The sequence below is a fragment of the Verticiella alkaliphila genome (assembly GCF_018904615.1).
GTDB classification, from domain to species: domain Bacteria; phylum Pseudomonadota; class Gammaproteobacteria; order Burkholderiales; family Burkholderiaceae_B; genus Verticiella; species Verticiella alkaliphila.
The window spans coordinates 1-102,141 of sequence record NZ_JADCNH010000014.1; the positions used below are offsets into that span (position 1 = coordinate 1).

General features: G+C 68.0%; 90 protein-coding genes, 1 tRNA gene, 1 other RNA gene and 6 pseudogenes. 43 read left to right on the forward strand and 55 right to left on the reverse strand.

The genetic code is table 11. The features are described 5' to 3' along the window. The 9 genes from IMZ29_RS10990 to IMZ29_RS11030 form a co-directional block, all read right to left on the reverse strand. The coding region (locus IMZ29_RS10990) for an acyl-CoA dehydrogenase family protein (protein ID WP_216183674.1) at positions 1-987 on the reverse strand (987 nt) is incomplete at its 3' end. 101 nt (positions 988-1,088) lie between these two features. Continuing rightward, on the reverse strand, positions 1,089-2,030 hold the full coding sequence (gene lhpI / locus IMZ29_RS10995) for a bifunctional Delta(1)-pyrroline-2-carboxylate/Delta(1)-piperideine-2-carboxylate reductase (protein WP_216183676.1): 942 nt from the start codon (positions 2,028-2,030) through the stop codon (positions 1,089-1,091). Between the two features lie 7 nt (positions 2,031-2,037). Beyond that, the gene (locus IMZ29_RS11000) at positions 2,038-3,177 is read right to left on the reverse strand and encodes a mandelate racemase/muconate lactonizing enzyme family protein (RefSeq protein WP_216183678.1); all 1,140 of its coding nucleotides are present in this window, start codon (positions 3,175-3,177) and stop codon (positions 2,038-2,040) included. A 37-nt stretch (positions 3,178-3,214) separates the two neighbouring features. Further along, positions 3,215-4,060: a transporter substrate-binding domain-containing protein gene (locus IMZ29_RS11005; RefSeq protein ID WP_216183680.1), complete on the reverse strand. Its 846-nt coding sequence runs from the start codon at positions 4,058-4,060 to the stop codon at positions 3,215-3,217. Between the two features lie 21 nt (positions 4,061-4,081). Then, positions 4,082-4,753 (reverse strand): amino acid ABC transporter permease, encoded by a 672-nt coding sequence (locus tag IMZ29_RS11010; RefSeq protein WP_253207041.1) that lies wholly within the window; start codon positions 4,751-4,753, stop codon positions 4,082-4,084. A gap of 2 nt (positions 4,754-4,755) precedes the next feature. After that, positions 4,756-5,430, reverse strand: a complete 675-nt coding sequence (locus IMZ29_RS11015; RefSeq protein ID WP_216183682.1) for an amino acid ABC transporter permease — start codon at positions 5,428-5,430, stop codon at positions 4,756-4,758. 40 nt (positions 5,431-5,470) lie between these two features. Further along, positions 5,471-6,406, reverse strand: a complete 936-nt coding sequence (locus IMZ29_RS11020) for an aminotransferase class IV (RefSeq protein ID WP_216183684.1) — start codon at positions 6,404-6,406, stop codon at positions 5,471-5,473. A gap of 26 nt (positions 6,407-6,432) precedes the next feature. Beyond that, positions 6,433-7,248: an amino acid ABC transporter ATP-binding protein gene (locus IMZ29_RS11025; protein ID WP_216183686.1), complete on the reverse strand. Its 816-nt coding sequence runs from the start codon at positions 7,246-7,248 to the stop codon at positions 6,433-6,435. Then, on the reverse strand, positions 7,245-7,928 hold the full coding sequence (locus tag IMZ29_RS11030) for a helix-turn-helix domain-containing protein (protein WP_216183688.1): 684 nt from the start codon (positions 7,926-7,928) through the stop codon (positions 7,245-7,247). Before IMZ29_RS11030 ends, IMZ29_RS11025 begins: the two co-directional genes overlap by 4 nt. Before the next feature lie 154 nt (positions 7,929-8,082). On the opposite strand from IMZ29_RS11030, the gene yihA reads away from it, so the two are divergent. The 3 genes from yihA to IMZ29_RS11045 all read left to right on the forward strand — a co-directional run bounded on the left by yihA (position 8,083) and on the right by IMZ29_RS11045 (position 10,675). Then, positions 8,083-8,706: a ribosome biogenesis GTP-binding protein YihA/YsxC gene (yihA, locus tag IMZ29_RS11035; RefSeq protein WP_216183830.1), complete on the forward strand. Its 624-nt coding sequence runs from the start codon at positions 8,083-8,085 to the stop codon at positions 8,704-8,706. A gap of 68 nt (positions 8,707-8,774) precedes the next feature. Further along, complete coding sequence (gene hemB, locus IMZ29_RS11040) at positions 8,775-9,779, forward strand: porphobilinogen synthase (RefSeq protein WP_253207043.1); 1,005 nt, start codon at positions 8,775-8,777, stop codon at positions 9,777-9,779. Positions 9,780-9,802: 23 nt separating this feature from the next. Beyond that, a complete protein-coding gene (locus IMZ29_RS11045) occupies positions 9,803-10,675 on the forward strand; it encodes a hydroxypyruvate isomerase family protein (protein WP_253207044.1) in 873 nt (290 codons plus the stop codon). A gap of 88 nt (positions 10,676-10,763) precedes the next feature. On the opposite strand, the gene IMZ29_RS11050 is transcribed toward IMZ29_RS11045, so the two are convergent. The 8 genes and pseudogenes from IMZ29_RS11050 to IMZ29_RS11080 form a co-directional block, all read right to left on the reverse strand. Further along, a complete protein-coding gene (locus tag IMZ29_RS11050) occupies positions 10,764-11,426 on the reverse strand; it encodes an ATP-grasp domain-containing protein (protein ID WP_503660847.1) in 663 nt (220 codons plus the stop codon). Further along, positions 11,424-11,552, reverse strand: a pseudogene (locus IMZ29_RS23495) (DcsG N-terminal domain-containing protein); the annotation flags it as partial. The gene IMZ29_RS11050 and the pseudogene IMZ29_RS23495, both read right to left, overlap by 3 nt. A gap of 241 nt (positions 11,553-11,793) precedes the next feature. Continuing rightward, positions 11,794-13,649: pseudogene (gene ilvD / locus IMZ29_RS11055) on the reverse strand (dihydroxy-acid dehydratase). A gap of 180 nt (positions 13,650-13,829) precedes the next feature. Then, on the reverse strand, positions 13,830-15,344 hold the full coding sequence (locus IMZ29_RS11060; RefSeq protein WP_216183693.1) for a tripartite tricarboxylate transporter permease: 1,515 nt from the start codon (positions 15,342-15,344) through the stop codon (positions 13,830-13,832). Beyond that, positions 15,341-15,784, reverse strand: a complete 444-nt coding sequence (locus IMZ29_RS11065) for a tripartite tricarboxylate transporter TctB family protein (RefSeq protein WP_216183695.1) — start codon at positions 15,782-15,784, stop codon at positions 15,341-15,343. Before IMZ29_RS11065 ends, IMZ29_RS11060 begins: the two co-directional genes overlap by 4 nt. An 86-nt stretch (positions 15,785-15,870) precedes the next feature. Beyond that, positions 15,871-16,866: a Bug family tripartite tricarboxylate transporter substrate binding protein gene (locus tag IMZ29_RS11070; protein ID WP_216183697.1), complete on the reverse strand. Its 996-nt coding sequence runs from the start codon at positions 16,864-16,866 to the stop codon at positions 15,871-15,873. 114 nt (positions 16,867-16,980) lie between these two features. Further along, positions 16,981-18,435, reverse strand: a complete 1,455-nt coding sequence (locus tag IMZ29_RS11075; RefSeq protein WP_216183699.1) for a sensor histidine kinase — start codon at positions 18,433-18,435, stop codon at positions 16,981-16,983. Beyond that, the gene (locus tag IMZ29_RS11080) at positions 18,428-19,105 is read right to left on the reverse strand and encodes a response regulator (RefSeq protein WP_216183701.1); all 678 of its coding nucleotides are present in this window, start codon (positions 19,103-19,105) and stop codon (positions 18,428-18,430) included. The genes IMZ29_RS11075 and IMZ29_RS11080 overlap by 8 nt, the downstream gene beginning before the upstream one ends. A gap of 252 nt (positions 19,106-19,357) precedes the next feature. On the opposite strand from IMZ29_RS11080, the gene fumC reads away from it, so the two are divergent. The 3 genes from fumC (at position 19,358) to IMZ29_RS11095 (ending at position 22,647) form a co-directional block, all read left to right on the forward strand. Beyond that, positions 19,358-20,755: a class II fumarate hydratase gene (gene fumC, locus IMZ29_RS11085; protein ID WP_216183702.1), complete on the forward strand. Its 1,398-nt coding sequence runs from the start codon at positions 19,358-19,360 to the stop codon at positions 20,753-20,755. A gap of 75 nt (positions 20,756-20,830) precedes the next feature. Next, positions 20,831-21,094 (forward strand): hypothetical protein, encoded by a 264-nt coding sequence (locus IMZ29_RS11090; RefSeq protein ID WP_216183704.1) that lies wholly within the window; start codon positions 20,831-20,833, stop codon positions 21,092-21,094. Continuing rightward, the gene (locus IMZ29_RS11095; protein ID WP_216183706.1) at positions 21,073-22,647 is read left to right on the forward strand and encodes an ABC transporter ATP-binding protein; all 1,575 of its coding nucleotides are present in this window, start codon (positions 21,073-21,075) and stop codon (positions 22,645-22,647) included. Before IMZ29_RS11090 ends, IMZ29_RS11095 begins: the two co-directional genes overlap by 22 nt. 22 nt (positions 22,648-22,669) lie before the next feature. Here IMZ29_RS11095 and IMZ29_RS11100 read toward each other — a convergent pair whose 3' ends face one another. Next, the gene (locus tag IMZ29_RS11100; RefSeq protein ID WP_216183708.1) at positions 22,670-24,064 is read right to left on the reverse strand and encodes a DHA2 family efflux MFS transporter permease subunit; all 1,395 of its coding nucleotides are present in this window, start codon (positions 24,062-24,064) and stop codon (positions 22,670-22,672) included. A gap of 93 nt (positions 24,065-24,157) precedes the next feature. Between IMZ29_RS11100 and IMZ29_RS23290 the strand changes: the two genes are divergently transcribed. Continuing rightward, positions 24,158-24,463: a response regulator transcription factor gene (locus tag IMZ29_RS23290; protein WP_371820232.1), complete on the forward strand. Its 306-nt coding sequence runs from the start codon at positions 24,158-24,160 to the stop codon at positions 24,461-24,463. A 25-nt stretch (positions 24,464-24,488) separates the two neighbouring features. On the opposite strand, the gene msrA is transcribed toward IMZ29_RS23290, so the two are convergent. Both msrA and IMZ29_RS22755 read right to left on the reverse strand, forming a co-directional pair. Next, on the reverse strand, positions 24,489-25,052 hold the full coding sequence (gene msrA / locus IMZ29_RS11110) for a peptide-methionine (S)-S-oxide reductase MsrA (RefSeq protein WP_216183712.1): 564 nt from the start codon (positions 25,050-25,052) through the stop codon (positions 24,489-24,491). Between the two features lie 80 nt (positions 25,053-25,132). After that, complete coding sequence (locus IMZ29_RS22755) at positions 25,133-25,516, reverse strand: c-type cytochrome (RefSeq protein ID WP_253207045.1); 384 nt, start codon at positions 25,514-25,516, stop codon at positions 25,133-25,135. Positions 25,517-25,598: 82 nt separating this feature from the next. Between IMZ29_RS22755 and lgt the strand changes: the two genes are divergently transcribed. Continuing rightward, complete coding sequence (lgt, locus tag IMZ29_RS11120) at positions 25,599-26,396, forward strand: prolipoprotein diacylglyceryl transferase (protein ID WP_216183714.1); 798 nt, start codon at positions 25,599-25,601, stop codon at positions 26,394-26,396. Between the two features lie 112 nt (positions 26,397-26,508). Here lgt and IMZ29_RS11125 read toward each other — a convergent pair whose 3' ends face one another. Beyond that, positions 26,509-27,738: an aminotransferase-like domain-containing protein gene (locus IMZ29_RS11125; protein ID WP_216183716.1), complete on the reverse strand. Its 1,230-nt coding sequence runs from the start codon at positions 27,736-27,738 to the stop codon at positions 26,509-26,511. Between the two features lie 2 nt (positions 27,739-27,740). Continuing rightward, positions 27,741-29,111 (reverse strand): 2-oxoadipate dioxygenase/decarboxylase HglS, encoded by a 1,371-nt coding sequence (gene hglS, locus IMZ29_RS11130; RefSeq protein ID WP_371820242.1) that lies wholly within the window; start codon positions 29,109-29,111, stop codon positions 27,741-27,743. A gap of 94 nt (positions 29,112-29,205) precedes the next feature. Here hglS and gcvA point away from each other — a divergent pair, with 94 nt between their 5' ends. Next, positions 29,206-30,183, forward strand: a complete 978-nt coding sequence (gene gcvA / locus IMZ29_RS11135) for a transcriptional regulator GcvA (protein WP_216183833.1) — start codon at positions 29,206-29,208, stop codon at positions 30,181-30,183. Here the strand turns inward: gcvA and IMZ29_RS11140 are convergent. The 5 genes from IMZ29_RS11140 to IMZ29_RS11160 form a co-directional block, all read right to left on the reverse strand. Then, on the reverse strand, positions 30,167-30,925 hold the full coding sequence (locus IMZ29_RS11140) for an SIMPL domain-containing protein (protein WP_216183720.1): 759 nt from the start codon (positions 30,923-30,925) through the stop codon (positions 30,167-30,169). The genes gcvA and IMZ29_RS11140 overlap by 17 nt on opposite strands. A gap of 70 nt (positions 30,926-30,995) precedes the next feature. After that, the gene (locus tag IMZ29_RS11145; protein ID WP_216183834.1) at positions 30,996-31,814 is read right to left on the reverse strand and encodes a sulfite exporter TauE/SafE family protein; all 819 of its coding nucleotides are present in this window, start codon (positions 31,812-31,814) and stop codon (positions 30,996-30,998) included. Between the two features lie 84 nt (positions 31,815-31,898). Further along, positions 31,899-32,077: non-coding RNA, 6S RNA (gene ssrS, locus IMZ29_RS11150), on the reverse strand. Between the two features lie 26 nt (positions 32,078-32,103). Next, positions 32,104-32,403: a cell division protein ZapA gene (locus tag IMZ29_RS11155; RefSeq protein WP_216183722.1), complete on the reverse strand. Its 300-nt coding sequence runs from the start codon at positions 32,401-32,403 to the stop codon at positions 32,104-32,106. Further along, complete coding sequence (locus IMZ29_RS11160; protein WP_216183724.1) at positions 32,390-32,698, reverse strand: MreC domain-containing protein; 309 nt, start codon at positions 32,696-32,698, stop codon at positions 32,390-32,392. The genes IMZ29_RS11155 and IMZ29_RS11160 overlap by 14 nt, the downstream gene beginning before the upstream one ends. Before the next feature lie 275 nt (positions 32,699-32,973). Here IMZ29_RS11160 and IMZ29_RS11165 point away from each other — a divergent pair, with 275 nt between their 5' ends. The 9 genes and pseudogenes from IMZ29_RS11165 (at position 32,974) to IMZ29_RS11205 (ending at position 42,968) form a co-directional block, all read left to right on the forward strand. Beyond that, positions 32,974-33,432: a tripartite tricarboxylate transporter TctB family protein gene (locus IMZ29_RS11165; RefSeq protein ID WP_216183726.1), complete on the forward strand. Its 459-nt coding sequence runs from the start codon at positions 32,974-32,976 to the stop codon at positions 33,430-33,432. A 12-nt stretch (positions 33,433-33,444) separates the two neighbouring features. Then, positions 33,445-34,950 carry a tripartite tricarboxylate transporter permease gene (locus tag IMZ29_RS11170; protein ID WP_216183728.1) on the forward strand — a complete coding sequence of 502 codons (1,506 nt, stop codon included), beginning with the start codon at positions 33,445-33,447 and terminating at the stop codon, positions 34,948-34,950. Positions 34,951-35,232: 282 nt separating this feature from the next. Then, the gene (locus tag IMZ29_RS11175) at positions 35,233-36,840 is read left to right on the forward strand and encodes a gamma-glutamyltransferase family protein (protein WP_216183730.1); all 1,608 of its coding nucleotides are present in this window, start codon (positions 35,233-35,235) and stop codon (positions 36,838-36,840) included. Positions 36,841-37,100: 260 nt separating this feature from the next. Further along, a pseudogene (locus tag IMZ29_RS11180) lies at positions 37,101-37,927 on the forward strand (NAD(P)-dependent oxidoreductase). Between the two features lie 52 nt (positions 37,928-37,979). Then, positions 37,980-38,306 (forward strand): Mpo1-like protein, encoded by a 327-nt coding sequence (locus IMZ29_RS11185; protein ID WP_216183732.1) that lies wholly within the window; start codon positions 37,980-37,982, stop codon positions 38,304-38,306. Positions 38,307-38,408: 102 nt separating this feature from the next. Then, the gene (locus IMZ29_RS11190) at positions 38,409-38,987 is read left to right on the forward strand and encodes a type 1 glutamine amidotransferase domain-containing protein (protein ID WP_216183734.1); all 579 of its coding nucleotides are present in this window, start codon (positions 38,409-38,411) and stop codon (positions 38,985-38,987) included. A gap of 300 nt (positions 38,988-39,287) precedes the next feature. Beyond that, positions 39,288-41,201, forward strand: a complete 1,914-nt coding sequence (gene thiC, locus IMZ29_RS11195; RefSeq protein WP_253207046.1) for a phosphomethylpyrimidine synthase ThiC — start codon at positions 39,288-39,290, stop codon at positions 41,199-41,201. Between the two features lie 106 nt (positions 41,202-41,307). Then, a complete protein-coding gene (locus tag IMZ29_RS11200; RefSeq protein ID WP_216183738.1) occupies positions 41,308-42,120 on the forward strand; it encodes a thiazole synthase in 813 nt (270 codons plus the stop codon). Beyond that, on the forward strand, positions 42,120-42,968 hold the full coding sequence (locus IMZ29_RS11205; RefSeq protein WP_216183740.1) for a symmetrical bis(5'-nucleosyl)-tetraphosphatase: 849 nt from the start codon (positions 42,120-42,122) through the stop codon (positions 42,966-42,968). The genes IMZ29_RS11200 and IMZ29_RS11205 overlap by 1 nt, the downstream gene beginning before the upstream one ends. Before the next feature lie 57 nt (positions 42,969-43,025). Here the strand turns inward: IMZ29_RS11205 and phoR are convergent, their stop codons facing one another. Then, entirely contained in the window at positions 43,026-44,372 is a 1,347-nt protein-coding gene (gene phoR, locus IMZ29_RS11210) for a phosphate regulon sensor histidine kinase PhoR (protein ID WP_216183742.1), read from the reverse strand. A gap of 99 nt (positions 44,373-44,471) precedes the next feature. Then, complete coding sequence (phoB, locus tag IMZ29_RS11215; RefSeq protein WP_216183744.1) at positions 44,472-45,173, reverse strand: phosphate regulon transcriptional regulator PhoB; 702 nt, start codon at positions 45,171-45,173, stop codon at positions 44,472-44,474. Between the two features lie 121 nt (positions 45,174-45,294). Here phoB and IMZ29_RS11220 point away from each other — a divergent pair, with 121 nt between their 5' ends. The 4 genes from IMZ29_RS11220 (at position 45,295) to IMZ29_RS11230 (ending at position 47,752) form a co-directional block, all read left to right on the forward strand. Further along, positions 45,295-45,708: a gamma-butyrobetaine hydroxylase family protein gene (locus IMZ29_RS11220; protein WP_216183746.1), complete on the forward strand. Its 414-nt coding sequence runs from the start codon at positions 45,295-45,297 to the stop codon at positions 45,706-45,708. Between the two features lie 25 nt (positions 45,709-45,733). Next, positions 45,734-46,501 carry a bifunctional demethylmenaquinone methyltransferase/2-methoxy-6-polyprenyl-1,4-benzoquinol methylase UbiE gene (ubiE, locus tag IMZ29_RS11225; RefSeq protein ID WP_216183748.1) on the forward strand — a complete coding sequence of 256 codons (768 nt, stop codon included), beginning with the start codon at positions 45,734-45,736 and terminating at the stop codon, positions 46,499-46,501. A gap of 223 nt (positions 46,502-46,724) precedes the next feature. Further along, entirely contained in the window at positions 46,725-47,156 is a 432-nt protein-coding gene (locus IMZ29_RS23295) for a hypothetical protein (protein WP_371820233.1), read from the forward strand. Further along, entirely contained in the window at positions 47,063-47,752 is a 690-nt protein-coding gene (locus IMZ29_RS11230; RefSeq protein ID WP_371820234.1) for a Tim44 domain-containing protein, read from the forward strand. Before IMZ29_RS23295 ends, IMZ29_RS11230 begins: the two co-directional genes overlap by 94 nt. A gap of 81 nt (positions 47,753-47,833) precedes the next feature. Here IMZ29_RS11230 and IMZ29_RS11235 read toward each other — a convergent pair whose 3' ends face one another. Then, positions 47,834-48,787: a diguanylate cyclase domain-containing protein gene (locus IMZ29_RS11235; RefSeq protein ID WP_216183750.1), complete on the reverse strand. Its 954-nt coding sequence runs from the start codon at positions 48,785-48,787 to the stop codon at positions 47,834-47,836. A gap of 111 nt (positions 48,788-48,898) precedes the next feature. Here IMZ29_RS11235 and IMZ29_RS11240 point away from each other — a divergent pair, with 111 nt between their 5' ends. From IMZ29_RS11240 to serA, 4 genes are all read left to right on the forward strand, one after another. After that, positions 48,899-49,297 carry a DUF1304 domain-containing protein gene (locus IMZ29_RS11240; protein WP_253207047.1) on the forward strand — a complete coding sequence of 133 codons (399 nt, stop codon included), beginning with the start codon at positions 48,899-48,901 and terminating at the stop codon, positions 49,295-49,297. Positions 49,298-49,414: 117 nt separating this feature from the next. Beyond that, positions 49,415-50,008 (forward strand): ubiquinone biosynthesis accessory factor UbiJ, encoded by a 594-nt coding sequence (locus tag IMZ29_RS11245; RefSeq protein WP_216183752.1) that lies wholly within the window; start codon positions 49,415-49,417, stop codon positions 50,006-50,008. Continuing rightward, positions 50,005-51,573: a ubiquinone biosynthesis regulatory protein kinase UbiB gene (gene ubiB / locus IMZ29_RS11250; protein ID WP_216183754.1), complete on the forward strand. Its 1,569-nt coding sequence runs from the start codon at positions 50,005-50,007 to the stop codon at positions 51,571-51,573. Before IMZ29_RS11245 ends, ubiB begins: the two co-directional genes overlap by 4 nt. A 190-nt stretch (positions 51,574-51,763) precedes the next feature. After that, the gene (serA, locus tag IMZ29_RS11255) at positions 51,764-53,005 is read left to right on the forward strand and encodes a phosphoglycerate dehydrogenase (RefSeq protein WP_216183756.1); all 1,242 of its coding nucleotides are present in this window, start codon (positions 51,764-51,766) and stop codon (positions 53,003-53,005) included. A 71-nt stretch (positions 53,006-53,076) separates the two neighbouring features. Here serA and IMZ29_RS11260 read toward each other — a convergent pair whose 3' ends face one another. Further along, positions 53,077-54,750 carry a 2-isopropylmalate synthase gene (locus tag IMZ29_RS11260; protein ID WP_216183758.1) on the reverse strand — a complete coding sequence of 558 codons (1,674 nt, stop codon included), beginning with the start codon at positions 54,748-54,750 and terminating at the stop codon, positions 53,077-53,079. Between the two features lie 272 nt (positions 54,751-55,022). Here IMZ29_RS11260 and IMZ29_RS11265 point away from each other — a divergent pair, with 272 nt between their 5' ends. After that, on the forward strand, positions 55,023-55,838 hold the full coding sequence (locus IMZ29_RS11265) for an AraC family transcriptional regulator (RefSeq protein ID WP_216183760.1): 816 nt from the start codon (positions 55,023-55,025) through the stop codon (positions 55,836-55,838). Positions 55,839-55,942: 104 nt separating this feature from the next. Here the strand turns inward: IMZ29_RS11265 and IMZ29_RS11270 are convergent, their stop codons facing one another. The 3 genes from IMZ29_RS11270 to IMZ29_RS11280 form a co-directional block, all read right to left on the reverse strand. Next, positions 55,943-56,317, reverse strand: coding sequence for an arsenate reductase (locus IMZ29_RS11270; protein WP_216183762.1), 375 nt, complete (start codon positions 56,315-56,317; stop codon positions 55,943-55,945). A gap of 156 nt (positions 56,318-56,473) precedes the next feature. Beyond that, a complete protein-coding gene (locus IMZ29_RS11275) occupies positions 56,474-56,899 on the reverse strand; it encodes an HIT family protein (protein WP_216183764.1) in 426 nt (141 codons plus the stop codon). Between the two features lie 13 nt (positions 56,900-56,912). Further along, entirely contained in the window at positions 56,913-57,440 is a 528-nt protein-coding gene (locus IMZ29_RS11280; protein WP_216183766.1) for a YqaA family protein, read from the reverse strand. Between the two features lie 80 nt (positions 57,441-57,520). On the opposite strand from IMZ29_RS11280, the gene ilvA reads away from it, so the two are divergent. Continuing rightward, complete coding sequence (gene ilvA / locus IMZ29_RS11285) at positions 57,521-59,032, forward strand: threonine ammonia-lyase, biosynthetic (protein WP_216183768.1); 1,512 nt, start codon at positions 57,521-57,523, stop codon at positions 59,030-59,032. Positions 59,033-59,073: 41 nt separating this feature from the next. On the opposite strand, the gene lnt is transcribed toward ilvA, so the two are convergent. Continuing rightward, positions 59,074-60,630: an apolipoprotein N-acyltransferase gene (gene lnt / locus IMZ29_RS11290; RefSeq protein ID WP_371820235.1), complete on the reverse strand. Its 1,557-nt coding sequence runs from the start codon at positions 60,628-60,630 to the stop codon at positions 59,074-59,076. 8 nt (positions 60,631-60,638) lie between these two features. Further along, positions 60,639-61,493 (reverse strand): CorC family transporter, encoded by an 855-nt coding sequence (locus IMZ29_RS11295; RefSeq protein WP_216183770.1) that lies wholly within the window; start codon positions 61,491-61,493, stop codon positions 60,639-60,641. Between the two features lie 123 nt (positions 61,494-61,616). Between IMZ29_RS11295 and IMZ29_RS11300 the strand changes: the two genes are divergently transcribed. Then, positions 61,617-62,477 (forward strand): tRNA threonylcarbamoyladenosine dehydratase, encoded by an 861-nt coding sequence (locus IMZ29_RS11300; RefSeq protein ID WP_216183772.1) that lies wholly within the window; start codon positions 61,617-61,619, stop codon positions 62,475-62,477. Between the two features lie 11 nt (positions 62,478-62,488). Here the strand turns inward: IMZ29_RS11300 and IMZ29_RS11305 are convergent, their stop codons facing one another. From IMZ29_RS11305 to IMZ29_RS11325, 5 genes are read right to left on the reverse strand one after another with little or no spacing between them, the layout of a single operon-like run. After that, complete coding sequence (locus tag IMZ29_RS11305) at positions 62,489-65,749, reverse strand: efflux RND transporter permease subunit (RefSeq protein WP_216183774.1); 3,261 nt, start codon at positions 65,747-65,749, stop codon at positions 62,489-62,491. After that, positions 65,746-66,390 (reverse strand): efflux RND transporter periplasmic adaptor subunit, encoded by a 645-nt coding sequence (locus IMZ29_RS23300; RefSeq protein ID WP_371820236.1) that lies wholly within the window; start codon positions 66,388-66,390, stop codon positions 65,746-65,748. Before IMZ29_RS23300 ends, IMZ29_RS11305 begins: the two co-directional genes overlap by 4 nt. Further along, positions 66,357-66,920, reverse strand: coding sequence for an efflux RND transporter periplasmic adaptor subunit (locus tag IMZ29_RS23305; protein WP_216183778.1), 564 nt, complete (start codon positions 66,918-66,920; stop codon positions 66,357-66,359). Before IMZ29_RS23305 ends, IMZ29_RS23300 begins: the two co-directional genes overlap by 34 nt. Further along, positions 66,917-68,368, reverse strand: a complete 1,452-nt coding sequence (locus IMZ29_RS11320; protein ID WP_216183780.1) for an efflux transporter outer membrane subunit — start codon at positions 68,366-68,368, stop codon at positions 66,917-66,919. Before IMZ29_RS11320 ends, IMZ29_RS23305 begins: the two co-directional genes overlap by 4 nt. Further along, positions 68,356-69,021 carry a TetR/AcrR family transcriptional regulator gene (locus tag IMZ29_RS11325; protein WP_216183783.1) on the reverse strand — a complete coding sequence of 222 codons (666 nt, stop codon included), beginning with the start codon at positions 69,019-69,021 and terminating at the stop codon, positions 68,356-68,358. The genes IMZ29_RS11320 and IMZ29_RS11325 overlap by 13 nt, the downstream gene beginning before the upstream one ends. Positions 69,022-69,184: 163 nt before the next feature. Here IMZ29_RS11325 and IMZ29_RS11330 point away from each other — a divergent pair, with 163 nt between their 5' ends. Further along, positions 69,185-70,561, forward strand: coding sequence for a CoA transferase (locus IMZ29_RS11330; protein ID WP_216183785.1), 1,377 nt, complete (start codon positions 69,185-69,187; stop codon positions 70,559-70,561). 157 nt (positions 70,562-70,718) lie between these two features. Then, positions 70,719-71,490 (forward strand): annotated as a pseudogene (locus IMZ29_RS23310) (peptidoglycan DD-metalloendopeptidase family protein). A 122-nt stretch (positions 71,491-71,612) separates the two neighbouring features. Here the strand turns inward: IMZ29_RS23310 and uvrA are convergent. Next, positions 71,613-77,372, reverse strand: coding sequence for an excinuclease ABC subunit UvrA (uvrA, locus tag IMZ29_RS11340; RefSeq protein WP_216183787.1), 5,760 nt, complete (start codon positions 77,370-77,372; stop codon positions 71,613-71,615). Positions 77,373-77,657: 285 nt separating this feature from the next. On the opposite strand from uvrA, the gene IMZ29_RS11345 reads away from it, so the two are divergent. Beyond that, on the forward strand, positions 77,658-78,017 hold the full coding sequence (locus IMZ29_RS11345; RefSeq protein WP_216183789.1) for a hypothetical protein: 360 nt from the start codon (positions 77,658-77,660) through the stop codon (positions 78,015-78,017). Here the strand turns inward: IMZ29_RS11345 and IMZ29_RS11350 are convergent. Continuing rightward, a complete protein-coding gene (locus IMZ29_RS11350; protein ID WP_216183791.1) occupies positions 78,001-79,524 on the reverse strand; it encodes an MFS transporter in 1,524 nt (507 codons plus the stop codon). The two genes, IMZ29_RS11345 and IMZ29_RS11350, sit on opposite strands and share 17 nt — an antisense overlap. 71 nt (positions 79,525-79,595) lie before the next feature. Here IMZ29_RS11350 and IMZ29_RS11355 point away from each other — a divergent pair, with 71 nt between their 5' ends. After that, entirely contained in the window at positions 79,596-80,147 is a 552-nt protein-coding gene (locus IMZ29_RS11355; protein WP_216183793.1) for a TetR/AcrR family transcriptional regulator, read from the forward strand. Positions 80,148-80,198: 51 nt separating this feature from the next. Here IMZ29_RS11355 and IMZ29_RS11360 read toward each other — a convergent pair whose 3' ends face one another. Beyond that, positions 80,199-81,107: a LysR family transcriptional regulator gene (locus IMZ29_RS11360; protein WP_216183795.1), complete on the reverse strand. Its 909-nt coding sequence runs from the start codon at positions 81,105-81,107 to the stop codon at positions 80,199-80,201. 101 nt (positions 81,108-81,208) lie between these two features. Between IMZ29_RS11360 and IMZ29_RS11365 the strand changes: the two are divergent. Beyond that, positions 81,209-82,782, forward strand: a pseudogene (locus tag IMZ29_RS11365) (sulfatase family protein). Between the two features lie 42 nt (positions 82,783-82,824). Then, positions 82,825-83,793, forward strand: a complete 969-nt coding sequence (locus tag IMZ29_RS11370; RefSeq protein WP_216183797.1) for a Bug family tripartite tricarboxylate transporter substrate binding protein — start codon at positions 82,825-82,827, stop codon at positions 83,791-83,793. 85 nt (positions 83,794-83,878) lie between these two features. On the opposite strand, the gene purU is transcribed toward IMZ29_RS11370, so the two are convergent. Next, positions 83,879-84,733, reverse strand: a complete 855-nt coding sequence (purU, locus tag IMZ29_RS11375; protein WP_216183799.1) for a formyltetrahydrofolate deformylase — start codon at positions 84,731-84,733, stop codon at positions 83,879-83,881. A 7-nt stretch (positions 84,734-84,740) separates the two neighbouring features. Further along, a complete protein-coding gene (locus IMZ29_RS11380; RefSeq protein ID WP_216183802.1) occupies positions 84,741-85,949 on the reverse strand; it encodes an NAD(P)/FAD-dependent oxidoreductase in 1,209 nt (402 codons plus the stop codon). A 294-nt stretch (positions 85,950-86,243) separates the two neighbouring features. Between IMZ29_RS11380 and IMZ29_RS11385 the strand changes: the two are divergent. Further along, a pseudogene (locus IMZ29_RS11385) lies at positions 86,244-87,772 on the forward strand (helicase HerA-like domain-containing protein). Positions 87,773-87,783: 11 nt separating this feature from the next. On the opposite strand, the gene IMZ29_RS11390 reads toward IMZ29_RS11385, so the two are convergent. From IMZ29_RS11390 to IMZ29_RS11400, 3 genes are all read right to left on the reverse strand, one after another. Continuing rightward, positions 87,784-88,494: an SDR family NAD(P)-dependent oxidoreductase gene (locus IMZ29_RS11390; RefSeq protein ID WP_216183803.1), complete on the reverse strand. Its 711-nt coding sequence runs from the start codon at positions 88,492-88,494 to the stop codon at positions 87,784-87,786. After that, entirely contained in the window at positions 88,484-89,449 is a 966-nt protein-coding gene (locus IMZ29_RS11395; protein ID WP_216183805.1) for a Bug family tripartite tricarboxylate transporter substrate binding protein, read from the reverse strand. Before IMZ29_RS11395 ends, IMZ29_RS11390 begins: the two co-directional genes overlap by 11 nt. 115 nt (positions 89,450-89,564) lie before the next feature. Further along, on the reverse strand, positions 89,565-90,503 hold the full coding sequence (locus IMZ29_RS11400; protein WP_216183807.1) for a dihydrodipicolinate synthase family protein: 939 nt from the start codon (positions 90,501-90,503) through the stop codon (positions 89,565-89,567). 124 nt (positions 90,504-90,627) lie between these two features. Between IMZ29_RS11400 and IMZ29_RS11405 the strand changes: the two genes are divergently transcribed. Both IMZ29_RS11405 and IMZ29_RS11410 read left to right on the forward strand, forming a co-directional pair. Next, the gene (locus IMZ29_RS11405; protein WP_216183809.1) at positions 90,628-91,545 is read left to right on the forward strand and encodes a LysR substrate-binding domain-containing protein; all 918 of its coding nucleotides are present in this window, start codon (positions 90,628-90,630) and stop codon (positions 91,543-91,545) included. A gap of 107 nt (positions 91,546-91,652) precedes the next feature. Then, complete coding sequence (locus IMZ29_RS11410; RefSeq protein WP_216183811.1) at positions 91,653-92,978, forward strand: fimbria/pilus outer membrane usher protein; 1,326 nt, start codon at positions 91,653-91,655, stop codon at positions 92,976-92,978. Positions 92,979-93,008: 30 nt separating this feature from the next. Here IMZ29_RS11410 and IMZ29_RS11415 read toward each other — a convergent pair whose 3' ends face one another. Next, positions 93,009-94,460, reverse strand: coding sequence for an aldehyde dehydrogenase (locus IMZ29_RS11415; RefSeq protein WP_216183812.1), 1,452 nt, complete (start codon positions 94,458-94,460; stop codon positions 93,009-93,011). A gap of 224 nt (positions 94,461-94,684) precedes the next feature. On the opposite strand from IMZ29_RS11415, the gene IMZ29_RS11420 reads away from it, so the two are divergent. After that, positions 94,685-95,650, forward strand: coding sequence for an AraC-like ligand-binding domain-containing protein (locus tag IMZ29_RS11420; RefSeq protein ID WP_253207048.1), 966 nt, complete (start codon positions 94,685-94,687; stop codon positions 95,648-95,650). Here the strand turns inward: IMZ29_RS11420 and IMZ29_RS11425 are convergent. Then, positions 95,647-96,162: a DUF421 domain-containing protein gene (locus IMZ29_RS11425; protein ID WP_216183814.1), complete on the reverse strand. Its 516-nt coding sequence runs from the start codon at positions 96,160-96,162 to the stop codon at positions 95,647-95,649. The genes IMZ29_RS11420 and IMZ29_RS11425 overlap by 4 nt on opposite strands. A gap of 117 nt (positions 96,163-96,279) precedes the next feature. Between IMZ29_RS11425 and IMZ29_RS11430 the strand changes: the two genes are divergently transcribed. Further along, complete coding sequence (locus tag IMZ29_RS11430; protein ID WP_216183816.1) at positions 96,280-96,507, forward strand: hypothetical protein; 228 nt, start codon at positions 96,280-96,282, stop codon at positions 96,505-96,507. A gap of 133 nt (positions 96,508-96,640) precedes the next feature. Here IMZ29_RS11430 and IMZ29_RS11435 read toward each other — a convergent pair. Beyond that, a tRNA-Asp gene (locus IMZ29_RS11435) sits at positions 96,641-96,717 on the reverse strand. 151 nt (positions 96,718-96,868) lie between these two features. Next, positions 96,869-97,771 (reverse strand): LysR substrate-binding domain-containing protein, encoded by a 903-nt coding sequence (locus IMZ29_RS11440; RefSeq protein ID WP_216183818.1) that lies wholly within the window; start codon positions 97,769-97,771, stop codon positions 96,869-96,871. A 280-nt stretch (positions 97,772-98,051) separates the two neighbouring features. On the opposite strand from IMZ29_RS11440, the gene IMZ29_RS11445 reads away from it, so the two are divergent. From IMZ29_RS11445 to IMZ29_RS11455, 3 genes are all read left to right on the forward strand, one after another. Further along, positions 98,052-99,248 carry an acyl-CoA dehydrogenase gene (locus IMZ29_RS11445; RefSeq protein WP_216183820.1) on the forward strand — a complete coding sequence of 399 codons (1,197 nt, stop codon included), beginning with the start codon at positions 98,052-98,054 and terminating at the stop codon, positions 99,246-99,248. 120 nt (positions 99,249-99,368) lie between these two features. Beyond that, positions 99,369-99,854, forward strand: coding sequence for an AtaL-like protein (locus tag IMZ29_RS11450; protein WP_216183822.1), 486 nt, complete (start codon positions 99,369-99,371; stop codon positions 99,852-99,854). 137 nt (positions 99,855-99,991) lie between these two features. Further along, the gene (locus tag IMZ29_RS11455; RefSeq protein WP_216183824.1) at positions 99,992-100,510 is read left to right on the forward strand and encodes a MarR family winged helix-turn-helix transcriptional regulator; all 519 of its coding nucleotides are present in this window, start codon (positions 99,992-99,994) and stop codon (positions 100,508-100,510) included. Positions 100,511-100,552: 42 nt separating this feature from the next. Here IMZ29_RS11455 and IMZ29_RS11460 read toward each other — a convergent pair whose 3' ends face one another. After that, entirely contained in the window at positions 100,553-101,257 is a 705-nt protein-coding gene (locus IMZ29_RS11460; RefSeq protein ID WP_216183826.1) for an ABC transporter ATP-binding protein, read from the reverse strand. Continuing rightward, a partial coding sequence (locus tag IMZ29_RS11465; protein ID WP_371820241.1) for an ABC transporter ATP-binding protein occupies positions 101,244-102,141 on the reverse strand: 898 nt, incomplete at its 5' end. The genes IMZ29_RS11460 and IMZ29_RS11465, both read right to left, overlap by 14 nt.

Genomic DNA, 102,141 nt, shown 5'->3' on the forward strand with positions numbered 1-102,141 from the left:
CCCGCACCGGGGCGTGCGCTGCGGCGCCCGCGACTGGAGCCGGTCCACGGCGTAGCGCAGCGCGCGGGCATGCGCGGCGTCGGCGTGCGCGAGGCCCTGCAGCGCCACGTGCAGGCGGGCCGCGTTCATCATGACGAACATTGCCGACAGGCCGCGGTGCGGCTCGCCCACGAGCCACGCCTGGGCCGCCTCGAAGCGCATCTGGCAGGTCGCGCTGCCCTTGATGCCCATCTTCTTCTCGATGCCATCGCAATGCACGGCGTTGCGCGTGCCGTCCGGCAGCACCTTGGGCGCGAGAAAGAGCGAGATGCCGCGCGAGCCGGCGGGCGCGTCGGGCAGGCGGGCCAACACCAGATGCACGATGTTGTCGGTGAGATCGTGTTCACCGCCGGAAATGAAGATCTTGCTGCCGGTCACCCGATAGCTGCCGTCGTCCGCTGGCTCCGCCCGCGTGCGCAGCAGGCCGAGATCGGACCCGGCCTGGGGTTCGGTCAGACACATGGTGCCCAGCCACTCGCCGGACACGAGCTGCGGCAGGTAGGCCGCCTTCAGGTCAGGGGAGGCGTGCGCGTGCAGGCACGCGTACGCGCCATGCAGCAGGCCGGGATACATGGTCCAGGCATGATTGGCCGCGCAGATCATCTCGAAGAGCGCGCCATTGAGCACGTTGGGCAGGCCCTGGCCGCCGACGGCCGGATCGCAGGCCAGCGCAGGCCAGCCACCCTCGACGAAGGCGCGATAGGCCGCGGCAAAACCCTCCGGCGTGCGCACCTCGCCCGCCGACCAGCGGCATCCCTGCAGATCGCCCGGGCCATTCAGCGGTGCCAGCACGTCGCTCGCGAATCGCCCGGCCTCGGCCACCACCTGGCGCGCCGTGTCGGCATCCAGGTCCGCGAAGGCGGGCATGCCCGCCCACGCGCGGGGAAGCTGGAGCACGTCCTCGATCACGAACTGCAGGTCACGCAAAGGAGGCACGTACGTCGTCATGGTCGATCCGGCGAGTCAGCAAGGGGCTCCAAGCATACTCGCCACGAGCCGCGAATCCGCCAGAACTCGCGTCGCCTTGCCAAGCGCGCAAGATGCCGGTCCTACGCAGCCGGCGCGCGCAGCTGCTGATACACGAGCCGCGCCGCACACAAGTCTTCAAGCGCACTGCCCACGGCCTTGAACACCGTCACCTCGGTCGGGTCGCCCCGCCCTGGGTGACGCCCGCGCGTCAGGTCGGCGAGCGTGGCCTGGATGCCCTCGAGTGTCAGCGCACCTGCGGCCATGGCATCGAGAAGATCGCCTGACTTGCGCGGGGCCTCGTCGGTATCCACGAAGACGGCATTGCCCGAGAAGCACGCAGGATCGGCCTCGCGCATGGCCGGCGTGAAGCTGCCGATGAGATCGAGATGGGTGCCGGGACGCAGCCACGCGCCCTGCACGAGCGGCGCGGTGGCGAGCGTGGCGCAGCTCACGATGTCAGCCTCGGCCACGGCGGTGGCCAGATCCGTGACGGCCTGGGCCTCGATGCCTTCGGCACGCCAGCGTTCGGCGAGGGCCTCGGCCGACGCGGGCCGCACGTTCCACACCCGAACTCGCTGGATCGGCCGCACCGCCCGATAGGCGTCCACGAGCAGCGACGCCACGCGTCCCGTGCCCAGCACCAGCAGCGTCGTCGCATCCGCGCGCGCCAGGTAGCTCGCCGCCAGCGCCGAGGCAGCCGCGGTGCGGCGCGCCGTCACCTGATCGCCGTCGACCATGGCCAGCGGCACACCGGTCGTGGCGTCGTACAGCGTGTAAGTCGCGTGCAGCCCGGGCAGACCGCGCGCGCCGTTGTCCGGGAAGATGTTCACCGTCTTGATGCCCAGGTAGCCTTCGCCCCAGGCAGGCATGATCAGTACGGTGCCGGCGGTGTCGCCGGACTGCACGGTATGCACGTGGCGCAGTGGCACCTCGGTGTCCGCCTGGAAGGCGGCGCGCAGCGCCGGCACGAGCACGTCAAAAGGCAACGCGGCGCGGGTTTGGTCGGAAGAGGCGATCAGCATGGCAAGCTCAGGACGCGTGTCCGCAGGAATGGTAGAGGTCGATCTGGCTGCCGTCGGCATACTGCCCTGGCTGCGGCACGGCAATGCCCAGCCCAGGCTCGTCGCCCAACGTGATGACGCCATCCTGTACACGCGTCATCGGTGCCGGCATGAGCGCCCTGAGGTGATCGTGAAAGCCGTGCCACTCGGCACGCACGACATTGCCGCGGGCCGCTGCGAAGTGCAGCGTGGCAGCCTGCATCACGGCCGTGGAATACGTCTGGGGTGTGCTCTGCACGCCGTAGGTGCGGGCCAGGTCGTCCAGGCGCGCCGCGCCCGCAAAGCCGCCGCACAGCCCCAGGCAGAACTGCAGATAGCCCACGGCGCGCGCGTCGAGCAGCGCCGCAAAGACGGCGGGTCGATGCTCGGCTTCGGTGGCCACCACGGGCAGCCCGTGCGCCTGGATGCGGGCCATGCCGGCCACGTCATCGAACGGTACGGGCGCCTGCAAGGCGCTCACGCCCATCGCGCGCAGCGCGTCGCAGCCTTCCAGCGCGCCGGGGAGACACCATTGGTTCACGGCGTCGGCCCACAACACCGCCTCCGGCCCGATCGCGGCGCGCACGGCCCGCACGCGCGCCAGATCCTCGGCCATCGACAGCGCCCCGATCTTCATCTTGACGGCACGATGGCCCTGCGCGAGATAACCGGTCATCTCGGCGGCGAGCGCCGCCTCGTCCCCATCATCGCGATACAGGCCACCGCTCGCATAGACGCGGGCCTGCCCTGTCGGCCCGCCCAGAAAGCGCCAGAGCGGCAGGCCCTGGCTGCGGGCCTGGGCATCATGACAGGCCATGTCGACCGCGCTCAGGGCGGACGCGTGCGGCACCGTGAGCGCAGCTTGCGTATCGGCGTGCAGGTCGTCCAGCACCGCCTGGACGTCACGGCCGATCAGGCTGGGCGCGAGCGTGGCCAAGGCGGCCAGCACCGGTGCCGGATCGCTCGGCGCCGACCAGCCCTCGCCCACGCCGACGGCGCCGGTGTCCGTGTGGACCACGACGAGCGGCGCACGCCGCTCGTGCCAGCGAAAGGTCGGGTTCCAGGCGCGCCCGTCCAGCTGGCGGTGAAAGGCCAGCACCTGGACCCCGATGATGCGCGGCGCCGTCATGCGAGGCACGCCGGCGCGCGCGGGTCAGCGGCGGCGATCACTTCGCCCACTGCTCCTTGATGAGCGAGGGCGTCTTGCTCGGATCGACTTTCTTGGTCTCCAGATATTGTGCATACAATTCCTGGACGCGGCCGCTCTCGTACATCTTCTTGAACTCACCGTTCAGGAAGTTGCGGAACGCCGGGTCTTCCTGGCGACGAAAGCCCGCGCTCGTGGACAGCGCCACGACCGGCGTCGGGATCACGACTTCACCCTGGCGAATGCGCGAGTAGGCGACGGCCAGCACCGGCGTGTAGAAGGCGATGGCATCCACGCGCTTGGCAAAGAGGGCCGCCACGGCTTCGTCGTTGTTGGCAAAGCGCTCGATCTTGGCCTGCGTCAGGCGCTTGGTCAGGTCGCGGTCCGGCGCGGTACCCAGGCCCACGCCGATGCGGATCTCGGGCTTGTCGAGCTCCTCCCAGGTCTTCACCGAGAGGCCGTTGCGCGTGAGCACCCCCTGGGCGTACCAGAAGAGCGGTTCATCGGCGAAATCGACGGCCTTCTTGCGTTCTTCGGTGGCATCCAGGATGAACATCGTGTCGATTTGGTTGGCCTGGATGGCGGCCACGGCGTTGCCCCAGGTCGTCTCGACGGTCTGCAGCTTGACGCCAAGGTCCTTGGCGATGTCCTGCGCGATCAGGATGCCCAGCCCGCTCCACTCGCCGCTCGCGGGATTCTTGAAGTAGTAGGGATCGCCCGGAGCGACGCCGATGCGCATGACGCCCGCCGACTTGATCGACTCCAGCGTGGATTGTGCGTACGCGGCGAGCGGCGCGGCGACGGCCGCGGCGGCCAGGCCAAGGACGGCAACGTGGCGTTTGAGGGAATGCAGGAGCGCGTGCATGGTGGTTCTCTCAGGGAGGGGTTACTGCCGTTGGACGAAGCGTTTTTCCAGGCGGGACGCGAGGAAGGTGCCGGGGTAGATGATGAGGAAATACACGAGGGCGACGACCGTGAAGGTCTCCAGCGGCCGGAAGTACACCGTGCTGAGAAGCCGCCCCTGGTACATGAGCTCGTGCACCGCGATCACGGAGGCGATGGACGTGTTCTTCGCGAGTTCGATGCCGCGGTTGGTGAACGCCGGCAGCATGCGTCGGATCACCTGCGGCAGCACCACCCGGCGCAGCGCACGCCCGCGCGGCATGCCCAGGGCGAGCGCGCCCTCCCACTGCCCGCGTGGCATGGAGAGCAGGCCGCCGCGATAGATCTCGGCGCAATAGGCCGATGAATTCAGTACCAGGCCGAAGAGTGCCGCGGTGAAGGGCGTGAGCTGGATGCCGAGCAGGATGGGCAGCGCGTAGAAGAACCACACGAGCTGGATGAGCACGGGGATGTTGCGGAAGAACTCCACATAGGCCCGTGCCGGCCAGCCGATCCATGCCGAGCGCGAGGTGCGCGCGAGCCCGATGCCCAGCCCGAGCACCATGGAGAGGGGGAATGCGATCACCCAGAGCAGCGCTGTCATGCCCACGCCGCGCAGCAGCACGGGGTAGTTCGCCCAGAGGTCCGAGAAATCCCAGGTGTAGGCCAGATCCATGATCAGACGCCCCCTTGCGCGCGCAGCAGGCGCGATTCGGCCAGCCGGGCCAGCATGCTCAGCAGCAGGAGCGAAACGAAGAACATCAGCGCCACGGTGGTGTAGACCTCCAGCGGCCGGAAGGTGATGGCATTGACCTGCATGGCTTGATAGAGCAGGTCTGCGTACGCCAGCGTGGAGGCGAGCGCCGTCGTCTTGATGAGCTCGAAGGAGCGCTCCACGAAGGGCGCCACCATGCGCAGCATGGCCTGCGGGAAGATGATGCGGCGCAGGGCCTGCCACGGGCTCATGCCGATGGCGCGTGCGCCCTCCCACTGGCCGCGCTCGATGGACACGACGCCGCCGCGAAAGACTTCGGCGTAGAACGCGCCGGATTGGCTCGCCAGGGCGATCACGGCCGCGGCATACGGCGACAGGCTGATGTCGAGCAACACGGGCAACGCGTAGAACGCCCAGAAGAAGTGCACCAGCGGCGGCGTGTTGCGATAGAACTCGGTCACCCACAGCGCCGGGTAGGCCAGCGTGCGCCGCCCCGAGAGCCGCATCGCGGCCAGCACCGCGCCCACGAGCACCCCCAGCGCGATCGAGACGATCGCGATCCGAAATGTCCCGAGCAGGCCTGCCGCGAACATCTCGCGGTAGGCCCAGACGGCACCGAAATCCCATTCATACCCCATGCCGGGCTCCTGCACACGCGCCGCCTTGGCGGCCGTGGATTCACTGAGCGATATACGCCTGGTAGAGCGCGTCCAGACGCGCCGTCACGGGCCCGAAGCCCTCGCCGCTGCCAATGGCCCGGCCATCGATGGACCGCACCGGCGTGAGCCCGCCCAGCGTGCCGGTGACGAAGGCCTCGTCCGCGGCATAGGTCTGGGCGAGCGTGAAATCGCCCTCGTACACCGTGAAGCCGTTTTCGCGCGCGAGCCGCAACACCGTCTGACGGGTGATGCCGTTGAAGTTGTAGAGCCCGCTCGAGCACCAGAGCTCGCCCTGGCGCACGATGAAGAAATTGGTGGAATTGCAGCTTGCCACGAAGCCGCGCGAATCCAGCATCAGCGCTTCATCCGCACCCGCCTGGATGGCCTGGATCAGGGCCTGGATGAAGTTCAGCCGGCTGTGCGAATTCAGGTGCAGGTCGAACACGTCCGGATTGCTGCAGCGGATGGCGGACGTGAAGAGTGCCAGGCCGCGCGATTTGGCCGCCTTGTCCACGACCTTGTGTTCGGCCACGCACACGATGGTGGCGCCGGTGAGCATGAAGCGCGGATCCTGGTTGGGCGTGCTCTTGACGCCGCGCGTGATCATGAGCCGGGCATGCGCCCCATCCTGCATCCCGTTGCGCGCGAAGGTGTCGAGCACCACCTGCTTGACCGCATCGCGCGACAGCCCGATGTCCAGCAGGATGGACTTGGCGCCTTCGAAGAGGCGATCGATGTGTGCATCGAAGGAGACGACCTTGCCGTTGACCAGGCGCAGGCCTTCCCACACGCCATCGCCGCACACGTAGCCGGCATCGAAGATGGACACGGTGGCCTGGTCGCGCGGCACGAACTCGCCGTTCAGGTAGACCAGGACCTGCGCATTGCGCGGGTCGGCGAGATAGGACTGCGAGCTGGTGCCCGAGCGGGCCGGGGCGGACGAGGCGGTGGACATGGCGGAGCCGTCGAAAAAGGGTGGCGTCAGAAGCTGAACGCGGTGAAGCGTTCGAGAAAGCGCTGCGTGCGCTCTTGCTGCGGGTGTTTGAGCAGTTCCTCGGGCGGGCCGACTTCATGGAAGACGCCGTCGGCGATGAAGATGACCTTGGTGGCGAAGTGATAGGCAAAGCCCAGTTCATGGGTCACGAGCAGCATGGTGCGGCCCTCCTCGCCGAGGTCGCGGATCACGGCCAGCACCTCGCCCACGAGCTCGGGGTCGAGCGACGAGGTCGGCTCGTCGAACAGCAGCACCTGTGGCTCCATGGCGAGCGCGCGCGCGATGGCCACGCGCTGCTGCTGCCCGCCCGAAAGCCGCCCCGGATAGACGTCCGCCTTGTTGGCCAGGCCCACCTTCTCCAGATACTGCATGGCCTTGGCATGCGCCGTGGCACGCGACTCGCCCTTGACCGTGACCGGGCCCTCCATGACGTTCTGCACCACGGTCATGTGGGGAAAGAGATTGAACTGCTGGAACACCATGCCGACGGATCGGCGCACGTCGCACAGCTGGGCCTGCGAATACTGCACCGGCACCGTGCCGTCTGCCTGGGCGCGACCCGGCGTGCCGATCTGGCGTCCCTGGATCTCGATGCGCCCGGCGCTGGGCATCTCCATGAAGTTGATGCAGCGAAGCATCGTGCTCTTGCCCGAACCGCTCGAGCCGATGATGGCGATGCGCTCACCGGGCTGTACGTCCAGGTCGATGCCGCGCAGCACGTGCAGATCGCCGAAGCGCTTGTGCAGGCCCGACAGGCGGATGATGGGCGCCACGCCAGCGGCGGGAGCGGAAACAGCAGTCATACGGGCACCTGTGTCTTCTTGGAGCAGACCCAGAGAATCTGGGCGTCGTCATCGCTGCCGGCCAGCAGGGCGTGCCCCATCCGGCTGTCGAAGTAGCAGCTGTCGCCCACGGCCAGACGCAGCGGGGCGTAGAACTCGGAATGGATCTCGACTTCACCGGCGAGCACGTAGACGAACTCCTCGCCATCGTGGCGCGCCAGATCGCCGAACTCCGCGAGCGATCGCGCCTTGATGTGCGCGAAGATCGGCAGGAACTGCTTGCCGGACACCTCGGCGCAGAGCATGCGGTAGTCGTACTGCGGCGAGCCGTGCGGTACGCCCTCGCCGCGGCGGGTCACGCTGCGCCGGCCGGACACCGTCACGGGCGTGGGCGCGAAGAGATCGCCGACGTCCACGTCCAGGCCATCTGCCAGCGCAGCGACCTTTTCATACGTGGGTGAGAGCTGGCCGGTCTCGATCTTGGAGAGGGTCGATGCGGCAATGCCGCTGCGCGCACTGAGCTGCTGCAGCGTGAAGCCCTTGTCCGCCCGGAACTTGCGCAACTGCAGCGCCAGCACGCCCAGCTCGCGCCCGGTGTCGGCCACTGGCGTGGGCCCGGCCGGCCGGCCGACGCGGCGCGGCGCCTGGGCGCGTGCGGCCGGTGCAGCAGGGACGGTGGAGGGCGTGCGCCGAGACGACATGAAGAGCTCAGGGGCAAGAACGTGAATTCACTATACGAGATATTTTTCGTTTCCGATATTGATTTTCGGTATAAGCATCGGCTTGACGGGAGAGACACCGAGCGGAACGGGCCGACTGACTACAATGCAGGCTTGACCTTCCCCCTTGGCCGCCGTGTCCCTCCTTACCCGCGCCCGCTTTCACGTTTCCTCCGCCCGCCTGGACCAGCTTCCGCCGCCCGGCCCGCCGGAGGTGTGCTTCGTCGGCCGCTCCAACAGCGGCAAATCGTCGGCGATCAATGTACTCGCCGCCCAGAAGCGCCTCGCCTTCTCGAGCCGTACCCCAGGCCGCACCCGGCTCATCAACTTCTTCGCCCTGCCGGACCCGCTCGATCCCGAGGGTGCCCTGGGCTTCCTGGTGGACTTGCCGGGCTACGGCTATGCCGAGGTCGCGCACAAGGAAATGGCCCACTGGGGCGACGTGCTCGGCCGCTACCTGCGTGAGCGCACGTCGCTTGCCGCCGTCGTGCTGATGCTCGACATCCGCCGTGGGCTGACCGACCAGGATCGCAACCTGGTCAACTGGATCGCGCCCACGGGACGCCCTCTGCTGGTGCTGCTGACCAAGGCCGACAAGTTCGCCTATGGCCAGCGCGTGCGCGCGGTCGCCGCCATCCGCAAGGATCTGTCCGACATCGGTGCCCTGCACGTCGTGCCGTTCTCGGCCACGCACCGCATCGGCCTGGAAGAAGCCGCTGAATACATCGAGCGCTGGATCTCGCCTCAGGTCGTGCCCTGAGAGATCGCGCAGTCCCGGGACTGGCACGTGATCGCGCCGCCCGCCTACAAGACGAGATGGAGCCTGTCATGACGTTTGCCGCTGCCGCTTTCCCCCACAACCGCCCGCGCCGTCTGCGCGTGGACGATTTCACGCGCCGCCTGGTGCGCGAGCACCAACTGACGGTGGACGACCTGATCTACCCCGTCTTCGTCACCGAAGGCGTGGGCGTGCGCCAGGCCGTGCCCTCCATGCCGGGCGTGAACCGCTACTCGCTGGATACCCTCCTGCCGGTGGCGGCCGAATGCGTGGAACTGGGCATCCCGGTGATGGCGCTCTTCCCGGTGATCGATGCCTCGCTGAAGACGCCTGACGGCGTCGAGGCCACGAACCCCGACGGCCTGATCCCGCGCGTGGTGGCGGAACTGAAGAAGGCCTATCCAGACCTGGGCATCATGACGGACGTGGCGCTGGATCCCTACACCAGCCACGGCCAGGACGGTCTCATCGATGAAGCCGGCTACATCCTGAACGAGCCCACCACCGAGATGCTGGTGCGTCAGGCGCTGGTGCAGGCCGCCGCCGGCGTGGACATCGTGGCGCCCAGCGACATGATGGATGGGCGCATCGGCGCCATCCGTCGCGCCCTGGAGGAAGGCGGCCACATCCACACGCGCATCATGGCGTATTCGGCCAAGTACGCGAGCGCCTTCTATGGCCCTTTCCGCGATGCCGTCGGATCCGCCGCCAACCTGGGCAAGTCGACCAAGGCCACCTACCAGATGGATCCGGCCAACACGGACGAGGCCATCCGCGAAGTGGCGCTGGACTTGCAGGAAGGCGCCGACATGGTGATGGTCAAGCCCGGCATGCCCTACCTGGACGTGGTGCGCCGCGTGAAGGACACCTTCAGCGTACCCACCTTCGCCTACCAGGTGAGCGGCGAGTACGCGATGCTCAAGGCGGCGGCAGCCAACGGCTGGCTGGACGGCGAGAAGACCATGATGGAAGCCCTGCTCGCGTTCAAGCGTGCGGGCGCGGACGGCATCCTGACCTATTTCGCCATCGACGCGGCCAAGCTGCTGCGCGGCTGAAACAACGCGGCCCGGGCGCGACCATGTGCCCGCCGCGCGCAGGCGCCTTGCCGCGCACCATCGCGCCGGCGGCCACCCTGCCCTTTGGAGGCGCCATGCAGCTCTCGGCCAATCTTTCGATGCTGTACGCGGACCTGCCCCTGGCTGAACGCCTGGAGGCCGCCGCACGCGACGGCTTTGCGGGCGTGGAGATCCAGTTTCCGTATGACGTGGTCCCCACATCGCTCGCACAGATGCTGCGCGCGCATGCGATGCCCCTGGTGCTGATCAATACGCCCGCGGGCAGCCCGGGCGAGGTGGGACTTGCCGGCCTGCCCGGGCGGGAGGCCGAATTTCGTCAGGCCATGAAGACGGCGTTGGCCGTGTGCGCAGCCACGGGCTGCCCGAGCGTGCATGTGATGGCAGGCCGCCCGCCCGCCGATGCCGATCCGGCCGCCGTGCGCGCCACCCTCATCGCGAATTTGGCGTGGGCAGCACCGCTCGCCCGTGCGCAGGGCGTGACGCTGACCCTCGAACCGCTGAACCGTCACGACGTGCCCGGCTACGCTTATCACCAGCCCGCCGAGGCGCTGGCCGTGCTGCGCACGCTCGATGATCCGACCGTGCGCTTGCAGTTCGACTTCTATCACGTGCAGCGCGAAGGCCTGGACCTGCCTGGCGAACTCGCCACCGCGCTGCCGTGGGTGCACCACGTGCAGCTGGCGCGGGCCGAAGGGCGGCACGAGCCAGACCTCGCCGATACGGCCGTGATCGCAGGCCTGCGAGCGTTGCGTACGTCCGGTTATGCCGGCTGGATCGGAGCCGAGTACAAGCCTCAGGGCGATACGACCGCCGGGCTGACGGCATGGCTGCCGGCGTACCATCGACTGCTCGCGCCCTCGAGGGGTTCGGCCTGAGGCCACCCTGCCACGGCGCATCTGCGCGGGCCACCCACCATCGGCGGTGTGGGGCAGCTTCCGGTATGTCGCCATCTCCCCCGTCGCCTCAGACTCCGACGTCTGTGGCGCTGACGTCGCCCTCCAACCGCTGTGCGATCGCGCGAGCCATCCGCCCCGGCGACTGAGGGTCTGCAAACCAGTGCAGCGCAGGCTCGATCAACTCCAGCTCCATTAGCTGGAATGTTCCATCCACCACGATGCCATCGACCCGTGCATACAGGGGCATGGGCAGGCCCAGCGGGCGCAGGGCCTGCATCACCCTGCCCGCCTGGGCGCGCAGCCCCGCCGGTGCATCCGCCGCCGCCACCCGGCCGCCGTGGGCCGACTGCACGCGGAAGTCGCCCGCCGCCGGCCGCTTGAGCACAGCGTGACTGAAGGCCCCGGCCAGATAGATCAGGGACCACTCACCCCCGGTCTCGATCTGCGCCACGTAGGGCTGCAAGAGGTAGCAGCGATCCGCCGACAAGGCCCGCACACGGACCTGGAATGTTGGGTCGTCGGCCTGCCCTCGCCACGTGCCGCGGGCACTTGCGCTCACGGCCGGCTTGACGATGACGGTGTCGCGCCCGAATGACCCGAGACGTTGATGCAACTCGGCGCCGGAGACGAACTGCGTCGGCACGATGGCCACGCCCGCCGCATCCAGCGTGGCGAGATAGCGCTTGTCGCTGTTCCAGCGCACGGTGTCGGGCGAATTGAACACGGGCACCGGCAAGGCTTCCAGCCAGTCGAGGAAGGCCGCTGGACGCTCGACGTAGTCCCAGGTCGAGCGCAGCAACACCGCGTCGACACTGTGCCAGTCAAAGTCAGCCGACGCCCAGGGGACGGCCGCGGCTCGATGCCTGCGGCGGCCAGGGCCGGCACCAGCAAGGCATCATCGGCAGAGAGTGCAGGCTCGTCCGCATAGGTGGCGAGCGCAAGTCGATAGGATGGGTCTGGCATAGCCCGACAGCGTAACGCGGCCACGCCAGCGACGCGCCACACTCGGCCCCTGACACGCCCCCCACGCGACCCCATCATGAAAAACGCCCGGAAGTCCGCGGACTTCCGGGCCATTCTCTTGCAGGTGCGAGGGATCAGTCGAGCTGCGACAGATCGCGCACAGCGCCCTTGTCGGCCGACATCACGAGCTTGGCGTAGGCCTTCAACGCGGCCGAGACCTTGCGGGGACGCGGCTTGGCGGGCTTCCAGCCCATGGCGTCCTGCTCGGCGCGGCGGCGGGCCAGTTCCTCATCGGACACCAGCACGTTGATCGTGCGGTTCGGGATGTCGATGCGGATGCGGTCGCCATTGCGCACCAGGCCGATCGCGCCGCCGGCAGCCGCCTCGGGCGAGCAGTGGCCGATCGACAGGCCCGACGTGCCGCCCGAGAAGCGACCGTCGGTGAGCAGCGCACACGCCTTACCCAGGCCCTTGGACTTGATGTAGCTGGTCGGGTAGAGCATTTCCTGCATGCCCGGGCCGCCCTTGGGGCCTTCGTAGCGCACGACGACGACGTCGCCCGCCTTGACCTTGTCGGCGAGAATGTTCTCCACGGCTTCGTCCTGGGACTCGACCACGTGGGCGTTGCCCTCGAACACATGGATGCTCTCGTCCACACCGGCCGTCTTCACCACGCAGCCATCGAGCGCGATGTTGCCGGTGAGCACGGCCAGGCCGCCTTCCTGCGAGAAGGCATGGTCGCCAGAGCGGATGCAGCCTTCGGCGCGGTCCAGGTCCAGGCTGGGCCAGCGCGTGTTCTGGCTGAACGCCACCTGGGTCGGGATCCCCGCAGGGCCGGCCAGGTAGAAGCGGCGCACGGCCTCGTCCTGAGACACCGTGATGTCCCACTGGGCCAGGGCGTCGCCCAGCGTGGCGGAATGCACCGTGGGCGCATCCGTGTGCAGCTTGCCCGCGCGGCGAGCTCGCCCAGGATGGCCATGATGCCACCTGCGCGGTGCACGTCCTCGATGTGGTACTTGTTCGTGTTGGGCGCCACCTTGCACAGCTGCGGCACGGTGCGCGAGAGCCGGTCAATGTCGGCCATCGTGAATTCGATCTCCGCTTCCTGCGCGATGGCCAGGATATGCAGGATCGTATTGGTCGAGCCGCCCATGGCGATGTCCAGCGTCATCGCATTCTCGAAGGCCTTGAAGCCCATCGAGCGCGGCAGCACGCCCATGTCGTCCTGCTCGTAGTGCTGGCGCGTGATCTCGACGATGCGGCGGCCGGCGCGCTTGAAGAGCTGCTCGCGATCGGCGTGGGTGGCCACCACCGTGCCATTGCCCGGCAGCGAGAGGCCCAGCGCCTCGGTCAGACAGTTCATCGAATTGGCCGTGAACATGCCCGAGCAGGACCCGCAGGTCGGACACGCCGAGCGCTCGACTTCGGCCACCTCGGCGTCCGAATAGGACGTATCGGCCGCCATGACCATCGCGTCGATCAGGTCGAGCTTCTTGATCTCGACCGTCTTGGTGACCGGGTTGGCGAGACGCGTCTTGCCGGCTTCCATCGGGCCGCCGGACACGAAGATCACGGGGATGTTCAGGCGCATGGCGGCCATCAGCATCCCGGGGGTGATCTTGTCGCAGTTGGAGATGCACACCATGGCGTCGGCACAGTGGGCATTGACCATGTACTCGACCGAATCCGCGATGATGTCGCGGCTGGGCAGCGAATACAGCATGCCATCGTGGCCCATGGCGATGCCATCGTCCACGGCGATCGTGTTGAACTCCTTGGCCACGCCGCCGGCGGCTTCGATCTCGCGGGCGACGAGCTGGCCCAGGTCCTTCAGGTGCACGTGGCCCGGGACGAACTGGGTGAAGGAATTGACCACCGCGATGATCGGCTTGGAGAAATCATCGTCCTTCATGCCGGTGGCGCGCCACAGCGAGCGCGCCCCCGCCATGTTGCGGCCAGCGGTGGAAGTCTTGGAACGGTAGGTGGGCATGGTGATCCGGGAGAAAAGATCGCAAAAAGTGTCGGGCCGCGGGGATGCCGCGCCCTCGGTGCCCGTGCAAACAACCTCTTGAGCCGCGCCGTGGGCAAACAGGGGGATTATCGCATCTGGCCCGGCGGAACAAAAAAGCCTGGCCGCAAAGGGCCAGGCTCCGTATCCACCCCAGGCGCGTCAGGCCGCGGCGCGGCCGCGACGGTAGCGGCGATAGGCCATCGGTCCGACGACGACGCCGATGGCCGCGATCCACAGGCTGATCGAGATCGGGCTCGCCCAGAGGATGTGCAGCTCGCCGTTGGTGATCGACAGTGCCCGACGCAGGTTCTGCTCCATCATGTTGCCGAGCACCGTTCCAAGCACGAGCGGCGCGAGCGGCAGGCCCATGCGGCGCAGGAAGTAGCCGATCACGCCGATCACCACCACCAGGGTGAGATCGAAGGTGGTGGCGTTGATCGCGTACACGCCTATGAAACTGATGGAGAGCACGCCCGGCACCAGCAGCCAGGGCGGGATCGCCAGCATGGCGGCAAAGACGCGCACCATGGGCACGTTCATCATGAAGAGCATGACGTTCGCGATGAAGAGCGAGGCGATCAGGCCCCACACCAGTGCCGGCTGCTGCTCGAAGAGCACCGGCCCCGGCGTGATGTTGTAGAGGGTGAGCGCGCCCATCATGACCGCCGTGGTGCCCGAGCCCGGCACGCCCAGTGTCAGCATGGGGATGAAGGAACCGGTGGCTGCGCTGTTGTTGGCCGATTCCGGTGCGGCCAGGCCGCGCATGTCGCCCTTGCCGAAGCAGGCGTCGGGATCCTTGCCCTCGATCAGGCGCTTTTCGTTGGCATAGGCCATGGCCGATGCCACGCTCGCGCCGGCACCGGGCAGCACGCCCACGAAGAAGCCCATGAAGCCGCTGCGCACCGTGGACCACCAAGTGAACCGCAGCTCCTTCATGTTGAAGAGCTTGCGCTCGCTCTTGGGTACCTTCACCGAGATGCCGGACAGCAGCTTCTCGAGCATCTGCAGCATTTCGGCCACGGCGAACAGACCAATCACGACCACGACGAAGTCGATGCCGTCAGCCAGATGCGGCATGTCGAAGGTGTACCGGTAGACACCCGAATTGGCGTCCACTCCGACCGTGGAGATCGCCAAACCGATCATCGCCGCGAGCACGCCCTTGACGGGCTCTTCACCCAACAGGCTGGTGAGGGCGCAGAATGCGAACACCATCAGCACGAAGTACTCTGCCGGCCCAAATGCCAGCGCCCAGCCGGCCAGCAGGGGCGCAAAGAGCAGGATGCCAAAGATGGCGATGGTCGAGCCGACGAACGACGCCCATGCAGACAATGAGAGCGCGACGCTCGCCAGCCCCTTGCGGGCGAGCGGGTAGCCGTCCAGCGTGGTCATCACTGCCGCGGCCTCGCCTGGCACGTTGATGAGGATCGAGGTGATTCGCCCGCCGTACTCTGCACCCACGTACACGGCGGCCAGCAGGATGAGCGCGGTCTCGGGCGGCAGGTTCATCGCGAAGGCAATGGGCACGAGCATGGCCACGCCGTTGATCGGACCCAGGCCCGGCAGCACACCGACGATGGTGCCAAAAAAGGAACCGATCGCGGCGACGAGCAGGTTCATCGGGTCGGCAGCGACGCCGAAGCCGATGGCAAGATGATCGAGGACGCCGTTCACAGCAGGTCTCCCAGAATGCCGGTCGGCAAGACGACGTCCAGCGCCTTGTCAAAGAGCAGGAAGAAGAAGAGCGCCATGACCACACCGCCGATCACGCACCGCAACCACGCACCGCCGAACAGACGCCCAACGAAGATCGTCATGGCAGCCGTGGCGACCACGAAGCCAAGCCACTGGAACATCAGCGCATAGGCCGCGAGGAAGCCCACCATCATCAGGATGCGCGCATTGGCGCCGGGCGGGTTGGGTTCGACGGGATTGCCGCCCTTGAACAGGAGCCGCACGCCGCACACGGCGATGATGAAGGCGAGCAGCAGCGGGAAGGCGCGCGGGCCCACGGGCTCGTACGCGAACGGCGCTTCCAGTCCATACCCGAAGGCAGTGAGGAAGGCGGCCAGGGCAAGGGCGAAGACGCCCAGGACACGGTCGTTGAGGGCCATGACGGATCTCTCGAGGGAAAGAGTGGCAGCCGCGGCGGGCGCCCTGGCTCATCAGCCAGGACGCCCGCGACGCTGCGTATCGGACGTCAGTTCTTCTTGATGAGGCCGAAAGAATCGGCCAGCTCGGCATACTGCTTGACACGCTGCTTCACGTAGGCGTCCAGCTCAGCACCCGTGAGGTCGAACGGGAAGAGACCTTGTTGCTGTTGCAGCTTGGCAAACTCGGGGCTTGCCAGCGTCTTGTCGAAGGCCTGCTTCCACCAGTCGAACTCGGCATCGGACACCTTCGGGCCCATGTAGAAGCCACGAATGATGGGCCATTCGATGTCATAGCCCTGCTCGGCGGCGGTGGGCACATCGGCCAGGCGGCCCGGCAGGCGCTCCTTGTGGTAGACGGCAAGCACGCGGATCGGCGCGCCGCCGTCCATCAGGGTGACGGCCTCGGCGGCATCGCCCATGTAGGCCTGGATATGGCCACCGCGCAGGGCGGACAGGGCTTCGCCACCGCCTTCGAAGGCGACGAAGCGCATCTTGCGGTAATCGACGTTCGCGGCTTTGGCGGTGAGCGCTGCCTTCATCCAGTCCTGGCTGCCGACCGAGCCGCCGGCACCCAGCACGATCTTGGTCGGGTCTTCCTGGAAGGCCTTCATCAGGCTTTGCAGGTCCTTGTACGGGGAATCATCGCGTACCACGGCCACGCCGTAGTCGGTGCCCACGGCGGCGAGCCAGCGCACGTCATTCTCGTTGTAGCGACCGAACTTACCCTGGGCCAGATTGAGCAGCGAGCCGCCCGAGAAGGCCACGATCGTGCCGGCTTCGGCCGGGCGCTGCGCCACGATGTTGTTGTATGCCACCGCACCGATGCCACCCGGCATGTAGACGATACGCATCGGGTTCTGCAGGGCGCCGCTCTGCTTGAGCCCGCCCTGCGCGAGGCGGCAGGTCAGATCAAAGCCGCCGCCCGGCTGGGCCGGGGCCACGCATTCAGGACGGCTGGGCTCGGCGGCCACGGCCACGTTCAGGCCGGGTAGCGCCATCACGGCAGCCAGGGCTGCGCCACGCAGGAATCGCTGGGGAATCATGGAAGTCTCCGTCGTGTGCCGGCTCCTGCAGGCTGGGGCTGGCCCGGGCCTGGCTGCCGGCTGTTGGGAAGCAGATGCCCCGAAATGTAGGCAACGCTGGCTTTCCGCAACCTTTCAATCGGACGAATTTTGCGTGTCTTCAGGGTTAACCCCGAGGACTCTGCCTGGCGGAAAGCGCAGCCCGGCCCGCAGCCCGCGCGGGCTGGCCTCGGCCAGCACGAATTCGGCGTCATGGACATGGGCGATCGTCTTCACGATGGCCAGGCCTAGCCCCGCCCCGGGGGTGTCCCGACCCGCGTCGCCGCGCCAGAACCGCGTGCCGGCACGCTCGCGCTCCTCGGCGGTCATGCCGGGGCCTTCGTCGTCGACCATCAGGTTTGCAAAGCCGGACTCCGCGGTGACCGTGACAGTGATCCGGCCGCGGCACGGGGTATACCGGATGGCGTTGTCCACGAGATTGCTCAGAGCCTCGCGCAGCATCCATTCGGCGCCGCGCACGCAGACGGAGGTGCCGGGCAGGGCCAGCCCGCAGTCCAGCTGGCGCGCGCGGGCGGCGGGCAGCAAGGCGCGCATGACGGTGTCGGCCAGCGCGCCGAGGTCGACGGGGTCGGCGAGCAGGCGCTCGCGGGCGGCGACGTGGTCGCGCGTGCGAGCGAGCGCGAGCAGCTGATTGGTCATGCGCACGGCATGCTCCACGCCGCGCTGCATGGCCACGAGCACGCTGTGGACTTCCTGCGGATCGGACTCGCGCAGCGCGTAGGCGATCTGCGTGCGCAATACCGACAGGGGGGTGCGCAGCTGGTGCGAGGCGTCGTCCAGGAACTGCTGCTGGTCGCGCGCCTGATCGCCGTAGCGCTGCATGTGCCGGTTCATGGCGCGAACCAGCGGCTGCACTTCCGAGGGCAGGCCCTCGTCGTCGATCGGACGCAGATCGTCCGCCCGGCGCGCCTCGATCTCCTCGCGCAGGCGCGCGAGCGGACGCAGCGAGATCATCACGCCCATGACGAGCAGCATGACGCTCGCGAGGATGCCGAGCACGTCGCGCTCGAAGCCGCGCACCAGCACCGAAGCGATGAAGACTTCGCGCGTATTCAGGCTTTCGGCCACCTGCACGATGACGCGGCCACTCGGCTCGCCCGCGAGTGGCGGATCCATCCTGCGTGCCATGGACGCAACGCGTACCCGCTCGCCCAAGTAGATGCCTTCGTAGAAAAGAGGGACATTGGATTCGAGGGGGGCATCCGGCATGGGCAGCTCGGGATACCCGATCTCGGCCAACCCGCTTTCGGTGGCCACCCGGTAGAACACGCGTCCGTTGGCCGTCAGCTGGAAGAACTCGAGGAGGAGGAAGGGCTGCTCCATGGACAGGCCGCCGCTGGCCGTCGAGATGTTCAGATCGATGGCGCGCAGGGCCCCCGCGAGCGCGCGATCGTAGGCCGTGTCGACCTGCTCCTTGAGTAGGTTGTTCGACAGCCACAGCGCGCCCAGCATGATGAGCACCAAGGCCGGCACGAGCCACCAGAGCAGGCGCGACTTCAGGCTGCGCGCGCGGCGGCGGCGCTCACGCATCGGGCAGCCGCTCCAGCACGTAGCCCATGCCGCGCAGGGTCACGATGTGCACACCGGTGTCTGCGAGCTTCTTGCGCAGTCGGTGGATCAACACTTCCACGGCCTCGAGGTTGACGTCGCGATCGTCCGGCACGATGCGATCCAGGATCTGCTGCTTGTTGATCGGCTCCCCGCTCTTTTGCACCAGAACGCGCAACACCGCGTGCTCGCGCGGCGACAGGGCGAGCGGCACCCCATGCACCGTGAAGCGCTGTGCCGCAGTATCCAGCACCAGCGGACCGCAGGCCAGGCGCGGGTGGTCACGTCCGCGACTGCGCCGCACCAGGGCGACCAGGCGCGCTTCGAGCTCCTCGACGCGGAAGGGCTTGGGCAGGAAATCATCGGCACCGTCGTGCAGCACGCCTACGCGGTCGGCAAGCGAATCGCGCGCCGTCAGCACGAGCACCGGGGTACGGTCATCGCGCGCCCGCAGCCGCGCCAGCAGTGCCGTACCGTCCAGCCCGGGCAGTCCCAGGTCGAGGACAATGGCGTCGAATTCCTCCACCGCGAGTCGGCGCTCGGCGAGCAGGCCGTCGTCGGCCCAGTCCACCACGTAGCCACTGTGGCGAGCCAGTGTGCGCGACAGCCAGCGCGCAAGCTCGGGTTCATCTTCGATCAGGAGGATTCGCATGGAGTGTCCGGCCTGCCTTGCGCGGGAGCGCCGTTTGCGTCGGGATGCTGTCGGCGCGAGGGCGCGGACGGCGACGTGCTGCGGTCATGGCCCCGCATTATAGGAAGGGAACGCTTGCCGACGCCGCCGGTATACCCACGACGCCATGTAGGCCAAATGCGAGTGAGACGCATCCTTGATCGGTTAATCTAGTATGTTGTGCTGCCGACGACGCGTCGGCAGTCTTTGTTGGCCACCTTCCCCGGAGTCCGCATGAGCACCCGCCGCGAGAAAGACACCTTCGGCCCGATCGATGTTCCGAACGAGCATCTGTGGGGCGCCCAGACGCAACGTTCGCTGCAGTTCTTCGCCATTTCTTCCGAGAAGCTGCCACCGCAGCTCATCGACGCCCTGGCGCGCCTGAAGCGCGCCGCGGCCCGTGTGAACGCCGGCCTGGGTGAGTTGGACGGCACCATTGCCGACGGCATCGCCAAGGCGGCGGACGAAGTCATTGCCGGCCAGTGGCCCGGTGAGTTCCCGCTGGCGGTGTGGCAGACGGGCTCGGGCACGCAAAGCAACATGAACATGAACGAGGTGCTCGCCAACCGCGCCTCGGAGATCCTGGGCGGCGAGCGGGGCGAAGGCCGCAAGGTCCACCCCAATGATCACGTGAACCGCGGTCAATCGTCCAACGACGTGTTCCCCACCGCCATGCACATCGCCGCTGCCGTGCAGGTCGAGCAGCACTTGTTGCCTGCGCTGGCCGCACTGCGCGCCACGCTGGACGCCAAGCGCGCCGCGTTCAACGACATCGTGAAGATCGGCCGTACACACTTGCAGGACGCCACGCCACTCACGCTGGGCCAGGAACTGTCCGGCCACGTGGCTCAGCTCGACTTGTGCGAAGCCCAGATCCGCACCACCTTGTCCGGCCTGCACCAGCTGGCCATCGGCGGCACGGCGGTGGGCACCGGCCTGAACGCCCACCCCGAATTCAGTGTGAAGGTGGCCGCCGAGCTTGCCCGCGATACCGGGGTGGACTTCGTGTCCGCCCCGAACAAGTTCCAGGCGCTCGCAGGGCACGAAGGCCTGCTCTTTGCCCATGGCGCCCTCAAGACGCTGGCGGGCGCACTGATGAAGATCGCCAACGACGTGCGCTGGCTCGCGAGCGGCCCGCGTTCGGGCCTGGGCGAGATCAGCATTCCCGAGAACGAACCGGGCAGCTCGATCATGCCGGGCAAGGTCAACCCGACGCAGTGCGAGGCGCTCACCATGCTGGCCGCCCAGGTGCTAGGCAACGACGTGGCGATCAACGTGGGCGGCTCGATGGGCAACTTCGAGCTCAACGTCTTCAAGCCCATGATCATCCACAACTTCCTGCAGTCGGTGCGTCTCCTGGCCGACGGCATGGCGAGCTTCGACAAGAACTGCGCCGTGGGCATCGAGCCCAACCGCGAACGCATCCAGGAACTCGTGGACCGCTCGCTGATGCTGGTGACGGCGCTCAATCCGCACATCGGCTACGACAAGGCCGCGCAGATCGCCAAGAAGGCGCACAAGGAGAACCTGTCCTTGAAGGAATCTGCCCTGGCCCTGGGCTATGTCACCGAGGCGCAGTTCGCCGAGTGGGTCATACCCGCCGACATGACCAACGCCGATCGCACTGCGTAAGCGCCGTTCCCGCCGTGGGCCGGCGGCGCTGTACCGCTGGCCCACGACACCGTTGACTTTCGAGACCTCGCTGTCATGACTGTTTCCGCCGCTCCCGCGACGCCGGGCGGCACCTTGCCGACGACGCCCGTGCGCTTCGTCCTGCACTTCTTCTGGCGATTCCGCGGGTGGTACCTGCTGATCGTCTTTCTCGAACTGGCCGCCGCGGCCAGCTCCATCATCATGCCGTATGCCATCGGGCAGATCGTGGGCGCCGTCACGGATGCCGCCCAGCAGCCCGCCGGCGGCAAACGATCGCGCAGGCGGTCACTGCACCCTTGCTGCTCTTCGTCGGCCTAGCACTGGGGGAACTCATCTTCAACCGCGCGAGCGGCGCCTGTCGGGTGGTGGTCTCGCCCGCGCAGCGCACCGGCGTGGCGCGCGCGCTCTTCGGCTATCTTCAGCACCACTCGCACCGGTTCATCAGCAACCACTTCGCGGGGGCCCTGGCCTCGCGCATCAGCGAGACGTCGATGGGCGTGAACATGACCATCTCCATGGTCGTCTTCGAATTCCTGCCGCTGCTGGCCACGCTCACGGTGTCGATCTTCCTGCTCGCCTCGGCCAATCTCATGCTGGCCGGCTTCACGCTGGCCTGGGCCGTGGTGTTCGTCGCGGTGTCATTCTGGCTCGCGCGCCGGGCCCGGCCCTATGCGCAGCGCAGCGCGGCCGCCCGCGCCGAGACCACCGGACGCATCATGGATTCCGTCACGAACCTGCCCAATGTGCGGCTGTTCGCCCGCGGAAAGCACGAGTACGAGCGCCTGCGCGCCACGCAGGCGGCCGAGATCGCCGTCACGCGCCGCTCGATGTGGTTCAGCGAGAAGGTGCAATGGTTTCAGATGACCGCGGCGCTCGTGCTCAAGGTCGGCATGCTGATCTTTGCCATCGTGCTCTGGCGCGACGGGCGCATCGACGTGGCCGCCTTCGTGATGAGCACCAGTCTGTCGCTGCTCGTCATCAACGACGCGCGCAACCTGGGCCGGCGCTTCCTGGAAATGTTCGAGTACGTGGGCAACGTCACCAATGGCGTGCAGACGCTGCTCGGGCCGCACGAGATCGTGGATCGCCCCGGCGCGCGCGACGTGCGCATCACGCGCGGGGACATCGCCTTCGAGGACGTCGGCTTCGGCTACGACCCCAAGAGGCCGGTCTTCAAGGGCCTGAACGTGCGCATCCCGGCAGGCCAGCGCGTGGGCCTGGTGGGCTTCTCAGGCTCGGGCAAATCCACGCTCGTGAACCTGCTGCTGCGACTGTACGAGCCGCAGCAGGGTCGCATCACCCTCGATGGCGTGGACATCAACGACATGACCCAGGACTCGCTGCATCGGCAGATCGGGCTGATCCCCCAGGAGCCGGGACTATTTCACCGCAGTCTGGCCGAGAACATCCGCTACGGACGGCTCGAGGCCGACGACGAGGCCGTGCGTGAAGCCGCGACGCGGGCCAGCGCGGCTGCTTTCATCGACGATCTGCCCCAACAATATGAAGCGCTCGTGGGCGAGCGCGGCGTGAAGCTCTCTGGTGGGCAGCGCCAGCGCGTGGCTATCGCCCGGGTCATGCTCAAGGACGCGCCCATCCTGGTGATGGACGAGGCCACGTCGAGCCTGGACTCGATTACTGAGAAGGCTATCCAGGACAGTCTGGACGACCTGATGGAGGACCGCACGGTGATCGTGATCGCCCATCGGCTCTCGACGATCGCCCATCTGGACCGCATCCTGGTGTTCGACCAGGGGGTGCTCGTGCAGGACGGTAGCCATGCAGACCTGCAGAGCCAGCCCGGCACCTACCAACGGCTCTGGCAACAGCAGGCCGATGGCTTCTTGCCGGACGTGCAGGCGCAGGCCTGACAGGCCGTAGCGCCTGGCACCGTCAGGCGGCTGCGCGCCCCGACACCTCGGCGCCCGCATCCGGATCCAGCCGGCGGAACGACAGCGCCGAGAGCGACACCAGGATACCGACGACGACGAAGCCGACCGCCACGTCGCTGATCGCGAGCGTCTGCGCGCCGCGCGCCGCCATGCTCAGGTTGATGGAAATGGCCGCCACGCCCACGCCCAGGCTGATGCCGACCTGCTGCGCCATGGCGGCCAGGCCGCTTGCGCGGCTCATGGATTCCTGCGCGATGTCGGCATAGGTGAGCGTGTTCACCGCCGTGAGCTGCAGGGAGCGGAAGAAGCCGCCCAGCAGCAGCACCAGCAGCATGACCCAGTACGGCGTGGTGGGCGTGAAGAGCGCGCACACCGCGATCGAGACGCCAGTGATGATCGCGTTGCTGAGCAGGATCCGGCGAAAGCCGAACCGGCGCAGCACTGGCACGGCCACCGTCTTCATCAACAGCGCCCCCACGGCACTCACGAACGTGATCATGCCCGCCGCGAGCGGGCTGAGACCGAAGCCGACCTGCAGCAGCATGACGAGCAGGAATGGGGTCGCACCAATCGCGAATCGGCACAAATTGCCTCCTAGACTGGCGATGGCGAACGTGGGGATGCGCAGCAGACTCAGGTCGACGATCGGGTGCGGCGTGCGGCGAGCATGCCAGCGATAGGCAACAGCGCAGCCCACCCCGAATGCCAGCAGAGCGGCGCTCGCAAGCGGGGGCAGCAACTGGTGGCCGACGGCTTCGAACGTGAAGACGATGGATGCCAGGCTCAGGCTGGTCAGTGCGAAGCCCAGCCAGTCCATGGGCGGCCGGGGCGAGAGCCCGGGGATCGTCGGGATGAAGCGATACACCAGGACCAGGCCCAGCACGCCGATCGGCAGATTGATGAGGAAGATCCAATGCCACGAGGCATAGGTGACGAGAAAGCCGCCGAGCGGCGGGCCGACGACGGGCCCCAGCAGCGCCGGGATCGAGAGGAACGACATGGCCTGCACCAGTTCGTTCTTGGGCACCGAGCGCAGCAGGATCACTCGGCCCACGGGCACCATCATGGCCCCCGCCAGCCCTTGCACCAATCGCGCGGCGATGAGCTCTGGCACGTTGCCGGCCAGGGCGCACGCCGCGGACGACAGGGTGAAGAGCAGAATCGCAGTGATGAAGACACGGCGCGGTCCGAATCGATCCGCGGCCCAGCCGCTCAGCGGCACGAACATCGCCACGGCAAGCAAGTAGGACGTGATCGCGATGTTCATGCGCACAGGCGTGGTACCGAGCGCCTCGGCCATCGCCGGCAGGGCCGTGGCCACCACCGTGGCATCGAGCATCTGCATGAAAAGGGCACAACCGACGATGCCCGGAATGATGAAGGAAGGGCGACTCATGGATGCTGCACCACTCGCCCTGTCAGTTTTCGCAGGTTGGAACAGATGCCGCAGACGGACAAAATGAATCCTCGTTTGTTATGGACTGTAACTATGTATGCTTTCCACCGCTTCGACCGCAAACCCCGCACGGAGCTGACCCAGCGCGAACGCGAGGTGTTGGATCACGTGCTGGGGGGTCAGCCCAACAAGCGGATCGCCGATTCGCTCGGCATTTCCCAACGCACAGTGGAGGTGCATCGCTCTCGCATCTTCCAGAAGCTCGGCGTGCGCAATGCGCTGGAACTCATCGCGACGCTATACAGCCAAGGCCACTTCCCCGGCTTGCCGCTGGCCGAGTCTTCACCGCTCATGCCCCCAGCTGCGCAGGCCATCGATGCGCGCCCGCCGCTCTATTGAGATCCGACATGGCGCACGCCGCCGCTCAACGACTGCGCAACTGATCGACGAACTGCTTGCGAAACTTCGCCACCTTGGGCGCGATGACGGCATGGCAATAGCCTTGTCGCGGGTTCTGGGCGAAGTAGTTGCGGTGATAGTCCTCGGCGGGCCACACGTGCGCTGCCGGATACAGACGGGTGACGATCGGCGCATCGAAGATGCCCTGACGGTTCAACGCATCGATGACCCGCTCGGCCGTCTCGCGCTGTGCGTCGTCCTGCCAGAAGATGGCAGAACGGTACTGCGAACCGACGTCGTGGCCCTGTCGGTCCAGCGTGGTTGGGTCGTGTGTGGCAAAGAACACATTGAGCAGGTCCTCGAAGCGGATCACCTGCGGATCGAAGCGGATATCCACCACTTCGATGTGCCCCGTGTCGCCACCGCACACTTGCTCGTAGCTGGGCGATTCGCCCTCGCCGCCGGCATACCCCGAGGTGACCGACGTCACGCCACGCAGCTGCTGGAAGACGGCTTCGGTGCACCAGAAGCAGCCGCCACCGAATACCGCGCGGCCCGTGGCCACGCCGTCGTCTTGGGAATTCGCCATCACGTATCTCCTGTTGCGTCGTACCCCGGCAGTGGGGAGGAGCAAGGCGCGCGCGGCTCAGGGCGTGGTCTTGCCCAAGGTCAGAATCCATTCGGCGAGATGCCGGGCCTCGTCGTCGTCCACCTGCGGCTGCGCCGGCATGGTGAGGGCGCCCACTTGCCGCGGCTGCCCTGCTGGATGGCCTGCGCAAGGTAGGAAACGTTGTCGGCGTCCTCGCCCTTGCCGGCGTAGCGTTCACCAATGGCGCGAAAGGGAGGGCCGACCCGACGCGCATCCACCTGGTGGCAGCCCAGGCAGACATTCGCGCGGGCGAGCGCCATGGCCTGCTCGGTGGTGTCCGCCGCATGCGCGGGCGAGACTGAGATCAGCACCCCGAGCGCACAGGCGGCCAAGCCTCCGACCGCGCCGCGCCACTGCCGGGCGATGGCCTGGGTGGGGTTAAAAGCGCGCGGTGGGTACGACATGGCAATCCCTGCAATGCGTTTGGCATGACGGCCGAGGCCAAAGGGTTATTATCGACCAGTTTTCACTTTCGCCCCCCGCCCCATGCTCGAGCACCCCTCGTTCGACCCGGTGGCCTTCCAGATCGGCCCGGTGGCCGTGCACTGGTATGGCCTCATGTATCTGCTGGGCTTCGCGCTCGCCTGGGTCGTCGGACGACGCCTGGTTGCCCGGGGCGTGACGCGCCTGACACGCAACGATCTCGAAGACCTGATCTTCTACGCCATCATCGGCGTCATCGTCGGTGGTCGCCTGGGCTATGTGCTGTTCTACAAGCCCGCGTACTACCTGCAGCATCCGCTCGAAATCTTTGCCGTGTGGGAAGGCGGCATGGCCTTTCATGGCGGATTGATCGGCGTGATCGCTGTCATCGCATGGTTCGCCTGGCGTCGGGGCTTGCGGCTGCTCGAAGTCGGCGATCTGGTCGCGCCGATGGTGCCGCTCGGCCTGGCCGCAGGCCGCATGGGCAACTTCATCAACGGCGAACTCTGGGGCCGCGTCAGTCACGTGCCCTGGGCCATGGTGTTCCCGGGCGCACGCGATGGCCTGCCGCGCCATCCGTCGCAGCTCTATCAGTTTGCGCTGGAAGGCCTGCTGCTGTTCCTCATCGTGTGGTGGTTCGCCCGCAAGCCGCAGCCCCTGGGCCGCGTGAGCGCCGTGTTCCTCATCGGCTACGGCGTGTTCCGCTTCCTCGTGGAATACACGCGCGAGCCGGACAGCTTCCTCGGCCTGCTGGCCGGTGGCTTCAGCATGGGCCAATGGCTCTCGCTGCCCATGATCCTGGCGGGGCTGTGGATCTTCCGTTGGTCCGCCCGCCAGCCGAGCGCCGTGGCGGCGATCTGAATCCATGGCGGTGAGCGGCGCGTCGGCGCCGCACCGACGCGCCCCACGTGCCAGCCGGCACGCCTCGGGCAGCGCCTGAGCGCTGCCCTGTGAACCCGCTCCCCACGCCCGTTCAGGCGCCAGCGTCGTCCAGGCTGGCGCCCAGGCGTTGCGCACCCTCGCGCAGCCCGTCTTCCGCCCAGGAGGCGAAGGATAGGCGCAGCCACGGGCTCGGCTTGCCATCGGCGAAGAACGCCGCCCCCGGCACGAACAGCACCTGATGACGAATGGCCGCCTGCAGCCAGGCTGACGTGTCCGCATCGGACGCGTCCAGACGTGCCCAGAGGAACATCCCCCCGCGCGGCGCGGCGAACGTGAGCCGTCCCTCCAGCGCCTGGCCCAAGGCGTCGGACAACGCCCGCCCGCGCGCGCCATAGGCGGCGCGCAGATTCGGCAGGTGAGCGGCGAAGCGCCCCTCCTGCAGATAGCGGGCTGCCAGGGCCTGCGTCAGCGTGCTGGCATGCAGGTCGTCCACTTGCTTGGCAAGCACGCAAGCCCGCCGGATCGCGGCCGGGCCGAGCATCCAGCCCAGGCGCAGGCCGGGTGCGAGTGTCTTGGACAGACTCCCCAGATAGACGCAGACATCTGCGGCACCCGCCACCTCGCCACGCAAGGCATACAGCGAGAGCGGTGGAGGCGCGTCGAACCACAGGTCACCGTAGGGATCGTCCTCGAGCACGAGGCACCCGTGCCGCACGGCCAGCGCGAGGACGTCGCGACGGCGCTCAGCCGCCAACACCCGCGCCGAGGGATTGCCGAAGTTCGGCACCAGGTACAGCATCTTGGGCGCGTGCGTAGCCAGGGCTTCGGCCAGCACCTCGGGCAGCACGCCGTCGTCGTCACCGGCGACTTCCACGACGGTCGCACCGGCCAGCCGGAAAGCCGACAGCGCGGCCGGGTAGGTGGGCGCCTCCACGAGCACGACGTCGCCAGGGGCGAGCACCGTGCGCGCCATGAGATCGATGCCTTGCTGCGAGCCCGTGAGCACCAGCACGTCGGCGGCTTCGCTGGGCATGCCCCGGTCCGTCGACAGCGCGGCCAGCGCTTCGCGCAGGGGCATGTGGCCGTCGGTCGCGTCATAGGCCAGCGCGCGGGCCAGCGAGGCGCCGGACAAGCTGCCCAGCACGTCCTGCACACCGGCCACGTCCATGAGCTCGGGTGCCGGATAGCCGCCGGCAAGCGAGATCATCCCCGACAGTTCGGTATAGCGCTTGAGCTCGCGGATCGGCGAGCCGGGCGCGTGGCGATACACGTCGCGAACGAAATCGGCCGCGTCGCGCGCGCCGTGGGTAGGCGTCGTCATGGTCACGCCGCCTTCGCCGCGCCGGCCAGGCGTGCGAGCGCTTCGCGCAACGAGGCGGCCTCGCTCTCGCGGTAGAGCGCGAACTCGTCCTGCACCGGACCCCCCAGAGCGACCTCGAAGGCCGGACGGTTGCCGCCGCCCGCATACGCGTCGTTCTCGTTGCCGCCCAGGTTGGACTGGAAGATGCCGGCCGCGCTCACGGGCAGGAAATCCTCGTAGACCTGCGGGGTGATCTGCAGCCAGCCGGCTGCCACGAGCGCATCGACGTCGTCGCGGTTGACCGGGGGCACCTCGCCTGCGGCCAGGCGCGACGTGTTGGCGGTGTAGCGCACGTGGATCAGGCGGTCGCGATACAGCGTCTCGACGTCGTCCGGGAAGGCACGGAAGGCCTCGGCCAGTGCAGCACCGCCGCCCGCGGCGCGGGATTGGGCGAGCAGAGTGTCATAGCGCTCGCGCCCGGCCGGGGTGAGCGCGCAACCACGCTGCTCAATTTCGCCGAAGCGGGCGGTGTGCGTGCCATCGCGGGCGGCTTCGCCAGCGCCGAACACGATCGGCTCCTCGAGTGCGAGAAAGCTGGTCTGGCGCAGCAGGATCGGCACGACACGGCGCGGCGGGCCTTCGATGCTGGCCTTGGCGCGCATGCCGCGCTCGCCCATCGCGGCCTGGGCCCGGTCGATGTCGAGCACGCGCGGCGTCAGGTGATTGATGTGCGGGCCCTTGAAGCAGACCACGTCGGCGATGAGCGGGTGGGCGCCCTTGAGTTGCTGGTAGGTGGCCAGATCGACGGTGGCATCACTGTGCCAGCGGAAGGTTTCCAGCGCCTCGGCCACGAAGCGGCGGCCTTCCTCGGCGGTGAGACCGCCGGCGGCTTCCGCCTGCTCGACCAGGCTGACACAGCCCGGCGTGAAGATCTGGCGGCGGGCCAGGATCGCCTGTGCGGTCTCGCGCAGCGCGGCGTCTTCGATCAGCTCGAGACGCAGCAGGGACGTGAAGACCCGGAAGGGGTTCAGGCGCAGCGCTTCGTCGTCAACGGGACGAAAGGCGGTCGAATGCACGGGCACACCGGCCACGGACAAATCGTAGTAACCCACGGCGGTCATGCCGAGCACGGCGAAAACGCGGCGGATCATCGCGAGTTCGGCGGCCGTGCCCAGGCGGATCGCGCCGTGACGTTCCAGGTCCAGGCGGGCCAGTTCGTCGGTGCGCTCCAGCGCTTCGCGCTGATCGGGCTTGTCGGCAAGTTCCGACGCGTTGATGTCGGCCACGAGGGTGAGCAGCGTCCCGTACTGCGGCACCTCGGTGCGGTACATGTCGGACAGGGCCTGGGAGAACCAGGAGCGGAGGGTATTGGCGGAGATGAGGTCGGCTTTCATGCCGGGCATGATGCGCCGCCAAGGCGGCGGCGGCTAACGAAAATTCTGCAGCACATCATGCGAAAATCGCATGAAGTCGCTTCGACCTGCCCGCATGTTCCATCGTCGATTCCTGCCGCCCACGGCCCAGCTCATGGCCTTCGAGAGCGCTGCGCGTCATGCGAGCGTGTCGCGCGCGGCCGAGGAGCTCCACCTCACGCAAAGCGCCGTGTCTCGCCAGATCCAGCAACTGGAGGCGAGCCTGGGTGTCGCACTTTTCCAACGTCATCGCCAGCGTCTCGTGCTGACGGACGCCGGTCGGCTGTATGCCGCTGAAGTGCGACCGGGACTGCAGACCCTTGCCGAGGCCAGCCAGAAGGTCATGCGCCATGGCGGCTCCAGAGGTCTGTTGAACCTGGCCGTGCTGCCCACCTTCGGTACGCGCTGGCTGATTCCGCGCATGCCCCGCTTTGCCGCGCGTCACCCGGACGTGCTGGTGCACTTTGCCACCCGTCTGGAGCCTTTCGACTTCGAACGTGAGCCGTTCGACGCCGCCGTGCACTTCGGTGATCCGGTGTGGCCGGGCACCCAGTGCGATCTCTTGCTGCCGGAATCCGTCGTGCCGGTCTGCAGCCCGGCCTTCCTGGCGCGCCATCCGGTGCGCGAGAGGGCGGACCTCACCGGGCTGCCGCTGCTGCAGCAGACCACCCGGCCGGCCTTGTGGCTGGAGTGGTTCGAGCAATCCGGACTCGGCGCCGCCTGGGCCATGCAGGGGGCCCACTTCGAACAATTCGCCATGATGGCGGCCGCCGCCGCCGCCGGGATGGGCGTCGGCCTCATGCCCCACTGCCTGGTCGAGGAAGAGTTAGGCAACGGGCGGCTCGTGGCACTCTTTCGGCCGATGCGGCTGCAAACGCAGGCCTACTACCTGGCGGTGCCTGAGGCCCGGGCCGCCGAGCCGCTCGTCTCTGCCTTTCGCACCTGGCTGCGCGAAGAAGCCCAGGCCGCGGTGACGGCGGCCCAGGACGTGGTGCCTCACATCACCGACGCGCCCGATGGCGCATCGGTGGATCCGGTCAGGGCTTGGCGGTAGCGTGGCCCAGCGTGACCTCGCCCTGCACCGAGACGGTGACGGTGGCCGTCCCCGCCTCGAACTGCGGGGGCGCCGAATCCGATTGCGGTGCGGCGCGCATCATCGCCATCTTGGGCTGGGCGTACACGGCGCCGCTGCCCGCCAGATCGAGCTTGCGGATGCTGTAGCTACCAAAGCCGAAGGCCTTGGCAGCTTCATCGGCGCGCGCACGGAACGCCGTGGCCGCTTCGCCCAGCAAGCGCTTCTCTTCGGCCGCGCGTGCCTCGCGCGACAGCGAGAACGCGACGTCGGAGATCGCCATGCCCTGGGGAGCCTGCGCCGCCAGTGACGACGCTGCCGGCAGATCCGTGGATTCCAGAACGATCTCGGCGCGACCGCGCCAGCCGGTGATCTTGCCGTCGCGATCGGTGTTCGGCCAGATGCGGTAGGCGCCGCTGCGCACGGTCACGCCCTGCCCCGCCTTGCCGCGCAGTTGCGTGAGGCCATCATTCGACAGCTTGGTCAGTCGTTGGGAGACATCGGCCTGATCCGTGCCTTCGAGCTCGGCAGCCAGCGTGATGTCGACCTTGTCCTGGGCGACTTCGGACACCGCTTCGGCCTGCAGCGACAGACGCGGCTCACGCGTCTGCTCGCGACGCTCGCGATCGCGCTCATGCTCGTGCGCGTGCGCCAATGGCGCCGCAAGCACCGTCAAGGCAGCAAGGCCGGCGGCCAGGGGGAAACGGGAGGGTTGAGACGTCACGGCAGGCTTCCTCTGAAACAATGACCGGCGCGGGCACCACGCCCTGCACGGGCGTCCTACCGTAGCGTATTCAAGCGACAAATGCCGTGTAAGACTTCCACAGCATGTAACACGCGAGCAGGAAGAGCATCCCGGCGAACGCGCGCTTGAGCCGGTGCACGGGCAGCCGGTGGGCCATGGCAGCCCCCACAGGGGCTGCCAGCATGCTGGCGATGGACACGACGATCAGCACGGGCCAGGCAATGAAGCCGAACATGCCAGGCTGGCCGGTCGTCTCGTGCCAGCCCGACCAGACATAACCCACCGTATTGGCGGCGGCGATGGGAAAGCCCAGCGCGGCCGAGGTGCCGATGGCGTGGGCCAGCGGCACATTGCGCCGGGTCATGAACGGCACGGACAAAAAGCCGCCGCCGGCCCCCACCAGTCCGGAGATGAAGCCGATGCCGGTGCCGGCGGCACCTAGACCCAGGGCGCCCGGCAATGCCCGATCCGCCGCCACGGGCCGCGCCGTCAGCATGCGCAGCGCGGAATACCCGACGAAGAGACCAAAACCCAGCGCGAGCCAGGCGGCAGGCAGCAAGGCGAACGCCGCTCCGCCCGAGAGCAAGCCGCCCAGGATCAGCCCGGGCACCATGGCCGCGACCACATGCCAGCGGACCGCCCCACGGCGACTATGGGCGCGCGCGCTGGAAAGCGACGTAAAGAGGATGGTGGCCATGGCCGTGGCGATGGCCACGTGGACCTGCATGTCGAGCGCCACGCCTTGCCAGGCCAGCACGGCAGCGAGCAGGGGTGCCATGACCATCCCACCGCCGACGCCGAGCAACCCGGCCAGGAAGCCGCAGCCCAGGCCCAACGCCAGCAACGAGGCGACCGATGCCACATCCAAGACCACCGCAGTCTCCCGTACCTGCGCCATGGATGCGCCATTGAACCAAAGAAAACGGCCCGGTGAGATCACCGGGCCGTCGATAAAGTCCCCGCCTGTGCCGCCAGGCCGGCATCCTGAACCGATAGGTTCAAGTGGTCGCAGTCATTCGTGCTTCGAGTCATCTCCCGGAGGAGCGATCACACCCACACGACTTGTTCCGCAACCGATGCCAAGATATTGGAACAGGATTACTTGGCCAGTCACGAACACCGCAGGGAAAACTGAACTGCACGGTAGCGCCTGAGCGCTACCGCGGCAACACGCCGTCGATGGCGCGCTGCATGTCCTCGATTTTACGCTTGTAGTCGCCCAATGCAAATTCGCCGTTCTGGCTGCCGGCCACCGGCGTGGACAGCAGCTCTGCGGACAACTGCAAGGCCGCCATGATTGCGATGCGCTCGGTGCTCGTGCCGGGCTTGCTGCCATTGCGCAGCCGCTGCATGGTGCGGTCCAGGTGCTGGGCCGCCGCAATCACGGACTCGCGTTCGGTCGCGTCGCAGGCCAGGGTGTATTCCCGGCCCAGGATGGTCACATCAAGCCGTTCCATTGGCATTCTCCTCGGTAGCCTCGCGGCGCAGGGCGTCCGGATCGGGGATTCGTGCCAGCACGTCGTCCACGCGATCACGCGCGACGGTCAACAACCGGCGCAGCTGCCGGTTCTCTTCTTCGCTGCGCGCCAGCCGCTCGGCCAGGGTGGCGTTTTCCGCGCGTGCGGCATCCGCGACGCGAGCGAGTTCAGCCCGAGCTGCATTGGCCTGCTGCGTCATGTCGGCACGGGCCGATTCCGCGAACTGGACCAGTGCCTGGACCCGGCTGGCTAGGTGATCGAGATCTTCAAGCATGGGCGTCATCGTAAACCAATCGACGGAATCACAGGGTAGAAGGAGCGCTGATTTCCGGCGTCCCGCAGGACCCTTTCAAAGTTCTTTCAAAACTCGGGAAAACCCCGACCCACCAGGGTTTCTAACCGATAGGCAGGCCGAATCATATCAACTACGATTGCGCACCTCCTGTAGCTTGCGCTTACCGCACACCCAGCTTTCGTAAAGCTTTCAGCAAAGCGACAGCGATTGACAGGCGACAGGGGGCCGTTTCAACCGCAGAGGAGTATCGCACCATGCGAATACAGTCACAGCAAAACTTCTGGTCCGGAGTGATGTTCGTGGTGACCGGGCTGCTTTTCGCCTGGTTCGCGACGGACTACCAAATGGGCACGGCCGCCCGGATGGGTCCAGGTTACTTCCCCTTCTGGCTCGGTACCATCATGGCCGTACTCGGAGCCATCATCGGCATTTCCGCGCTCTCGCCCAAGGCAGAGCGCACCGAGATCGACAAGTTCGACTGGCGCTGCCTGCTCCTCGTGCTGGGCTCGGTCGTCGCCTTCGGCCTGCTGCTCAAGCCGCTGGGCCTGTACCTGTCGCTCGCCGTCCTGGTGATCGGCAGCAGTCTCGCCAGCCACGAGTTCTCGTGGAAGGTCGCCATCGGCAACGCCATCTTCCTGGTGGTCTTCGCGTATGTCGCCTTCGTCAAGGGTCTGGGCCTGATCTTCCCGCTCTACCCCTGGTTCATGGGCTAAGGAGTCACTGCCATGGAATTGCTCTCTAACCTCGCGCTCGGCATGTCCGTCGCGTTCACGCCCGAGAACCTCGCGTACGCGTTTCTCGGCGCGCTGCTCGGCACCCTGATCGGCGTGCTCCCTGGTATCGGCCCGCTGGCGACCATCGCCATGCTGCTGCCGATCACGTATGTGCTGCCGCCCGTCGCCGGCCTGATCATGCTGGCCGGTATCTACTACGGCGCGCAATACGGTGGCTCGACCACCGCCATCCTGGTGAACCTGCCGGGTGAGATTTCTGCGGTGGTGACCGTCCTGGATGGTCACGCCATGGCAAAGAACGGACGCGCAGGGGCGGCGCTGTCGATCGCCGCGCTCGGCTCGTTCTTTGCCGGCTCCGTGGCCACCCTGCTGCTGGCGGCGTTCTCGCCCCCGCTGGCCGAAGTCGCCTTCAAGTTCGGCCCCGCCGAGTACTTCTCGCTGATGGTGCTGGGCCTGATCGGCGCCGTGGTGCTGGCGTCCGGCTCGCTGCTCAAGGCCATCTGCATGATCCTTCTGGGTCTGCTGCTGGGCATGGTCGGCACGGACGTGAACTCCGGTGTGGCGCGCTACGCCTTCAACATCCCCGAACTCCAGGATGGCATCGACTTCGCCGCCGTGGCCATGGGTGTGTTCGGCTTCGCCGAGGTGCTCAACAACCTCGAATTGCGCGATAAGCGTGTGGCCCTGACCTCCAAGATCGGCTCGCTCTATCCGAACAAGCAGGAGTTCAAGGAAGCCGCGCCCGCCGTGCTGCGCGGTACGGCCATCGGTTCGTGCCTGGGCATTCTGCCGGGTGGCGGTGCGGTGCTCTCTTCCTTCGCGTCCTACACGCTGGAGAAGAAGATCGCCAAGGAGCCGCAACGTTTCGGCAAGGGCCACCCGGCCGGTGTGGCAGGCCCCGAGTCCGCCAACAACGCCGCGGCACAGACCTCGTTCATCCCCCTGCTGACCTTGGGCATCCCGGGCAACGCGGTGATGGCCCTGATGGTCGGCGCCATGACGATCCACAACATCCAGCCCGGTCCGCAGGTCATCACCAGCCACCCGGAACTGTTCTGGGGCCTCATCGCCTCGATGTGGATCGGCAACCTGATGCTGGTCGTGCTGAACCTGCCGCTGGTCGGTCTGTGGGTCAAGCTGCTGCAAGTGCCCTACAAGATCCTCTACCCCGCGATCCTGGTGTTCTGCTCGGTGGGTGTCTACACGCTGAACTACAACGTGTTCGACGTGTTCGTCACTGCCGCTTTCGGTCTGATCGGGTACGTGTGGGCCAAGCTCAAGGTGGAAGGCGCTCCGTTGCTGCTCGGTCTGGTGCTCGGCCCGATGATGGAAGAGAACTTCCGTCGCGCGCTGCTGCTGTCCCGTGGCGACTTCATGACCTTCGTGGAGCGCCCGCTGTCCGCGGTGCTCCTCGGCATCGCTGCGGTGCTGGTGATCTTCGTGACGCTGCCGGCGATCCGCAAGAAGCGCGAAGAAACCTTCGTCGAAGAAGATTGATCGCGTGATTCTCGGGGGGTAGTCGACCCCGCCGCCCCCGACGCTCCCGCCTCTCAGAGCCCGGGGGCGTCGTGCTTTTAGGGTCGGGCGTAGCCGCTGCCTCGAGTTGAACGCACGCATGCGTTCGACGCGTCTATCTCGACTATTTGCGATGGGCGCACGATACGACAGGTATCTGGCCCATTTCTGTTGCACTTGGATATGCGCTACTCTAGGGGTTTACCCGAAATGATTGCGATCCGACGGCGCGCAGGCCCGGCGCCGCCATGACATTGCCACCCCATGCGCTTTCAAGACTGGTCCAATCCCTACCCTTCGCTGCGCTCACCGGTCTTCGCCCGTAACGCCGTTGCCACGTCCCAGCCCTTGGCGGGACAGGCGGCGCTGCGCGTGCTCACCGCGGGCGGCAACGCCGTGGACGCCGCCATCGCCGCGGCGGCCACCGTCGCCCTGACAGAGCCTTGCGGCAATGGTCTCGGATCGGATTGCATGGCCATTGTGTGGGACGGCGCGCGGCTGCACGGGCTGAATGCGGCGGGCACGGCACCCGCCGGCTGGTCGGCCGACTACTTTGCGCGCAAGCACGGCGGCGCCATTCCCGCCTTGGGCTGGCACAGCGTCACCATTCCCGGCGCGGTGGCGGGCTGGGCCGCCCTGGCCCAACGCTTCGGCAAGCTCGGCCTCGAAGCCGCCCTCGCACCCGCCATCGAATACGCCGAGCGCGGCTTCGCAGTGTCACCCACGGTGCAGCGCCGCTGGGCCGCCCAGGCCGACACGCTACGCGATCAGCCGGGGTTCGCCGAGCACTTCCTGCCGCGCGGCCGCGCGCCGGAAGTGGGCGAGCACTTCGTCCTGAAAGACGCCGCGGCCACACTTGCGCGCATCGCCACCTCGGAAGGCCGGGACTTCTATGAGGGCGCCACCGCCCACAAGATCGTGGCGCACGCCCAGGCGCACGACGCGGCGCTCACGCTCGCCGATCTGCGCAGCTTCCAGCCTGAATGGGTGGACCTGCTCGGCCGCGACTTCCGCGGTTACACGCTGCACGAGATCCCGCCCAGCGGACAAGGCATTGCCGCCCTCATTGCGCTGGGGATCCTTGATCACCTGGACATCGGCAGTCGTGCGGCAGACCACCCGGCCACGCAGCACCTCATCATCGAAGCCATGAAGCTGGCCTTCGCCGACGTCCACGCACACCTGGCGGATCCACGCCACATGCGGGTCTCGACCGAGGAGATGCTGTCCGACAGCTACCTGGCCGAGCGCGCTCGCCTGATCGACCCCCAACGTGCCCAGACCTACGCCACGGGCCATGCGCCTGCCGGCGGCACCGTGCACCTGAGCGTGGCCGACGAGCGCGGCATGATGGTGAGCCTGGTCCAATCCAATTACCTGGGCTTCGGCTCAGGCGTCGTCGTCCCCGGCACGGGGGTGAGCCTACAGAATCGTGGCCGCGCCTTCAGCCTGGACCCGGCCCACGCCAACGCGGTCGCCGGCGGCAAGCGCCCCTTCCACACGTTGATCCCGGCCTTTCTGACGTACCAGGGCGCCCCCGTCATGAGCTTCGGGCTGATGGGCGGCAACATGCAGCCTCAAGGCCACGTGCAGACGGTCGTGCGCATGCTGGCGTACGGCCAGCAACCGCAGGCGGCCTGCGACGCCCCCCGCTGGCGCTGGACGCAGGGGCTGGATCTGGAAGTCGAATCGGCGATGCCGCCCTCGACCGTGGCGGGCCTGCAGGCGCGCGGCCACCAAGTCGCCGCCACCGCCGACACGCACCAGGATTTCGGCTCCGGCCAGTTCATCTGGCGCCTGGGCGATCCCGCCGTGGACGGCTACGTCGCCGCCAGTGACGGCCGGCGCGACGGTCACGCCGCCGGCTTCTGAGTTTGCGCGCGGCATCGGGAGCCGCCCAAGCGGTCGGCGGCCTTGCCGGCAAACGCGATCGCAGCAGCGCCCCGCCCGCGCCGTCACGCGCACACATCCATGCTACCGTCCTACGGCAGGACAGCGCCGGCCTGGTTGCGCTGTCCGCCCCTTTATCTGACGCCTTCACCCGCCTGCTGCCTGCCATGACCGCCCCTTCCACGACCGCATCCCGTCCCGCTTCGTCTGTCTTGAACGTCGCCTTCGTCGGCCTTGGCGTGATGGGCTACCCAATGGCAGGCCACCTGGCCCGCGCGGTCATCGGGTCCGCGTCTACAACCGCTCGGCAGCCAAGGCCCAGGCGTGGGTCGCCGAACACGGCCATCAGGCCTTGCCCACGCCGCGCGAGGCGGCCCAGGGTGCCGACATCGTGTTCGTCTGCGTCGGCAACGACGACGACCTGCGCAGCGTGGTGCTGGGCGACATGGGGGCCCTCGCTGGTCTCGCCCAGGGTGCGCTGCTGGTCGATCACACCACCGCCTCGGCCGAGGTCGCCCGCGAGCTCCACGCCGCCGCCGCCGCACGCGGTGTCGGTTTCGTCGATGCGCCCGTCTCGGGCGGCCAAGCGGGCGCACAGAACGGGGTGCTCACCGTGATGTGCGGCGGCGAGTCAGCCCACTTCGCGCGCGCCGAGCCGGTGATCCGCGCCTACGCACGCGCCGTCACGTTGCTCGGCGCGCCGGGCGCGGGGCAGCTCGCCAAGATGGTGAACCAGATCTGCATCGCCGGGTTGGTGCAGGCCCTGTCCGAGGGGGTGGCCTTCGGCAAGGCTGCTGGCCTGGACATGAAGGCCGTGCTGGAAGTGATCAGCAAGGGCGCGGCGCAGAGCTGGCAGATGGAAAACCGCGGTGCTACGATGGTCGACGGCCAGTTCGACTTCGGCTTTGCCGTGGACTGGATGCGCAAGGATTTGTCGCTCGTCCTGGACGAAGCCCGCCGCAACGGCGCGCGCACCCCCGTCACGGCCCTGGTCGATCAGTTCTACGGTGATGTCCAGAACATGGGCGGCGGGCGCTGGGATACGTCCAGCCTCATCACGCGACTCTGATCGCGGCGCCACCGTCCCGCACAAGGGCCCGCACCGGGCCCAGGAGACGGCAATGGCGCACGTGCCCTCGCAGGCCCCGGCTCGCTTCGACAGCTTCGCGGCCTTCTATCCCTTCTATCTCTCCGAGCATGCCAACCGCACCTGTCGCCGACTGCATTTTGTCGGCTCCACCGGTGGGCTGGCGTGCTTGGCGATCGCCATCCTCACCCGCAATCCCTGGTGGATTCTCGCCGGGCTCGTCTGGGGCTACGCCCTGGCCTGGGTGGGTCATTTCGCGTTCGAACACAACCGGCCGGCATCCTTCAAGCAGCCGCTCTACAGCTTCCTGGGCGACTGGAAGATGTGGTGGCAGATGGTGACGGGGCGCATACCGCTCTGACGGCCGGCGGGGGGTGCTGCATCGCAGCGATGGGCATGAGGCTTGCTCGATTCTGGGCATTGCGTGCCTGCCGGCGCGCCTCTCACGCGACAGGAGTCTGCCATGACTGCCCCTCTCCAGGACCGCAAGGTCGCCATTCTCGTCACCGACAATTTTGAACAGGTGGAGCTCACCAGCCCGCGCCAGGCCCTGGAGCGCGCAGGTGCCACGGTCCACATCGTCTCGGCCAAGCCCGGTCAGGTGCGTGGCATGCACCACGATGAGAAAGCCGACAGCTTTCCCGTCGACGCCACCTTCGAGGACGTGGATCCGACGCAATACGCCGGCGTCGTGCTGCCAGGCGGCGTCTTCAATTCGGATGCGATCCGGGTCGAGGAAGGCGCGCAGCGCTTCGTGCAGGGCATCCATGAGCAAGGCAAGCCGATTGCAGTGATCTGCCATGGGGCGTGGCTGCTGGTGTCGGCAGGCCTGGTCGATGGCCGCCAGCTCACGAGCTACCCCACCCTGCAGGATGACATCCGCAACGCGGGCGGCGAATGGGTGGACGAGGAAGTCGTGCTGGACGGCAACTTCATCAGCAGCCGCAAGCCCGATGACCTGCCCGCGTTCAACGCCAAGCTGGTCGAAGCGCTGAGCGGGGACGAAGCGGTCACCGAAACGTCGCCCGCCCAGCCCACCTGACGCGAGGCCTGCGGGCCATCCAGTGCCGGGCGACATGGCGCGCGGCGTTCCCGCCGGCGAGTCCTGACCGCACCGAGGACAGTGAACGCGACACGAGGCGGCCCGCCCTGGGCCGCCTCGTCTTATACTGGCGCGGCAAACGCAGGGGTCCTCGTCGAGCATGCTCGACGGGGTGAGATCAGACCCTTTGCACCTGTGCGGATAATGCCGAGACAGGGAGCGTTTTTCCGGGCCGGGGCACACCAGTGCGCTGGCCCGGCGACGTCCTCGTTTTCGGCTCCAACCCTCTTGGAGCTCGTCTTGAACGCCAACCCGAAGTTCCTGGCCGCCACGGCCGAAGTCGACGCCGCTGCCGTCGCGCCCCTCCCCCAGTCCCGAAAGATCTACGCCGCCGGTTCACGGCCCGACATTCGCGTGCCATTTCGCGAGGTGTCGCAGGCGGACACGCCCACCGGATTCGGCGGCGAGCCCAATCCGCCCGTGACGGTCTACGACACGAGCGGCCCCTACACGGATCCCGATGCCCGCATCGACATCCGGCGCGGCCTGCCGCCGCTGCGGGCCGACTGGATCCGCGAGCGCGCCGATACCGAGACCTTGCCCGGCCCGAGCAGCGCCTACGGCCGCGCTCGGCTGTCCGACCCCGCGCTGCAGGCCCTGCGGTTCGACCTGGCCCGTCCGCCACGACGCGCCCTGCCCGGCGCCAACGTCACGCAGATGCACTACGCGCGTCGCGGCATCGTCACGCCCGAGATGGAGTTCGTCGCCATCCGCGAGAACCTGCGTCGCGAGGCCTACGAGGCTGCGCTGCGCGCGAGCGGCCCGACCGGCACGCGCATGGCCGATCTGCTGTTACACCAACACCGGGGGCAAGGCTTCGGCGCCGCCATCCCCGCACGAATCACCCCCGAGTTCGTGCGCGACGAGATCGCCCGGGGCCGCGCCATCCTGCCCGCCAACATCAACCACCCCGAGATCGAGCCGATGATCATCGGTCGCAACTTCCTCGTGAAGATCAACGCCAACATCGGCAACTCGGCCGTCACCTCGTCCATCGGCGAGGAAGTCGAGAAGATGACCTGGGCCATCCGCTGGGGCGGCGACACCGTGATGGATTTGTCCACCGGCAAGCACATCCACGAGACGCGCGAATGGATCCTGCGCAACAGCCCGGTGCCCATCGGCACGGTGCCGCTCTACCAGGCGCTGGAAAAGGTGGACGGCAAGGCGGAAGAACTCACCTGGGAGATCTTCCGGGACACGCTCGTCGAGCAGGCCGAGCAGGGCGTGGATTACTTCACCATCCATGCTGGCGTGCGCCTGCCCTTCGTGCCGCTCACGGCCAACCGCATGACAGGCATCGTCTCGCGCGGTGGCTCGATCATGGCCAAATGGTGTCTCGCGCACCACCGCGAAAGCTTTTTGTACGAACATTTCGAAGACATCTGCGAGATCCTGAAGGCGTACGACGTGAGCTTCTCGCTGGGCGACGGCCTGCGCCCCGGCTCGATCTACGACGCCAATGACCAAGCGCAGTTCGCCGAGCTGAAGACCCTGGGCGAGCTCACCCAGGTGGCCTGGCGCCATGACGTGCAGGTGATGATCGAAGGCCCGGGTCACGTGCCGCTGCACATGATCAAGGAGAACATGGACCTGCAGCTCGAGCACTGCCACGAAGCGCCCTTCTACACGCTCGGCCCGCTCACCACGGACATCGCCCCGGGCTACGACCACATCACTTCGGGCATCGGTGCGGCCAACATCGGCTGGTACGGCACGGCCATGCTGTGCTATGTGACGCCCAAGGAACACCTGGGCCTGCCCAACAAGAAGGACGTCAAGGACGGCATCATCACCTACAAGATCGCGGCCCACGCCGCGGACCTGGCCAAGGGCCACCCGGGCGCCCAGGTGCGCGACAATGCCCTGTCCAAGGCCCGCTTCGAGTTCCGGTGGGACGACCAGTTCAACCTGGGTCTGGATCCGGACACCGCGCGCGAGTTCCACGATGAGACCTTGCCCAAGCAGGCGATGAAGGTGGCGCACTTCTGCTCGATGTGCGGACCGCATTTCTGCAGCATGAGAATCACGCAGGAAGTGCGCGCCTATGCGGCCGAACACGGCGTGACCGACACGGCTGCGCTGCGCAGCGGCATGCAGGAGAAGGCCCTGGAATTCCGGCGCTCCGGCAGCGCGCTCTATCACCGCACCTGAACCCGACTCACCCTTGCGCGAGCGCCGAACGTTGCGCGACAGCACGGCACGAACCCGTGCTGTCGCGTCCGGCTGACCCCGGCGTCGTAGTACCATCCTACCCACCATGACTGACACACTCACCATCGCCGGCAAGGACTATCGCTCCCGCCTCCTCGTGGGCACCGGCAAGTACCGCGACTTCGATCAGACCCGTGCCGCCATCGACGCGAGCGGCGCCGAGATCGTCACCGTGGCCATCCGCCGCACCAACATCGGCCAGAACGCGAACGAACCGAGCCTGCTCGATTACCTGCCGCCGGATCAGTACACGCTGCTGCCGAACACGGCGGGCTGCTACACGGCCGACGACGCCGTGCGCACGCTGCGCCTCGCGCGCGAGCTGCTCGACGGACACAAGCTCGTCAAGCTCGAAGTGCTGGGCGATCCGCACACCCTCTTTCCCAACATGCCCGAAACCCTGGCTGCCGCGAAGACGCTGGTGGCCGATGGCTTCGACGTGATGGTCTATTGCACGGACGATCCGGTGCAGGCGCGCATGCTGGAAGACATCGGGTGCGTGGCGGTGATGCCGCTCGCCTCGCTGATCGGCTCGGGCATGGGCATCCTCAATCCGTGGAACCTGAAACTCATCATCGAGCAGGCCCGCGTGCCGGTGCTCGTCGATGCGGGCGTGGGCACGGCGAGCGACGCCGCGGTGGCCATGGAGCTGGGTTGCGACGGCGTGCTGATGAACACCGCGATCGCCGCCGCGGACGACCCGATCGCCATGGCGCAAGCCATGAATCTGGCCGTGCAGGCGGGCCGCCTGGCCTACCGGGCCGGCCGCATGCCGCGCAAGACGTACAGCGCCGCCCCGAGCTCGCCCACGGGCGGCATGATCGCACCGAGCCGCCCGGCCACGGGCCAACCGGCGTGATGAGCACGGCACAGGACCGCAACGTCTGGGCCGTGGGCGATCTGCAGGGCTGCTGCTCGGCGTTCGACGCGCTGCTGCAGCATCCGCACGTCGCCGAGGACACCGACGCGCAGTTCTGGCTCGCGGGCGATCTCGTCAACCGCGGACCCCAGTCGCTCGGCACCCTGCGCCACGTGATGGCGCTGGGCGATCGGGCGATCAGTGTGCTGGGCAATCACGATCTGCACCTGCTCGCGGCGGCCGCGGGCGAGCGCAAGCTGCGCCGCAGCGACACGCTGGCCGAGATTCTCGACGCGCACGACGCGCGCGAGATCATCGACTGGGTACGACATCGTCCCCTCGCACACGCCGGGCATGGTCACCTGATGATCCATGCAGGCGTGCTGCCCGGCTGGACGCCCGAGGACGTGCTCGCGCGGGCGGCAGAGGTCGAGACCGTGCTGCGCGGTCCCGACTGGAAGCGGTTCATGGCGAGCATGTATGGCGACGAGCCCGCCGCCTGGCGCAACGGCCTGCGTGGCATGGACCGCCTGCGCGTCATCGTCAATGCCCTCACCCGCCTGCGCTTTTGCAGCGCCAAGGGCGTGATGGAGTTCGAGACCAAGTCCGAGGCCGACGACGCTCCGGCCGGCTTCATGCCGTGGTTCGACGTACCTGAGCGCCGTACCGCAGGCACACCCATCGTCTTCGGGCACTGGTCCACGCTCGGGCTCAAACTCACCGACGACCTGCTCGCGCTGGACACGGGCTGCGTCTGGGGCGGAAAGCTCACCGCCGTGCGCCTGCAGGATCGCGCTTTGGTGCAGATCGATTGCGCCGCCATGCCGGGCGTGCGCGCGCCACGCTGACGCGCCGCGAGGCCAGCGCCGCGGGCCTGTCGCCAGCGTGTTCCTTGGCCATGCCGTTCAGCGGTCGAGTTCGGCCGCCAGGGCCGTCTTCTCTGCACCCGGCTTCACCGCGCCCGCCACGCGCTCCGGCGCGAACACCAACGTGAACGTACTGCCGCGACCGGGCTCGCTCGCGATGCCAAGTTCGGCATCATGGCGCATGGCCACGTGCTTGACGATGGCCAGCCCCAGGCCAGTCCCACCCGAGGCGCGCGAGCGGCTGCGGTCCACGCGATAGAAGCGCTCGGTGAGGCGCGGCAGATGCTTGGCCTCGACGCCGATGCCCGTATCGGTCACTGTCAACGTCGGGCTGCCTTCCTCCCCCAGGCACCACGTGACGGACACGGTGCCGCCTGCAGGCGTGTAGCGCACGGCATTGACGACGAGATTGGACACGGCCGATGCCAGCTCCGTGGCGGTGCCGTGCACGTCCAGCCCGGGCGTGATGTTCCACTGCAAGGTGTGTTGCCCACCCGAAAGCGCCGTGGCCTGCTGACGCACGGTATCGATGATGGCCACCATGCCGGCAGCTGACGGATGCTCGTGCACCCGGCTCGACTCCAGGGTGGACAGCGTGAGCAGATCGGCGACCAGGCTCTGCATGCGCTGCGACTGCTCGTGCATCATCTCGAAGTACTGGCCCTGCTGCTCGGGGGCAATGGCACCTGGGGGGGCATCCCGGATCGTCTCCAGGAATCCCATCAGCACCGTGAGCGGCGTGCGCAGCTCGTGCGAGACGTTGGCGACGAAATCGCGCCGCGTCGTCTCCAGTCGTTCGATCTGCGTGACGTCGCGCGCCACCAGCAGACGCTGGCGACGGCCGTAGTCGATGAACTGCACCATGAGCTGGCGATCGGAATGCGCGGGCGAGGGCACGACGCGCGGCTCCGGCCATTCCGACTGCTGGGCGTAGCGCACGAATTCCGGGCTGCGCACCAGATTGAGCAGGTTCTGTCCGCGATCGGCCGGCAGGCGGATCCCCAGATTGCGCCGTGCCTCGCGGTTGCACCAGTCGATGTGGAAGTCTTCCGTGAGCGTGACCACGCCATCGGGCAAGGCCTGCGAGGCGGCGAGCCAGCTCTGCACCGTCTCGCGCGCCTCGGCGATGTCCCGTTCCTGCTTGCGCTGATGACGATGCAGGCGCACCAGCGCCTCTTCCCAGCTGCCCGTGGCCGCGGGCGGTGCCTGGCGCATGTCCGCCGTCCAGGCGAGCAGCCGCGACAGGCCGCGCAGGTGCAGCACGAGCAGGAACAGGAGGCCGGCCGAGAAGCCGATCCAGCCTGCGTTGCCGCCGAAGGCGGCCCGCAGGATCAGGGCACCCGCCGCGATCAGCAGGAGCCAGAAGAGATTGCGCAACCAAAGCATGGGATGACGGCGTCCAGGGCGTACGACAGGCCAGGCGTGGCCGGCGATCCGGGCATCAGCGCGCGCGGCACGGCGCGGTGGCCGGCCGCGTCAGGGCGCCTATGATACTTTTTCCGGCCGGGCGGCGAAGCGGTAGCCACTGCCACGCACGGTCTCGACGTGGCGGTCGTGGCCGGTGGCATGCAAGGCCTTGCGCAGACGGCGGATGTGCACGTCCACCGTGCGTTCCTCGACGAAGACGTGATCGCCCCAGACCTGATCCAGGAGCTGCGTGCGCGAGAACACGCGCTCCGGATGCGTCATGAAGAAGTGCAGCAGGCGGAATTCCGTGGGACCGACGGTGAGCGGGTGTTCGTTGCCCGCGACCCGGTGCGTGGCCGGGTCCAGCCGCAGGCCCGCCACTTCGATGAGATCGTCCGTGAGCTGGGGGGCGCGACGGCGCAGCACAGCCTTGATGCGGGCCATCAGCTCGCGCGGCGAGAAAGGCTTGGTGATGTAGTCGTCGGCGCCCACCTCCAGGCCTTCGACCTTGTCCTGCTCGTCGCTCTTGGCGGTGAGCATGATGAGGGGCACATCGCGGGTGCGGGCTTCGCCACGCAGCTTGCGTGCGAGCGAGATACCCGAGGCACCCGGCAGCATCCAGTCGAGCAGGATGAGATCGGGCAGTTCGCCGCGGATCACGTGCTGCGCTGCCTCGGCGTCGTCAGCGCGCAGCACCCGGTGGCCGGCGAGCCCCAGGTTCACCGCGATGAGTTCCTGGATCGCGGGCTCGTCCTCGACCACCAATACCGTACTCGACATGAAGAAAATCTCGAAGAATGACGGTTGCGATAGTATGGCCGAATTGTTGCAGTCACATGACGCGGATCATGCCTGTCACACGCCGTTGTCATATTTCGATCGCCCCCCTCTGAGGAACGCCATGGCCGGCCTCACCCCCGCCACCCCCCATCCCGTCAATCTCGTCGTGCACCAGCGCTCGCGCGTGCTCGAAGTCGCCTTCGACAATGGCGAGACCTATCGCCTGCCCTTCGAACTGCTGCGCGTCTACAGCCCTTCGGCGGAAGTGCGCGGCCACGGGCAGGGCCAGGAGATCCTGCAGACAGGCAAGCGCGAGGTGGACATCGTGGCCATGGAGCCGGTGGGAAACTATGGCGTGCGCCCGCGCTTTTCGGATGGCCACGAAACCGGCATCTATTCGTGGGACGTCCTGTATGACCTGGGCGCGCATCAGGAAGCGCGCTGGGCCGACTACCTGGCCCGCCTGGAGGCTGCAGGTGCCAGCCGCGATCCCATGACCGAGACGACCCTGCAACGGCCGGGTGCGGTAAAGTGACGGCATTCCACTCGACCCCACGCTCATGACTGCTGGCTCCTCCCCGAACGCCAATCCCGCCCCGGGCACCACCCATTTCGGCTTCCAGACGGTGGCCGAGGACGAGAAGCACCGGCGCGTGGCCGAGGTGTTCCATTCCGTGGCCCAGCGCTACGACGTCATGAACGACATGATGTCGGGCGGCCTGCACCGGGTCTGGAAGCATTTCACCGTCAGCCGCGCCAACGTGCGTCCAGGCATGAAGGTGCTGGACATCGCCGGCGGCACGGGCGATCTTGCCCGCGCCTTCGCCAAGCGCGCGGGCCCCACGGGCGAGGTCTGGCTCACGGACATCAACGATTCCATGCTGCGCGTGGGCCGCGATCGCCTGCTCGACAAGGGCGTGCTGTCGCCCGTGGCGGTCTGCGATGCCGAGAAGCTCCCGTTCCCGGACGCGTATTTCGATCGGGTCTCCGTGGCCTTCGGCCTGCGCAACATGACCCACAAGGACCGGGCACTCGCCGAGATGACGCGCGTGCTCAAGCCGGGCGGCAAGCTGCTCGTGCTCGAGTTCTCGCGCGTGGCGGCGCCCCTGGCGCCGGCCTACGACTGGTATTCCTTCAATATCCTGCCCTGGCTCGGCAAGCGCATCGCCAATGACGAGTCGAGCTACCGCTACCTGGCCGAGTCGATCCGCATGCATCCGGACCAGGAGACCCTGGCCGGCATGCTGGCCGACGCGGGTCTTGCCCGGGTGCAGTATTTCAACCTGACGGCAGGCGTCTGCGCGCTGCACGAGGGCGTGCGGCTCTAAACCGACGCCAGGCGCTTGGGGGCTGCCACGGCCCCGGCGCCCCCGCATCCGGGGCTACTGATCGAGACTCCGTGCCCCCGCCTGGCCGGAACGAAAAATGCGAGCGATCGGCGGAACTTTCCCCCGCGCGCGCGATCTCAACAGGTACTGTTCCACCAAAGCACCTTAGATCATTCGGTGTTTCCCCAGGGAAGCACCCCAAGACAACTCGGAGATGCCCCACATGTCACGAAGCCTGACCTCTCGCCTCTGCGCGATCGCCATCACCGTGTTCAGCACGGTGGCGATGCTCGCCGTGTCGTTCGAGGCCGAAGCCCAACGCAGACTGGGCGGCGGTAACTTCGGTCGCCAATCCTCGAACGTGACGCAAATGCGCACGCCGGCCACGCCGCCCGCCGCCAACAGCGCTCGTACGGCACAAGGCCAGCCCAACACGCCGGCCGCGGCGCCGCAGGTACCGGCGCTGCTGCCGCGGGCGCGGCACGCTCCGGCGCGTCGCGCTGGTTCGGCCCCATCGCTGGCATTGCTGCCGGCCTGGGCATCGCCGCGCTGCTCTCGAGCATGGGCCTGGGTGCCGCCGCTGCCGAGTTCATCGCCAGCCTGCTGCTCATCGGCCTCGTGGTCTTCGCGGTCATCTTCCTGGTTCGTCGTCTGATGGGAGGCGCCCGTCGCCAAGCCTACCAGGGCGCCAACCAGGCCAACCCCAACGTGATGCACCGTGCCGCGCAGCGTCCCGAGCCGGTCCAGCAGCCCCAGCTGCAGCCGCAGGCCGCGCCTCCGGCGTCGCTGTCGCGCCGCATCGGCATGCAGTCCACCGCCCACCCGGCCGTGGCTGCCACCAGCGCCGCGCCGGTCGACGGCACCTGGCACATCCCGGCGGGCTTCGACGTGCAGCAGTTCCTGCAGAACGCCAAGCAGCACTTCATCGCGCTGCAAGGCGCGTGGGATCGCAACGACCTCGCCGAAATGCGCGAGTACATGTCGGACGAGATGGTCGAAGCCCTGCGCGAGCCGCTCTCCCAGCGTGAAGCCGGCGGCAAGACGGACGTCATCCTGCTCAACGCCGAAATGCTGGGTGTGGAAACGATTCCGGAAGGCAATCTCGCCAGCGTGCGCTTCTCGGGCATGCTGAAGGACGATTCCGGGCCCGAAGCCTACCGCTTCGAGGAAGTGTGGCACTTCCTGAAGCCGGTCCAGGGCGGTTGGGTGCTCGCCGGCATCCAGCAGATCCCGGTCGAATACGAAGGCTGATCGATGGGCGGCCTCGCGCCGCCTCCGCTGCCTCGAAACCCGCGCTTCGGCGCGGGTTTTTTTTCGGGTGTGGCGCGTGCCTCAGTCGCTGGACTGCACGCCGGGCGGGTGATGCCAGGTCCACCCGCCCTCGCCCTTCTGCTTGACGCGATACAAGGCCTGGTCGGCTCGGCGCAACACCATCTGCAGCGATTCGCCATCCTGTGGATACAGCGCCACGCCGATACTCACGTCCAGAGTGAGACGCTGGCCCTCGACGTCGATCGGTTCGCACACGGCCGCGCGCAGTCGCCGGCACACCAGCGCTGCATCGGCGGGGTCGTTGAGCAAGGGCAGCAGCACGACGAACTCGTCGCCGCCCATTCGGCAGATCAGGTCGTCCTCGCGCAGACAGGACGACAACCGGCGCCCCACGATCGTGAGCACTTCGTCGCCCACGTCGTGGCCATGCTGGTCGTTCACGGCCTTGAAGCCGTCCAGGTCGGCCATCAGCAGCGCCGCACTGCTGTGCTCGCGCTGCCCCTCGATGTCGGCCGTCCAGCGGTTCTGCAGGGCCCGCCGGTTCGCGAGGCCCGTGAGGGCGTCTTCGTCGGCGAGCCGCCGCAGGGCCTGGGCGGCCAACGCACGGTCCGAGACATCCTCGAACGTGGCGATCCCGATGCCGACGGAATGCAGCAGGATGCCGCGGTACTGCACCGTGATCAGGCTGCCGTCGGCACGCACGGCCTGGACCTCCCAGGGCCCGATGTCCACAACGCCCTTGCCTGGCGGCTGCCAGAGATCGGCCCACAGGCTGCGGGCCGCCAGGCGATCCGCCTCGCGCGGATAGGCGCCGTCGATCCAGCTGGACACGGTCGGAAAATCACCGAGCACGTAGCCAAAGAGCTGCGTGAATGCACGATTCATGAACTGGATGCGGCCGTCCTTCAGGGATGCCCAGGACAAGGCGATCGGCAAGGCATCGAGGATGACCGGCAGATCCTGCACGGGCAGCGCCGGGCCACGAGGAAGCTCATCGTCCGGGTGAGAATTCACACATATCTCCAGTGATACAGACCAGTGACGGCCTGGCCCGCGGCATCGCGGTGCGCCCTAAGCAAGAACCCGGCCGCACGAGCCCGCGTGCGCGCGCGGGAAACGTCTAACATGACCTCGCGCTGTCGTCGCCACAACGCCCACCTGGAAGCCACCATGATCGCCAGCGTCCTCATTGCCTTCGTTGCCATTATCCACGCCTACATCCTGGTGTTGGAGATGTTCCTGTGGACGCGTCCGGCCGGTCGCAAGGCCTTTGGTCTGACCGAAGACTTCGCCCGCGAGACCGCCACGCTGGCCGCCAACCAAGGGCTCTACAACGGTTTTCTCAGTGCCGGACTGGTGTATGGTCTGTTGCTCGGCCCGGAAGGTCATGCGTTCAAGGTGTTCTTCCTGGTCTGCGTAATCGTGGCCGGGGTCTATGGTGCTGCCACGGCGAGCCGGAAGATCCTCTTCGTCCAGGCCTTGCCTGCCGTCGCGGCGCTCGTCGCCCTGCTCGCCGGGGTGTGATCGTCCCTCGCCTCGTGTCTGCCGCGCAGCGGCAGGCACCTTGTCCCGTCCCGCCCTGGCGTCACTGTCACACGGTATAACGGCAGCCGCGCCGCTTTTCATTAAAATCGGGACCTCATGCTGCCTCCCTTCATTCCCCACCTGGCCGCGCGCGGGCTCAACGCGCTCCTGGACCGCGAGGTCTGGGCCCGTCAGCGCCTGCGCACGCACGCTGGCAAATCGGTGCGCATCGTCGCGGGCAGTCTCGATCTGCTGCTCGCCATCGGCGCCGATGGCCGCGTCTCGACCGGTGCCGGTCCCGCCAACGTCACCGCGCGCGTCGCGGCCGCGGATCTGCCGCGACTGCTCGACGCCGATCCCGCGCAGCGTCTGTCCGCCGTGCACATCGAGGGCGAGGCCGCGCTGGCGCACGCCGTGGCGGATCTCGCTCGCGACCTGCGCTGGGATGTCGAGGACGAGCTCGCGCAACGCCTGGGCGATCTGCCCGCCCGCCTGCTCGTTCGCGGCGTCACCGGCGTCGCGCAGGCCGTGCGCGAGGGCGCCACGCGACTCACCCAGAACGCCAGCGAGTACGCCGTGCATGAGGCCGGCCTGCTGGCCGCCCCGGAAGCGGTGCATGCCTGGGCCCGAGAGGTCAGCACGCTGGACGATGCCGTGCGCGGCCTGCAATCGCGCGTCGATGCGCTCACCCGCATCCGGAGCCGTGCATGAGGGCGTTGTTCTCGCTGCCGCGCCTGGTGCGCATTCTCTTCATCATGCTGCGCTACGGGCTGGACGATCTCGTCCTGTCCTCGCTGCATCGCCCCTTCACCACGCGCCTGGCCAAGGTGCTGCGCTTCGGCCGGCGCTTGCGCGAGCCGCGCGCCGTGCGTCTGCGTCTGGCGCTGGAGCAGCTCGGCCCGATCTTCGTGAAGTTCGGCCAGATGCTGTCCACGCGGCGCGATCTCATGCCGCCGGACATCGCCGACGAGCTCACCCGGCTGCAGGATCGCGTCCCGCCCTACCCCTCGGCCCAGGCCATGGCCACCATCGAGGCCGCGCTGGGCAAGCCGCCGCACGAGCTCTTCGCGCAGTTCGATGCCGAGCCCGTGGCCTCCGCCTCGATCGCGCAGGTGTATTTCGCCACGCTGCATGACGGGCGCGAAGTCGCCGTCAAGGTGTTGCGCCCGAACATGCTGCGCGTGATCGACCAGGACTTGCAGCTCCTGCACGTGCTGGCCGGCCTGGTCGAGCGCCTCATCCCCGACGGCAAGCGCCTGAAGCCGCGCGAGGTGGTGGGCGAGTTCGACAAGTACCTGCATGACGAGCTCGACCTCATCCGCGAAGCGTCCAACTGCAGCCAGTTGCGTCGCAACTTCAGCAAGGAATCCGGCCATGCCGATCTGCTGATGGTGCCGGAAGTGATGTGGGACTACTGCGCCCGCACCGTCTTCACGATGGAGCGCATGCGCGGCATCCCGGTGAGCCACGTGGATCGCCTGCGCCAGGCCGGCGTGGACATCCCGGCGCTCGCCCGCAACGGCGTGGAGATCTTCTTCATCCAGGTGTTCAGCGACGGCTTCTTCCATGCCGACATGCACCCGGGCAACATCTACGTGTCCGACCAGCCCGGCTCGCTCGGGCGCTACATCGCGCTGGACTTCGGCATCGTGGGTTCGCTCTCGGAGTTCGACAAGAACTACCTCGCGCAGAACTTCCTCGCGTTCTTCCGCCGGGATTACCGTCAGGTCGCCAAGCTGCACATCGAGTCGGGCTGGGTGCCGCGCGACACGCGCGAGGAAGAGTTCGAAGGCGCCATCCGCGCCTGCTGCGAGCCCTACTTCGATCGGCCTCTCTCGGAAATCTCGCTGGGCCAGGTGCTGATGCGCCTCTTCCAGACGTCGCGCCGCTTCCAGATGGAAGTCCAGCCGCAGCTCGTGCTGCTGCAAAAGACCCTGCTCAACATCGAAGGCCTGGGCCGCCAACTCGATCCCAACCTGGATCTCTGGAAGACGGCCAAACCGTATCTGGAGCAGTGGATGCAGGACCGGGTGGGCCCGCGCGCGCTGTGGCGCAACCTGCAGCGCGAGGCCGAGCAATGGGCGCAGACGCTGCCAGCGCTGCCGCGCTTGCTGCACCATCGCCTGGAGCGCGAGGAGATGCTGCCGTCGCTCACAAGCGAACTACGCGAGCTTCGCGCCGCCCATCGGCGCATGACCCGCTGGATCGGCGTGCTCACGGTGGCGGTGTGCGCCGGTCTCGCCGTGTTCGCCTGGACGGCCTGGGGCGGGTTCTGACCCTCTGCCCGGCCGGGGCATTTTGTGGCGTCCCGGTCGATGGTAGTAACATAGCGGGGTGATGCTTGAGCGGGCGCTGCCTTGACGGCCCCGCCCTCCCAGGCCTTGCGCCCCGGCGGTCTGCACCGCCCTTTTCCCCTCGCGCCGGCTCGCCCTGCCCTGTCGGCGCTCATCTCCGACTGCACCCATCATGACGACGGAAGCCCCGCAATACTCGCTCGGTAAGAACAAGATCAACTTCCTGCTGCTCGAAGGCATTCACGCCTCCGCGCTGGAAGTGCTCAACGGCGCGGGCTACCACTCTATCCAGACCCTGCCCAAAGCGGTGCAGGGCGAAGAATTGAAGGCCCTGCTGGCGGACGTGCACTTCATCGGCATCCGCTCGCAGACGCAGATGACGGCCGACATCATCGCCAACGCGCCCAAGCTGCAGGCGATCGGCTGCTTCTGCATCGGCACCAACCAAGTCGATCTCGAGGCCGCGCGCGAGCGTGGCATCGCGGTGTTCAACGCGCCCTACTCGAACACGCGCTCGGTGGCCGAGCTCGTGCTCGCCGAGGCCATCATGCTGCTGCGCGGCATCCCGCACAAGAACCAGGAAGCCCACCAGGGCGGCTGGATCAAGTCGGCGGCCAACTCCTATGAAATCCGCGGCAAGACGCTGGGCATCGTGGGCTATGGCGCCATCGGCACGCAGCTGTCGGTGCTGGCTGAATCGCTCGGCATGCACGTGGTCTACCACGACGTGGTCAAGAAGCTGCCGCTGGGCAACGCCCGCCAGGTCGCCAATCTGCAGCAGTTGCTCGAGCAAAGCGACGTGGTGTCGCTGCACGTGCCTGCGCTGGCCTCCACCAAGTGGATGATGGGTGAGGCCGAGATCGCCGCCATGAAGAAGGGCGCGGTGCTCATCAATGCCTCGCGCGGCAACGTGGTCGTCATCGAGCCCCTCGTCGAAGCCCTGCGCAGCGGTCGCCTACTGGGCGCGGCCATTGACGTGTTCCCCAAGGAGCCGGGCAGCAACACCGAGCGCTTCGAATCGCCGCTGCAAGGCCTGTCCAACGTCATCCTGACGCCACACATCGGTGGCTCCACGCTGGAAGCCCAGGCCGGCATCGGTGCCGAAGTGGCCGAGAAGCTCGTGAAGTACAGCGACAACGGGACGACGACGTCGTCGGTCAACTTCCCCGAAGTCGCCCTGCCCGAGCATCCTGGCCGTCACCGCATCCTGCACGTGCACCAGAACATCCCGGGCGTCATGTCCGCGATCAACGGCGCGCTGTCGCAGAACAAGATCAACATCTCGGGCCAGTACCTGATGACCAAGGGAGAGACCGGCTACGTCGTGATCGACGTGGATGCCCAGTCGTCCAGCCTGGCCCTGGAAAAGCTCTCGGAAGTCGAGGGCACGATCCGCTGCCGCGTGCTGTATTGATGGGGTCTGCGGCGCCCTGACGGGCGCTGTGCGGTGATTCGACGCCCCGGCATGACCGGGGCGTTGTCACGTCAAGGGCGTGCCATCTCTGCCGAGACACGGGCCGCGGCACTCAAGACGGCGAGAATCGACGCGGTCGTGGTGTTCGCGTGCCGCCCCACCCCGAAGCGCGAGCCGGGCACCCCGGGCAGGGCGACCTCCACGATGGCCAGGGCGAGCGCATCGGCGCCTGCGCCCAGGCTGCGCTCCTCGAAGCTGTCGATGCGCAGCGGCAGCCCCAGCGCAGCCACGGCCGCGGCCACCGGACCGTTGCCGGTGCCTTCGATCACCCGCTCGACACCTGCGTCATCCACCAGCGTCAGGATGATGCCCTGCCCATCGGCATGGTCGAACAGCCGGTGGCTGCCGAGGATGAAGCCCGACCGCTCGCGGACCGGCGCCAGATAGGTGCGCTCGAACACTGCCCAGATCTCGTCGCTCGTCAGCTCGGTCTCGCTGGCGTCGGCCACGGCCTGCACGATGGCACTGAACTCCACCTGCATGCGCCGCGGCATCACGATGCCGTGGTCGCGCTGCAGCAGAAAGGCGATGCCGCCCTTTCCCGACTGGCTGTTGACCCGCACGATGCTGTCGTAGGTGCGACCCAGGTCCTTCGGGTCGATGGGCAGATACGGCACGCGCCATCGCGCGTCAGGCGCCTGGGCAGCAAAGCCCTTGGCGATGGCATCCTGGTGCGAGCCCGAGAACGCGGTGAACACCAGATCGCCCACATACGGGTGACGCGGGTGGATCGGCAACGCCGTGCATTCCTCGGCCACGCGCGCCAGCGCGGCGATGTCGGAAAAATCCAGCCCCGGCGCGATGCCTTGCGTGTACAGATTCAGTGCCAGCGTCACCACATCGACGTTGCCGCTGCGCTCGCCGTTGCCGAAGAGGCAGCCTTCGACACGCTCGGCACCGGCCAGCATGGCTTGCTCGGCGCAGGCCACGCCCGTGCCCCGGTCGTTGTGCGGATGCACCGACAGCACGATGTGCTCGCGGCGCTCCAGGCGGCGATGCATCCATTCGATCTGGTCCGCGAACACGTTGGGCGTGGACACTTCCACGGTGGTCGGCAGATTGATGATCATGCGCCGTTGCGGTCCCGCGTCCCAGGCACGGATGGCCGCATGGCAGACGGCCAGCGACACCTCGAGCTCGGCCATGCAGAAGGTCTCCGGGGAGTACTGCAGGATCCATTCCGTCTCTGGGTGCACCTGCGTCAGCTGCTTGAACTGTGCGACGTGGTGTTCGACCATTGCGATGATCTGCGGCACGTTCATGCCGAACACCATCTCGCGCCAGGCTGGCGCCACGGCGTTGTAGAAATGCACGATCACGCGCCGCGCGCCTGCCACGCTGCGCACCGTGTGGGCGATGAGGTCGTCGCGCAGCTGCGTCATGACCATCGGGGTCACATCCTCCGGGATCTGCGCGGTGTCGATGAGGTAGCGCACGATCTCGAAGTCCGTGCGGGAGGCCGCCGGAAAGCCCAATTCGATCTCCTTGAAGCCCGTGCGCACCAGCGCCTGGAACAGGCGCAGCTTGCGCTCGCGGTTCATCGGTTCGAAGAGCGCCTGATTGCCATCGCGCAAGTCGGTGGACAGCCAGATCGGCGCACGCGTCAAGGTACGGGATGGCCACTGTCGGTCGGCGAGATCGACCTGCGGGATGGCGCCGTATTTGTGAGAAGGATCGGTCAGCATGAGGGCACTCCAGGATAGTCGTCGATGACCCGATTCCCCTGGCTTGGTGCAAGCTGACGATGGTCGGGGTCAGGGGGAATCAGGATGGGTCACGACACGAGCACGCGCGTGCAGACCCCGACCAAGGGTCAGCGGTAGTCGTTGCTGCGAAGGACCGGGTGCGAACACGGGGGGACACCATGGGAAGGCCTGGACCCCATGCTAAGCTGGCCGCCCCGAGTCCATCTCCATGAAGATGGACTCTTTCTTCATCGATTTGGACAACCTCCGGTATGGGATTCGCGGCACCCGACGACGGCAGCCAAGCGCTCGACCTGAGTGCCAGGCACACGCGGGACATGCCCGTGTTCGGGGCGGCAGTGCGCTATCCCGCCGGCCACGTCGTGCCCCGGCACAGGCATGCGCTGGGGCATCTGATCTACGCGGATCGTGGCCTGTTGCGCGTGGAAGCCGAAAGCGGTCAGTGGCTCGTTCCGCCCACGGCAGCCGTCTGGTTGCGCCCGGGGGTGGAGCACCAACTGGTGGTGCCCGTCGCGCTGCGAGCACATGGGCTGTATGTGCGCGAGGATGTCTGCGCGAGCCTGCCCGCATCGGACTGCGTCGTCCACGTCTCCGGACTGCTGCGCGAGCTGATCATGGCGGTGAGTCAGGTCAGCGATCCGCACACCTCGCCCCGGCGCGCGCAGCTGCTCGGTGCATTGCTGGCTGAGGAACTGCACACCCAGCCTATGCTGCCGATGCATCTGCCGTGGCCGCGCAATCCGGGCCAAGGCGCGCCCGGCCCCATCGACCGCGTGTGCCGGGCGCTGCTCGACACCCCCGGCGATGACAGGACCGCCAGCGCATGGGCCGACAGCCTGGCGCTGGGCAGCAAGACGTTCCACCGGCGATTCCTGCAGGCAACCGGCATGACCTTCGGCAAATGGCGCCAGCAACTCCGGCTCATGTCGTCGCTGAGCCTGCTGATGCAAGGCATGCCCATCACCCAGGTGGCGCTGGCCAGCGGCTACGACAGTCACAGTGCCTACACGATGGCGTTCAGCAAGCACTTCGGCCAGCCGCCGTCGGCCTTCGTGGCGAACCGTTGACGCCAAGTTGTGAAGGCGACGCGTGACGTCGTCCGACGCGGGCACGGCCCTGCGGCCGCCCACGACAGCGCGCCCGCCACGCCGGCAGGCCCGTCACACTCGCCTCAGCCCCCCGCGAAGCGCGCCGCCCAGGCCGCGTCCTTGAAGCCCACGCTCACCTGGCCATCCGGCGTCACCAGCACGGGCCGGCGCACGAGCGTCGGATGCGCGGCGATGAGCGCGATCCAGCCCGCCTCGTCGGCCGTCGCCTTGTCGGCGTCGCTCAGGCCGCGCCAGGTGGTCGAGGCACGATTCACGAGCTTCTCCCAGCCACCCACCTTGCCCGCCCAGGCGCGCAGCGTGTCGGCGTCGACGGGGTGGTCGCGATAATCGATGAAGGTGTGCGCGATGCCTTGCGCGTCCAGCCACTTGCGCGCCTTCACGCAGGTGTCACAGCGGGTCAGGCCGTAGACCAGGACGGTGTCGGATGGGGTTGCCATGGCGGATTCCTCGAAGCAGGGATGCCGTCAACCCGGATCATGGGCTGACGGTCGTTGGCCTGCATGATACCGGCGACGCCGACCACGCCCGGCTGGTCGAGCCGCAGGTCACGCACGCCACCGTCGTTGCGCGTCCTGCCGGGCGCACCCAGCGCCTCAGCCTGCTGCCAACGCCTCGCGCAGCGCCTGCACATAGCCGGCCACATCGACAACGCGATCCGGCGCGGCCCGCCGCGCGGGGGCCCAGACGGCATCCGGGAAGGCCGCGTCATCGCGCCAGCGCGGGATCACGTGCCAATGCACGTGCGGCACCATGTTGCCCAGCGCGGCCAGATTGATCTTGTCCGGCCCCAGCACGCGGCGCTGCACGGCTTCCACAGCGTAGACGGTGTGCATGAGGTGGTCCCGATCGGCGGGGGCGAGATCGGTCATCTCGGCGACGTGCGCCTGCCAGACGACGCGCGTGAAGCCGGGGAACGCCGGCTCGGCGGCGAGGATGACGCGCAGGCGGTCATCGGACCAGACGAGCTCGCCGCCAGGACCGGCGCACAGCGGGCATTGCGGATCAGGGGATACGGGCATGGGGAATTCCGTGTCAGCCGGCGGGAAAGAGCCACAGCAGCCCACCCGTGATGGCGATGTAGCGCAGGCCTTTGCCGATGGCCATGAAGACGAGGCTGGGCCAGAAGCGGAACCGCAGCCAGCCGGCCACGGCGCAGAGCGGATCGCCCACGACGGGCAGCCAGGCGAGCAGCATGGCCGGCGGGCCCCAGCGCTGCAGCACCCGTTCGGCATGGCGGTGCCAGCGATCCTGTGCCGGGGCAGCCACGGGCGACTCGGCCGACGACGACTTTTCCTGCCATCGCTCATAGCCCGTGCGCGCACCGCGCCCCATGGCGTAGGTGATGACACCGCCCAGCGTGTTGCCCGCCGTGGCCGCGGCAATGGCCGCCCACAGCATGTCGGGCTGTGCGCGCACGTAGGCGAAGACGATGGGCTCGGAGCCCAGCGGCAGCAAGGTGGCGGCCACGGTGCCGACGAGAAAGATCGCGGAGAGGCCGACGGAGGGCAGCGCCAGGAGCGCGAGCACCGCATCGATGGCGGCGTAGAGGGTTTCCTGCATGGGCACCGAGTGTAAAGCCTGGCGCCGGCCAAACTTGCGCCCTGCGTCGGGCGCAGGCGGTGCGCTATCATCTTGCGATCATGTCCAGCGCCTATCTCAAACGCATTCTCACCTCGCGGGTCTACGACATCGCGAACGAGACACCCCTCGATTCCGCCCCTCAGCTGACCGCCCGCGTGAAGAACCGCGTGCTGTTCAAGCGCGAAGACACGCACGACGTCTTCAGCTTCAAGATTCGGGGTGCCTACAACAAGATGGCCAATCTCAGCGAGCGCGCACGGGCTCGCGGGGTGCTGGCGGCGTCTGCCGGCAACCACGCTCAGGGCGTGGCCATGTCGGCGCAGCGCCTGGGCTGCCGGGCCGTGATCGTGATGCCGGTCACCACGCCGCAGGTGAAGATCGATGCCGTGCGCTCGCGCGGCGCCGAGGTCGTGCTGCATGGCGACAGCTTCACGGATGCCTACGTGAAGGCCCAGGAAATCGAGAAGCGCGAGAAGCTGACCTTTGTCCACCCCTTTGACGATCCGGACGTGATCGCGGGGCAAGGCACGGTGGGCATGGAGATCCTGCGCCAGCACAAGGGCCCGCTCGATGCGGTCTTCGTGCCCATCGGCGGCGGTGGCCTGATGGCGGGCGTGGCGGTCTACATCAAGCAGCTGCGCCCGGACGTGAAGATCATCGGCGTGCAGACGGTGGACTCGGATGCCATGGTGCGCAGCGTGCGCGCCGGCCGCCGCGTCACGCTCTCCGACGTGGGCCTCTTCTCCGACGGCACGGCCGTCAAGCTCGCCGGCGAGGAGACCTTCAAGCTCACCCGCAAGTACGCGGATGACTTCGTGCTGGTGGACACCGACGAGGTGTGCAGCGCGATCAAGGATGTGTTCCAGGACACGCGCAGCGTGCTCGAGCCGGCAGGCGCCCTGGCCGTGGCTGGCGCCAAGCAATATCTGGCGGCCAATCGCTGGAAGGACAAGACGGTCATCGCCATCACAAGCGGTGCCAACATGAACTTCGACCGCCTGCGCTTCGTGTCGGATCGCGCCGACGTGGGCCAGGCGCGCGAGGCCGTCTTCGCTGTGACCATTCCCGAGGAACGCGGCAGTTTCAAGCGCTTCTGCAGCCTGATCGGCGAGCGCAACGTCACCGAGTTCAACTACCGGATGTCGGACACGGCGAAGGCGCACGTCTTCGTGGGCCTGCAGATCGCCGCGCACGGCGAATCCGACAAGATCGCTGCCACCTTCCGCAAGCATCGCTACGAGGTGCTGGATCTCACGCACGATGAGCTCGCCAAGACCCACCTGCGCCATTTGTCGGGCGGGCACAGCACACTGGCCGAGAACGAGGTGCTGTACCGCTTCGAATTCCCGGAGCGCCCGGGCGCGCTGATGCGCTTCCTGGACTGCATGTCGCCCACCTGGAACATCAGCCTCTTTCACTACCGGCACCAGGGCGGCGACTACGGCCGCATCCTGGTCGGCATGCAGGTGCCGCCGGCGGACAAGAAGGCCTTCAAGGACTTCCTGACCAACCTCGGCTATCGCCACTGGGACGAAAGCCAGAACCCGGCGTATCGGTTGTTCCTGCGCTAGCCGCTAGCAGTGCACCGCCCGGCACGCCGGGCGGTGGTGCCTCAGAGACGGCGCCGGTAGACGCCCAGCCCCACCAGGCTCAGCGCCAGCAGCAGGAGCACCGGCAGATTGCCCCAACGCACGTAGGGCGTGAAACCGGTCGTGCCCTGCACGGTGACGTCCAGGACGCCTTGCGTATGCGCGGGCAGCACCGACACGACCTCGCCGCGGGCATCGATGACGCCGGTGGCGCCGGTATTGGTGGCGCGAATGCTCGGTCGGCCGGTTTCCAGCGACCGCATGCGCGCGATGCGGAGGTGCTGCGGCAGCGCCCAGGAATCGCCAAACCACCCGAGATTGCTCACGTTGGCGAGCAGCGTCGCCCCGGGCTCGCCATTCGGGCCCGTGCGGATCGCCGGCAGCAGTTCCTCGCCGAACACGTCCTCGTAGCAGATGTTGAAGGCGATGTGCTGGCCGGCGATGGCGAAAGGCTGCTGGCGTGTCGCGCCGCGGTCGAAGTCGCCCAGCGGCATGACCATGGCATCGACGAACCAGCGGAACCCCGTCGGGATGAACTCGCCGAAGGGCACCAGGTGTGCCTTGTCGTAGCGGAAGGGCGTGCGCGCGTTGAGGAGATCGGCGACGTCCGTCTCACCGGTGAAGCCGATCACGCTGTTGGTGAAGCTCGATCGGCCATCCGGCGCGGGCGTGTGCAGTGGAATGCCGGTGACGACAGTGGCGTCCAGGTAGCGCGCGCCGTCCACCCAGGGCTGCCACAGATGCGGCGGCAACTGATCCTGGAAGAGCGGGATGGCGGTCTCGGGCAGCAGGACGAGCTCGGGGGCGAAGCCCTCCGTCTGCGTGGGCGACGTGGCCATGGCCAGGTGCCGCTGCAGCGTGGAGACGATCAGCGCCGGATCGAACTTGTTCGACTGCTCGACATTGCCCTGCACGAGCCGCAGCGGCAAGGGCTCGCCGGCCGGGGTGATCCCCCAGGTCGCCACGCCCAGGGCGCTGCCCGCGGCCAGGGTCAGTACGCCCGCGGCTGCGGCCAGACGACGAGCACCCGCCGACCAGACGACGAGGCCAGCCACGGCGGCGGCCACGAGCGCTGCCGCGAAGGCCACGCCGTAGACGCCCAGCACGGGTGCCACGCCCGCCAGCGGGCCATCGACGTGGGCATAGCCGACGTTGAGCCAGGGAAAGCCCGTGAAGATCGTACCCCGCACCCACTCGGCGGCCGTCCAGGCCGCGGCAAAGGCCAGCAGGAAGCGCCCCGGTCGCGGCGGCGAGCCGGTCAGCCAGCGCGCTGCCGCGGTGCCTGCGGCCGGCAACAGCGCGAGCGCCGCCGCCAGCAGCACGACGGCCAACCCGGCCAGCCAGACCGCCATCTCGCCGTAGACGTGCAGGCTGATGAAGATCCAGTAGAAGCCGACGACGAAGGTGCCGGCGCCGAAGCAAAAGCCGGCGCGCGCGGCATCGCGCACACGCGGGCTGCGCCAGACGGCACCCGCCAGCAGCGCCAGCGCGAGGATCTGCAACACGGGGAGCAAGGGCCCGGGAACCGGGCCAGGCGCGAAGGACAGCGCGTGCAGCCCCCCCGCCAGCAGGAGCAGCACGGATCGCTTCACTTGGCTTGGACGCTCAACCAGAGGGCGCGCCGGGCATCGGCACGCGTGACCTGGATCACCAGGTTGTCGCGCTCGACCACGTCGCCGCGGCGCGGGATGTGCTCGAGCTCATCAGCAAGCCAGCCGCCCACGGTGTCGTACTCGTCGGTCTCCAGGCGGCTGTTGAACGCCTCGTTGAACCGATCGATGTCCGTGGAGGCCATCACGCGCCAGCGGTTCTCACCGTCGGCAAAGATGGTCTGTTCAGCTTCCTCGTCGTACTCGTCCTCGATCTCGCCCACGATCTGTTCGAGCACGTTCTCCATCGTGACCAGGCCAGCCACGCCGCCATGCTCGTCGACCACGATGACGAGATGGTTGCGATTGATCCGGAACTCGCGCAGCAGCACGTTCAGGCGCTTGGACTGCGGAATGAAGATGGCCGGGCGCACCAGGCTGCGCAGCTCGACGCTGGGGTCGATCATGCAGCGCAGGAGATCCTTGGCGAGCAGGATGCCGGTGATGTTGTCGCGAGTTTCCTCGTACACGGGAAAGCGCGAGTGGGCGGCCTCAATGACGAAGGGCAGGAGCTCGGCCAGGGGACGGCTGATGTCCAGCGCGTCGATCCGCGAACGCGGCACCATGACGTCGGCAGCCGTGAGCTCGGACACGGTGAGCGCGCCGGCGATCATGGCATGCGCTTCAGCGTCCAGCAGATCGCGCTCGTGAGCGTCTTCGAGAAGGGCTTTGAGGTCGTCGCGGTCTTCGGGTTCGCGCCGGAGCATGCCGGACAGACGTTCGAAGAGGGACTTGGAAGTTTTGGCGGGGCGTGCGCCGCTAGGCTGCACGTCTGCAGGATAAGGGTCTGACATCGTCCGCTAGGACAAGTGGAGGAGGGGTTAGCATACCGCATGGCAGCGCCTGCGCAAACCGGGGCTCCTGCCGTCAACGCTACCGTTTTCGCCGCGAACCGCCTTCAATTCCCGGAATCTGTCATGCAAGAACCCGCAAGCCTCCTTTCATCCGGCACGGCGGAGCGCCGCTTCGGCGGCCTGCAGCGCCTGCACGGGGGCGAGGCCAACGAACGCCTGGCCCGCGCGCACGTCGCCATCGCCGGCATCGGCGGGGTGGGCTCGTGGACGGCGGAGGCGCTGGCCCGCTGCGGGGTGGGCGCGCTCACCCTGATCGATCTCGACCACGTGGCCGAATCCAACATCAACCGCCAGGTGCATGCGCTGGAAGCCACGTTGGGTGCGGCCAAGATCGAGGCGATGGCCGAGCGGATTCGCCAGATCAACCCGGATTGTCGTCTCACGCTGGTCGACGACTTCGTCGAGCCGGACAACGTCGGTGAGGTGCTCGCGGGGCCTTTCACCGCCATCGTCGACGCCACCGACCAGGCCCGCGCCAAGATCGCGATGATCCTGCACGCGCGGCGGCACAAGCTGCCCCTGATCGTGTGCGGTGGTGCCGGCGGCAAGACGGATCCCCTCGCCCTGCGCGCGGGCGACCTGTCCGAATCGGTCAACGACGCCCTGCTCGCCCGCCTGCGCAACGAATTGCGCAAGCACCACGGCTACCCGCGCGCGGCGCCTGCCGCCGGCAAGGCACCGCGGCGTGTGCCGCGGATGCACGTACGCGCGCTGTGGGTGGACGAGCCGGTGCGCCGGCCCGCGCTCGCCGAGCCCTGCGCCGTGCCGGCGGTGCCCGCGGTGGCGAATGATCTCACCGCACCGCTGCGTGCGGCCGCCGCGCCGCAGGGGCTGTCCTGCGCGGGCTATGGCTCCATCGTCACGGTGACGGCGGCCATGGGGCTAGCCGCCGCCCACGAGGCCTTGCGCCACGTGTTTGCCTGACGGCAGGCCGCTCAATCCAGCGACGCTTCGCGATTGGCGTCGGCCGGCGTGAGCAGCAGGTACAGCGCAGGCACCACGAACAAGGCCAGCACCGTGGCCGAGATGAGGCCGAAGATGATGACGAGCGTCAGTGGCCGGTAGACGTCGTTGCTGATCGCGAGCGGAATCAGGCCGATGATGGTCGTGGCCGCCGTCGTGAGCAGCGGGCGCAGCCGGCGCGCGGAGCCGGCCGCGGCAGCTTCCGGCACGCTCATGTCCTCCTTCAGGAAGCTGTTCATGGTGTCGACCATGATGATGCCGTTGTTCACCGCGATCCCGATCAGCGAGACCAGTCCGATCATCGCGAAGAACGAGAACGAGATGCCGAAGGCCCAGAAACCCAGGGCCGCGCCGATGATGGCGAGCGGCATGGTCGCGAAGATGATGAAGGCCTGTCGAAAGCTGCTGAAGACGATGACCATCACGCCCACGACCAGCACGATCGCGATCACCAGCGCGATCCCGGCCGACCCGAAGGTCTCGGCCGTGTCCGCCGATTCGCCGCCGACGTTGATGCGGTAGCCAGCGGGCCAGTCCGCCTGCATGGCCTGCAGGCGTGGCATGACGTCCGCCATGATCTCCGACACCGTGCGCCCCTGATTCTTGGCCATCACCGTGAGCGCGCGCTCACCGTTGACGTGCGAGATCGCGATGGCTGCCTCGGACTGCACCGGCCGCACGAGCTGCGCCATGTCGATCGAGCCGCCCTCGGGCAGGAACGCGCGGATCTGCGAGAGCTCGTCCACGTTGCGCGGACCGCCTGCTTCGCCCGGCCGGCTGGGCCACTCGGTGCCCAGGCGGATGTCGATGTTGTCCGTGTCGTCGGCGGTGATGAAGGTGCCAATCTCGTCCGAGCTGAACGCGATGCGGATCTGCGAGGCCAGTTCCTCCTGACTCAGGCCGAAGAAGCTCGCGGCTTCGCGATCGGGCCTCAGGGCAATCTGTGGCTTGAGCGCGCCCACGTTGTCCCGCACGTCCACGACCCCGGACGTGGCGCTCAGTTCGGCCTGCACCTGCTGCGACAGCGACTGCAGCATGTCCATGTCGCTGCCCACCAACTCGAGCTCAATCGGGTCGCCCGGCGTGGGCGCACCGGATTCAGGCACGACGAGCAGATCCGCCCCGGCGACATGGGCGGCAAGATAGTCCGCAAGTTCGCTGCGCAGTTGCTCGGCGATGATGAAGGAATCCGCGTCGCGCTCGACACGCGGGCGGAAGATCGCCGAGAAGCCGATGAAGTTCTCTGCCTCGTTCGGTTGCAGGGCCGAGGACATGGAGCCGCCCGCGAACGGGCTCTTGCGCCCGACGAGCTTCACGACATTCTGGAAGTAGGGCTTGTCCTTGAGCAGGGCCCCCACCTGATCCGCCACCTGCTGCGAGCCGTCCAGGGTCACGGTGGGCGGCAGCTCGATGTTGATGCCCAGGCGCTCGCCATCCGAGGGCGGGAAGAGCTCGATCCGGGTCTGCGTGAAGGCAAAGAGTGAGAGCACGAACACGACCAGCGCGCCCACCACCCACAACCAGGCCTGGCGACGACTCGCCACCACGTGCCGGGCACTCCAGCGCTCCAGCCGATCCACCGACCATTGCGTGACGCGATCCGCCCGGCTCTGCGCCTCCGCGGTCTCAGGCTTGCGCTGGCGGCCCAGCAGCGCGCGCGACAAGGGCAGCGAGCACAGCATGGCCACGAGGAAGGAAAGCAACAGGCAGATCACCGTGGTGACCGGCAGCACCCGGATGAACTCGCCCGACGTGCCGCTGATGGACATCAACGGCACCAGCGCGAGGATGGTGGTGACCTGTGCCGCGAACGTCGGCATCGCGTAGCGCTTGACGGTGGCCAGCACCGCCTGCCCGAATGTGCGGCCGTTTCGATAGATCTCATCGTGCACGCCTTCCATCAGCACGATGAAGACGTCGATGATCATCACCAGGGCGATCACCATGCCGATGATGACGAGCTCGTTGAGCGAATAGCCGAGCATCAGGATGACGAGCAGCACACCGGCGAAGGTGACCGGCACCGAGAGCCCCGCCACGATGGCTTCGCGCCAGGAGATCGTGATGAAGAGAATAACGAAGACGATGGCCATCGTCTGCAGCGCGCTCACGAAGACATCCGTGAGCGAGCGCCAGATCTGCTCGGCCTCGTCCTGCGTGACCGTGTAGCTCACGCCCTGCGCCCAGTTGCCGGTCTGCTGCATGTCCTCGAGCGTGGCGCGCAGTGTCTCGACGAGCAGCACGGTGTCCGCCCCCGGCGACTTGCGCACCGAGATCTCCAGGGAGGGCCGGAAATCCTCGCCCCCCTGGCTCAGGAAGGCACGCGCAGTCTCCGTTTCCTGCATGCGCTGCACCCGGGCCACCTCGTCCAGGCGAATGGCCCGGGCCGAGCCGCCCGCCTCCACGCGGGCCACGGGCAGCGCGCGCAGGTCGGCCACGTCGCGAAACCGCCCTTCCAGCCGCACCACGGCGCCGATGTCGTCGCTGCGGATCTCGCCGAAGGGCTGTTCGACGTTGGCCTGTTGCACGGCATTGCGAATGGTGGTGGGCGACAGGCCCAGCGCCAGCATGCGATCCGGGCGCAGCAGGATCTGCACGATGTCCTCGCGCTCGCCGCCGATGTCCACCTCGTTGACGCCGGCCACCCGCTCCAGCGTGTCGCGCAGGCGCCGGCCTAGCTCGTTCAGCGTGGCCGAGCCCGCATCGCCATGCAGCACCAGGGTGAAGATCGGGCGGTCGTCCACCGACACTTGGTTGATGTAGGGACTTTCCACCTGCGCCGGCAGCTCGGCCTCGGCATCGGCCACGCTCGCGCGCAGCCGCGTCATGGCATCGATGGTGTCGACGGAGGCATCGAACTCCACCGAGATGAGCGAGTAGGAATCGAACGACGCACTGTTGACCGTACGCACACCCCGCAGCTTGGTCACCTCATCCTCAATGACGTCGGTGACCTGCTCTTCCATCGTTCGCGGATCGGCGCCCGGCCACGTGGTGGTGATGGTGGCCTGGGGAATGTCCAGATCCGGCAAGGCCTCCTTCAGCAGCTGCGTGTAGGCCAGCAGGCCGCCCAGCGTCAGGGTGGCGAGGAGCAGGATGCCGAAGATCGGTTTGAGGAAGAAGAAACGCTGCCAGCGAGGGGCATCACGCACCTCGGCGGACTCGGGTGCGCGCCCGGTCTCGGCAGAGGCAGGTGCAGGGAGTGCCGCCTCGGGCGGTCGGCCTGCACTCATGCGCCTTCTCCCGAGGTGATCACGCGCACGCGTTGGCCATCGGTCAAGCGAGCGCGACCATCGGTGACCACGGCGTCGCCCGGCTCGAGGCCGGAAAGTACGGCCCGGCGGTCGCCCGCCTGCTGCCCCAGCATGACGCGACGCTCGGCCACCACGCCACGCTCGGTATCGACGACGAACACGAAAGACTGGTCATTGCGATGCCGGACCGCATCGAGCGGGACCGTGAGCACCGCGGCTTGCGCGGGTCGCGCGATCCACAGCGCCACGAAGGCGCCGTCCTGCAATCGCGGCGCCTCGGACGTCGTATGCACGATGACCTCGAACGTCCGGGTCTCCGGATCCAGCGACGGGCTGACGGCGTGCACGGTGCCCGCGATCACGTCCTTCATCGTCTCCGGATCCATGGCGTCGCCATCGCGCGGTGGCTGCCCGCCCACCTGCGCCCGCGCGCCTGCCTGGATGTCCTGGAAGGCGTAGGACGGCAGGTCCGCGCGGATCTCGAAGCGGGACGGGTCGATCACCAGCGCAGGCACGGTGCGCAGCGCGCCCTGCTCCGAACTGCTGTCCACGGCCTGGGGCGAGAAGTAGCGCCCCTGCTCGATGTTCAGGCGCGCCAGCACGCCGTCGATCGGCGACACGAGCCGCGAGTCGTCCACGCCCACCTGCGCCTGCGCGAGCTGCGCGCGACGCTGTCGCGCGCCGCCGAGGCCTGCTCGACCTCCACCCGCGCCTGGTCGAGCTCCTGTTGCGAGGCCGAGCGCTGCTCGACCAGCGTGCGGTAGCGCGACTGCGTCACCCGGGCGAGCTGCAGGCTGGCCTCGGCCTCGCGCAAGGCCGCGCGCGCCGCATTGAAGTCGGCCTGGACGCGCTCGGGCGCCTGGTGCGCGATCAGCTGACCGGTCTTCACGCGGCTGCCCACGCGCAGCGCGTCGTCCACGTGGGTGACGCGGCCGGCCTCCGTGAAGCTCAGGAACTCGCGCCGGATGGCGCGTGCGGTGCCCTGGCTGTACGCCCAGGACTGGATGTCGGTCACCTCGGCAGGTGCCACGCGCACGCTCACCGCGGGGGCTTCGTCGCGCGCCGCGTCGGCTGCGGGAGCATCGGAATCGTTGGAACCGCAGGCGGCCAGCGCGAACGCGCAGGCGATGGGCAGGAGCCGGTGCATCATGGCAGAGAGACCGTCGAAGGCGAGGAGTCGGAAGGCGGTGGGTCGGCGAATCCGCCCCCCAGGGCGAGGTGCAGATCGATGCGGTTGTCCAGGCGGGCCTGGCGCGCCGCGATGTGCGCGCTGCGACCATCGAGCGCGCGTTGCTGGCTCTCCAGCACGTTCAGGAAGGGATCGATGCCCTGCAGATAGCGGTTGAACGACACCCGCACGGCCTCCTCGGCCGCCGCCGCGGACAGGTCCAGCGCGGCTTCGCGTCGATCGAGGTAGTCGTCGACCGCCAGCGCGGTCTCGACTTCGGCCAGCGCCGTCAAGGCGGTCTCTGCATAGCTGTGCAGCGCTTCGTCGCGCTGCGCGCCGGTCACATCCACCTGGGCGCGCAATCGGCCGCCCTGGAAGATCGGCTGCAGCAGGCTGCCGGCGATGGACCAGACCACGTTGCCGCTTTGAAAGAGATCGGCCAGACTGCCCGCCGCCGCACCGCCCGAAGCGGACAGCGTGAGCGAGGGCAGGAAGCTGCGCTGAGCCGCGCCCAGGCGGTAGCCGGCGGCCTGCAGCATCCAGTCCGCGGCGAGCACGTCCGGGCGCCGCGCGAGGAGCTCGGCGGGCACGCCCGTGGCCGGCAACGCAGGCACGGGAGGCAAGGTGTCGGCGGTCGCCAGCGTGGCAGACGGATAGTCCCCCATCAGAATCTCGAGCTGGCGCAACGCGCGGGCCAGCACCTCGCGGCGCTGCTCCAGGCCGGCGCGCGCCGACTCCAGGTTGGCATTGGCGAGCATCCCGTCCGAGGGCGCGGCGATGCCCGCCTGCACGCGGTTGTCGATCTGCCGCGCCATCTCGGTCAGCGCCTCCACGGTGCGCGTGGACAGATCGACCTGCGCACGCGATTCGACGATGGTGAGGTACAGCCGGGCCGTTTCCGCGGCGATGGCCTGCCGCACGCCGCGCAGTTGCGCCTGGGCGGCCAGGGCGTCGGCGCGGGCGGCCGTCGTCATCGCGCCCAGCCGGCCCCAGAGATCAAGCTCCCAGCTCACATCCAGCGACAAGGCATGGTTGTTGATCGTGGTGTGCCCACCCTCCTCCACACCGGGAAACGCCGGCAGGCTTTGCCGCTGACGGCTGCTGTTCAGGCCCACGCCAGCTTGGGGCAGGCGGTCGGCCCCCGCCACCCGGGCCTGCGCCTCGGCGATGCGCGCACGGGCGATGGCCTGGCCGATGCCGGGGTTGCGATCCAGGGCGTCCTGCACGAACGCATCGAGCTGACTGTCGCCGAAGGCCTCCCACCAGCGCTCGCTGGCGGGACTGGCTGCGACCGGTGCCGCGGCGAACTGCGCGGGCAGCGGTACGGCAGGGGGTGGGTGCTCGGGCGGCGTCACGGCACATGCCGTCAGCAGCAGAGTCACACAGGCGAGGCCCAGGCGTCGGGCCATCGTCACGTTCAGCGCCGGCATCCGCGCTCCTTGTCCAACAGGATCAGCAAGAGCTCGCGATGACTGGCCCGGATGGCTGCAATGCGTTCCCGGGCGGCCTCCCCCCCCAGCAGAAGCTGCCCCACGAAGGCCATCAAGGCCGGCGCCAGGGCGAGGCCAAAGTTCTCGGTCAGCACATTGCGCGGCAACAGCCCCTGGCTCACCGCCTGATCGACGGCCTGATCACGGGCCGCTTCGTGCGGCGCGAACACCGTGGCATGCCAGCGCCGCATGAAATCCGGCGCGCGGCCACTCTCGGCCACCAACAGGCGGAAGATCCCCAGCGAGCGGGCGTTGTTGACACTGGCATAACAGGCGTCGAGAAAGGCATCGACCGTGTCTTCCAGCGAGCGCGCCGGGTCGGCCGCGAGTATGCCGTCCAGCGGCGGGCCGAGCAGGTGATCCGTGAGCAGCGCTTCGAAGATGTCGTCCTTGCTGGCGAAGTGCGCATAGAGGCCAGCCTTGGACAGGCCCACGCCGCGGGCAATGCGGTCCATCGAGGTGCCCGCGAAGCCGAGCGTGCTGAACGCCTCGAGCGCCACGTCGTGGATCTGGTGACGGCGCACATCGGGCGACAGCCGGATGCGCTTGCGCCGCGACGGCGGCGTATCAGGCGAGGGAGGAGAATCGGTCACGGCCGGTTCGCAAGGGTGAACAGGCCGGTCAGTGTAAAGAACGAACGGCGTTTAACGACCAATCGTTCGTTAACAAAAGTCGGTAGTTGGTGACAGGATGCAAGCACCCGGCGTGCCAAGGGCTGCGCTACAGTGTCCGCACCCCTTGGCGCGAGAGGCCGACATGGCAATTCCGTTCGACATCGTGAAAGACCTCTGGCATGGCGAAGGGCTGCCCGATGCGGCACTCGATCGCCTGACCCTCACGGGCAGCGATCCGGTGTTCCCGGCCTCTTTTGCCGTGGGCGCCGCGGCCCAGACCACCCTGGCAGCCGCCGGGCTGGCGGCCTGCGAAGTCGGGCATGCGCGCGGGGCACCGCGCCAGGCGGTGGCGGTGGACATGGCGCACGCCGCCGCCGAGAGCACCGGGCACTTTCGGCTGGATGGCGTCATGCCGAACATCTGGGATCCCATCACCGGGCTCTACCCGTGCGCGGACGGATTCGTGCGCCTCCATGCCAATTTCGCGCATCACCGGGACGGTGCGCTGCGCCTGCTTGGCTTGGCGCCGGGCGCGTCGCGACAGGACACGCAGGATGCGCTGCGCGACTGGGCCGCGCGAGACTTCGAGGCCGCGGCCGCCGCCGAAGGCCTGGTGGTGACGGCGCTGCGCAGCTTTGCCCAATGGGACGCCACGCCCCAGGGCCATGCCGTGGCCGGCCTGCCCCTCGTCCGTCTGAGCCGACTGGACGACGCCCCGGGCCTCGCCCTGCCCGCGCTGGCGCCGCAGGCGCGGCCACTCGACGGCATCCGCGTGCTGGATCTCACGCGCATCCTCGCCGGCCCCGTCGGTGGGCGCACGCTGGCCGCCCTCGGTGCGGACGTGATGCTGGTGAACTCGCCCCGCCTGCCCAACATCGGCGCCATCGCGGATACCAGCCGCGGCAAGCGTTCGGTCCACATCGACCTGCGCACCCCACAAGGCCAGGCCACGATGGACAGCCTCGTCGGTGGCGCCCACGTCTTCGTCCAGGGCTACCGGCCCGGCGGCCTGAACGACCTGGGCTTCGGACCGCACGCCGTGGCGGCCCGCCGCCCGGGCATCGTGTACGTGTCGCTCACGGCCTATGGCACCCAGGGGCCGTGGGCCACGCGGCGCGGCTTCGATTCGCTGGTGCAGACCGCCATGGGGTTCAACCACGCGGAGGGCGAGGCGGCGGGCGACGGCAAGCCCCGCCCGCTGCCGATGCAGATCCTGGATCAGGCGACCGGCTACCTGATGGCCTTCGGTGCCGCCGCCGCCCTCTTGCGCCAGCAACAGGAAGGCGGGAGCTGGCACGTCGAGGTCTCGCTGGCAGGCACGGGGCACTGGCTGCGCGGACTGGGCCGTGTTCCCGGCGGCCAGGACGCCGCGCCACCCGATCTGCTGCCCTGGCTGGGTACCTCGTTCTCCGGCTTTGGCGCGCTCACCGCCGTGCGCCCCGCGATTCAACTCGGTCGCACACCCGCGGGGTTCGTACGCCCCTCGATGCGGCCCGGAACGCATGCGCCGCGATGGTGATGGCATGTGCCCATGTCAAGGCAAACGACGCACGCTGGTGACATCGTGATGCTCGTTGGCGGCGCGGGCGCGCGCCTGTCGGCCTTACACTGACGGGTACTGTCGTGCCCCAGGCCCGCGGCTTGCTACGGCCGCGCGGCCTACGAGAAAATCATCGATGTCTCCCGCCTCTTCCCTACCTCGCTCCTTCGCTGCTTTCGCGCCTCGCCTGCGCCTTCTTGCCGCCGCTGCGGCGCTCGCCCTGCTCGCCGCCTGCGGCACCACGAGCAAGACGGGCGGTAGTTCGGGGCACGACGGACCGGGCTATCACACCGTCCAGGCCAACGAGACCCTCTCCAGCATTGCCCGTCGTTACGGGCAGCGCCCCGAAGACCTCGTGCGCTGGAACAAGCTGACCAACCCGGATCGCCTGTACGTGTCCCAGGTGCTGCAGGTGGCGGCGAATCCGCGCAGCGCGGCGCCCACGGCAACCCCGGCATCGGCCAGCACCGACGCGCCGCTGCCGCCGACGGGCAGCTCGGCGCACAGACGCGCGAGCGGCGCGACGCGCCACGGTGGGAGTGCCTGCCAATGCGCCCAGCCTGGTCTGGCCCGCCGAGGGGCCGTCCGTGCGCACGGGCAATCGTGCCGGCGTCACGATCACTGGCAGTGCCGGTGCCCCCGTGCGCGCCGCTGCCGCGGGCAATGTCGCCTACGTGGGCTCGGGCCTGCGCGGGTACGGCAACATGGTCATCATCCGCCACTCGTCAAACTTCATGACCGTGTACGCCCACAACCGCCGCCTCACGGCGCGCGAAGGCGCCAACGTGCGCCAGGGCGAGCAGATCGCCGAAATGGGCGACTCGGACAGCGACCGCGTGGGCGTGTACTTCGAAGTGCGCCACAACGGCGAGCCGATCGACCCGCTGCGCATGCTGCCCAAGCGCTGAGCGCCGGCTCGCGTAACCAGACAGGCAAAGGGCGTGGATCCTTCCGGATCCACGCCCTTTGCCCGTGCCATACGCATTATGGGCAGCCCGGCGCGCTAGAGTCAGGGCGACTTCGTTTGCGATCAGCCCTGGCTCTGCGCCATGAACTCGGCCAGCACCCGCCCCGTGTGCGAGTAACCCTGGGCCGCCATGACCTCGGTGGGCGTGCCCTGGATGACCAGGTGCCCGCCGCCCGTGCCGCCCTCCGGCCCCATGTCGAGCAGCCAGTCCGCCTCGGCGATGACGTCCAGGTTGTGCTCGATGACGACGACCGTGTTGCCAGCCTCGACCAAACGATGAAGCACGCGAATCAGCTTCTCCACGTCCGCCATCGCGAGGCCGACGGTGGGTTCGTCCAGCACGTACAAGGTGTGCGGCAGGCGCCCTGCCCGGCCCGTGCGCAGCAGGCCATCCGTCATGCGCGCCTTGGAGAGCTCGGTCACGAGCTTGATGCGCTGCGCCTCGCCGCCAGACAGCGTGGGTGACGGCTGGCCCAGGGTCAGGTAGCCCAAGCCCACGTCGCGCATCAGCTCAAGCGGGTGACGCACGGCAGGATGATTCTCGAAGAAGCCCACGGCGTCGTCCACTTCCATGGACAACACCTCGCCCACGGACTTGCCGCGCATGTGCACCGCCAGCGTCTCCGGATTGAAGCGCGCGCCACGGCAGGCGTCGCACTCCACCTTCACGTCCGGCAGGAAGTTCATCTCGATGGTGCGCATGCCCTGCCCTTCGCACACCGGGCAGCGGCCACCGCCGGTATTGAAGGAGAAGCGCGACGCGCTCCAGCCGCGCACCTTGGCTTCTGCCGTCTCGGCGAACTGCTTGCGCACGGCGTCCCAGAACCCGATGTAGGTGGCCGGGCACGAGCGCGGCGTCTTGCCGATGGGCGTCTGATCCACTTCGAGCACGCGATCGATGGCCTGCCAGCCCTCGATCCCCGCGCAACCCTGCCATTGCTTGAACCCTTCGTCCCGGGGCTGGGCCACGGCGCGCGCCAGGTTCTCGAGCACGACGTCGCGCGCGAGCGTGGACTTGCCCGAGCCGGACACGCCCGTCACCACGGTGAGACGGCCGATCGGAAAGCGCGCGTCCACGCCGGTGAGGTTGTGGCGGCGAGCCCCCTTGACGACGATGGACGGCGTGTCGTCCGCGATGGGCCGCGGCGCCTGCAGCGGATGCACGAGCGGCCTGGCGAGGTAGCGTCCGGTCGTGGACTCCTCGTTGGCCATGATGTCTTCGACCGTACCCTGGGCCACGACGCGCCCGCCTCGCACCCCGGCCCCAGGGCCGATGTCGATGACGTGGGCAGCGCGACGGATGGTGTCCTCGTCGTGTTCGACCACGACCAAGGTATTGCCATTGCCTTCGAGCCGCTGCAGCGCATCGAGCAGGATGCGGTTGTCGCGCGGGTGCAGGCCGATCGTGGGTTCGTCGAGCACGTAGCACACGCCCTGCAGGTTCGAGCCCAATTGTGCCGCCAATCGGATGCGCTGGGCTTCACCCCCGGACAGCGTGGGTGCCGCACGGTCCAGCGCGAGATAGCCCAGGCCCACCTGGTCCAGGAAATCCAGGCGGCTGCGCAGCTCGCCGAAGATGTCGCGGGCGATCTCGGCCTCGCGGCCGCTCGCATCCAGCCCCAGGAAGAAGCCGCGCGCATCGGCCACGGACCACGACGCCAGCTCGGCGATGGACCGATCGCGCCAGCGCACTGCCAGCGAGGTGCGGTTCAGGCGCTGGCCATGGCAGCTCGGGCAGGCCACGACTTCGCCTTCGTAGCCGGCGTTCCAGCCCGATTCCTCGCCCGTCTGCTCGCCGTCGAACCCGGCCAGCTTCACCCCCGTGCCGAAGCAGTCGGGGCACCAGCCGTGCTTGGAGTTGTAGGAGAACTGGCGCGGATCCGGCTCGGGAAAGCTCATCCCGCAGCACGGGCAGGCGCGCTTGACGGAGAAGACATGGTCTTCCGTCTCGTCGGCCAGGCCTTCGGCGCGGCGCATCGCGGCGGTGATGATGCCGCCGCCGGCCGGGCGCGGCGTGAGTTCGGTCACGACCGTCATCACGCCCTTGCCGTGCTCCAGCGTCTCGGCCACGGCGCGGCGCAGGTCGGCCTCGTGGTCCGCGTCGATCACCAGGTCGGCCACAGGCAGCTCGATGGTGTGCTCCTGGTAGCGGTCCAGGCGCGGCCAGGGCGAAGTGGGCGTGAAGGCACGATCCACGCGCAGGTGGGTGTAGCCCTTGCCGGATGCCCACTTGGCGAGATCGGTGTAATAGCCCTTGCGCGCCGTGACCAGCGGGGCGAGCAGGCCGATGTGCTGGCCGCGATGCTCGCGCAACAGGCGCGCGACAATGGCATCGAAGCTCTGGGCCTGCACCGGCACCTGGCAATCCGGGCAGTATTGCGTGCCCAGCTTCATGTAGAGCAGACGCAGGAAATGGTGCACTTCCGTCATCGTGGCCACGGTGGATTTGCGCCCGCCGCGGCTGGTGCGCTGCTCGATCGCCACCGTGGGCGGGATGCCGAAGATGGCGTCCACGTCCGGCTTGCCGGCCGGCTGCACGATGGAACGCGCATACGCGTTGAGCGACTCCAGGTAGCGGCGCTGGCCCTCGTTGAAGAGGATGTCGAACGCCAGCGTGGATTTGCCCGAGCCGGACACCCCGGTGATGACCGTGAAGGTGTCACGCGGGATGGTGACGTCGATGTTCTTCAGGTTGTGCTCGCGGGCGTGGCGGATCTCGATGGCGCGCGTGGCGCCACGCGCCGCGGCATAGGCCGCCGGCGATTCCTCCACGCGCAGCGTCACGGGCGCCCCCAGCGCAGCCTCGTACTCCGCGAGCGCCTGCCCCGTATAGGAGGCGGGGTTGCCCATCACGTCCTGCGGTGAACCCACCGCCACGATCTGCCCGCCGGCGTCGCCACCTTCGGGGCCCAGATCGATGAGCCAGTCCGACGCCCGGATCACGTCCAGGTTGTGCTCGATCACGACCAGCGTATGGCCGGCCGCCAGCAGCTTGCGGAAGGCGCCCATCAGGCGGGCCACGTCGTCGAAATGCAGGCCCGTGGTGGGCTCGTCGAAGAGGAAGAGGCTACCCTTTTTGGCTACCTTGGCGCTGCCGATGCCACTGCGCGCCGCTTCGGCCAAGTGGCCGGCGAGCTTCAGGCGCTGCGCTTCGCCACCGGACAAGGTGGGCACGGGCTGACCCAGGCGCACATACTCCAGGCCCACGTCCGCCAGCGGCGCGAGGCCCGTCTGCACGTCGTTGGCCTTGCCGCCGGCGGCGAAGAAGGCCAGCGCCTCGGTCACCGTCATGTCGAGCACGTCGGCGATCGACGCGGCGCGGCCGCCACGCTCGATGGTGACTTCGCGCACCTCCGGACGGAAGCGCGTGCCGTCGCAATCCGGGCAGCGCAGGTAGACGTCGGACAGGAACTGCATCTCGACGTGCTCGAAGCCCGTGCCACCGCAGGTGGGGCAACGGCCATCGCCGCTGTTGAAGCTGAAGGTGCCGGCCGTATAGCCGCGCTCCTTGGAGACCTTGGCCTGCGCGAACAGCTTGCGGATGGCATCGAAGGCACCCACGTAGCTCGCCGGGTTGGAGCGTGCCGTCTTGCCCACGGGGGATTGGTCCACCATGACCACGTCGGCCAGCCAATCGTCGCCCAGGAGGCGATCGTGCGCGCCCGGCGTCTCGGTGGGCTTGCCCTTGAGCTTGCGCAGCGCGGGGTAGAGCACGTCCTGGATGAGCGTGGATTTGCCCGAGCCGGAGACGCCGGTGATCGCCACCAGGCGGCCGAGCGGGATCTCGACGGTGACGTTGCGCAGATTGTGCTCGCGTGCGCCCTCCAGGATGAGCTTGGGGGTCTTCTCGGCGACGGGCTGCGGGCGCGGCGCCTCCACGCGCCGGCGCCCGGCGAGGTAGTCGCCGGTGAGCGTGTCAGCCGCGCGCAGGCTGGCGGGTGTGCCATTGAAGACGATGTGCCCGCCGCGCTCGCCCGGCCCCGGGCCGATGTCGATGACGCGATCGGCGGCCAGCATGACCTGCGGATCGTGTTCGACCACGACAAGCGAATTGCCCGCGTCGCGCAGGCGGTGCATCACCTCGACCACACGATGCATGTCGCGCGGGTGCAGACCGATGGACGGCTCGTCCAGCACGAAGAGCGTGTTGACGAGCGACGTGCCCAGCGCTGTGGTGAGGTTGATGCGCTGGACTTCCCCGCCCGACAGCGTGCGGCTCTGGCGATCCAGCGTGAGATAGCCCAGGCCCACGTCGCACAGGAACTTGAGCCGCGCGCGCACCTCGGTGAAGAGCAGCTCGGTGGCCGTATCCAGCGCACCATCCAGGCGCAGCCGGTCGAAGAACACGCGCACGCGCTCGATGGGCAGCTGCATCAGGTCATGGATGTGCAGGCCCGGCAGGGCTTCCAGCGTCTCGCGGCTCCAGCCCGTGTGCACGGGCTTGAAGCGCGTGTAGCGATCGTCGCCGGGCGGCAGCACGGCGTCGGCGTCTTCCTTGGTGCCCACGCGCCACAGCAGCGCGTCCGGCTTGAGCCGCGAGCCCTCGCACGTGGGACATGGCGTATACGCGCGGTACTTGGAGAGCAGCACGCGGATGTGCATCTTGTAGGACTTGCTCTCCAGCCAGTCGAAGAAGCGGCGCGCGCCGTACCACTGGTGATTCCAGTTGCTTTCCTTGCCCTGCCAGTTGGGCGTGCCCTGCAGCACCCAGTCACGCTCGCGTTGGGAGAGATCGCGCCAAGGCACGCCCAGGCGGATGTTTTCGGCCGGCGCATACTTGACCAGGTCGTCCTGGATTTCCTTGAAGCTCGGGCTTTGCCAGGGCTTGACGGCGCCTTCGCGCAGCGTCTTGCTCACGTCCGGCACGACGAGGCCGTAATCCACCCCGATCACCCGGCCAAAGCCGCGGCAGGTCTCGCAGGCGCCCAGGGGCGAGTTGAACGAGAAGGTGCTGGGAATGGGCTCGGCGTAGGACAGCCCGCTGTCCGGGTCATGCAATTGATCGCTGTAGCGCCACACGGCGGCATCCGAGCCGTCGGCCTCGCCCAGCACGCGGATGTCCACGCGCCCGGCACCCAGCCGCAGCGCGGCATCCAGGGCCTCGATGACACGGGCGCGCTCGGCGTTGCCAAAGCGGAAGCGATCCTGCACCACGTGCAGGATCACGTCGCCGGCCACCCCAGCCTTGTCCTTCTTGCCCTTGCCCTTGACGGGCTCGGCGGGTGCGGGCGCCGGCGCGGCCTCCCGGCTGTGCAGCCGGGTATAGCCCTGACGCTCCAGGAACGCGCGGATCTCGTCTTCGGTGAAATTGGCCGGCACGCGCACAGGGAAGGTCACGGCCAGCCGGGCGTCCGGGTGCTCCGCGCTGCGCGCGGCCACGTCGGCGTAGATGGTGTCGGCATCGTCCCGGCGCACCGGGCGCGCGGTCTCGCGGTCGAACAGGGTGGCGGCCCGCGCGAAGAGCAGCTTCAGGTGATCGTTCAGCTCGGTCATCGTGCCTACCGTGCTGCGCGAGCTGCGCACCGGGTTGGTCTGGTCGATGGCAATGGCGGGCGGAATGCCGTCGATACGGTCCACCTGCGGCTTGTCCATGCGGTCCAGGAACTGGCGCGCGTAGGGCGAGAAGGTCTCGACGTAGCGGCGCTGGCCCTCGGCATAGAGCGTGTCGAAGACCAGGGAGGACTTGCCCGAGCCCGACACGCCAGTGACGACGATGAGCTCGTTGGTGGGCAGGCTGAGGCTGAGGTTCTTGAGATTGTTCTGGCGGGCGCCGGTGATCTGGATGGCGGCGTCGCCGGAGGTATCGCTGGAGCGAGTCGGCATGGGCAGGCGGGACGTGTCGTGAAAGGCGGGCGCGCGGCGCACGGGGCGCTTGTGGCAAGTGGCCACACCCCTTGCAAGTGGCGCGCCAGGCCCGAGCCGGCATCCTACACCCGATTGGCGATGCTGTGTTTTTTTACAGGAGTTTTCTCATATCGCTGCGCGATGGGACATCCGAGCTATAGCCAGAGAGGCTCGCCCCACGCACAATGCCACCACGATACTGCGCCGCACGGATCAGCCAGCGACGCCTCGATGCATCATCCCCGACCTTCTGGAACCTGACCCATGCCCCCGATCGAGACTCAACAAGTCCTCACGCTGCAGACGCTGTTGCAAGATCCTGCCCTGCGCGCTGAGCTCGCACAGCAAACGACGCTCGAATCCCTGGTCGACTGCCTGTGCCACGCAGCCGAGGCCCATGGCACACCGCTGGGTCGCTCTGACGTGCTGAACGCACTCACGGCCGCTGGCGCGCCTGCCTCGATCAATGCCGCCGGCCAGGGGCCGCTGGATGACGACGCCCTTTCGGCGGTGGCGGGTGGCACCATGCCCGCCCACGCGGGAAGTGGGCTTTTCGACATCCTGTCGTCGGTCGCAAGCAAGGCCGTTCCGTACCTGCGCGGATCGCTCAACAACGTGCCGTGACGGAGCCCCTTTCCCAGCGTCTGAAGCGCGCGAACGGCGCCGCGAGCAAGGTCACGCCGGCCACCAGCAGCACCGCGGCAGCCGCGATCAGGACCGCCATGAAGGCCTGATCGAAGGCCAGCCGACCGGCCTCGACCATCGCGTGTGCCGCGGCCTGGGGCATGTATTCGGCGGCCATCAGCGCCTCATCCAGGCTGTCGCGCACAGACGCCGGCACGCCCAGCTCAGCCGGCACGACGAATGCCCGGCTGTACACGGCGGCGAGCAGGCTCCCCATCAGCGTGACGCCCATGGCACCACCCAGCTCGATCGACACCTCTTCCAGCGACGCCGCCATGCCAGCCCGCTCCGGCGGGGCGCTGTCCATGATCGTGCTGGAGGCCGCCGCGAACGCCGCGCCCACGCCCAGCCCCGCGGCGACGAGGGCGGCAAGCGAGCCCGTGCCCGGCGTGGTGTGCAGCACGGCATACACGCTGACCCCCAGGCCCGCCAACAGCAACGACCCGGTCAGCAGACGGCGGCTGCCCACCACGGGCAGCAGGCGGCCGGCCACCGGCCCGGCCACGAACGCGGCCAGCGGCAGGGGCAACAGGTACAGCCCAGCCGCCAGCGGTGACATGCCGAGCACGAGCTGCAGACGCTGCGTGAGCGCGAGCTCCACGCCCATGAGCGCGATGGCGGCGACGAGCGCGGCCACCACCGCCGCGCCGAACCCGGGCAGCCGGAAGATCGCGAGATCGATCATCGGATCGTCGCTGCGACGCTGACGCCGCGCGAAGACCACCAGGGCAAGCGCGCCGACCGCGAAGGCGAGTGCGGCAACGCCGAGCGCGGGCTCACGCTTGCCCAACTCCTTCACGGCGTAAGCCAGCCCCATGAGACCGGCCATGGCCTGCAATGAGCCGACGAGATCCCACCGCCGCGCCGGATTGCCGGGCCTGGCAGGCACCAGCCACAGCGTGGCGACGATCGCCAGCAGGACGATCGGCACGTTGATGAGGAACACCGAGCCCCACCAGAAATGTTCCAGCAATACGCCACCCACCACCGGCCCGAGCGCAGCCCCACCGGATGCCACCGAGGCCCAGATGCCAATGGCCAGGGCGCGTTCGCGCGTATCGGAAAAGCTCAACCGGATCAGCGACAGCGTGGCTGGCATCATCATGGCCGCCCCCACGGCGAGCGCGGCCCGCGCGCCGATCAACACCGCGGGCTTGGGCGCGAAGGCAGCGCCGAGCGAAGCCAGGCCGAAGACGACCAGCCCGGCCAGGAAGAGGCGCCGATGACCGAGGCGATCCCCCAGTGGCCCCATGCCCAGCAGCAACCCCGAGATCACGAGGCCATAGGCGTTGATGATCCAGAGCTTTTCCGATGCGGTGGCGTGCAGGTCGTGCGTGAGCCGTGGCAAGGCGGTGTACAACACCGTCATGTCGATGACGATGAGCAACAGGGCGCTGGAGACCGTGGCCAGCACCCACCAGCGGCGCGGATCGGGAAGCATGGTCATGATGTGTGTCGGCGCCGCTTGGCGCGCATCGAATTTTGAATACGATCGTATTTTAAAGGAGATCAGCCCGCATGGGAAGAAGTCCGGTCATCGACCGCAACCACGTGCTGGACGTATGCGAGACCCTGGTACGCACGCGCGGCATCACCGCGCTCACCATCGGGGAGGTCGCCAAGGAAGCAGGCATTTCGAAGGGGGGCGTGCAGTCCGCTTTCGGCACCAAGGATCAACTGGTGCAGGCCATGTTCGACCGCTGGAACGCCGAATTCGAGGCTGAGGTGGCGGCGCTGGCCGGCCCGCAGGCGAGCCGCGCGGCCCTGCTGCGTGCCCATATCCAGGCCACGCACCACACGGATTCATCGGAAGGGGATCGCGCCGCCGCCATGCTGACGGCGCTGCTGCAGGTGTCGTGGCAGCGCCAGGCGATGCAGCGCTGGTACCGCGAGCGGCTGGATCTGGCCGACCCGGCCACCGAGGAAGGCCGGCGCGCACGCCTGGCCTTTCTGGCGACCGAAGGCACGTTTCTGCTGCGTAGTTTCGGCTTCGTGGAGATGACCGATGCCGAATGGGACAGCGTCTTCACCGACATCGTGGCGCAGTTGCCACCCGGCCACCGCGGATAGCCCGCGCAGCGCAGTGCGCCACCGACTCGGCACACCGCACCGTGGTGTGCGTCACTCGCTGGCGACCTCACGCAGCACTTCGCGCATCGTATCGAGCAACGGCTCGGTCTGTCGCTCACGACGCCAGATCAGCCCGACCTGGCTTTTCCGCTGGATCGGCAGATCGAGAATGCTCAGGCTGCCGATCGCCGCGAAATGCAACGCAGGCCGGCGCGAGATGACGGCCAGCATCTGTCCACGTTGCAACAGGGACACCACGAGCACGGTGGAGGCTGTCTCGACCCTCATTTGCGGGTGCGGCTGGCCGGCCAGGGCCAGCTCCTGATCCAGTTCTGCGCGCAGCGGGCTGTGCGCGGGTGGACCTACCCACGGATACGCCAGCGCCTGCGCCCAGGTGACCCTCGGCCTGCCCGCCAAGGGATGGTCCGGGCCCGCCACGAGCGCGATGTTCTCCTCGTACAGCACTTCCTGAGCGACGTGCTCTCCGCCGGCGCGGTCCAGTCGCGACAGGACGAAATCCAGCTGGCCGCTTTCGAGTGCCGGAAGCAGCGTGTCCAGCGAGCCGTCGACGACCTGGATGCGAACGCGCGGCCGGCGTTGCTGGAAGCGATGGATCGCTTCGGGCAGGAGGTCAGTCAGGGCCACGGGGGTGGCGCCAATCGCCAGCATGCCCGTGCCGCCGGAGGCCATGTCCGCGAGCAGAGTTCCTGTTCGTGCCATCTCGTTCAGCACCAGACGCGCGCGGGCAATGAATGCTGCCCCGTACTCGGTCGGCGTCACGCCACGGGGTTGGCGGTGAAACAGCGGCACGCCCGTGTCGGCTTCGAGCTGGCGCAACCATTTGGATAGCGCCGGCTGAGAGATGCCCATGGCGCTTGCCGCCCGTGTCAGATTACCCGCGTCCGCAATTCTCACCAGCGTATCGAAGTGACGCAGGCTGAGCCGTCGCGTCCAGTCCATGGAAATAACCTCGAAGTTATGGTGAATGGCTGATTATTCACTTTTCGCACATGGTACCTGTCATGGAGAATCGCCCTTCGTACTGCGGAGACTCCATCGTCATGTCACGGCCCAATTTCCTGGTCTTCATCACGGATCAACAGCGCGCCGACCACCTCGGCGCCTACGGCAACACCACGGTGCATTCCCCTCACCTGGATGCATTGGCCGCACGGGCCTGGGTGGGCGAGCGCTGCTATGTCGCCTCCCCCATCTGCATGCCCAACCGCGCCTCCCTGCTCACAGGACGGCTGCCATCGGTGCATGGCGCCAGACACAATGGCATCCCGCTGCCCTTGCGCGAGACCACCTTCGTGTCACGGTTGGCCGATGCCGGGTATCGCACAGCCCTGATCGGCAAGTCGCATCTGCAGAACATGAGTGGCTTCCCGCCCAGCTGGCCACGCCCGCAGGACGCGCCGACTGAAGGCGAGGCGCGCACACCCGAACCTGGCCGCTTCGACCAGGAATGGGGGCCTGCCTGGCGCGAGCGGGCAGACCACGACATGACGCTACCGTTCTATGGGTTCCAAGACGTTCGGCTGGTGATCGATCATGGCGATACCGCAGGCGGTCACTATCGGCGCTGGCTGGAGCAGGAACACCCGGAAGTCGCCGCCGTCACGGGACAGGCGCATGCCATTCCGACACCGGACTTCGCCCTGAGTGAGGCCCGGCAGGCATGGCGTACCCGCGTGCCCGAGGCGCTGTCGACCACGAGCTGGATCGGACAGGAGACCTGTGCCCACCTGTCGCGCTATGCGCAGGGCGACGCCCCCTTCTTCCTGCAATGTTCGTTTCCGGATCCGCACCATCCCTTCACCCCGCCCGGGCGCTACTGGGACATGTTCCGTCCCGAGGACATGACGCTGCCAGCGTCTTACGGCGCAGCCCACGACGGCCCGATGCCTCACCTTGGGTGGATGCATGCGCAGCGGGACGCCGGCCGTGCCGTCAAGCACACGCCGGCGATGTTTGCCGCGACCGAGCGCGAGGTGCGCGAGCGCTCGCGCTGAACTATGGCTCGATTGCACACATCGACGACACGATTGGCAAGGTGCTCGCTCACCTGGAGACGCTCGGTCTCGCCGAGAACACGGTGGTGATCTTCACCAGCGATCACGGTGACTTTTTCGGGGATCATCAGCTTCTTTGGAAGGGCCCGTTCCACTACCAGGGCCTCACCCGCGTGCCGCTCATCTGGGCCGATCCGGGCGCGCGGCCCGGGCGCAGCCCCGCGCTGTGCTCGACCATCGACCTGGCGCCGAGCATCTTGGCCAGGGCCGGCTGCAAGCCGCCCAACGGCATGCAGGGGCAATCACTGCTCGATGCGATGGCCGGCCGCCGTGAGGCAGTGCGCGACGCAGTATTGATCGAAGAGGAGAACCAGCGCGTGCTGTTCGACTTCCCCTACCGCACCCGCATGCGCACGCTGCAGACGCACCGTTACCGCCTGAGCGTGTACGAAGGCACCGAGTGGGCTGAGCTGTATGACCTCGAGTCCGACCCCGGTGAACTGCACAACCGCTGGGAAGACAGCGCCTACCGCAGCGTACGGGAAGCCCTGATGCACACCCTGCTCAAGACCATGATCTCGCATGCGGACACCAGCCCCAATCCCACGGCGCTCGCCTGATCCGCGCTTTCATACGTACACGACAAATCCAGGAGACACCCTATGTCGAACCGCATCTTCCGCTGCCTCGCCGTCTGTGCGGCGTTGGCCGCCCCATTCGCACCTGCCACCGCCGCCACGTACCCTGACAAGCCTGTGCGAATCGTGGTGAATTTCCCCGCTGGCGGACCACTGGACGTGGTGGCACGTCTGCTCGCCAAGCAGGCAGGGGACAAGCTCGGCGGCACGGTGGTCGTCGACAACCGCGCGGGGGCGTCGGGCAACATCGGCGCCGAATCGGTCGCGCGCGCCGCGCCAGACGGCTACACGTTGCTCATGACCCTGGATACGTTGGTGACGGTCAATCCGTCGGCCTTCCGGCAGATGACGTTCGATCCCGCCACCGATCTCGTCCCGATCGGTCTGGCCGGCGAGTTCACGCAGGTGCTGGTCACCCACCCCTCTTTGCAGACGCCGGACTATGCGGCCTTCGTGACACGCGCCAAGGCGGAAGATTTGTCCTACGCCTCGGCCGGTGTCGGCTCGCCGGGGCACCTGCCCTACGAACTGCTGAAGGAAAAGGCAGGTATCCAAGGCACGCACGTCGCCTACCGCGGCAACGCACCGGCGCTCATCGACCTGGTTGGCGGGCAAGTGCCGGTGGGGTTTCTGGCGCTGCCGACCGCCCTGTCGTTCATCGAGTCGGGCAAGCTCGTCCCGCTGCTCGTCCCTGGCCAGACGCGCCAACCGTTGCTTCCCAACGTGCCGAGCGCCGCTGAGGTCGGCCTGAAAGACTTCGACGTCGGGTTCGCGTTCGTTCTGATGACGCCCAAGGGTACGCCCGAGTCCGTGCGGTCGACCTGGGAGAAGATCCTGGCGGACACCTTCGCGGATGCGTCGGTGCGCACCACCCTGGTCCCGCTGGCGATCACGCCGGTGTCCACGGATGCGGCGCGCGCCACGACCTGGCTGAAGACAGCTGCGGACCGGTGGCACACTGTGATCGAACGCGGCAACATCCGCCTCGATTGACGGCGTGGCAAGGGCGGCACATCGCCGCCCCTCGCCACACGAACGCCAGGCCGTCTGCTATTTGGAGACGGCCTTTCGCCGCGTGTCAGCGGAACACCACCGTGCGGTGCCCGTTCTGCATCACGCGATGCTCGACGTGGCTGCGCACGGCGCGCGCGAGCACGCGCGATTCGATGTCGCTGCCCACCTGGGTCAGGTCGTCCGGCGTCATGGTGTGATCGACGTGGGCGATGTCCTGCTCGATGATCGGGCCTTCGTCCAGATCCGCCGTCACGTAGTGCGCGGTGGCGCCGATGATCTTCACGCCGCGTTCATGCGCCTGGTGGTACGGGCGCGCGCCCTTGAAGCTCGGCAGGAAGCTGTGGTGGATGTTGATGGCGCGCCCGGCCAGCGCGTGGCACATGTCCGTGGACAGGATCTGCATGTAGCGCGCGAGCACCACCAGGTCCACGTCGAGTTCGTCCACGAGCGCGAGCACCTGGCGCTCCTGCTCGGCCTTGGTGGCCGGCGTCACGGGCAGATGGTGGAAGGGGATGCCGTTGGAGGCCGCCATTTCGGCATAGTCCGGGTGGTTCGACACCACGGCCACGATCTCCACCGGCAGCTGGCCGCTGCGCGCGCGGAACAGCAGGTCGTTCAGGCAGTGGCCCTGCTTGCTGACCATGATCATGACGCGGGCGCGCTCGCTGGCGTCGTGGATCTGCCAATCCATGGCGAAATCCGCGCCGAGCGTCTCGAAGCGCTGGTTCAGGGCGCCCTGCCCGAGGCCTTCCGGCGCGGAGAAATGCACGCGCAGGAAGAAGCGGCCGCTGCCCGAATCGCCGAACTGCTGGGCGTCGAGGATGTTGCAGCCCAGATCGAACAGCACACCGGAGACGCGGTGCACGATGCCGGTGGTATCCGGGCAGGACAGGGTAAGGATGTAGTCTTGGCGGGCCATGGCGGGATCAGAGGAACGACTTCAAGGGGACGGCCGGATCGGCGAGTTGCTCGCGCGGCGGATTCTTGCCCTGCTCGAGGAGCTTGCGGGCGGCGATGTGATCGATGGGGGCGTTGATGGACTCGACGCAGACCAGATGCCCCTCGGCGAAGTGCAGCACGGAGAAGCTGCCGGGCTTGGCGCCGGGCCGCAGCACGCGCTCGGTGTCGGGCGGCGCGAGGCCGGCGATCTGCAGGCGCAGCGCGCCCTGGTCGGACCAGAACCACGGCAGCGCGCCATAAGGTGCCGGCTGGCCGAGCAGCACGCTGGCCAGGGTGCGCGCCTGGTCGTTCGCGTTCTGCACGGATTCCAGGCGCAGTGTCTTGCCCCAGCGCGCATACGGGAACGAGGTGCAGTCACCGATGGCGTAGATGGCCGGATCGGCGGTGCGCATGTGGTCATCGACCACCACGCCGTTGTCGCACGCAAGACCGGCCGCCTCGGCCAGGGCCGTCTCGGGTATGGCACCGATGCCGGCCACGAGCAGATCCACGGGGTGGCGCTCGCCCTGCACGGTGACAGCGCAGATGCGATGGCCGTCGCGCTCGAAGCCATCCACGGTCACGCCCAGGCGCACGGTGACGCCAGCCTCGCGCAGCGTCTCGGCGACATGGGCGGAGGCTTCCGGCGACACGGCACGCGCCAGGAGGCGGGGAGCCGCCTCGAACACGGTCACGGGCTTGCCCAGATGGCCGGCCGTGGCCGCGATCTCCAGGCCGATGAAGCCGCCGCCCAGCACGGTGACGGAGGGCGCCGCGCCGAGCGCATCGCGCAGACGCAGCGCATCCGTGGTGTTGCGCAGGTAGACGAGGTTCTCGGTGTCTTCCGGTACGTCGGGCAGCTTGCGCGCCCGCGTGCCCGTGGCGAGCACCAGCGCGTCGTAATCCAGCGTGGCGCCGGAGGCCAAGGTCACGCGGCGCGCGGCGCGGTCAATGGCCGTCACGGCGTCGCCCAGGCGCACGTCAATGCCGGCCTCCTGATAGACGGATTCGGCACGCAGCAACTGAGGTTCGGCCGCCGGATCCTTGATGAAGGTCTTGGACAGCGGAGGACGGTGATACGGCAGGCTGGATTCCTCGCACACGAGCGTGACCTTCCCGGCGAAACTGCCCTCGATGAGGCTCGCGCACAGCTGCGCGGCCGCATGACCGCCTCCGACGATAACCACCTTCTGCATCCGACTCTCCAGGTTCTAGCGGGCGCGCAGCGCGGGCGCGGCCCGCGCACGCCGGCGGCCGTGTCATCGAGGCACGGCCAAACACACGGCGGCAAGGCAATCGAGCAGTATAAAGGCTGGCCGGGCCAGCCGCGCTGCCGGCCGAGCCACGCAGGCGCCAGTCGCGCGCTGCAGACGTCCCGGACGCTCGTCAGCCGCGCCGTTGGCGAATGCGCGTTGCCGCCCCGTTTTGCTCTACCATCACGAAAGCCATTCCTGCGGGGTGCCCTGCCCCGTCAGACCGCCGGAGGCCCCATGCCTGATCCCCTCGTCATCGCCGCGCGGGCGACCGCGACATCGCTCTGCTGCCCGGCCTGGCGAATCGCCACGGCTGCATCACCGGGGCCACCGGCACCGGCAAGACCGTGACGCTGCAGGTGATGGCCGAAGCCTTCTCCCGCATCGGCACCCCGGTGTTCCTGGTGGACGTCAAAGGCGACCTCTCCGGCATCACCCAGGCTGGCTCCGCCAATCCCAAGCTGCAGGCACGCCTGGCGAGCCTCGGCCTGCCCGAGCCGGCCTGGGGCGCGAGCCCCGCCACCTTCTGGGACGTACTGGGCGAGCAAGGCCATCCGGTGCGCGCCACCGTGTCCGACATGGGCCCGTTGCTGCTCGCGCGCATGCTGGGCCTGAACGATACGCAGCAGGGCGTGCTCTCGCTGGTGTTCCGGGTCGCCGACGAGAACGGCTGGCTGCTGCTGGACCTGAAGGATCTGCGCGCCATGCTGCACTACGTGTCGCAGAACGCCGCGGCGCTGCGCACGACGCACGGCAACGTGTCGGCGGCATCGGTGGGCGCCATCCAGCGTGGTCTGCTCGCGCTGCAGGACCAGGGCGCCGACCGCTTCTTCGGCGAGCCCATGCTCGACGTCGACGATCTCATGCAGACGCGCGACGGGCGCGGCGTGGTGAACATCCTCGCTGCGGACAAGCTCATGGCCACGCCCCGGCTCTATGGCGTCTTCCTGCTGTGGCTGCTGGCCGAGCTCTTCGAGCGCCTGCCGGAAGTGGGCGACCCGCCGCAGCCCAAGCTCGTCTTCTTCTTCGACGAGGCCCACCTTCTCTTCAAGGATGCGCCGCCCGCGCTGCTCGAGAAGATCGAGCAGGTCGTGCGCCTCATCCGCTCCAAGGGCGTGGGCGTCATCTTCGTCACGCAGAATCCCCTGGACATTCCCGACACCGTGCTCGGGCAACTGGGCAACCGCGTGCAACACGCGCTACGCGCGTTCACGCCGCGCGACCAGAAGGCCGTACGCACGGCGGCGCAGACGCTGCGGCCCAATCCCGGCCTGGATCTGGAGGCGGCGATCACGGAGCTGGGCGTGGGCGAGGCCCTCGTATCCCTGCTGGACGAAAAAGGCCGGCCAAGCGTGACCGAACGCGCCTTCATCGCACCGCCCGGCAGTCGCATCGGCCCGGCGACGCCCGACGAACGTGCGCAGGTGCGCGCGGATTCGGTGGTCGGCAGCGTCTACGACCTCGCGGTGGACCGCGAATCGGCCTACGAGATCCTGCAGCGGCGCGCGGCCGACGAGAGCCCGCCGCCTGCAGCCGGCAAGCCAATGCCCTCCGGAAGCCCCGCCCCCGCCCCGAATCCACCCAGTCCGGCAGGCACCGCAGACGGTGGCTGGATGGGCGGGCTGAGCGACCTGCTCTTCGGCTCCACCGGCCCGCGTGGCGGCAAGCGCGACGGCATCGTGCAGACGGTGGCCAAGAGCACCGCACGCTCGCTGAGCACCCAGATCGCCCGCGGCATCCTGGGTTCGCTCACCCGCAAGCGCTGAGCGCGGCCACCTCAGGCCGGCGTGGGCAGCGACGAGCCGCCGCACACGGCGATATCCTGGCCCGTGATGGGCGCAGCCGCCGGCGACAGCAGGAACGCCACCAGGGCCGCGATTTCCGCCGGCTCGATCAGCCGCCCCATCGGTGGCAGGCGCGGCAGGCTCGCCGCCCGGGCCGGATCGGCCAGCATGCCGGTGCGCGTGGCCGCGGGCGACACGACGTTGACCGTGACGCCGTGCGGCGCCAGCTCGGCCGCCCAGCTGCGTGACAACGCGATCAGCGCCGCCTTGGTGGCCGCGTACTGACTGCGGCCCGGCATGCCTTGCGACACGCGGCTGCCGACCAGCACCGCTCGGCCGTGGCCGCGCTCGGCCATCGCCGGCAGCCAGGCATTGGCCAGGCGCTCGGCGGCCGCCACGTGCAGACGCCACATGAGTTCGCCGCCACGTGCATCCAGCGCGCCCAGGGCACCGACCCGCAGCACCCCGGCCGCATGCACGAAGGCATCCGGCACCCCGATCACCTGCGCCGCCGCGTCGATGCTGGCGGCGTCGGTCAGATCGACCGGCCGATGCGAGAAGCCGGCATGCGCCAGCGTGGGCGGCGCCACGTCCAGCCCGGTCACGCGCCAGCCGTCGCCCAGCAGCCGCTCGGCGATGGCCCGCCCGATGCCGGCGCTCGCGCCGGTGACGACGGCAACGCCGGGCACGGGCTCAGTCGACACGAATGTTGCCCTCGGTGATGATCTTCTGCGAGATCCCCATGTCCTGCTTCTGGAAGGCCTTGAAGTCGTCCACGCTGCCCGGCGTCATGAGCAGACCCTGCGCCTGCAGCGTGGTCGCCATGTCACCCTTCAATGCCGTGTTGACCGCCCCGTTGAGCTTCTCGACGATCTCGGGCGCGAGCCCTTTCGGACCCCACAGCCCGTACCAGCTGTAGAACTCATACCCGGGCACGGTCTCGGCCACCGTCGGCACATCCGGCAGCGTCGGCACGCGGTCCTTGGACGTCACGGCCACGATGCGCAGCATGCCACTCTGGTGATACGACATCGCGCCCAGGATCGGATCAATGAAACCGTCGATGCGCCCGCCCACCAGATCCTGGAAGGCCGGGGCCGTGCCCTTGTACGGAATGATGAGGTAGTCCAGCTTGCCCGCGCGCTTGAGCAGCTCGGTCGAGAGGTGGCCCGCTGAGCCGATCGAGCCCACGGCGAACGTGAGCTTGCCCGGGTTGGCCTGACCATATTTGATCAGCGAAGCCACGTCCTTGATCGGCAGATCCTTGTTGATCGACACCGAGAGCGGCGCCTTGGCCACCAGCGCCACGGGCGCGAAGTCGTTCTCGACGCTGTAAGGCGCGGTCTTCATCGTCATCGGCGCGGACGTGAAGGTCGACGCGCTGAACAGCAGGGTGTAGCCATCCGCGGCCGACTTGGCCACGGCATCGGCACCGATCATGCCATTGGCGCCTGGCCGATTCTCGACCATGACGTTCTGGCCGAGATCCTCGGAAAGCTTCTGCGCCAGCATGCGCCCCACCACGTCGAGCGTGCCGCCCGGCGGGAAGGGGATGATCATGCGGATGGGACGATCGGGATAGGTGGCCGCCAGCGTAGGTGCGGCAGCGACCAGGGCGCATGCCGCCACGGCAGCGCTCAGAAAGCGACGTTTGTTCATGCGAGTCTCCGGTTCTTCTTATGTGTCAGAAATGCGGTGCCGGCCCCAGCGTTCCTTCGTCCTGCGCGCGCCCCGGTCCCCGGGCCGGATGCCTGACCCGGGGCGCGTTCTGCGATCAGCGGCGCAGCAGGCCGGCTTGCGCCACGGCGTCGCGCAAGGCTTGCATTTCTCGCTCGTTCGGCGCTTCCGTGGGCGGGCGCACCGTGTCCGAATCCAGCACGCCGGCGAGGTACATGCCGGTCTTCATGCGGGCGTGAGCTTCGCCCGTGGGCTCGCCGCCGCCATAGACGGCGTCCTTCAACGGCGTGATCACGGCCTGGATGGCCTGGGCCTGGCGCAGGTCGCCCGCCTTCACGGCATTCCACAGGTCGATGATGAGCTGCGGAATGAACGTGGCAAAGCCCACCAGCGCGCCGTCCACGCCCTGCACCATCGAGGCAAGCAGGTACTCGTCGTGGCAGGTCAGGATGGCCTTGCTCGGATCCGCGTCACGGATGGCCTGGATGTCACGCGCGTACTTGTTCATGTCGCGCTGACCCACCTTGAAAGCCTGCACGTAAGGCAGACGGGCCAGGTCAGCAAGCAGCTGCGAGCTGTAGGAGGCGCGCGTCCAGGCTGGGTAGACGTGGCAGACCAGATCGAGTTCGGGCGCGGCCTTGTGGATCGCCTCGAAGTAGGCCAGCGCGTGACCGGACGTGAAGCCAAAGCGCAGCCAGTGGTGGGGCGGCATGACGTCCAGCGCCTTGGCGCCGGCAGCCTGGGCAGCGCGGGCGTGTTCCGCGGCTTCGGCCAGACCTTCGCACACGATGGACGACACCACCGGCAGCGCGCCCTTGAGCTCGTCCGCGACGATGCGGGTGACTTCCGCACGCTCGGCGGGGGTCAGCGAGAACACCTCGCCGGTATGGCCGTTGGTCATGACGGCCACGACACCGTCGTGCCCGGCGAGCCAAGTCGCCAGGCGACGCAAGGCCGGCTCGTCGATGCGGTGATCCGGGGTGAAGGGGCAGGAAATGGCGGGGATGATTCCGCGATAATTGTCGATGCTCGGCATGGTGATGTCTCCGTGGGGGTTGGCGGCGATGGGCCTCGCGCAGCCGTTGAACCGCATGATTCCCGCGCCGGCCCCGAGCGTCCAATACTCGATTCGCATACAACTATTCACGAGGAGCGCCGCCATGGGCCCAGGCAACCGTCCACTCGATCTGGACTGGCTCGAAGATTTCATGGCGCTCGCCGACAGCGGCAACTTCTCGCGGGCAGCCACCGTGCGGGCGATCGCCCAGCCCGCCTTCAGCCGTCACATCCGTTCCTTGGAGACCTGGGTGGGCGTCGATCTCGTCGATCGCAGCAGTCATCCCACCGAACTCACAGCTGCCGGGCAAAAATTCCACGGCCTCGCCGCCGACATCCTGGCTGCGCTCGAGGCCGCCCGCATCAAGGCCTGCGCGGCCCAGGCCGAAGCGGCCGCCAGTCTGCGCTTTGCCGTCACGCATGTGCTCTCGCTCACGTTCTTTCCGCAATGGTTGACGACGCTCGAGGGCGGCGAAGGCACGGGGCCCATCCACCTGATGTCCGACAGCCTGCAGGCCTGCGAAGACCTGTTCATGCAACGCCGCGTCCAGTTCCTGCTGTGCCATGCGCACCCGGCCGTACCCAACAAGGCCGATGAGCTGGGGCTGCCCTCGCGCGTCCTGGCGCACGACACGCTCGTGCCCGTGGCCGCGCCACCCGCCCCAGGCCAGCCGCCGATCCTGCTGGAGGACAGCAACCTCGCCGCGCAGCCCCTGCTCGGTTACAGCGAGGCCTCGGCCCTGGGACGCATCCTGCGCCACCAATTGCTGGCGCGCCGCGAGGTGAGCGAAGTCTTCACGGCGCACCATGCGCTGCTGCTCAAGGCGATGGTGCTGCAGGGACGCGGCATGGCCTGGCTGCCGCACAGTCTGGTGCGCACTGAGCTCGACGAGGGGCGCCTGCGATCCGCAGGCGAAGACGCGTGGGCCGTGCCCGTGCAGATCCGCCTGTACCGCCAGCCGACGGAACTGGCGCCCGCCGCCGAAGGGCTCTGGCAGCGGCTGTCCGACACGCCGGTCTGAGGCGCGCCAGGCGGTTTTGCCACAGCCGGCGACCTTTTGTACGATGAAGGCCTCGACGACGAACGTGCCAAGAGAGCACGGGAGGAGCGAACCAAGCCTTCATTGCCATGATGTCCTGCCATGCCCACCGGTTCGGCGGTTTCCTGCTGGGAGCCGCCCTGCTCGCCACCGCCACGCCAGCGGTGGCCGCCCCGTGGCGCCTGGGCGTGGACTACGCACTCGAAGGCACGCTGCGTGATGCGGAGACGTCCGATCACGTACTGAACGGCATCCTGCGCACCCGCATCGGTTCGCCCTGGGGCGAATTCGTGCAATCGGGCTACTCCCGCTACGACTCGGGCCTGGGCGAGCGCCAGGCCTGGCGCGGCGAGACCTACTGGCGCTACCAGCACGCCGCAAGCGGCCTCACCTATCGGCTCGGGGATTTCCGCGCGGGCACGAGCGTCGGCTGGATCCGGTCGTATGACGTGACCGGGGTCCAGATCCGGCGACGCGCCGGGCGTGTCGCCATGGACACCATCGAAGCCATCACCCCGGACCCGGGCCTCCTGCGCAACGTGGATCCGAACGCCTGGAATTGGGATGCCATCCCCGCCCTGCCCGGCGCGGGGGCCGCCGACGTCCTGCGCCAGGGCGTGACCGAATATGGCGCCCAGTCCGGCTATCTGCAGCTCAATCGAGGCTCCGCCGAGTCGCAGTACGCCGATACCCCCACGGTGTCCGCCGGCCTGCGCTATGGCGTGTTCGATCAGCTCACTGCCGAGACCTACGTGGAATCCAGCGACAGCCTGGTGCACCAGGGCGCCGGCGTGATCGGTGACCTGGGGAGTCTGGGGCAAGTCGGGCTCGCCGCCTCGTTCAGTCGCGATGGCCTGGGCCGCGGCAACCAGGTGATGGCCACGTATCGCGGCAGCCTGGGCCCGCTGGATTACTTTGCCGGCACGCAGCGGCGCACGAGCGGCTTCAACGATGCGTTGAGCCTCGCCCGCCAGCAACTCGGGCGCGAGCGGACGGATCACGGCCGCATCGATACCGTTGGCGTGTCGCTCGCCATGCCCCAGGCGCGCAGCACCTTGCGCGTCACCTACGTCCGCCTGAGCCCGGAAGACCTGGGCTCGACGCATGATGACGCGTCGCGCCTGCTCAACGTGGGCCACGCGACACAGGTCGGCCGGCGCCTGTCCTGGTACACCAGCGCCTACACCGATCTGGATCACGCCTCGGACTTCGGCCTGTACGTGGGCGTGCGCCTGCCACTGGGGCCCGTGGCCCGCGCGGGTCCGCAGCCCCTGTTCGATTTCGGCCCCGGCATCGACCAGCGGGCCACGTCGTCGGCCACCGTGCGCGGCGCCGGCTCGTTTCGGGTCGACGAGGGCGTGCGCGTGGAGGCGGGGCTGTCCGAGACCTACGCGCGCGAATCCACGATTTGGTGACGCGCGCCGCGCCAGACGCCCTTGCTGCCGTCAGAACGGATAGTGCCTCGGTGCCGTCTGCAGCGTGATCCAGCGCAGTTCCGTGAAGGCGTCGATACCGGCACGGCCGCCGAAGCGGCCATAGCCCGAATCCTTCACGCCGCCAAAGGGCATGTGAGCCTCGTCATGCACCGTGGGACCATTCACATGGCAGATGCCGGCCTGGATGCGGTTGGCCACGCGCCAGCCGCGTGCCGTGTCCTTCGTGAAGACGGCCGAGGACAAGCCAAAGGCATTGTCGTTGGCGCAGGCCACCGCCGCCTCCTCGCCCTGCACGCGCACGATGGCCTTGACCGGGGCGAACGTTTCTTCGTGATAGATGCGCATGTCAGCCGTGACGCCGTCCAGCAGGGTGGCGGCCATCAGCGTGTTCTCGGCCTTGCCCCCGCAGACCAGGCGCGCACCCTTGGCGAGCGCATCGTCGATCAGCGCGTTGCAATGTTCCACCGTGGCCTGATCCACCACCGAGCCCAATACGACGGGCCCCTGGCGCGGATCGCCCAGCGGCAGGGCTTGGGCGCGCGCCGCCAGCCGTGCGACGAAGTCGTCGGCAATGCTCTCGTCCACCACGATGCGCTCGGTGGACATGCAGATCTGGCCGGAATTGGCGAACGCGCCGAAGATCGTGCCGTTCACGGCGGCATCCAGGTCTGCATCGTCCAGCACCAGGAGCGGTGCCTTGCCGCCCAGCTCCAGCACCACCTGCTTCAGATGCTCGGCGCAGGTGTGCGCGATGATCCGGCCCACGCGGGTGGAGCCCGTGAAATTCACGCGGCGCACCGCCGGGTGCGCGACCATGGCCTCGACCACGGCGCCCGCATCGGCCGGCGCATTCGTGATGAAGTTGACGACGCCAGCCGGCAGGCCCGCGTCCTGCAGCGCATCGATGATGAGCCCGTGCGTGGCCGGGCACAGCTCGGAGCCCTTGAGCACCACGGTGTTGCCGCAGGCGAGCGGCGTGGCGACGGCACGCACCCCCAGGATCACGGGGGCGTTCCAGGGCGCAATGCCCAGCACGACGCCGGCCGGCTGACGCACGCCCATGGCAAGGCTGCCCGGCACATTCGACGGGATGACCTCACCGCCCACCAGCGTGGTGATGGCCGCCGCTTCGCGCAGCATGTCGGCCGCCAGATGCACGTTGAAGCCCGCCCACAGGCCCGACGCGCCGGTCTCGCCGGCCATCGCCGTGGCAAAGGCCTCCGTGCGGGATTCCAGCGCATCGGCCGCCTTCATCAGCAAGGCGCGTCGCTCGCCGGGCCCCAGGGCCGCCCACGCCGGAAAGGCGTCGGCCGCGGCCTGCACGGCGGCGACGGCATCCTCGGCAGTCGCCGCTGGCGCTCGCGTGGCCACCCCGCCGTCGAGCGGGTTGCGACGTTCGAAGGTGGCGCCGTTCGACGCAGGGCGGCGCTCGCCGCCCATCAACATCTGGATCTGGTTCATTCCGTTCTCCTCAGAAGGTCGGCCGTCGCGCAGCGTCCGGGGATCGCGCGGGCACCCGCGGGTCACCCACGATATCGCCAGCGTCTCTGCCCCGCTTGACCGTCACGGCGCCCCACACTTGACGGATCGTGCACACGCGGCGGGGTTTTCCCTGGGCGTATCCCCATGCCTGTCCGGCCCAGGCCTGCCCATCTGGTAGGCTAGGTCACCACGGAGGGCTCGACATGGTTCACGAACTGGCATTGTCCACCGATGCGATCGCGGCGGCAGACACCCCCGCCGCCTGGCGCGGCTGGATGGCGCATCTGTTCGACGGCCTCGATTCGGACGTCTACGGCGACCCGACCTTCCAGGCGCGCCTGCGCTCGGCGCGGCTGGGCGAACTGGTCGTCACGCACCTCGAGGCCGATCGCCACCGGGTGCAACGCGGTGCGCGTCAGGCCGGCACGGGGGGATACGTGAAGATCGTCGCGCCGTGGCAGGGCGTCGCCACGGTGGAACAGCACGGTCGTCAGGTGCAGGTTGGTCCGGGAGGCTGGGCCATCTATGACACCACCTGCGGCTACGAAGTCACCAACCCCGGGCGATCCGAGCACCTCATCATCATGCTGCCCAAGGCGCGGCTCGCGCAGGGCGGATTCGCGCTCGCGCCGTTGATGGGCCGACAGGTGGGCGGCGAGCAAGGCGTCGGGCGCCTCGCGCTGGACACCATGCGTGCTGCCGCGCGTGAGCTGGCGCATCTGTCAGCGCCCGCAGCGCATGCCACCAGCACCATGGTCACGGATCTCGTGCGTCTGTCGCTGGAAACGCTGGCCGGGCACACCGAAACCACGCAGGTCAACGAACGGCACGCGCGCATCCAGGGATTCGTCGAACGCCATCTGCGCGACCCTGGCCTGAACCTGGACACCATCGCGCAAGCCCTCGGATGCAGCAAGCGCCAGCTACACGCGGCGTGGCGCGGTCAGCGTCGCACGCTCGCCCAGGACATCCAGCACCGTCGGCTGCAGGCGTGCATGCACGACCTGGCCGACCCCACCCTGGCCGGACTCACCATCACCGATATCGCCTTCTCGTGGGGCTTCAACGCAAGCGAGCACTTCAGCCGGGTCTTTCGCGAGCATGCGGGCATGTCGCCCAGTGCCTTTCGGCAAACCGCTCGCCAGCGGCCGCCACGTGCCGGGCGCTAGTCTCCGCCCAGGGTGGATTGCCCGGCCGTCGGCGCATCGCGGCGAATGATGCTGAACTCGCCGTTCGCCTCGAGATAGACACGCCGAAGCTCGCCGAGTGAAGCGACGCCCTTCAACCGCAACTGTTCCATCAATTCTGAACGGGTCAGGTGCTCGCGGCGCATGCCCGACGCCACGATGCGGCCATCACGCACCAGACACACCCGGCTGGGTTCGATGAAGCGCCGGAATGAGGGCACGTAATAACCCAACCGGTCGACGATCACGCTCCAGCCGACGATCGTCGCTGCCACGTACATCCCATCCGCCAGCGACTTGGAGCCTGCGGACATGGCGTCGCCCGCGGCATCGGCCACCATCACCAGCACGAGCAGATCGGCCACGCTCAGCGAGCCGATGTCACGCCGGCCCGACAGGCGCAGCAACAGGAAGAGGAACCAGTACATGACCGTGCCGCGCAGCGCCATTTCGGCAAAACCGGCCTCGGGGGTGAAGAGATCGAAGAAGTCCATGGCGGGGCTACGGGAATGAAGACCCTGCCAGTATGCCGGGACGCGGCGAGGCCAGCTTGGGCACGCCGATTGCTTTAGGTATTTGACCGGCCCTCTGCTGGGCTCAGGAGAAGATCCATGACCTACAAGGAAATCCACGTCACTGACGCGAAGGCCAACCTGATCACCCTGCTGGTGTCTGACGAGGTGACGGGGAAACCGGGTCTGACTGCCGATCATCCGGCCTGCTGCGATCTGCAGGGCCGCGCGGCAGCGCGACTGGACGGCAACCGCTTCCGTCTGAGCGACGGCACCATCGTCTGGGCGAGCCGGCCGCTCGCCACTACCGAGACCTTGAACGCCTGAGGGCCGCACCGGTGCGGGCTGGCGCCTCGCGCCGGCCATAGACAGCGCGGGATCTCGCAGCAATACGTGCAGCAACTCAAACAAAGCCGCACAAAACAAAAAAGCCGCCCGAGGGCGGCTTTTTTGCGGTATCTGGCGGAGCGGACGGGACTCGAACCCGCGACCCCCGGCGTGACAGGCCGGTATTCTAACCAACTGAACTACCGCTCCAGGTACATCTGGTACTGCTTGACTTCGTTTTCTGCTGCGTTTTCAGCAGAGAAATGAATTATGCCCCAGGTTTTTGAAGTTGTCAAACACTGTGATGAAAATTGATGAAAATTTTCTTCGCCGTGTCTGACCCACCTTCGGCAAGTCCCTGTCAGCGAACCTCTCGGGCCTCGTCCAGCAACCACGCGCGAAACTGCGCCAGGGCCAGACGTTCCTCGCGCTGAGCGGGAGCGACGAGATAATAGCTGCGCTCACCCACCAAAGGCAAGTCGCACGCGACAACCAGATCGCCACGGGCCAATTCGTCGTCGATCAACATGCGAGGAATCAGGGCGAGCCCCATCCCGTGCACCGCTGCGACTGCCGTCATGGAGAAGAGCTCATAGCGCGGACCCCGCAAGGCGTCCGGCGCCATCACCCCTGCGGCATCGAACCACTGCCGCCACCCCTGCGGACGCGTGCTCTGCTGCAATAGCGGCAACGTGGCCAGCGCGGCGGGTGGCATGCCTGGGGTGAAGCCGGAGAGCGTCGGGCTGCACACCGGCACCACGTCTTCGCGCATCAACAGCGTGGCGCTCGCACCCGCCCAGTTGGCCACCTGCTCAGGCGTACCCGCATACAGGGCCGCGTCGAAATCCGTGTCCGCAAAGAGAAAAGGCCGCGTGCGCGTCTCCAGGTGCACCGTGAGTTCTGGATGCCGCGCGGCGAGCCTCGGCAAACGCGGCAGGAGCCAGCGCGTGGCGAAGGTGGCCACGGCGCCCAGCGACAACGAACCGCCGCCCTGGAACCCTGCCGCATCCTGCGTGGCGCGTTCGAGCGAGGCCAGCAGTCGGCCCGTCTGACGCGCATAGTCTGCGCCGCAAGGGGTGAGCACCACGCCGTGCCGCGTCCGGCGAAAGAGCGCCGCGCCCAGGAAGCCCTCAAGGGCGGCGATCTGGCGCGACACCGCGCCCTGGCTCATCGCGAGTTCCTCGGCCGCGCGCGTGTAGCTTTCGTGCCGGGCCGCGGCCTCGAAACAGGCCAGCGCCTGCGTGGAAGGGATCTTTCGTCTCATGACATGTCAATCCGGCATTCGAGCCCACGATGGAATATCGCCAGCAGCTGCATGACAGACATAGAAAGTGCCGATGCCATCTCGCCACCCGTGCTCCCTGCATGCTGCCGCCGAGTCATGCATAAACCACATAACTGCTTGCATATTACTCGCTTGCGCCGGCCCGCCACGCGCGATTACCATCGGCCATCCGCCTTCGACGGCCGCGAGATCGGCCGCCTGCCCTGCGGGCATCAGGCCGGCCCCACCGTTATCGCATCCGCCTCTCTGGAGACATCCCATGGCGAACGCCGCATTCCAATGGAACGACCCGTTCCTGCTCGACCAGCAGCTCACCGACGAAGAGCGCATGATCCGCGACGCCGCGCGCGCATACTGCCAGGACAAGCTCGCCCCGCGCGTGCTCAACGCCTTCCGCAATGAGCAGACCGACCCGGCCATCTTCCGTGAAATGGGCGAACTCGGCCTGCTCGGCCCGACGATCGCGCCGGAATACGGCGGCCCCGGCCTGAACTACGTGGCCTATGGCCTGATCGCCCGTGAAATCGAAAGCGTCGATTCGGGCTATCGCTCGATGGCCAGCGTGCAGTCGTCGCTGGTGATGGTGCCCATCAACGCCTTCGGCACGGAAGAACAGAAGCAGAAGTTCCTGCCCAAGCTCGCCACCGGCGAATTCATCGGCTGCTTCGGCCTGACCGAACCGGACCACGGCTCGGATCCGGGTTCCATGGCCACCCGCGCCTACAAGACTGACGGCGGCTACAAGCTCGTCGGCAACAAGATGTGGATCTCCAACAGCCCCATCGCCGACGTCTTCGTCGTGTGGGCCAAGGAAGTGGACACGGCCGGCAACGTGGGCCCGATCCGCGGCTTCATCCTCGAGAAGGGCATGGAAGGCCTGACCGCCCCCGCCATCCATGGCAAGGTCGGCCTGCGCGCCTCGATCACGGGTGAGATCGTGATGGACAACGTGTTCTGCCCGGAAGAGAACGCCTTCCCGGAAGTGCGCGGCCTGAAGGGTCCGTTCACGTGCCTGAACTCGGCGCGCTACGGCATCGCCTGGGGCGCCTTGGGTGCCGCCGAAGACTGCTGGCACCGAGCCCGCCAGTACGTGCTCGACCGCAAGCAGTTCGGTCGCCCCCTGGCCGCCAACCAGCTGATCCAGAAGAAGCTCGCCGACATGCAGACCGAGATCGCCCTCGGCCTGCAGGGCTGCCTGCGCCTGGGGCGCATGAAGGACGAGGACAACGCCGCGGTGGAGATCACCTCCATCCTCAAGCGCAACTCCTGCGGCAAGGCCCTGGACATCGCCCGCTTGGCGCGCGACATGATGGGCGGCAACGGCATCTCCGACGAGTTCGGCGTGGCCCGCCACCTGGTCAACCTGGAAGTGGTCAACACGTATGAAGGCACGCACGACGTGCACGCCCTCATCCTTGGCCGCGCCCAGACCGGCATCGCCGCCTTCGGCAACTGAGGTAGGACGGCAGGCCGCCTCGCGGCCTGCGGTGCAGACGGGGCCGCCTTGCGCGGCCCCGTCGTTTTGCATCGCCTATCATCGTGGCATAGCCACTCTGCCCGCCCCGCGAGCCGATCCATGCGATTCGAACACATCATCCAGATCAACGCCCCGCACGATCCCTCTCTGCCGCTGCTCTCGCGCGAACAGGTGTGGCGCGGTCTGGCGCTGCGCGCCTACGACCCCGCCCACTTCATCATCGGTCTCGAAGGCTGCGCGATCGAAGATCACCAGCGTGAGGACACCGGCCGCGAACATCTCGCGCGCACCCTGCACTTCGGCAGCTTCGAAGTCCACGACCGGGTCACGCTGGATCCCATGGAGCAGACCCGCGTCGAAGTCGCGGCGACGGACAAATGGCCGAAGTGCACGGCCACCGCCCAGATCGAGGAGCCCGAGCCGCTGTCGATCTTCGTGCGCTTCACCTACGAATGGGACGATGGCGACGCCGCCGAGCAGGTCCTGTCCGACGACGAGCGCCAACTGCGCCAGCAGGCCTGCCAGGCCATGGACATGGATACGGTGAGCCGGATCCGCGAGCTGGCCTCGGGCGGGATGGCCTGACACCAGGCGACCTGCGGCCGTCCAGGCGTCATGGCGGATGGCCCAGGCGCCGCGTGCCAGCCGCGCAACGTCCCCGTCTTGGCCGATATAGGTGGCATGCCTCATAATAGGGGATCACAGATCGTCCTTGTGCCGCCATGCACGCCGAACACCAGCCAGTCCTCCCGCCTGACTCCCCTGCCGAACAACTCGAACGCGCCCGTGAACGCTCGCCATTGCTTGGCCGGCCGGGGTTTCTGATCCGACGCCTGCATCAGATCCACGGCGCGCTCTTCCAGGAAGAGACTGGGGCGAGCGGCATCACGCCCGTGCAGTACAGCCTGCTCACGGCGTTGAACCGCCGTGGCGAACTCGATCAGATCAGCATCGCGCGCGAGATTGGGCTCGAACGCACGACCGTGGCTGAGGTATTGACCCGCCTGGAGACGCGCGAATTGGTCACGCGCCGCCCCCACCCAGAGGATCGACGCGTCCGGCTCGTCAAGCTCACGCGCGCCGGCAAGGCGCTGGTGCGGCGCATGGCGCCCGCCGTGCAGCGCGCGCACGACCGCACGCTCGATCCGCTCTCGGCGCAGGAGCGCGACGTTCTGATGCTGCAACTGGTGCGCCTGGTCGAGGCGAACAACGACGCCGGCGCCGTGCAGTTCCGGCTGTAGACCGGGCGCCACGGCACACCAAGCACACGCGGCGCGCCTTGCTCACCCTCCCAGATACGCGCGGCGGATCTCCGGGTTGGCGAGCATGTCCTGCGCCGCGCCCTCGCACACCACTCGCCCGGTCTCCAACAGGTAGGATCGATCGCACAACTCCAGCGCCGCGTAGGCGTTCTGTTCGACCATCAGCACCGTCGTGCCCTCGGCGCGAATCTCGTCGACCAGGGCAAACACTTGCTCGACGAAGTTGGGCGCCAGGCCGAGCGACGGCTCGTCGAACATGAGCAGCCGGGGCCGTGCCATCAACGCCCGCGCAATCGCGAGCATCTGCTGCTCGCCGCCGGACAAGGTGCCGGCGGGCTGCGCCAGGCGCTCGCGCAGCCGGGGAAAACGGTCGAGCAGGCCATCCAGGTCCGCCCGCGCACGCTGCCGATCCAGCCGCCGATAGGCCCCCATCTCCAGGTTCTCGCGCACCGTCAGTGCCGGAAAGACCCGTCGCCCTTCCGGGCAGTGCGCGATGCCGCGTTCGATGATGTCCTGCGGGCGCGCGCGCTCGATGGGCCAGCCCTCGAACGTGATGCTGCCACCCTTGAGCGGTTCGAGCCCGCTGATGGCGCGCAAGGTACTGGACTTGCCCGCGCCGTTGGCGCCGATGAGCGTGACCAGTTCGCCCTCCTCCACCGAGAGCGAGACGTGATCAACCGCCACGGTGCTGCCGTAGTGCACACTGATGTCTTCAAGCTTGAGCACGTTTGAGCCCCGATCCGAGATAGGCGCGGATGACTTCCGGATGCTGCTGGATCACCGCGGGCGGGCCCGCGGCGATGCGCTGCCCCTGGTTGAGAACGACGATGTCGTCCGAGATACTCATCACCATGTGCATGTCGTGTTCGACCAGCAGTACGGTGATGCCCTGCTCGCTGATACGCCGGATCATGGCCTTGAACGCGTCGGTTTCCGACGGGTTCAACCCGGCTGCGGGCTCGTCCAGCAGCAGCAACCGGGGCTGCGCCGCCAGCGCGATTCCCACGCCGAGCAGACGCTGCTCGCCATAGGCGAGGTTGGCGGCAAGTTCATGCGCGCGGGGGGCGAGGCCGAGAAAATCGAGCATCGTCTGGACCTGCGCACGCAGCCTGGCCTCCTCGCGCAGGAACGCCGGCAAGCGCAGCAGCGAGCGCACCAGACCCACGCGCCCCTGCAGGTGATAGGCCGTGAGCAGGTTGTCGAACACCGTGCTCTGGCCGAACACGCTGGTGCGCTGAAAGCTGCGCACCAGCCCGCGCGCGGCGATCTCGTGAGGCGCACGGCCCACGATCTCCTCACCGAACAGGGTGACGCTGCCCGCCGTGGGCCGCATATAGCCCGAGATCACGTTGAACGCGGTGGTCTTGCCGGCGCCGTTCGGCCCGATCAGGCTCACCACCTGGCCCGGCTGCACGTCCAGCGTGACGTCGTTGAGCGCGACCAGGCCCGCGATGCGCATCGTGACGTCGCGCAGCGACAGCGCCGTGGCACCCGCCGGTGCGCTGGCGGCGGCATCCTCTGGCAATGCGCTCATGACGCCGCCCTCCCGACGCGGGCAGCCACCGAGGCGGGCGGCGCAGCGGGAGCGGCGCTCGCGCGGGTGGCCTGCG

Coding starts and splice junctions, on each gene's coding strand:
- IMZ29_RS11020 (WP_216183684.1), bottom strand. CDS start 6,406: ATGTCCACCGCCTCGTCCGCCCCGGCCCGCTCGGGCACCAGCTCGCAG.
- IMZ29_RS11275 (WP_216183764.1), bottom strand. CDS start 56,899: ATGCCCGTATCCCCTGATCCGCAATGCCCGCTGTGCGCCGGTCCTGGC.
- IMZ29_RS11270 (WP_216183762.1), bottom strand. CDS start 56,317: ATGGCAACCCCATCCGACACCGTCCTGGTCTACGGCCTGACCCGCTGT.
- phoB (WP_216183744.1), bottom strand. CDS start 45,173: ATGTCGAGTACGGTATTGGTGGTCGAGGACGAGCCCGCGATCCAGGAA.
- IMZ29_RS11345 (WP_216183789.1), top strand. CDS start 77,658: ATGCCCCCGATCGAGACTCAACAAGTCCTCACGCTGCAGACGCTGTTG.
- IMZ29_RS11370 (WP_216183797.1), top strand. CDS start 82,825: ATGTCGAACCGCATCTTCCGCTGCCTCGCCGTCTGTGCGGCGTTGGCC.
- IMZ29_RS11200 (WP_216183738.1), top strand. CDS start 41,308: ATGACTGACACACTCACCATCGCCGGCAAGGACTATCGCTCCCGCCTC.
- IMZ29_RS11425 (WP_216183814.1), bottom strand. CDS start 96,162: ATGGACTTCTTCGATCTCTTCACCCCCGAGGCCGGTTTTGCCGAAATG.
- IMZ29_RS11075 (WP_216183699.1), bottom strand. CDS start 18,435: ATGCGTGAGCGCCGCCGCCGCGCGCGCAGCCTGAAGTCGCGCCTGCTC.
- IMZ29_RS11160 (WP_216183724.1), bottom strand. CDS start 32,698: ATGCTTGAAGATCTCGATCACCTAGCCAGCCGGGTCCAGGCACTGGTC.
- lhpI (WP_216183676.1), bottom strand. CDS start 2,030: ATGCTGATCGCCTCTTCCGACCAAACCCGCGCCGCGTTGCCTTTTGAC.
- fumC (WP_216183702.1), top strand. CDS start 19,358: ATGAGCACCCGCCGCGAGAAAGACACCTTCGGCCCGATCGATGTTCCG.
- IMZ29_RS11455 (WP_216183824.1), top strand. CDS start 99,992: ATGCACGCCGAACACCAGCCAGTCCTCCCGCCTGACTCCCCTGCCGAA.
- IMZ29_RS11380 (WP_216183802.1), bottom strand. CDS start 85,949: ATGCAGAAGGTGGTTATCGTCGGAGGCGGTCATGCGGCCGCGCAGCTG.
- IMZ29_RS23295 (WP_371820233.1), top strand. CDS start 46,725: ATGTCACGAAGCCTGACCTCTCGCCTCTGCGCGATCGCCATCACCGTG.
- IMZ29_RS11410 (WP_216183811.1), top strand. CDS start 91,653: ATGATGTCCTGCCATGCCCACCGGTTCGGCGGTTTCCTGCTGGGAGCC.
- IMZ29_RS11220 (WP_216183746.1), top strand. CDS start 45,295: ATGGCCGGCCTCACCCCCGCCACCCCCCATCCCGTCAATCTCGTCGTG.
- IMZ29_RS11090 (WP_216183704.1), top strand. CDS start 20,831: ATGACTGTTTCCGCCGCTCCCGCGACGCCGGGCGGCACCTTGCCGACG.
- IMZ29_RS11280 (WP_216183766.1), bottom strand. CDS start 57,440: ATGCAGGAAACCCTCTACGCCGCCATCGATGCGGTGCTCGCGCTCCTG.
- IMZ29_RS11305 (WP_216183774.1), bottom strand. CDS start 65,749: ATGAGTGCAGGCCGACCGCCCGAGGCGGCACTCCCTGCACCTGCCTCT.
- IMZ29_RS11330 (WP_216183785.1), top strand. CDS start 69,185: ATGGCAATTCCGTTCGACATCGTGAAAGACCTCTGGCATGGCGAAGGG.
- ilvA (WP_216183768.1), top strand. CDS start 57,521: ATGTCCAGCGCCTATCTCAAACGCATTCTCACCTCGCGGGTCTACGAC.
- IMZ29_RS11395 (WP_216183805.1), bottom strand. CDS start 89,449: ATGAACAAACGTCGCTTTCTGAGCGCTGCCGTGGCGGCATGCGCCCTG.
- IMZ29_RS11000 (WP_216183678.1), bottom strand. CDS start 3,177: ATGACGGCGCCGCGCATCATCGGGGTCCAGGTGCTGGCCTTTCACCGC.
- IMZ29_RS11165 (WP_216183726.1), top strand. CDS start 32,974: ATGCGAATACAGTCACAGCAAAACTTCTGGTCCGGAGTGATGTTCGTG.
- uvrA (WP_216183787.1), bottom strand. CDS start 77,372: ATGCCGACTCGCTCCAGCGATACCTCCGGCGACGCCGCCATCCAGATC.
- IMZ29_RS11030 (WP_216183688.1), bottom strand. CDS start 7,928: ATGTCGTCTCGGCGCACGCCCTCCACCGTCCCTGCTGCACCGGCCGCA.
- IMZ29_RS11350 (WP_216183791.1), bottom strand. CDS start 79,524: ATGACCATGCTTCCCGATCCGCGCCGCTGGTGGGTGCTGGCCACGGTC.
- IMZ29_RS11420 (WP_253207048.1), top strand. CDS start 94,685: ATGGTTCACGAACTGGCATTGTCCACCGATGCGATCGCGGCGGCAGAC.
- IMZ29_RS11190 (WP_216183734.1), top strand. CDS start 38,409: ATGACTGCCCCTCTCCAGGACCGCAAGGTCGCCATTCTCGTCACCGAC.
- hemB (WP_253207043.1), top strand. CDS start 8,775: ATGACGTTTGCCGCTGCCGCTTTCCCCCACAACCGCCCGCGCCGTCTG.
- ubiB (WP_216183754.1), top strand. CDS start 50,005: ATGAGGGCGTTGTTCTCGCTGCCGCGCCTGGTGCGCATTCTCTTCATC.
- IMZ29_RS11025 (WP_216183686.1), bottom strand. CDS start 7,248: ATGACTGCTGTTTCCGCTCCCGCCGCTGGCGTGGCGCCCATCATCCGC.
- serA (WP_216183756.1), top strand. CDS start 51,764: ATGACGACGGAAGCCCCGCAATACTCGCTCGGTAAGAACAAGATCAAC.
- IMZ29_RS11450 (WP_216183822.1), top strand. CDS start 99,369: ATGCGATTCGAACACATCATCCAGATCAACGCCCCGCACGATCCCTCT.
- ubiE (WP_216183748.1), top strand. CDS start 45,734: ATGACTGCTGGCTCCTCCCCGAACGCCAATCCCGCCCCGGGCACCACC.
- IMZ29_RS11005 (WP_216183680.1), bottom strand. CDS start 4,060: ATGCACGCGCTCCTGCATTCCCTCAAACGCCACGTTGCCGTCCTTGGC.
- msrA (WP_216183712.1), bottom strand. CDS start 25,052: ATGGCGAATTCCCAAGACGACGGCGTGGCCACGGGCCGCGCGGTATTC.
- IMZ29_RS11260 (WP_216183758.1), bottom strand. CDS start 54,750: ATGCTGACCGATCCTTCTCACAAATACGGCGCCATCCCGCAGGTCGAT.
- IMZ29_RS11405 (WP_216183809.1), top strand. CDS start 90,628: ATGGGCCCAGGCAACCGTCCACTCGATCTGGACTGGCTCGAAGATTTC.
- IMZ29_RS11295 (WP_216183770.1), bottom strand. CDS start 61,493: ATGTCAGACCCTTATCCTGCAGACGTGCAGCCTAGCGGCGCACGCCCC.
- IMZ29_RS11125 (WP_216183716.1), bottom strand. CDS start 27,738: ATGACGACGCCTACCCACGGCGCGCGCGACGCGGCCGATTTCGTTCGC.
- IMZ29_RS11065 (WP_216183695.1), bottom strand. CDS start 15,784: ATGGCCCTCAACGACCGTGTCCTGGGCGTCTTCGCCCTTGCCCTGGCC.
- IMZ29_RS11015 (WP_216183682.1), bottom strand. CDS start 5,430: ATGGGGTATGAATGGGATTTCGGTGCCGTCTGGGCCTACCGCGAGATG.
- IMZ29_RS22755 (WP_253207045.1), bottom strand. CDS start 25,516: ATGTCGTACCCACCGCGCGCTTTTAACCCCACCCAGGCCATCGCCCGG.
- IMZ29_RS11230 (WP_371820234.1), top strand. CDS start 47,063: ATGGGCCTGGGTGCCGCCGCTGCCGAGTTCATCGCCAGCCTGCTGCTC.
- IMZ29_RS23290 (WP_371820232.1), top strand. CDS start 24,158: ATGTATGCTTTCCACCGCTTCGACCGCAAACCCCGCACGGAGCTGACC.
- IMZ29_RS11355 (WP_216183793.1), top strand. CDS start 79,596: ATGGGAAGAAGTCCGGTCATCGACCGCAACCACGTGCTGGACGTATGC.
- IMZ29_RS11080 (WP_216183701.1), bottom strand. CDS start 19,105: ATGCGAATCCTCCTGATCGAAGATGAACCCGAGCTTGCGCGCTGGCTG.
- IMZ29_RS11245 (WP_216183752.1), top strand. CDS start 49,415: ATGCTGCCTCCCTTCATTCCCCACCTGGCCGCGCGCGGGCTCAACGCG.
- IMZ29_RS11205 (WP_216183740.1), top strand. CDS start 42,120: ATGAGCACGGCACAGGACCGCAACGTCTGGGCCGTGGGCGATCTGCAG.
- IMZ29_RS11360 (WP_216183795.1), bottom strand. CDS start 81,107: ATGGACTGGACGCGACGGCTCAGCCTGCGTCACTTCGATACGCTGGTG.
- IMZ29_RS11445 (WP_216183820.1), top strand. CDS start 98,052: ATGGCGAACGCCGCATTCCAATGGAACGACCCGTTCCTGCTCGACCAG.
- IMZ29_RS11430 (WP_216183816.1), top strand. CDS start 96,280: ATGACCTACAAGGAAATCCACGTCACTGACGCGAAGGCCAACCTGATC.
- IMZ29_RS11175 (WP_216183730.1), top strand. CDS start 35,233: ATGCGCTTTCAAGACTGGTCCAATCCCTACCCTTCGCTGCGCTCACCG.
- IMZ29_RS11415 (WP_216183812.1), bottom strand. CDS start 94,460: ATGAACCAGATCCAGATGTTGATGGGCGGCGAGCGCCGCCCTGCGTCG.
- purU (WP_216183799.1), bottom strand. CDS start 84,733: ATGGCCCGCCAAGACTACATCCTTACCCTGTCCTGCCCGGATACCACC.
- phoR (WP_216183742.1), bottom strand. CDS start 44,372: ATGCTTTGGTTGCGCAATCTCTTCTGGCTCCTGCTGATCGCGGCGGGT.
- IMZ29_RS11400 (WP_216183807.1), bottom strand. CDS start 90,503: ATGCCGAGCATCGACAATTATCGCGGAATCATCCCCGCCATTTCCTGC.
- IMZ29_RS11070 (WP_216183697.1), bottom strand. CDS start 16,866: ATGATTCCCCAGCGATTCCTGCGTGGCGCAGCCCTGGCTGCCGTGATG.
- IMZ29_RS11100 (WP_216183708.1), bottom strand. CDS start 24,064: ATGAGTCGCCCTTCCTTCATCATTCCGGGCATCGTCGGTTGTGCCCTT.
- IMZ29_RS11185 (WP_216183732.1), top strand. CDS start 37,980: ATGGCGCACGTGCCCTCGCAGGCCCCGGCTCGCTTCGACAGCTTCGCG.
- IMZ29_RS11300 (WP_216183772.1), top strand. CDS start 61,617: ATGCAAGAACCCGCAAGCCTCCTTTCATCCGGCACGGCGGAGCGCCGC.
- hglS (WP_371820242.1), bottom strand. CDS start 29,111: ATGAAAGCCGACCTCATCTCCGCCAATACCCTCCGCTCCTGGTTCTCC.
- IMZ29_RS23305 (WP_216183778.1), bottom strand. CDS start 66,920: ATGATGCACCGGCTCCTGCCCATCGCCTGCGCGTTCGCGCTGGCCGCC.
- IMZ29_RS11155 (WP_216183722.1), bottom strand. CDS start 32,403: ATGGAACGGCTTGATGTGACCATCCTGGGCCGGGAATACACCCTGGCC.
- IMZ29_RS11440 (WP_216183818.1), bottom strand. CDS start 97,771: ATGAGACGAAAGATCCCTTCCACGCAGGCGCTGGCCTGTTTCGAGGCC.
- IMZ29_RS11170 (WP_216183728.1), top strand. CDS start 33,445: ATGGAATTGCTCTCTAACCTCGCGCTCGGCATGTCCGTCGCGTTCACG.
- IMZ29_RS11010 (WP_253207041.1), bottom strand. CDS start 4,753: ATGGATCTGGCCTACACCTGGGATTTCTCGGACCTCTGGGCGAACTAC.
- IMZ29_RS11240 (WP_253207047.1), top strand. CDS start 48,899: ATGACCTCGCGCTGTCGTCGCCACAACGCCCACCTGGAAGCCACCATG.
- IMZ29_RS11265 (WP_216183760.1), top strand. CDS start 55,023: ATGGGATTCGCGGCACCCGACGACGGCAGCCAAGCGCTCGACCTGAGT.
- lgt (WP_216183714.1), top strand. CDS start 25,599: ATGCTCGAGCACCCCTCGTTCGACCCGGTGGCCTTCCAGATCGGCCCG.
- gcvA (WP_216183833.1), top strand. CDS start 29,206: ATGTTCCATCGTCGATTCCTGCCGCCCACGGCCCAGCTCATGGCCTTC.
- IMZ29_RS11045 (WP_253207044.1), top strand. CDS start 9,803: ATGTGCCCGCCGCGCGCAGGCGCCTTGCCGCGCACCATCGCGCCGGCG.
- IMZ29_RS11320 (WP_216183780.1), bottom strand. CDS start 68,368: ATGCCGGCGCTGAACGTGACGATGGCCCGACGCCTGGGCCTCGCCTGT.